Origin of the sequence: Zhongshania marina (assembly GCF_002915595.1) — a bacterium.
Taxonomy (GTDB): Bacteria; Pseudomonadota; Gammaproteobacteria; order Pseudomonadales; family Spongiibacteraceae; genus Spongiibacter; species Spongiibacter marinus_B.
Genome location: NZ_PQGG01000021.1, coordinates 1 through 82,069 on the forward strand (window position 1 = coordinate 1; position 82,069 = coordinate 82,069).

An 82,069-nucleotide genomic window follows, 5' to 3' on the forward strand; every position below is an offset into this window, starting at 1 on the left:
AATGACATTGATCATACGAAGACGAAAGCAATGCATCCGCAAACCAATGGGATCTGCGAGCGCTTCCACAAGACCATTCTGCAAGAGTTCTATCAGATCACCTTCCGCAAGAAACTGTATGCCGATATTAACGAGCTACAAAAAGATCTGGACGAATGGATTAAATATTACAACAATGAGCGAACTCATCAGGGCAAGATGTGCTGCGGCAGAACGCCAATGGCAACTTTACTTGATGGTAAAACGATCTGGGCTGAGAAGAATTTAGCTCAGATCTAAACTGGCAGACACCAGTAAAAAACGGGTAACTGTCAGATCAAGTCTGAGCTACTACACATTACACTAACTACTTGTATTTCTTGAAAATATCTTTCGCGATAATCGTTTTCATAACCTCTATAGAACCACCCGCTATTTTAACAATACGGGCATCGGCATAGGCGCGGCATATTGGGTATTCCCACATATAACCCCAGCCACCAAATAGCTGCAAACACTCATCCACTGCTTTGCAGTGCAGATTGCTCAACTGCATTTTTGCGATTGCCGCCGTTACGGAATCCAACTTACCTTCCATAAACAGTTCAATACATTTATCGGTAAATACACGACCAACAACGGCCTCGGCCTTAAGCTCAGCCAGCTTAAACTGGGTATTTTGGAAATCGGCAATGGTTTGCCCAAAGGCTTCGCGCTGCGCCACATACTCAGCAGTCCACTCAATAACAGTTTCCGTTACCGTGGCACTGCGGATCGTTTGCGCCAAACGCTCTTGGGCCAACTGGTGCATCATTATCTTGAAACCCTTGCCCTCTTCACCCAGCATATTTGTTGCTGGAACGCGAACATCTTGGAAGAATAGCTCAGAAGTATCCTGTGCCTTCATGCCCAATTTATCGAGGTTTTGACCTCGGATAAAACCTTCTCGGTCACCCTCAACAATAAAGAGCGTTACACCATTCGCGCCGGCTTCTTGATCCGTTTTCGTCGCCAATACCAACACGTCACACATTTGGCCGTTTGAAATAAATACTTTTTGGCCATTAATAACGTAGTCGTCACCATCCTTAACTGCTTTGGTGCGGATGTTTTTAAGGTCACTACCGGCGTGAGGCTCAGTCATCCCTAAGGAACCAATCCACTCACCGCTTACCATCTTAGGCAGAATGCGCTTCTTTTGATCTTCAGTGCCGAACTTGTGAATATAGGTTGCCACCAGATCCGCGTGAATTAAGAAACCAGGACCTGAGTAGCCGGAGCGGAATAACTCTTCAAACACAATAGCGTCATAAAGGTAATCTGCACCAAAGCCGCCATATTCCTCTGGAATCGTGCAGCACAAAATACCCGCTTCACCGGCCTTTAACCAAAGCTCACGGGGAACAATACCGTCCTTCTCCCACTGCTCGTGATAGGGGGCGATTTCCTTTTCGATAAACTTCTTTACCGACTCGCGGAAAATTTCATGTTCTTCGCTAAAAAGCGTTCTTTCAATCATTAGGCACCACCATTCATCACTTTAATACTTAAACATAAAATACGCTTGGCAACAATATTAATAAAGCACACCGCACCAGCGAACGTAAAACTAATCTAAGCCTAATTGCTTAGAGCTAAGGCGCAATATCCACGCTCATCTTTTAAACGCCACTGCAGATTTGCAACAGCGCTTTGAAGCTCGTCACTTAACAGCGCTGGATCAATTTCTTTTCTCTGCAGCATAGCCAAAAACGACAGCGGACCGCCCGTCCACTTGGGATAATTCAGCGCATAAATTGCTAGCAAATCCGCCCCCTCAATAGCGTCGACATGGCTAGAAAGCGAATCTGCAAATCTCGCCTCTAATGCTTTTAGCGCAGCAAGACCAACAACTGCCAACATATTCAAACCGTGGCTGCGATCCTCCACACCGGTATTACCTGCGTGGCTATCTACATCAATCCCCATCGCCATTAAGCTCGCACCCAGTTCAACCGAACTTGCCGCACGACTAAGCTGCTCGGCATTTAATGCCGTCGTTTCAATGTACTCTGCCAAAGCCGTCGTCATGACCTGCAGTGAGCCGCGCGGCCCATCAACAAGAACCGCAGAAATGCCCAAAGTCGCCAACAAACTTAAGGCCGCCGCCCGTGTTTTATCCGCCGCTGGCCCAAGCAGCTCAACAAACTCAGATAACTCTCCGCAGAAATGAATTTCAGCGCCAGTACCAGCAAGTAGGTCACCCTTAACGACATTGCGCAGCACGACAGTTTTATCGGCGAAACTCCCTTGCTGATCTGCAAAGACCAAATCTGCCGCAGACTCTTCAACTAACTCCACACGCTTTTTAAGGTGAGCAGGTGCCTCCACCGCTGACAGCCAAGACACCGCCTTGGGTAATTCAGCCTCGACACCCGCTCGACGTTTAGCATGCTTAGATGCTGCTGTTTTATTTAAGAAGCAGCTCGTCACCATGTTTGAAGCAATAGGGTCGCTCATGAGATCAACAAATATGTCCCACTCAACATCACTACCCGCATCGATATCCAGTAAAAAGCCGTCTTTAACGCAGCTCATAATTGCACCCACTGCGGGGTATAAATCTGCGTGCTGCTGATTCCAAGCAGTTAAAGCCAGCATTTCACGTTCGGCTCCTAGCGCTTCTATAAATTCACGGTCTTCAGCTGATACTGCAAAATCAGGTTTATCCCACTTTGCACCTGCAACCATACTCGCAGCGAGATCTTTCGCGCGATCAACAAGTGAGTCGGCATCTGTCAACGCATCAACCAAACCTAATTCAAAGCCTTTAACTGGACTGATTGCGTTGCCGTCCAACAGCATCTTGATCGCTTCTTTAATTCCTATATAGCGCGGCAAGCGCTGTGTTCCGCCTGCGCCCGGCAACAGCCCTAACAATATTTCTGGCAAGCCTAAAATAGGCGCCGTCGATTCGACGCACACCCGCGCATGACAGGCCATCGCCACCTCAAGCCCGCCACCCAATGCCAAGCCGTTCACTGCTGCAACAACAGGCACGGGTAAACGCTCTAAACGGCGAAACAAAGCGCCTAAATAGCTATAGCGTTGACGCATTTCAGTTTTGTTCGCACTGAAGCGCATAGCACCAAAATCTTGGATCATCGCCAAATCTGCACCAGCTACAAACGCGCTTTTACCTGAGGTAATCACCAAGCCCTTAATTTTATCGCCGCTACTTTCAACGGTATCAATTAGGCTACTTAAATCCGCCATCATCGCTTCTGAAAAAACATTAAATGGTCGCCCGGGCATATCAAAAACAGCCAAAGCAATCCCGCGACTATCGATTTCAAGTTGTATGTTTTCCATCCGATCAGCGCTACCTATTCGTCAAAATAAAAATTTCGTATGAACCTAGTTTTTAGCCGCCCACTCGCGTTTTGAGCAAGTTTTATACAACAGCAAAAAACATCAAACATTTAGAACGTAAGTATACATACATGTTTGCAACAGTAAAGTACGCATGCTATCCTTTTATCAAAATCACAGGGCAAAATACGAACATATATGAACGGAATAACGGTAGCTGGCACATATCTCCCTCAGGCCCGTATTGCGCGCTCAGAAATCGCCAAAGCGCACGCTTGGGCGATTAGCGCGCTAAAAGGGAAATCCCGTGGGCAACGCAGCGCAGCAGCGTGGGACGAAGACGCAATAACGATGGCCGTTGAGTCATCCCGCGCACTTTTAAGCAGCGGTGTAGACATAGATCAATGCGTGTTTGCCTCAACCTCTCACCCCTATATTGATCGCAGCTCCGCTACGATCGCAGCGACGGCACTAGGCCTTGCAGACGACGTCATCACTAGTGACGCCGCAACCAGCCGACGCGCAGCCACCAGCGCACTTATTCAAGCCCTACGCAGCGACAGCAACACCCTACTGCTAAGTGGAGAGAAACGCATCGCCAAGCCGGGCAGCTGGGCAGAGATCGTTTGGGGCGATGCAGGCGCAGCCGTTTTGGTATCAAATGCTTCACCGCAGGCACAATGTCTTGGCTGGCACAGTCGCAATGAAGACTGTCCCGATTTTTATACCGCCACAGGTTTTCACCCTTACCAAGGGGAAGAGCGCTGGATAAAAGAGCAATTGCTCAGCGGTATTGCCACGCCAACGATTCGCAAAGCCATTGAGAAGGCAGGAGTAAACGCAGCAGACATCACTTGGGCTGTGCTGCCAGATCCCTCACCAGGCTGCGAAAAAGCCTTAGCAAAAGAGCTGGGATTAAACGCCACCCTACTCACTCAAGAAATTGTAGCTAATGCCGGCGATCTAGGCAGCAGCCATCCGCTGTTTGGTTTAGCCCTTGCCCTTGAGCGCGCCAAAGTCGGCGACACTATTCTTGTAGCCAGCTTTGGCAATGGCTGCGATGCACTAATATTTAAAGTTGAATCTTTAGCTACCCATGCCTCTGCCGACGCCCAACTACAGGGTGGCAGTGCGGGTAGTTATATGCCGTTCATTAATTCACGGGGCTTATTCGACATCGACTGCGGCCCACGTGCAGAACGGGTAGACAAAACCGCCTTAAGCGTACACGCCCGCTACCAGCGTGACATCACCAGTTTTACCGGCGGAAAAATTTCCGAGTCAGGCGCCGTGCAGTTTCCAAAGAGCCCAACGGCCTTAGATAACGCGGCAGCCACGCCGGCCCAATATATCGATGTCTGCCTTGCATCAGAGCAAGCCAGCGTGGTGTCGTATACAGCCGACTATTTAACCTACACCCCACAGCCGCCCTTCTGCTTTGGCTTAGTCCAATTTAAAAACGGCGCCCGTGTGGCAATGGAGTATGTCGACGTACCCAGCGAGGGCTTAGAGGTCGGAGATCAACTAGAGATGCGTTTCAGAATTAAACATATAGATCGCGAGCGCGGTTACCGACACTACTTCTGGAAAGCGGCTCCAGTAAAGAGCAATAACGGAGAGCAAAACTGATGGCAACGGGGATTAAAGATAAAGTCGCCATCATTGGCATGGGCTGCAGTCAATTTGGCGAGCGCTGGGATGTTGGCGCCGAAGAATTAATGACTGAAGCCTTTAACGAAGCTCTTGGCGATGCTGGTATTAGCCGAGAAGATCTTGGTGCCGCATGGCTAGGTAGTGCTCTGGACGACGTTAATATCGGCAACTCTGCACTGCCACTGGCGTTTGGTTTACGCCTTCCGCGCATACCCGTGTCTCGGGTAGAAAATATGTGCGCAACAGGCACCGAAGCCCTTCGCGCAGCAAGCTACGCCGTTGCCTCAGGTGCAGTGGATATTGCCGTCGCTGTTGGCGTAGAAAAGCTAAAAGACACCGGCTACGGTGGACTACCGCTGCGTACTAAAGGTTTCTTTAACGATTTGTGGATGCCCTATGGCTCTGCACCCGGCGGCTTTGCACAATTGGCTGGTGCTTATCGTGCACGCTACGGCGTTAGCAAAGACGAACTTAAGCGTGCGATGGCACATGTATCGTGGAAAAGCCACCAAAACGGCGCCCGCAATGAAAAAGCCCATCTGCGCAAAGCAGTAGACATCGACACTATTTTAAACGCGCCGATGATCTCTGATCCACTCGGTCTGTTTGACTGCTGCGGCGTAAGTGACGGCGCCGCCTGCGCCATTGTCACCACCCCAGAAATTGCTGCAACGCTGGGTAAAAATAATCCCGTTGTAGTGAAGTCTATTCAAATTTCTGCAAGCAACGGCTGGGAAAGCAGTGCCGACGGCTGGGACGGCAGCTATGTGGTCAACACCCGCGAAGCGGCAAAGCGCGCATATGCTGAAGCTGGGGTAAAAAATCCAGAGCAGGAAATCAGCCTTGCCGAAGTGCACGACTGCTTCTCGGTTACAGAATTAGTAACGATGGAAGACCTAGGTTTATCTAAAGATGGCGGTGCTGTTAAGGATATTCTTGACGGCAAGTTTGACGCCGACGGCAAAATCCCAGTGCAAATTGACGGCGGCCTAAAATGCTTTGGCCACCCCGTTGGCGCCACCGGCCTGCGTATGGTTTATGAAATGTACCTGCAGTTACAGGGCCGAGCCGGCAACCGCCAGCGCGACAATGTACGACTTGGCTTAACCCACAACCTCGGCGGATCACCCAGCAATAGCGTATCTGCGGTAGGTCTATTCGGCTTATTGGATTAATGTAATTTCCACATAGAAGTAACGAGGTAGCAATGGCTGGTTTATATCTAGAAGAGTTTTCGATTGGGCAAGTGTTTAAACACGAAATTCGTCGCACGGTATTAGAGTCCGACAATATGCTGTTTTCGTCGTTAACTTATAACTCAGCACCTATTCATATTGATCACGACTACGCATCGAAAACTGAATTCGGCAAACCGCTGATGAACAGTGTATTCACCTTAGGTTTAATTATTGGCCTGAGCGTACAAGACACTACAGTGGGAACCACCATCGGCAATCTAGGTTTTGGCGAAGTTACGTACCCTGCACCGGTATTTGCCGGCGATACCATTCGCTGTGAAACCACCGTTTTAGAAATACGTGAAAGTAAATCTCGTCCAACGCAAGGTATTGTGACCTTTGAACATAAAGGTATTAATCAGCACGGTGCAGCAGTATGCGTTGCCATTCGCAAAGCCCTGATGATGAAAAAGCCCCTAAACTAAGACTGGAGCTGCGCATGATTTACCGTTCATTTTTATTTGCACCTGGCGACTCGGATCGCAAAATTGAAAAAGCGATTGCGACCAATGCAGACGCTATTATTCTAGATTTAGAAGACGCTGTTGTTGCCGAAAATAGACCGACAGCACGCACAATGGTACGCAATGTTTTACAAAACATTGGCCCCACTATGCCGGGCAGACTATGGGTTAGAGTCAACCCAGTTTGCACTGACGATTGCCTGTCTGACCTTGCCGCGATTACCTGCGATGGATTAGCTGGCGTGATGGTGCCAAAACCTGATAGCGCAGCTGACATCGACACCGTTAGTGCCTACCTCGCAGCACTCGAACGTAAAGAAGGTTTAGCCAGCGGCACCGTAAAAATTCTGTCGGTAATGACCGAGACCGGCAAAGGCTTCCTCAATGCCGCCAGTTACGGCAATGCTGAACGCCCGCGTTTAAGCGGTGTACTTTGGGGCGCGGAAGATCTATCCGCCGCGCTCGGCGCGTCTGCCAATACCGACGAAGATGGCGCACTGTCATTCACCTATCAAATGGCAAGATCGCTATGCTTGGCAGCCGCCAGTGCCGGTGAAATTCAAGCCATAGACACGGTTTACACAGACTTTAAAAATCCTGACGGCTTGCGCGCGAATTCTCTCGCCGCACGACGTGAAGGCTTTCTTGGCAAGATCGCCATCCACCCAAACCAAGTGGACATTATTAACGAATGCTTTAGCCCATCGGCGGCAGACATTGCTCACGCCAAAGCGGTTATTGCAGCCTTTGCAGAAAACCCAGGCAAGGGCACCGTCGGCTTAAACGGCAAAATGTTAGACCGCCCCCATCAGGTTCAGGCTGAGCGCATTTTATCACTAGCAGAAGCATTTAATATCCAGTAATCACCAAAAATATTCGGTGTGCACAAAAAGCGCACTGAGCGTTATAGCAGAGGGTAATACACATGGATTTCTCAATCTCAGAAGACCACCAAGCCTTACGCGAAGGCGTTGCGGCGGTAATGAAAAAATTCGATGCCGACTACTGGCTAGAGCGCGACGAAGACGGCGAATTCCCTAGGGAATACCACCGTGCTATGGCCGATGCCGGCTGGCTTGGTATTACCATGCCAGAAGAATACGGCGGTTCTGGCTTGGGTGTAACTGAAGCGGCAATCATGATGCACGAAATCGCCAGCCACGGCGGCGGCATGGCGGCAACGTCAGCAGTACATATAAATTTATTTGGACCACACCCAATTGTGGTTAAAGCCAGCCACGAGCAAAAGCAACGCTGGATTCCACGCTTGGTATCTGGCGAGGACCAGTGCTGCTTCGGTTTCACCGAGCCGAACGCGGGTTTAAACACCACCCAAATCACCACCTTTGCTCAAAAGGTAGAGGGTGGCTATATCGTTAACGGTCAAAAGGTGTGGACCTCTACCGGTCAAGTCGCCAACAAAATTATGTTGCTAGCGCGCACCACCAAAATTGAAGACTGCAAAAAGCCCACCGACGGCATCTCGATTTTCTATACCGATATGGACCGCAGCAAGATTGAAGTAACACGCATCCCTAAAATGGGCCGTAAATGTGTTGACTCCAACTCGACCTTTATCGATGGCCTATTTGTACCCGACGAAGACCTCATTGGCGAAGAAGGCAAAGGCTTTTCCTACATCCTACACAGCCTGAACCCCGAGCGTATTCTTATTGCTGTTGAAGCTATAGGCATTGGCCAAGACGCCCTGCGTCGAGCCACTCAATATGCAAAAGAGCGCGAAGTATTCGGACGCCAAATTGGTAAAAATCAAAGCATTCAACACCCGCTTGCAGAAAACTGGATGTACTTGGAAGCGGCCTTTAACACTGCCATGAAAGCAGCCTGGTTATACGACAATAATCAGCCCTGCGGCGCAGAGGCAAACACCGCAAAATTCCTAGGTGCCCGCGCCGGCTACGATGCATGTTTCCAAGCTGTACTCACACACGGCGGCATGGGTTACGCTAAGGAATATCATGTCGAGCGTTTACTGCGCGAAGTCACTGTGACCCGTATTGCACCCATCACCGAACAGCTAATTAGCTGCTTCATCGCTGAGAAAGTTCTCGGTCTGCCAAAGAGTTATTAATTATGAGTATGCTGACAAGAAAAACAGTTTTAGTAACAGGCGGTGGTCGTGGTGTTGGCCGCGCCATCGCACTTGCCGCAGCGGAAGCTGGTGCCAATGTTGCCGTTAACGACTTAGGCGTATCACTACAAGGCGATAGCACTGGCGACAGCCCTGCCCATGAAGTGGTAAAAGAAATCGAGGCAATGGGCGGCAAAGCCATCGCACTTACCGACAGCGTCGGTAATTGGGATGCCGCTCACAGCATGATCGAAACCACAGTTAAAACCTTTGGCAGCATTGACGCCGTTATTAACAATGCGGGCAATTTGCGCGATGTTATTTTTCATAAAATGACAGAGGACGATTTCGACGCCGTTATTAATGTGCACCTTAAAGGCACCTTCAATATGAGCCGTGCCGCCGCACCTTACTTTAAAGAGCAGGCCGGCGGTGCCTTTTTACACATGACATCAACCTCGGGTTTGATTGGTAATTTCGGACAGGCAAATTACTGTGCCGCTAAGCTGGGTATTGTTGGTATGTCTAAAGCCATAGCTCTAGATATGCAGCGTTTCGGTGTACGCTCTAATGCCGTTGCACCGTTTGCGTGGACGCGGATGGTAAGCTCTATTCCAAATGAAACACCGGAACAGAAAAAACGTGTCGAAGGCTTAATGAAACTAGTACCTGAGCGCCTAGCGCCCTTTGCAGTAGCCATGTGTTCAGATCAAGCCAAGCATGTTACCGGGCAGGTATTTGGCGTGCGCAACAATGAAATTTATTTGTTCTCGCAAAGCCGCCCTATTCGCACCGCACACAGCGGCGAAGGCTGGACACCCGAAACCGTTATCGATCGAGTTTTACCGATGTTTGAAAACGATTTTTATCCCTTGCATAAATCCGGTGATGTATTCACTTGGGATCCAGTTTAGGTTTAAGGACAAAACATAGTATGGCAATTGATTCCAACACTCTGCTTAACTGGCAATTTGATGACGTTGAGCATAGCTACAACGAACGCGATAGCATTCTGTATGCGCTGGGTGTGGGCTTAGGCCGCGACCCTTTAAATCGCGACGAGCTGAATTATGTTTATGAGCAAAACTTAAAAACATTACCTACCATGGCCGTCACTATGGCGACTTTAGGCATGTGGGTGAAAAATCCAGCGACAGGTATTACGTGGAATAAACTTGTTCACAGCGGCCAAAACGCGATTTTTCATCACCCTCTGCCCTCGGCTGGCAAAGTGATAGGTAAAGCAGAAATCAGTGAAGTCTACGATCGTGGGGCGGAGAAAGGTGCCGTCATCGTCGTCAAGCGTTCCATTTATGATGCCGAAACCGAGGTTTGCTACTGCACTTTGGAGCAGACCCTAATGCTCCGCGCCGACGGCGGCTTTGGCGGTGCCACACTGCCAAAAGACAATCAGGTGACCATGCCTGATCGACAAGCTGATGTGCGTCTAAGCCAAGAAACCACGCCAGGACAGGCCATCATTTATCGCCTCTCTGGCGATTGGAACCCTTTGCATATTGACCCCGACGTTGCCACCCAAGCGGGCTTCTCACAGCCTATATTACACGGCTACTGCAGCTACGCAATTGCAGGCTGGGCCGTTTGCCAAGCAGCAAAACAACCCGCCTCTGCACTGAAGGAATTAAGTGCGCAATTTACCTTTCCAGTTTTGCCTGGAAACAGTATTGAATTTGAATTCTGGCAACAGAGTGAAAATGAATGGCTATTTAATGCCACGTCTAATGGGAAGCTTGTATTAAATAAATGCAGGGCCCGTTTTAGTAGTTAATGTTTTTATACGCTGAACAATAATCAAAAAGGAAACTAGCTATGACCGCGCAAAATATTAAACATGCTGTATTTTTACTGTTGGGCATAATCGCCATGCTATTAACGTGGCCCCACGCTTTTGATTGGATGGCGAACGGCGGCAATATCCTAAACCCTGTCGCATTTTTCGGTGATGCCATTGCTGAAGGTGGAACCGCAGCCTTTTTAAGCATCGACATGATGATTGCCTGGGCAGTGTTCATGATATGGGTAGTCTTTGACACCCACCGCATTGGAATGGGCATGAAGTGGGGCTGGTTTTTTGTCGCACTTTCTTATATCGGTGTGTCGTTTACCTTTCCAGTATATTTAATTGTTCGCGAGCGCTATATCGACAAACACCGCACTGAACGCAATATTAGCTAAGCCAGTTAGAGTGTGTTATTTCCGAGCTGTATCTGCCCAATGCGGCTCGGACTCCAATATATCTACCAAAGCAGCCATCGGCGGGCTCGGCAACCACTTTGAATGATAGGCAATAGCAAGTGGTATTGGCGTCGTCGCCACCTTTAAAATTGTAAAATTCTCTAAGAATTGCATATTCTTTCTGTAACTTGCACCAACGGTTCCTATCGTGTCCGAGGCTTGCACAATCTTACAGGCAGAAGCAAAGTGACCAATGATATGTAGCTGCTGACTTGCCGGAATTTCCGGCTGTCCGAATAACTCCTGCATCAACTCCGGCGTCGCCACGCTCTTATCTGCAAGCGCCATGGGATAGCGATTTAAATCAGCTATTTTTGGCCTTGGCTTATCACACAGCGGGTGGCCCTTGCGCACAAAGAAGCAAATCCCAAATGGTTCTAGCGTATGCACAGTAAATTGATTTTGCTGACGAATCGCGGGCGCAGGCCCGACCAATAAATCAATATCACGATTTTTTAAATGCTGGATACTTTGCTCAATCCAACCTGCGGTTTGTTCGATACGCAGCTCCGGAAATTGACTTAGTATTTTAGGCAAGGCCATATTAAGCAGGGACACCAACGATGGTGGACACACTCCGACCCGCAGGCGCGAACCACTCAACTGCCGTCCCGATTTGGTATCGGCACTTAATTGCTCTAAGTCGGCAACAATGCGCGCAGCCCTATCGATAAAGGCCCGCCCCTGCGCAGTGGCATACACCCCTTTGGCATGGCGCTCGAACAAGGCAAAACCCGCCTCCGCCTCTATTTCAGCAACACTTTTAGTTAATGCAGACTGGGTAATATGAATTGCTTTTGATGCCGCAGTAAACGAACCACTGCGATCCACCGCCACCACATGTTTCAATTTTGTCGGATTCACAGGGTATTCCAATAATGAATAATACAGAAATAATATCATTAGACGGAATGCCTGTCTTTTGCGAATCTCTAAACCCTAGATTCGCCGCGCCAATGAATACCGCAACAATACATGAGGAATATCTATGCCAAAGCGCACGCTATATAGCGAAGATCACGACCTTTTTCGAGAAAGCGTCAAAAAAATGTACGCAAAAGAATTGGTGCCGTTTGTAGAAGAATGGGAAACCAAGGGTTTGGTCAGCCGAGAATTTTGGAAGGCCTGTGGCGACAATGGCATGCTACTACCCGATATTCCCGAAGCCTACGGCGGGGGCGGATTAGACTTTAAATTTAATGCCATTCTGCTTGAAGAAACCGCACTAGCGGGCACCACCGGCCCCGCTTTCGGCGTGCACAATGACATCGTTGCCCACTACATTCACAACTACGGTAGCGAAACTGTTAAAAGCCACTGGCTACCTAAAATGGCAAGCGGTGAGGCAATTGGCGCAATCTGCATGAGTGAGCCCAGCACCGGCAGCGACTTAAAGGCCGTGCGAACTAAATCCACCCCCGTCGATGGTGGATTTATATTAAACGGCTCTAAAACCTTTATCACTAATGGCATTAACGCCGATGTTGCGGTTATTGCCGCCCGCGTCGGTGACGATAGCGGCGCTAAAGCGATCTCACTCTTTGTTGTTGCTTGTAATGAAAAAGGCTTTATCAAAGGCAATAAACTCAACAAGGTAGGAAATAGATCTTCAGACACCGCAGAATTATTTTTTGAAGACCTATTTGTCCCCACCGAAAATATGTTGGGCGAACAAGGTTCAGGCTTTATATACATGATGAAGGAGCTTCCGCAGGAGCGCATGTCAATTGCCATCTCCTGCCAAGCCGCAGCCCAGCACGCTTATGATCTAGCCGTAGACTACGTCAAGGAACGCAAAGCCTTCGGCAAAGCCGTTATCGATTTTCAAAATACCCGTTTTGTGTTGGCAGATATGAAGGCCAAACTTCAAGTTGGTTGGGCGCATTTAGACGCCTGCATTCAAGCCCTCGTTGACAAAGAACTCACCACTACCGAGGCGGCTTCTGCGAAACTTTGGCACAGTGAATTGCGCTGCGAAGTGGTCGATAACTGCCTGCAGATGTTTGGCGGCTATGGCTATATTGAAGAGTACGAAATTGCACGGCTGTGGCGCGACGCGCGAGTCATGCGCATTTACGGCGGCACATCCGAAATCATGAAAGACTTAATCAGCCGCTCTATTTAACTCACTAAAATACAGAGGAGCCAATTACTATGTCGCTACCCGAATTTATGACTAAACATCTCCGCCTACCGGTAATGGCCGCGCCGATGTTTATTGCTTCTACGCCAGAACAAGTTATTGAACAGTGTAAAGCCGGTGTTATCGGCTCATTACCCGCCTTAAATGCCAGACCGCAGAGTCAGCTAGAAGACTGGATACTACAAATTCAAACCGCGCTCACTGAATACGATGCCGCAAACCCAGAGAGCCCTTCCGCCCCATTCGCCATTAACCAAATATCACACCCGACCAACGACCGACTAATGGGCGACCTAGACATAATCGCTAAATACAAAGTACCCATCGTGATTATCAGTCTCTATGTTGCCCCGCAAATCTGCGAGGTTGTGCACTCATATGGCGGAATTGTGTTTAACGATGTTATCTCTAACCGCCAAGCCAAAAAGGCCGTCGACGGCGGTGTAGACGGCCTTATCGCTGTCGCTGCAGGCGCGGGTGGCCACACCGGTAGCACCTCACCCTTTGCTTTGGTTTCGGAAATTCGTGAATGGTGGGATGGTCCACTTGCGCTATCTGGCTGTATCGCTACCGGACAAAATATACTTGCCGCACTCGCAACGGGTGCAGATTTAGCCTATATCGGATCGCCATTTATCGCGACCAGCGAAGCCAATGTCATCGACGAGTATAAGGAGATGATTGTTGAAAGTAGCGCACAGGATATTATTAACTCAGACGCTTTTAGCGGTGCATCTGCTAACTTTCTGATTGGATCAATCAAGCGCGCAGGCCTAGATCCACAGAATTTAAAACGCAATCCAGAAAAATCTCTTGATGCCAGCGAAAACGGTCAAGCCTTGAATACATGGAAGGATATTTGGGGTTGCGGACAAGGTATTGCCGCGGTAAAGGAGGTCGTTAGCACAGCGGAGCTTATCGATCGAATGACACGTGAATTTGTCGCCGCCAAAGCGGACTTCGTCAAACGTATAAGCTAATCTTTCAAGCGGTGATCGACAGTCGTTCGCCGCGCATCTTGCTCAGCCCTTAGACTACCCGCGTCCAGTCCTGCAAATCATCGAGAATATATTGTTCCATCAAAGACTCAGCCTGATTCACTTCTCGCGACTGTATGGCCGCAGTTAACTGTTTACGCAATGCATTCATTTTTTGCGGCGGCCCAGACAAATTCCTACTTTCGCCACGATTTTGACTTAAGTAAAACCGGAATATTCTTCGCTGATTACTGATCCGGTCTACTAGAATCTGCGAACGCGCCATAGCACTCATGCGATCATGAAAGATAGAAATTCCATCCGCCATAGCTCGGCGATCGTAGCTGGATTGAAAGGAGTTAAGAGAAAGGTCTTCAGCTATCGCGGCCAACTCTTCAGCCTCTATCGCCTCATGACGTTCGGCGGCAAAACGAGCAATTAGCGCTTCGGTGCGCGCAAACAACACATAGAAATCTTGTACGTCTTGTGAGGAAGGCGAAACGACACGACAACCAACCTGCGGAATAATTTCTAAATAGCCTATCGTACCTAAATACAATACCGCCGATGATACCGGCTGCCGACTAGCACCAAACTCAGCAGCCAAAGAATAGATAGAGAGCGTTTCACCAAATCGATAATCGCCCCGCACAAGGCGCTCTTCCAGCTCTGCGGCTATTTCACCCGCCTTGCCCGACAAATCATTAGCGCGCACACCGCGCAATATAGATCGGTTCCACGCGGACCCCACGGCATTTGCGCCACGAGAATGAGGAGAGTGTTCAGATTGCGTCATCGTTAATTCAGCCAAAGTGCTTACGCGTGTAAAATATTTGTCGATATTCGGGGCCGTAATTCTTGCTCCGAGAGTCTAAATATCCGAGCACGCGTAATCAACACTTAACACGAGTATCTAAATACAATACTCAACCCGCCAACAAGGCGTCCTTTTGCGGTGCAATAGCCTCAAACAACCCGATAGCGCTGGTAGCTGCGAGCTCTGTACCAATCCCGTTACCACCCGCCTCGCTTGATGAAAAGTACAAACCTTTAAGTGGGCTAATTTGTGATGGACGCTTCTCGTGTACCTGGTCAATAGTTTGACCAATACCAATAATACAGCCCGTTTCACCGGCCATACCACGCACCAGTGATGGTGGATCTACCCACACCTTTTCCACCTTACCATGCGCTTCTGGATACACTTCGTAGAAGGATCGCATCAAGGACTCACGCCACTCGTCCATATTTGCCCTAATATCTGGAGGACAAGCATGCAAAGACGTAATCATTTGCTTGCCAGGAGGAGCCAAATTCGGATCGAAATTACTTGGCGAGCCGAAACAGCCACCAATTAAATGAGGAACCTTGCCCTCCAGCATTTCATCGGTAACCTTACACGGGGGTGACTTGTCATCGGGGATGTAAATAACAACTTGCTTGTCTGTGATCTTTTCAGAAAGCAATACACGCAGCATGACACCATGGCTTGAATACGTCAGTTCATTAACGCGATCGACGTACTCCTTAGGGAAATGCTCTTCGCCAACCAAGCCCTGTACGGTTAATTTGAGATCGGCATTACTAATAATAACTGGCGCTCGGAATTCTTCACCCGCCTCAGTAATAACACCAACCGCTGCGCCGTTTTCAACGATAATTTCCTTAACCGGTGTTTCTGTCTTAACGGTACCGTTATATTTCTTCACTGCATCGATGTAAGCCAAAGCAACAGAGAAGTTACCACCAGAAGGGTATGCAGTGGCGCGGCTAGACATTACCGCACGGAACGCAAGTATAAACTCCGCACAACTGGCGACATCCGCAGATACACAAAAGTACTGTGCGGCAAAGCTTTCAATTAACGTATACGCCATTGGATCGTAGGTATAGCTTTGCACCCAATCCTTCACTGGCACATACCATAGTTTGTCTAGCTCTTCGTCTGTCATAGTAAAAACAGAACTAAATAAACGCTTAAAATTGTCGCGCTCGGCTTCTGAAACGAAGTTGTACATGGATTGTTTCGTATACTTCTGCTGATCACTTCCAACTTGTATATACGAGGTGCCGTTTAAATCGTTCCAGGGGATCGCATCAGGCATGTCAACACGGTTACAAACCTCCTGCAGCGGACCGACCTTGCCAAGACAATAAAAATGCCAACCTAAATCCATCATGACGCCATTGCGCTCATAAGAGATACAACGGCCACCAACATGTTTATTTCGCTCTAATAGCAACACATTCCAACCAGCATGCGCCAACAACGCACCTATTGCGCCGCCACCAATACCACTGCCAATGACAATTGCATCGTATTGATTAGACATAGTTATTCTCCCAACGAGGCCTGAATTCATAATTAACAGGCTAGCATGCTAGCATCGCAATAGTACGCAAGCAAGGCTTTTGCAGCCAGTCCCTCGCCGCGCTCACTACCCCCAGCATAGCCATGCGTCAAATAGGAGGAACGATCTATAAACACGCGCGAAGACGCCACCCACGGCGCCTGAATGGAATGTCGGCTTATGCCCGCCCATTTTCCAGCAGGTCACCACAGCGGTATAAGCTAAAGAAAAAACGTAGATGTCGCGGCGAATACATAGCTCACAAGGCTATTTCCCACCAAGAAAAGCAGCACATCTATCTGTTAAGCGGAAAGAAGCATTTACCTCAAAATGTATTCAAAATTCATGTTTCTAGTTAATTCTTATACTTGATCCGCTCATACAGCTTCACCAGTGCCTCAGCTCGCCAATAAAAAATCAGGGGGATTGAGACTGCCGCTACCACTAATGCTAATGACAAAAAAATTCCCCACATCGCACTTCTCCACACAATTCGAGACCGCTAAAATTTACTTTTAATCGACCATCAAATAATAGACACAGAGGATTTTTTTAACTAGCAAAAGAATCGTAAAAACAGTAATTTATAGATAAATATCAGCGATATTTTTCATATCAGTCGCCACCTGCTCCGAATCGGAGCGAGGGTTTATTTTTAAGGTAATAAACAACTTTAATTTGAAAGACAGCTATCGATATACAATCGCAATTTATGTTTAATCTGGCTCATAAACTCTCGCGTGGCGCCATAACTTCTGCCCAGCAAACTTGCCACCGAGCGCAAATCCAGCTCATCATCCATCACCCATGACAGGGCCTGCGCAGCTTCAGGGTTATCCCGACTGAAAACCGACATTTGTCCTTCTATACACGCTTTCAGGCGATCCTCATCATAGCTTTCCTCATCAAAAAGCCAGTCATCCCCATCGATGATCGAGGTCGTTTTCTCTGCGCTTCGATAGCGATCAGCGAGCTTCGACCTCACAACCGTCCAAATCCAGCCGCGCCCCTGCCCTATAGGGGTAAAACTATTCGCTCGTTCAATAAATGCAATAAAAATATCATGCAGGATATCTTCCGCTTTGGCATCAGCAATACCGCGAAGTTTTAAAAATTTAATTATTTTATCGGCAAACTCGGTGTACAACTGAGTAACCGCAAGTTTACGGCGCTCGCCACCCCGCTGAAGCTCGGCGATGAGGTGATCTACGTCTCCATTACTAAGGCTAGTCATGGGCAATAACAAGCTGAATTTCAATATCAGTATTAATAGCCCAGCTCTCATTTTTATAAGATTTGGGAAGAGCATCTATCCAGCGCACTTTGCTAGCTTCATTACTAAGCGTAAGTATCCAGATATCTTCGATCTCAGATTTAACAAGAGAAAGGCCCTGCTTATTTAGCTCGTACAAAGCCTGCCACTGCTTATTGGTAAGCCGCATTTCTATTGAAGAATTTAATTTAGGCGATTCTGGCTTTGGTGCAGGCCTACCCGCTTCGCTGTCATTGGCGCCATACACGCGCTCCGGTGCCGACGAGGCTGACATTTTCTGCTTCGCTTGGGAGGTCATTTCAGCAGCGATACTCGAATCAGAAAAACGAGCAACTTCTCGCTCTTCCGCTAGTCGCTCATCTTTCGCCACCGGCCTTTCCTGAGAATATGATTCGCGCTTTGAAGCACCATCTGTAGAGAGCTGCAGCGCGGCCTCGTGAAGCGGCTTATCCATAACGGCATAATTCAAAATAATGCTCACGCCTAATAACAGTACAGCCGCGTAGCCAAACAGTTGCATGCGTCGAGAACGCGCAACGGGGGCATCATACAAACCTTGATCAGCTAAACGCTTATGCAAGCGCTGCAGTGCAACTTGGTCGGTTTGCACTACGGGTTCAGCAGCGCGCAGGCCAGAGCGAACTGCCTTCATTACAGCCCGCTCCTTTTCGGTTTTGCATGCGCTTGGATCTACCAAGCGCTCGAGCCAATCTTCGATAGGTTCTGTCATTAATCTTGCGCTACTAAGCGTGGGGTTAGTCGTTCAACTAGATTAACAAATTCAGTGCGTTTAGCATCATTTAACTTGGCATTTACCCCTTTCGCGCGGCTTAACACCCCGTGAAGACTAGCAGACCCCGCGTGCTCTGATTTCGACAATAGCAAACTCAACTCCGCCACCGCAGATGCCCATTGCAGATCTGGCGTGGCAGCGGCGATCGATTTTGCTTTGGTAGTCATGGCGTGGGCAAACTCAACTCCCTTGTCACCGTCAGGCTGCTTATAGCGCACTTTTACATAAGCCAGCTCCATCGCCTCACTACCTGCCGTGCGAGTGGTCTGATAGCGCCGTTCGATATCTGGTGTGGCGCCGATGCCACTAGGAATAATTTCATAGAGTGCGACAACCGAATGCCCCACGCCAATTTCACCGGAATCCTTTTTATCATCGCGAAAGTCTTCGGCATTCATTACTCGTGACTCGTATCCAAGCAGGCGATACTGAGCAACGGCGGCGGGGTTAAATTCAACCTGAATCTTCACATCCTTGGCAGCGATATGCAGAGTACGAGTAAGTTCAGAGCCAAAAAGGCGCTGCGCTTCCGAGTCGGAGTCTAGGTAATGCGCTACGCCGTTTCCCGCCTCGGCGAGAACCTGCATCTTGGCATCTTGGTAGTTCCCAGTACCCATACCAATTATCGACAGAAAAACACCGCTTTCACGCTGTTTTTCAATCATCGATTTCAACTCGCCGTCACCGCTCACACCAACATTAAAATCGCCGTCAGTCGCCAATATCACCAGATTAGTGGCGTTCTCGTCATACTGTTTACGCGCAACATCGTAGGCAAGCTGAATACCAGCGCCGCCTGCAGTGGAGCCACCTGCGGTAAGATTAGCTAAGGCCTGATGAATACGATGGCTTTCAGTAACCGGCGTCGGTGCTAGCACCAAACCCGCACTCCCCGCATAGGTCACGATGGCAACTTGATCTTGAGGTTTTAAATTAGACAACAGGGTTTGAAAACTACGAATCAGCAGCGGTAGCTTATCTGCACTGTTCATAGAACCCGAGGTGTCTAGCAAAAAGGTAATACGAGCGCCCTTATCACTCATAGCGCTTTGATCTGTTGCTTTAACACCGATCATCGCCAATCGATGATTGGGGTTCCAGGGCGCTACGGCATAGTCAGACATAACGGCCAGTGGATGCCCATCACTAGGCGCGGGAAAGTTATAGTCAAAATAATTCACCATCTCTTCTAAACGCACGCTTGATGGAATTGGCACCGAGCCTTGATTAATTTGCCGACGAACATTGCTGTAACTCGCCGAATCCACCTCTAAGCCAAAGGTAGATAAAGGCGAAAGCGCTACCGATAAAAAGCGATTCTCGTTCTTAGCGGCATAATTCTCGCGATCCAGCGGTATTACCTCCCCCATTGGGTTTCGGGTCATTAGCATTGGTGACGCCATATCTGCGGCGAGTTTTGAGTACTCATGAGCGCGACGCGGTTCAAGCTCCGCCTTTGAGCTAATACTGCCAGCGTGGTGTGCGGGCGACGGCTTCACCGCAATAAATTGCTGAGCAGCTTGTTCTTGGTAAACCACCGTCGGATGCTGTGAATCGTCAATCTCATTAATGCTATGAGTCTGCGGTGAGGTGGTCTTAGCGGAATCTGAAAAAGCCGGATCATCTGCTGCCTGAAACGCAAAGAAAGCGCCGGCAACGAGTAAAAACAAACACAATATAATGATGTAGCGCATGGTCGTTCTCCCTTAATTTATACAACTGTCATATGTATAAACGCAGGGAAGAAGCGAATGTCAGGCTGCGGTATAAAATATTTTTTTATTCGGTCTTTAAAGCTGATTGCTTTCAGGCTTGGCTGCTAGCACCAAAAATACTCTTCGCTCCCCTGCTCTGCTAAAATGCCTAGTCACGCCGCGAGCAGGATTACCACATGGCTTTTACCGACAAAAACGCTGAACCCTATAGCGGACAAGACTTAGTTCGCTATATAGACAAGGCAGTGCAGGTCACAGCACCGAAGTCCAAGATACGAAAATTAAGCTACAAATTAATCAAGCAAGTATTTCAGCCCCAGCTACTTGATACCCACAACATTCCCAAGCAACCCTGCTTATTCGTCGCGAACCATGCGCTGTATGCGGTCGACGGGCCGATTATTGGCCTGCCTATGCTAGAGGAACAGGGTCGTTTTATCCGCGCACTCAGCGACAAATTTCTGTGGCATCCATTTAATGAAGAGCTTTTATTAAATCAGGGAGTGGTTATCGGCCACCCAGAGGTTTGCTCTGCGTTGATGGAAGTTGGCAGCGATCTTATCGTCTTTCCCGGAGGCGCCCACGAAGCCACAAAATCGGCGGACAAAAAGTATCAACTACTCTGGAAAGAGCGTCACGGCTTTATCAAGCTTGCAGCTAAACACGGTTATACGATTGTGCCCACCGCGATTGTCGGCCCAGAGGAATTTTATGATCATCTAATTGAAGGAGAGGATTTGCCCAATACATTGCTAGGTCGTGCACTGAGTTTACTCGGCCTGATCAATGAAAATACCCGCAGCGATTTAATGGGGCCAATTCCGCTTGGGGTATTCGGCACACTCATCCCCAAACCCCAAAAATGTTATATCCAGTTTTCGGAGCCATTAGATCTGAGCAAATACAAAGGCAAACGCTTGGCAGAAAAAACAATGCGCAGTTTGCGCCAACAGGTTGCTGACGACATTAATACAATGATTGCGGCATTGCTAAAAACCCAAGCCAAAGATCGAAGCAGAATTGGCCGTATTAGGCGACTACTCACTAGGTAATTAGTCGCCCAACAGGCGGAATTTAACGCAAACTTTCGTTTAGCTTATCGAGCACCTTTTGACCTGGGCATAGTTCTGCCTCGCCTAGGTCACGTAATGGGGTTTTGCTAGTGCCCAAGATTTCGTGCAGATCCTGGGATTTTTCATCCATAAACAAAAGACCCGTCAGTATCTGATCTTTGGCCTTATAGTCTTTTATCAAACGCAGCGCGGAACGACGGCTGTTTAGGTCTAGCTCTGGATCAGCTTTATGAAGATGCACCACTGAACCATCGTGCAAGGTCACCTCTTTAGACTGCCCCTGCTCGTACTCGGTGGATATTTCCTGCTTAAACGGCACGTAATCAACCGTACCCGTTGCCGCGAGATGATCGCGCACGTGCTCATAACCCTTGGTCGATTTAGGATTGTTATTAAAGGTAACGCAGGGCGAAATAACGTCGATAAACGCAAAGCCTCGGTGACTAATTGCCGCCTTAATTAAGGGCACCAACTGCTGGCGATCACCGGAGAAACTGCGCGCCACAAAGGTTGCCCCCAATTGCAAGGCCACACTCGCAAGATCGATGGGTTCAAAATGATTCGGCTCACCTTTTTTACTAGCAGAACCAATGTCGGCCGTGGCTGAATCTTGGCCTTTGGTTAAGCCATAGCAGCCATTATTCTCTACCACATACATCATATTTAAGTTGCGACGAACCGCGTGGGTGAACTGCCCCATTCCGATGGATGCGGTGTCGCCGTCACCGGATACGCCCACGTAAATCAAGTCGCGGTTGGCGAGATTAGCTCCCGTTGCCACCGATGGCATACGTCCGTGCACCGAGTTAAAACCGTGGGAATTCCCTAAAAAATAAGTTGGGGTTTTAGAGGAACACCCAATACCAGACAGCTTGGCCACCTTATGTGGCGCAATAGATAGTTCAAAGCAGGCTTGCACAATTGCAGCACTAATGGAGTCATGACCACAGCCGGCACATAGGGTGGAAATAGCTCCCTCATAATCTTTACGAGTGAAGCCAAGCTCATTGCGCGGCAATTCCGGATGACGAAATGCGGGGCGAATATACGTCATTAAACAGACTCCTTAGCCATTTTTTTCTTATGTAGCGGCCGAACATTGTCACCGCGCAATACCGCTATGATTTCGTCACGGATCTTGCGCGCGGTAATGGGGGTGCCGTTGTAATTTAAAATCGAAATGAGATCTCGTGGTGATACCAAGCACTCATTCACCAGCAATGTTCGCATTTGTGCATCGCGATTTTGATCAACCACAAACACCGTATCATGCTGCTCAATAAAGGCATCGACAGACTTATGGAACGGAAAGCCCTTTATACGCAGTGTATCTACTGCGATACCCTCTGCAGCTAATGCGTCTATTGCCTCTAAGGTTGCATCACGGCTAGTACCAAAATGAATAACGCCAACTTTTGAGCCACCTTTATTCGCTTCAATTAACTCAGGCATGGGCACTAGATTTTTTGCGGTATCCCACTTTTTAAGCAGTCGCTGCATATTCTTTTCATAAGCATCGCCATCTTCGGTATACACCGCATATTCATCCCGTGAGGTGCCGCGGGTGAAAAATGCGCCCTTTGTTGGGTGGGTGCCGGGGTAGGTTCGATAGGGAATACCGTCGCCATCTACATCTAAATAGCGGCCAAAACGCTCGATCATCGCCTCTAGCTGCTCTTCGTTAAAGACCTTGCCGCGCTTATATTCGCGCTTATCATCCCAGACCAGCGGCGGCGACATGGTGTCGTTCATACCGAGATCAAGATCCGTCAACATAATAACGGGAGTTTGCAGCGTTTCTGCCAAATCAAACGCGTCGGCGCTCATCTCGAAACATTCCCGAGGTGTCGCGGGAAATAGCAGCACGTGTTTTGTGTCGCCGTGGGAGGCGTAGGCACAGGCCAGCACATCGGATTGCTGGGTACGGGTTGGCATACCAGTTGACGGGCCTGCTCGCTGAACATCGATAAGCACCGTTGGAATTTCGGCAAAATACGCCAAGCCGAGAAACTCACTCATTAAGGAAATGCCTGGACCACTGGTTGCAGTAAAGGCCCGCGCACCGTTCCAGCTTGCGCCTATCACCATTCCGATCGCGGCCAGTTCATCCTCTGCCTGAACAATGGCGTAATTTTTATTTCCGCTGCCGGGGTCAATACGCAGGCGCTTACAGTATTTGTCAAAACCATCTACCACCGAGGTCGACGGGGTAATCGGGTACCACGCTGCGACCGTCGCACCGCCGTATATGGCGCCAAGAGATGCCGCCGTATTGCCATCAATCAGAATCTGATCACCCACCTCATCGCGGCGTTCAACACGAATTCCCAGCGGGCATTGATAATGTTCGGCAGCGTAGTGATAACCAATTTCCAGCGCCCGAACATTGGGCGTGATCAATTTCTCTTTGCCGCGAAACTGATCCGACACCAAGCCGGTCAGTACGTCAAATTCAATATCTAATAGTGCAGATAAAGCGCCAACGTAAATGATATTGCGAAACAATTGTTGCTGACGGGCATCACTGTATTCACGCTGACATAAATCTTTTAAGGGCACACCGATAAAATGAATATCACTGCGCATTAAACGCAGATCTAGGGGCTTACTAGAGTCATAGAAAAAATACCCGCCCGCCTCTACTTCTTGTATGTCTTTCGCCATACTTTGCGGATTCATGCACACCATCATATCTACGCCGCCACGGCGACCTAGATAGCCGTTTTCATTTACCCTCACCTCATACCAGGTTGGCAGACCTTGAATATTTGACGGAAAAATATTCTTTGGGCTGATCGGCAAGCCCATTCTAAACAAGGACTTTGCAAACATATTATTTGCACTTGCGGAGCCGGTGCCGTTCACATTCGCAAACTTAATCACAAAATCATTAACTGCTTCGATGCGTTTCATATCAGCCACACTGCCCCGCTTTTGTCACCGAATAATATAATTTCTGCATATCCCAGGCCGCTGTTGGGCAGCGCTCAGCACACAAACCACAATGCAGACAGACGTTCTCGTCTTTAATCATGGCCCGACCTGTGCGCAAATTTTCCGACACGTAAATGTCTTGTTCGGTATTATTCGCGGGCATTTTCAAGGTCTGACGAAGCTCGGCTTCTTCAGAGTTATTGACAATAATGCTAAGACAATCGGTGGGACAAATATCGACGCAGGCGTCACATTCAATACACAGCTTTTCGGTAAAAACAGTTTGTGCATCGCAATTTAAACAGCGCTGCGCTTCTTGGAAGGCGGTCATGGCGTCATAGCCTAGCTCAACTTCTAGCTTGCGATTACTTAGAGTGAACTCCAGCTCTGCCTGCGGAACTTGGTAGCGCTGATCGTTTTCAACTTGGCTATCGTAGCTCCACTCGTGAATTCCCATTTTTTGGCTAACTAACGTCACCCCTGGAGGTGGCCGTTTCGTCACCAACTCGCCTTGGCAATGTAAATCTATCGAAATGGCAGCTTGATGGCCGTGGGCAACTGCGGTGATGACATTCTGTGGGCCAAAAGCCGCATCGCCACCAAAAAATACCGACGGATTTGTAGACTGAAAGGTAATTTCGTCAACCACCGGCATATCCCATTTACCGAACTCAAGACCCACATCCCGCTCAATCCAGGGGAAGGAGTTCTCTTGGCCAATCGCAACCAGCACATCGTCACAGGGCACTATCACCGGATCTTCGCCAGTGGATACCAAGCTGCGTTTACCGTTGCTATCGTAAACCGCTTTCACTCGGTCAAACCGCATGGCCACTAAGCGGCCATCTTCAACAATAAACTCCTGCGGCACATGGTTATCCAAAATGGGAATGCCTTCATGGGCAGCGTCTTCTTTTTCCCAAGGCGATGCCTTCATCTCTTCAAAGGGGCTGCGCACAATCACTTTGACTTCGTCGCCACCTAAGCGCCTAGCGGTGCGACAGCAATCCATCGCGGTATTACCACCGCCGAGCACAATCACCTTTTTGCCTATGTTTTCTACATGCTCAAAAGCCACACTAGACAACCAGTCGATACCGATATGCACATTGGCATCAGCAGCCTGACGCCCGGGCAAATCTAAATCTCTGCCACGCGGTGCGCCACTACCGACAAACACCGCGTCGTAGTTCTTATCCAACACGGCTTTTAAGCTGTCGACGTAATGGTTGAAATGGGTGAGCACCCCCATATCTAGAATACGGTCAACCTCGTCATTCAAAACTTCTTCAGGCAAGCGAAACGCCGGAATCTGGCTGCGCATAAAACCGCCACCCGCGCGCTGATCGTCGTATAAATCGACACTGTAGCCCAAGGGCATCAAGTCTCTTGCCACCGTTAAAGAAGCTGGGCCACCCCCGATCAGAGCGATCCGTTTGCCGTTTTTCTTTTTAGGAATAATCGGCATCCGATCACTAATATCGCCTTTATTATCTGCGGCAACCCGCTTTAAGCGGCAAATGGCAACTGGCTCTTCTTCTATTCGCCCCCGCCGACACGCTGGCTCGCAGGGCCGATCACAGGTACGCCCCAGCACACCGGGAAATACATTAGATTCCCAGTTGATCATATAGGCGTCGGTATAACGCTGGGCGGCAATTAAACGGATATATTCTGGAACCGGCGTATGTGCCGGACAGGCATACTGGCAGTCGACCACCTTGTGAAAATACTCGGGGTCTCGGGTGTTAGTGGCTTTCAATGCGCCCCCTCAAATTATTATTAACAGCGAGTTGGGTAGCAGGTGTCGGTGGCCAAGCTGGGGCCGACACCCCGTATAACGAACCGATTACAACACAGCAGAAACATAAATTCATCAGAAAAATGGCACCATACTTACTATTTCATCAATATCTGCCGGCGCACTTTATTTATGAGGGATAGTCCTGCAATTTAAGTGGTCTGTGCTAGGGTAGACAGTAAATAGCTATCTTGGCCAAAGGAGTTTGCAATGCAATCCACCGACCACTTACGCGCCACGCTCAGCGTCAATGGCACTGACTATAACTATTTCGATCTGAACAAATTAGGAGACGAGCGCCTCGCGCAGCTGCCTAAGTCCCTGAAGATTTTGCTAGAAAACCAGCTCCGCCACTTTGATGGCGATTCCGTCAACTCCGATATCATCGTCGCGTTCTCGCGGTGGCTAGACAAACCAGACGGCGGCGAAGACCTGAATTTCTCGCCGGCTCGGGTGCTAATGCAAGATTTTACCGGCGTTCCCGCCATTGTTGACCTGGCCGCCATGCGTGACGCCGTTGCTAAGAATAATGGCGACGTCTCTACGATTAACCCACAAATTCCAGTGCATCTGGTTATCGACCACTCAGTAACCGTAGACCAGTTCGGGTCGCCACAGGCCTTTGGCGAAAATGTCGCCAACGAAATGGCCCGCAATGATGAGCGCTACCGCTTTTTAAAATGGGGGCAATCCGCCTTCGAGAACTTTAATGTTGTGCCACCGGGTACCGGCATCTGCCACCAAGTTAACCTCGAATACCTCGCCCAAGTAGTTTGGCAAAATGACGCCGGCACGGTTTATCCAGACACCGTATTAGGCACCGACAGCCACACACCAATGGTCAACGGCCTAGGGGTCTTGGGCTGGGGCGTAGGCGGCATCGAGGCAGAGGCGGCACTGCTTGGCCAACCCTATTCAATGATGCTACCGCAGGTTATTGGCTTCAAACTAGATGGCAAATTAAACGACGGCGTCACTGCGACAGACTTGGTACTAACGGTGGTGCAAATCCTCCGGCAAGAAGGCGTGGTAGGCAAATTTGTAGAATTCTATGGCGACGGCCTTGCAGAGCTAAGCGTTGCCGATCGCGCCACCATCGCCAATATGGCACCGGAATACGGCGCAACCTGCGGCTATTTTCCCGTCGACGACGCCACCCTCGCCTATATGAAACTCACCGGACGCAGCAGCGAAAACATCGCCCTAACCCAAGCTTATTGCAAGGCCCAGGGAATGTGGCGCAACGCCGGCGACCAGCCAACTTTTACCCGCACAGTAACCTTGGATTTGACGACGGTAGAACCCAGCCTTGCGGGGCCAAGCCGACCACAGGACAGAGTGGCCCTAAGCGATTTGGGACAGGCCATGCGCGACCATCTTAAAGCCAGTAATCGTGACGAAAATGAAACAGCCACGATTCCTGAGATGAACCTAAAACTCCACCACGGCGATGTGGTAATCGCCGCGATTACCAGCTGCACCAACACGTCCAACCCCGACGTTATGATTGCCGCTGGGCTGGTCGCCCGCAAGGCCCGAGAACGCGGCCTAAGGGTAAAACCCTGGGTAAAAACCTCACTGGCGCCGGGTTCAAAAGTCGTCAGCAAGTATTTAACCGACAGCGGCCTGCAGGAGGATCTCAATTCACTAGGGTTTGATTTAGTAGGCTACGGCTGCACAACCTGCATCGGTAATTCTGGCCCGCTGCCAAACCCTATCGCCACCGCCATCGACAGCAAAGACATGGTGGTGTCGGCCTTACTGTCGGGCAACCGTAACTTCGATGGTCGTATCCATCCGCAGGTGAAAGCAAGCTGGCTAGCCTCGCCCCCGCTAGTTGTTGCCTATGCGCTTGCGGGCAACACCCTCTTAAATTTACGGGACGACCCAATTGGCACCGACAATCAAGACAATCCGGTGTATCTAAAAGACCTGTGGCCTAGCAACGCCGAAATTCACGAGATCCGCAAAATTGTCAGCGGCAGTATGTTCCGCGACGCCTATAACGATGTATACCAAGGCACTGAGGAATGGCAGGCCATTGAAATTGAGAAAACCCAAACCTACCAATGGCAGGCCGATTCTAGCTATATCCGGCTGCCCACATTTTTTGATTCGCCCACACTCGCCAGCGAGGAATTCCCCACTCTACGCGGAGCGCGAATCTTGGGTTTGTTTGGCGACACCATCACCACCGACCATATTTCGCCGGCGGGTAAAATTGCTGTAGACAGCCCTGCCAGTCATTACCTGCAAAGCATTGGTGTTCCGCCGGAGGAGTTTAATTCCTACGGATCACGCCGCGGCAATCATGAAGTCATGCTACGCGGCACCTTTGCCAACACGCGGCTGCGCAATAAATTAGTAGACCGCGAAGGCGGCTACACCCTCTCCCCCGATGGCAAGAGTGTAGTTTCTATCTACAAGGCCGCCATGATGTATCAGGAAAGCAATACGCCACTGGTCGTAATTGCCGGTAAACAATACGGCACCGGATCCAGTCGAGACTGGGCGGCAAAGGGCACTTTATTGCTCGGTGTGAAAGCGGTCATCGCCGAAAGCTTTGAGCGTATCCATCGTTCAAATCTGATCGGCATGGGCGTTATGCCCGTAGAGTTCGACAAAGAAATTCCGCAGGAAATGCTAGACCTACAAGGGGACGAGTACGTTGATATCGACGCCTGCGACACTGAATTAGCACCAAAACAAAAAGTTAGAATTACCCTGTCCCGCAGCGACGGTAGCCGCCACGAAGTACTAGGGCGCTTAAGAATTGATACCAGTGAAGAAATGGCCTATTTCCGTCATGGGGGTATTTTGCAATACGTGCTCGCTGAGCTGGGAAAATAAAATCGCGTTGCTGCCAACAAACAAATTCTGATTGGTTTTTATGCGGCTTCGCGATTATATTTGAACTATAAAAGTGGCTTAGCACTGGTGTATACAAGCTACTCGGTGACATACTGCTAAGAGACAATAAGGGAGTTTATGGTATGAAAATTCATGTCGAGGTTGAAATTAGTCCGGAAGAAATGCGTCGCTTAGTCGGCCTTCCCGACGCTCAACCACTTTGGGATGCGGTTTACAAACGCATCGGCGAAGGCGACTCAGAAATGATTCAGCAAATGGCCAAAACTGCCTTCACCGAAGGCATGAAAACCATCGACCTTTCTGCCCGAGTATTAAAGTCACTAAGTGGCTTGGCCGGCAATCGCAAAGCCGCAGACAAAACCAGTAGCGATAAAGATGCGGACAGCCGCGACAGCGCATCCGCAAAACCAAGCGCAAGAAAAGCGACATCGGCCCGCCGCAGCGCCTCTAGCAAAAGCACTAGCTAAGTCCCTTACCACTCTATTTTTGCGACATTAATTTATCTCTTAAACCTTACCGATTAATCCAAATCACTAATTCGAGAGTGGCATCACAATGGCAAATACAACTCCGGGCAGCAAAAATATTGCTGCCTCTGGCAAAGTCCTGCGGGTTCGCACGGCAACCCTCGCAGATATTCCCGCTATTGCCGCACTGTCTAAACGGGTTTATACCGGCACCGGCATCGACCCTTATTCCCGCGCAGAATTACGCGGCCAGTTAAATAACTTTGCCGAGGGCAAGTTCGCCGTCACCCTAGACGACGAAATCGTCGGCTACTGCGCGACCTTCCGCGTGAGCGGCGAAGTGTGCCTAAAACCACATAGCTGGGCAGCGATTACCGCCAATGGCTACGGCACCCGTCACGACCCCGAAGGCGAATGGCTATACGGCATGGAAGTGTGTGTAGACAGCAGTGTGCGCGGCTATCGCATTGGTCAACGCCTCTATAACGCCCGTAAAAAGCTGTGCGAAGAACTGGGCCTAAAAGGCATTGTGTTTGTTGGCCGGCTTCCTAGCCTGTCACGCCGAATTAAAAAATACGGCACTGCGGAAAACTATCTGGACGCCGTGGTAAATCAACAAACCCGCGATCCTGTGCTGTCGTTCCAACTTCGTAATAACTTCGAAGTCATCGCACTGATGCCAAACTATTTAGTCGACGACAAAGACTCAATGGGTTACGGCGTACACCTTGTTTGGCACAACCCCAAAGTAGAAACCCCCGCCAATGTCGCCCATACCAAACGTCACGGCGGCCGGCAGCCTGACACCGTTCGCGTGGGAACAGTGCAGTACATGCAACGGCGGGTGACCTCCTTTGTCGAGTTCATGTCATTTATCGAATACTTTGTAGATGTGGTCGCGGACTATAAAGGCGACTTTGTGGTCTTCCCTGAGCTCATTACGCTCCAGCTATTATCCATCGAAGACCAGGAACTAACACCCATCCAATCGATAGAGGCGCTTACCAAATACACTCCCCGCTATGTCGAGGCCATGCAAGATTTAGCAGTGCGCTACAACATCAATATTATCGGCGGCTCCCACCCAACCCGCGTAGCCAACGGCCGAGTTGAAAACATTTCCTATGTATTCCACCGCGACGGCCGAGTCGATGAACAAGCCAAGATTCACCCCACACCAAACGAAGTGTATTGGTGGAATATAGAGGGCGGTAATGAGCTACAGGTTATCGACACCGACTGCGGCCCGATTGGCGTATTAATTTGCTATGACTCCGAGTTCCCCGAGCTAGGCCGTCACCTGGTAGACCAAGGCGCAGAAATTCTATTTGTTCCCTTCTGCACCGACGAACGCCAAAGCTATATGCGGGTGCGCTACAGCTGCCAAGCTAGAGCCGTAGAAAATCAGGTTTATGTGGTGATGTCTGGCAACGTCGGCAACTTACCGAATGTCGCTAATATGGATATTCAATACGCGCAGAGCTGCATACTAACTCCCTGCGACTTCCACTTTGCCCGCGACGGTATCGCCGCAGACACCACCCCAAATGTAGAAACCGTCGCTATCGCCGACTTGCGCCCAGAGTCATTACGGGTAGCCCGCAACAGCGGCACAGTGCAAAACCTACGGGACCGCCGTCATGACTTATATCAAATGAAATGGCGAGGGAATTGATCGCCTGACGTCCGACGTCTGGCGTCGGACGCGCCTCACTACAAACTACAACTCACTCCTGTGCCGCCCAAACCGCAGTAGCCACCGGGATTTTTATCGAGATACTGCTGGTGGTAGGGCTCGGCATAATAGAACTCGCCCGCCGCCACAATTTCCGTAGTTACCGCCGGCAGGCCCTCTTTCGCAAGGGCCTCTTGATACACCAACAAGGAAGCCTTGGCTGCTGCTTTTTGCTCTTCACTAAAGTAATAAATGCCGGAGCGATATTGGGTGCCGACATCATTACCCTGCCGCATCCCTTGGGTGGGGTTGTGGCTTTCCCAAAATAGTTTTAACAGGGTTTGAAAGCTGACTTTGTTAGGATCAAAAACCACCAGCACCACCTCGTTGTGCCCCGTCATTCCTGAGCAAACTTCTTCGTATGTCGGGTTGGGAGTGTGGCCGCCGCAATACCCAACTGCCGTAGAATAAACGCCCTCCTGTTGCCAAAATTTACGTTCGGCGCCCCAAAAGCAACCTAAGCCGACTATCACTTCCTCCATACCCTCGGGAAACGGCGCCTGCAAAGGCGTGTTGAGTACTGTGTGTAATGCAGGAACATGCATTTTTTCTGCGCGCCCGGGTAGGGCCTGCTCTGCTGTGGGAATAACTGCCGGTTTACGATAGCGATCAAACATACTCATTTTTGGGGCTCCTCTAAAACGATTCACGGCCTACCCTTACTATGCCCTGATTCCCCCACATTCCGCCACCCCTAGCAATCGCGAAAAAACACTGATGGCTCAAGGACTTTGCTATCGATACACGAGGGGATTTTTACGGGATTTTTTATTGCTATTTGGGGTAAAACGCGTTTAAATCGCCGGCTCTTTAACCAACGCGGAGGATTTATGCTAAATGAAAAGCTTAGATCATATGCCTTCTCTGGAGGCCGGCGCAGCCACGTGTAATCCGATTACACAATCGGACGAAAATCTCGACCACCTTATTATTCGTGATGGCGTTGCCTACGCTGGCACGCATCTTATCATCGACCTCTGGGGCGCTTCCCACCTCGATGAACTCCCCCGCATGGAAAAAGCATTTATTGACTGTGTCAAAGAATGCGGCGCAACCTTGTTGCACATCCATATGCACCACTTTACCCCCAATGGCGGTATTTCAGGTGTTGCGGTTTTAGCAGAATCTCATATTAGCGTACACACTTGGCCCGAGCGCGATTACGCTGCGTTTGATGTCTTTATGTGTGGTGACGCCAAGCCCGAATTGGCCGTGGAAATCCTGCAAAAGGCCTTCTCCCCCTCGCGTATCGAGGTAGGTGAAAACCTGCGCGGGAGAATGGACGATGCCTGAGTGGTTTGACGAAACACTCCACGACGCCTACCACCAAGGTTTTAAAATTCGCGAGGTCTTGTTTGAAAGCAAGACTGAGCACCAGCATCTGATCATATTTGAATCTGGCAGCTTTGGCCGGGTGATGGCGCTCGACGGTATTATTCAAACCACCGAGCGCGATGAATTCATTTATCACGAGATGCTGGCGCACACACCTTTGTTCGCCCACGGCAACGCAAAGAATGTGCTTATTATTGGCGGCGGTGATGGCGGCTTATTACGTGAAGTTTTAAAGCACCCTGAAGTCGAAAGCGTTGTGCAGGTTGAAATTGACCAAGCAGTCATCGACATGTGCGTAGAGTACCTTCCAAACCATTCAGCGGGCGCTTATAGCAACCCCCGCGCCGAAATTATGATTGGCGACGGCATCGACTATGTCAGTCAATGTGAGCGCAAATTTGACGTTATTCTGTCTGACAGTACCGACCCTATCGGCCCCGGCGAGGTGTTATTTACGTCACCGTTCTACCAAGGCATTCAGCGCTGCCTGAACCCCAATGGCATCTTTGCTGCTCAGAACGGCGTGGCCTTTATGCAGCCTGAAGAAGTAAGCACCACCCATAAGCGCCTGTCGCCACTGTTTGCCGATACTGCATTTTACGCGGCGGCGGTGCCAAGCTATGTCGGCGGCATTATGACTTTTGCTTGGGCATGTGACAGCAGCGCAGCCCGCGAGCTAAAGCTTGATGTACTGACAGAGCGTTTCAACAACAGCGGCATCAAAACCCGCTACTACAACCCTGCCCTCCACCTAGGTGCATTTGCCCTTCCGCAATACCTTGTGGACAGCTTGGGTTAAACATCATTGCGCTACGGGTAGCTCCACCGCAGCGCAATGATGCTATACCGCGCTCTAATTCAAGGACGAACCGTCATCAAAATCACCCAATTCCTGTCGTAAATTGCACCAGCATGGCTGACAGTTGTCACAGATTATTGTTAGGGTAGAAATATTACGGGACTAAACCGTAAAAAAGTTTCAAAATCAGCGCGCAACACCATTCAGAGCTAGGCACCGCCAGCCTCTGTAAAAAAATACGCAAACGAGCCCAGCTCAAGTCTGGGTGTAGCCGAAAACCAACAATGGCCAAATAAATGAAATTTCGTTTTCCCGTTGTCATTATTGACGAAGACTTTCGCTCAGAAAACATCTCAGGCTCAGGCATTCGCGATCTTGCCGATGCCATCAGCAAAGAGGGCATGGAGATAGTTGGACTGACCAGCTACGGCGACCTCACCGCCTTTGCCCAGCAGGCCAGCCGCGCCTCTTGCTTTATACTGTCTATCGACGACGAAGAGTTTGGCGACGGCAGCGACGAGACCGTTAGCCAGGCATTAGAATCCATCGCCGAATTCATGACCGCAGTGCGTCAACGCAATACCGACATTCCGGTTTTCCTTTACGGCGAAACCCGCACCTCTCGACACATTCCCAACGAAATTCTGCGCGAGCTGCACGGCTTCATTCATATGTTTGAAGACACCCCAGAATTCGTTGCTCGACACATAATTCGCGAGGCCAATAAATATCTATCCTCGCTTGCACCGCCATTTTTTAAAGCCCTAATGAACTACGCCAGCGACAGTTCTTACTCTTGGCACTGCCCCGGCCATTCCGGCGGCGTGGCATTTTTAAAGAGCCCTGTGGGGCAAATGTTCCATCAGTTCTTCGGCGAAAACCTACTACGTGCCGACGTATGTAATGCGGTGGAAGAGCTCGGTCAACTGCTCGACCACACCGGCCCCGTTAGCGCCAGCGAAAACAATGCCGCGCGCATTTTTGGCTGCGACCACCTGTTCTTTGTCACTAACGGCACATCTACCTCAAACAAAGTCGTTTGGCATTCAACAGTTGCTCCAGGCGACATCGTGGTGGTAGACCGCAACTGCCATAAATCAATTTTGCACAGCATTATAATGACCGGTGCGATTCCGGTATTCTTAATGCCTACGCGCAATCACTACGGCATTATTGGCCCCATTCCAAAGAGTGAGTTTGATCCAGCGGCAATACGGAAAAAGATCGAAGACCACCCCTTTGCCCGTCATGCTGAAGACAAAAAGCCACGTATCCTGACCATTACCCAAAGTACCTACGATGGGATTGTGTACAACGTCGAAGAGATCAAAGACATTCTCGACTCGACCATAGACACCCTGCATTTTGACGAAGCATGGCTGCCGCACGCCGCCTTCCACACCTTCTATCACAATATGCATGCGATTGGCGCCGGCCGCCCACGCTCCGACGACACCTTGGTTTTCGCCACTCAATCGACCCACAAATTACTGGCAGGGCTTTCTCAGGCTTCACAAATTTTGGTGCAGGATGGCAGCCAGCGGAAACTTGATACCCACCGCTTTAATGAATCCTATCTAATGCACTCCTCTACGAGCCCGCAGTACGCCATTATCGCGTCTTGCGACGTGGCTGCAGCAATGATGGAGCCGCCCGGCGGCACGGCATTAGTAGAAGAATCTATTTTAGAAGCACTGGATTTCCGCCGCGCCATGCGAAAAGTCGACGCCGATTATGGCGACGACTGGTGGTTCCGCGTGTGGGGGCCAGAAACCCTTGCCGAAGAGGGTATTGGCGATCGCGACGACTGGGTCATTCACTCCGACGACAGCTGGCATGGCTTTGGCGAGATCGAGTCTGGCTTCAATATGCTCGACCCCATCAAGGCAACCATCATCACTCCTGGTTTGGACGTGGATGGCAACTTTGACGATATCGGTATTCCAGCGTCTATCGTTAGCAAGTACCTCGCTGAGCACGGCATCATCATTGAAAAGACCGGCATGTACTCTTTCTTCATCATGTTCACTATCGGCATCACCAAGGGCCGCTGGAACTCGATGGTAACCGAGCTACAGCAATTCAAAGATGACTACGATCAAAATCTACCGCTGTGGCGGGTAATGCCGCAATTCGCGGCCAAATATCCCCAGTACGACAAAGTAGGGCTGCGCGACTTGTGTAGCAATATTCACGATGTATACAAAGAGTACGATCTCGCCCGCATCACTACCGATATGTATTTGTCCAAAATGGAAGCGGCGATGATCCCCGCCGACGCTTGGGCAAAAATGTCTCACCGCCAAGTAGAGCGTGTTGCTATTGATGAATTAGAAGGCCGTATTACAGCGATGCTGGTGACACCCTATCCACCAGGCATCCCGCTACTAATACCCGGCGAACGCTTTAATAAAACCATCGTTCGCTATCTGCAATTTGTGCGTGACTTTAATTCCCGCTTCCCAGGGTTTGAAACAGACTGTCACGGCTTAGTTAAAGAGCGTGTTAATGGTGTAGATCACTACTTTGTTGACGCGGTTATTGATAGCTAAACCAAGTTCGCACTTTGAATAATAAAAATATTTAAAGGCATACACGGTGAACACGGAAATGGACTTAAGCAAGCCCATTTCCGTTTTGAGCATCAAAGCTTAAAATTGGCGTTAGATTTATCGGTAACATTTTAGCAAATCGTCGAATTTCAGAAATTCCTGTGACCCACATCACAAAATACCACTCACCACGACACATTATTCACACAATATGTGCTTATACTGAGATAAGTGCACATCTATAATGCACACCACAAAACCTAAGCCACACCCAATTTGGTTACTAACAGTAACCAACTGCATAGAAATCGGCTCTATTGACTACTCAGGATGAAAAATATGATGAATTTACGACCGCCTACAGGACTCGCGTCCGTAATCATATTATCGGCTGCAGCCAACCTAACAGTAAGCGCGCCTGTAAACGCACAAGAACTCACCAGAATCGTCAATATCGGCGCCTTGCTTGCCCCTAGAAATCCAAAAGGCGTTGAAAACAGCAAATCCATAATTGCTCCAATTACTAAACCACTCGGTGATTCACTAGCTCCATTAGTGGACGCGATCGATATCACTCTCGACCCGCTTACTGATCCTATTGACGATCAACTCGGTGTTCCTTTATTAGGTGCGCTCGCGCCCGTCACTGACCCACTACTCAGCGCGCTAGTACCCATTACTGATCCGATTGATGGCATTGTTGCCGACCTTACTGGCGGCAGCGTGAGCGACGCTTTATCGAATATCGACAAAAACACCGCAGATGGTGATGGCATTGTTAACGACCTACTTGGTGGCCCCAAAGTGCCTGGCAGCGGCACCGAAGCAGGCGAGGTTTCTCCGCTTGGCTCTATTAGCGCAAGCTTGGGCGCAACGCTAGAACCCCTTGTTAGCGCTCTAGACCTTGGACTCGACCCATTAACTGATGTGGTCGATGATCAATTGCTTGAACCCATTCTAGATGCCCTTGCACCTGGCTTAGACCCATTACTTGAGACGATTGAACCGGTTACCGATCCAGTAGACGGACTTGTCGCCGACCTTACCGGCGGCAGCGTTGAAGATGCACTAACCAACAACGATGACAATACCGCCGATGGCAATGGTGTCGTAAATGACCTTCTCGGTGGTGAGTCGGCTAACAGTGCCAGTGGCACAGAGGCTGGAGAGGCCTCGATTCTAGCGCCAATTACCGCCCCCCTCGGCGACTCTTTGGACAATCTAGTTAGCACCGTAGACATGGCCTTAGACCCAGTAACCGATGCTATTGATGACAATGTCGGTGTACCTTTACTGGATGCCCTAGCTCCCGTCATTGACCCAGTCCTTGCAAATTTAGAGCCCGCAACTGACCCTGTTGATGGGTTACTTGCAGACATCACCGGCGGCAGCCTTGAAGATGCCCTAACAAACTCTGACGACAACACCTCTGACGGCGATGGGATTGTTAACGACTTACTCGGCGGCCCTAATTCATCCAGCGCCGGCGATGGCAACGAAACCTCACCACTTAGCACCGTTACCGTTTCACTTGGCGCTGGCTTGGTGACGTTTGTTGATGCAATTGACACCGGCTTAGATCCACTTACAGACGTTGTTGATGATCAACTTGTAGAGCCAATTCTCGAAGAACTCTCTCCTGTCATTCACCCAGCGTTAGAAGCCCTTGCAGGAATAACCAACCCTGTTGATGGCATTGTTAATGACTTAACCGGTGGCAGCCTAGAAGACGCATTAACTAACGATGACGACAACACCGCTGACGGTAACGGCCTAGTAAACGACTTGTTAGGTGGTGGTAATGAAAACGCTGACAGCGGAACAGAAGCGGGAGAAAGCTCTGCATTAGAGCCCATCACTGGCCCACTAGGTGACTCTATTGACAGCTTAATTTCTGCTGTCGACACCGCGCTTGACCCAGTCACCGACGCCGTCGATGACCAAGTTGGCGAGACGCTACTAGACGCACTAAGTCCTGTTGTTGATCCACTGCTTGATGCAGCAGAACCTGTTACCGATCCCGTCGACGGCATTGTTGCTGACCTGACCGGCGGCAGCGTCGAAGATGCGTTGACCAACAACGATGACAACACCTCTGACGGCGACGGCATCGTCAATGACTTGCTAGGTGGTAGCGAAGGCAATGGCGACGAAACATCACCATTAGAACCCGTAACTGAACTAGTTGGCGACGCGATAGAGCCAGTCATCGACAGTCTTGATCAAGGCTTAGACCCCGCTACAGAAGTCGTTGACAATGAAGTTGGCGAAGCATTGATTGATGCACTTTCACCAGTGACTGAACCCATTTTAGATATGGCAGGCCCCATCACCGATCCGCTAGACGGCGCAGTAGCCGACCTTACCGGTGGCAGCCTAGAAGACGCCCTCACTAATAATGACACCAATACCAGCGATGGTAATGGCATTGTAAACGACGCACTTGGCGGTGGCGGCAATAGCAACGGCGGTCTTGCAGGTGGCCTAGGTAATGGCCCATTTGATCAACCAGCTCTGCTTGCCCTGCTAGACCGCGACGGCATGGACCCACAGCCAAATAGTGACGGGAGTTGCGCCGACCTCGATATCGACGGTGTTTGCGACGAACAAGACGAATGCCTAGATACGCCCATTGGCAGTGCCGTACTTGCCAATGGTTGCCACTTAAGCGAAGCCGCTCCGCTACGCTTGAATGGGGTGTTCTTCGAAACTGACAGCGCGATTTTAACTGCCAATGCGACAAGAATTTTAGATAAGGCCGTTGCGGTAATTCAGCAGTCAGACGCTGAGCAAATAGAAGTGTCTGGCCACACTGACGCCATCGGCAGCGACAACTACAACCTGACGCTATCTCAAAATCGCGCGCAGTCAGTCAAACGCTACCTAACTGGCCGTGGCGTAAATGGCGAGCGCTTAGTTGCACAGGGTTACGGCGAAGCTAAGCCGCTAGCAAATAACGACACTGACGCTGGTCGTGCGGAAAACCGCCGCGTAGAACTGACCATTATCAACACCAAGTAATAAAGACCTCAACGGCCCGCCATTTGGCGGGTCAATAGATTTTACTTTTTAGGGAGAGCACCATGGCAATCGATTTGCCCCCCGTAATGCCACCACAACTCGCCACACCAGCACAGGTCAGCGCATATAGCGCCGTCGCTGCGGCAGAGCTATCAGCAACCATTAACGGCACCAATGTTCGGGTATTAGGTAACCGCTACCTTGCTGACAGCGAGGTCAAAAACATTCTCAGCAGCGCAAGAACGCCCGCTGAAGGCATTATCAATCTCACCAAGCGTTACTATCAAAGCGGTCATCTGCTAGTAAGAATTCGCTACGCACGCGAAGGCGACGGCGTTATCGTATTTGTTGAGCAACTGACCCTATCTGAAATACGCGGCGATGCAGAGATTCAACCGTATTTTGAAGGTTTAGCAGGCGACAGCGACCTAAGCATCTCTGAATTTGACCGCGCGCGTATCTTAGCTAATCTTAAAGCCGAACGCGGTGGCTACGAATACAGCATGTCTTACCAAGAAACAGGCAACAATGCCGTTGCCCTAGTTATGACAAAAACCGCTGTAGAAAACTACGACCGCACCGACTTCATTCTTGAAGCAAACAATAAGGGTAGCCGCTTCTTAGGCCGCTACTTCGGTTTGGCCGGTATTAAACACGATTTCGAAAATGGCACTGAATTATCACTTGCCTACCAAACAACATTCGCTGACTTAGGTGAATCACGTGATGGCGATAGCCTAGACCAATTCAGCCTTAGCATAGACCACCCTTTTGTTAGCGGACTTTACGGCATCGACCTGTCTTACGTTGAGTACAGCAGAGATCCACAAGTTGCCCAAACTCAAACAGGCCTTTGCATACTCGGCTTAATCGGCTGTGGCATAACAAGCTCAGTCACCACCGTTAATCTAGACGCCGAAATCCTGCAAGCGGCATTCCGAGGTGAACAGATTCTGTTCAGCGGCGTAGATTCTCGTCTTTCAGTAACCGAAAAAGTCGAACACGTAGACTCAGTAGTCGAGCAAGCTGGCAGCAGTAGCAAGCTGCTAGAAGAAACCTATCAAGTCGTCGATATTGGTCTGAAATACCAAAAAGCGCGCTATAAAACAGAAGAGCTACCGGGAGCGCAGCTGAATATGGGAATCAATTTCCTAGCAGGCTTCGGAGATGGTGGCACGCTTGACAACTACGGTGAGTATCAAGCCGCATTTGCACAACAATTCCCCGGCACAGCCATACCAGATGTTGTTCCCGCGGCCCGCACGGCTGAGTTCCTAGCACTGCAGGCGAATGCTCGCTACATGGTGCAAATTGCGGAAGACACACTGCTGTCCTTTGCAGCCAATGCGCAATTTGCCGACGAGCAACTTCCGCAGCAACAGCAATTCGTTCTGGGTGGTATGAATACCCTGAGCGCTTATCTGCCAGGCGTACTTGTAGGTGACGAAGGTTATTATATCAACGCGACCTTGGAAAAAACCTTCAATTGGAATGAGTACAAAATATCGCCATCGATCTTCGCTGAATACGGCGCTACTTGGTTTAACAACGCCAGTAGCAGCTTTGGCGACACACAAGCCATTGCTGACGCTGGTGTAAGATTGCGAATTGAATTCTCTGACAATCTATTCACCGAGTTTGTTGCTGCACTGCCAGTCTACGATGACGTTAGCAACAACGACGATCTAGATACTTTCGAAGCCGACTTCTACTGGCGAATTCGCTTCACCTTTTAAGTAAGCCTTCGATTGTAGCTCGGCCCCTGCGCCGAGCTACCCTCTCCTTAGCTCTCGATATTTATTTCAATCCTTCGAGTAAAAACACTTTACTTACTGGCGCGAACTTTGCTAGCTTCATAGTGTCTGATTTGCAAGCCCAAGATGGTTCAAGTAATTAATCCACGGGCTTACAGAATGATTTAGGCAATTGAGAACAATCGTGTAAGGGCAGCTAAATCCTCGCAAAACCCCGCGTACTCTGGATGTCAGCACATTAGGTGTTAACACCAATAGTTAAGATCAATTGCTCAAGATACTATGACTTTCTGCAATTTACCCCACCAAGGTTTACCAGAAGTCATCGATCTTGATGACCTCCGCGACTAAAGATTTCAAAGTCGCACCATAATCGGTCAGTAAATCTCAGAGTTTTTAGGCAAGAAAATAGTCTTGTCATAAGGCTGTCACAGACAACAGAGATAGTAGTCAGCGGTAACAGAATACCGAAGTAAGACAGATATTGATGACGGAAGAAGGCGCAGAGAGCGCGAAGGAGAAGAGAATGAATAAGCAAAGTAATGAGATGAATGTAAAAAATTTATGCAGTCGTAAATTGTGGGAATTACTGAAAAACGCCGAATGGCAGAGCAATACCGAACGTTTTGCAATAGAAAGCGAGTTGTCAGATCGCCGCCACTATGTAAAAGAACTGGAGCAGCTTAGCGGCCGAGAAACCATGCATTAAGCACGGCGACATACGGAAGCAAACCCAGTAATAACCACGGCAAATAAGCAGACCAAAACGCCACCTGATCTTCACAAACACGATGTATAGCCAAGCCCAATTGGGCTGGCACTTGTTTGGCATCACCCATTTTAGACACCGGTGGCAAGGTCACCCCCTCTAGAATTCCACTGCGTAACAACGCAGTGGAAAATAACTCCCCCCCCTCCACATCCGCAGCCAACTTGTAATACCGCCTGTTTATTGACGCCTGTGGTAAGCGTCGGACAGACTGCTTTAACGATTGAGGCAAACTAAAACCGGCGCCAATACAATCTGCCAAATGATTCATATAGTGATAGCTTTGATACTGCATTAAAGCCTTACCCAGCCCCGGTAAGCGCAAACCGAGCTCTGCGCTCACACGCCGAATTAAGTAAAAGCGTGGCGCCAGCTTCAATACACCATATACCAATACAAGGGGCAGCAAACCCAGTAGACCCGCAAGACCAGCGACTCCCCAATCAAACGTGCCAACCAGCAAGCCCCAACACGGCAATAGCAGTGCAAACGCAGCAGTGATAATCAAAGGCCAGCGTAGATGGCGGCTAAAATTCTGCTGAAACTCTGCTTGCAAACGGTAATGTTCAGCAAGACGCAGATACATTTTTGCAAGATCCCCCACCGCAAGCCCCAGCTTTAGGAACTGCAACTCCCACTCTAGAAAAACACCGCCCTCTCGCAGCTCGTCCATCACCACTCGCTGACCATCGGCAAACTGCGCCGCAACACTATCGAGCTGGGCGCGCTGGGCGGCCCGCTGCCCCTTACTCAATAGGGCAACAAGCTGATCCCAATTATTATCACCTGATTGACTGGCTTGATAGAGCGATTGAAAAAGCACAAAACGCTGGGCAGGGGAAAATCCAGAGGCCATTTTTAAATCCATATTGGCGAAGTGGTTGCAATAGTGGGTATGTAAGCCACAAGCCTATATACTTTAGCACAGCTAAAATCTGCGATGGCAGGCATAACAACAAGCACCCTCGCTATAAGGATTAAGATGATTATTCGTTTACTTTTCGCCGCCCTGGTTTTGTACGGTTTATACCGCTTTGTGAAATTCGTACAGCTCAAGCCCGCCAAAGAGCGGCGCGCCTATTACATGACCCTCGTCATTGGCCTTGGCGCTGCTGCCTTGGTGTTACTGTCACTCACTGGGCGAGTACCGTGGATTGCCGGCGTCATTGGCGGCGCACTCCCCTTTGTACGCCAACTAGCATTGAAATACGCCTATCAGCGCTTAGCGTCGAATAAACAAGAGAGCAAAGCTGGCAGCGAGCAATCTAAGGCCGCTACGGCACCCATGAACAAGGCGCAAGCCCTTTCCACCCTCGGTTTAGAGGAAGGCGCTAGCAAAGAAGAGATTATTAGCGCCCACCGCAAGCTTATGCAGAAGTTTCACCCAGATCGCGGCGGCAATGACTTTTTAGCCAGCCAAATCAATCATGCCAAAGACGTTTTGCTCGACGAGCGGCATGGATGAACACGTCTCAGTTCAAGCTGCGCGGCAAACGCGATAAAATCACTTTTTCACGTCATATTTTTACGATTAGTTAAGGCACCAATGGCAACTGTATTTGTTATTCAAAACCAGCACGGGCACTACCTCAGCAAACAACTTGAATGGGTTGACGGCCGAGATAAACGCGTACTGTACCGCACGGTACACCGCGATGAGGCAATCAATGTGGTATTTGAACAAAGCAGCAAAAATATTGAGCTACGCGCACATCCACTTGAATGCGAAACCGACGAGACCGCGCACCCAAAGGTTGAGGCTGGCCCGCCAATTATGAGCCAGCACGAAGATTTACTGGGCGACGCCGAAAACAACATCGACCAGCCAACTGAGCCTACACAGGAAGATTCCGAGAGCGATATTTCTGCAACAGATAAAGACGAAAATCTTATTCTGTAACTTGAAACTGCGAGCATTGAACTCCATCTAATAGGCAGTATCAATTAAACGGAAACCTAGCAAATGATGCGTATCTTACTGTTCTTGGCCACCAATATGGCCATTGTTCTAGTAGCAAGTATTACCCTTAGCCTGCTTGGCGTCGAAAGTATCATGGCCCAAAACGGCGTTGACCTCGACTTGGGCTCACTATTGGTTTTCTGCGCAGTATTCGGCATGGCCGGCTCGCTGGTATCGCTGTTTATATCTAAGTGGATGGCAAAACGCGCCACTCATACCCAAATCATCACCCAACCTAGCAACAACAATGAGCGCTGGCTGCTAGAAACCGTCGCCGAACTTGCTCAAAAAGCCGGTATTGGCATGCCCGAAGTCGGTATTTTTCCGTCGCCACAGGCCAATGCCTTTGCAACCGGCTGGAACAAAAATTCTGCCTTGGTCGCGGTGTCAGAGGGTCTGCTCAGACAAATGAAGCCCAATGAAGTCCGCGCCGTACTCGCCCACGAAATTGGCCACGTCGCTAACGGCGATATGATTACACTTACCCTTATCCAAGGCGTGGTAAATACCTTTGTGATGTTCTTTGCCCGCATTATTGGCCATACCGTAGATCGCGCGGTATTTAAAACAGAGCGCGGCCACGGCATTGGCTTTTACATCACTACCTTCATTGCTGAAATGGTGTTGGGCATTCTCGCCTCAACCATTGTCATGTGGTTTTCGCGCTGGCGTGAATTCCGCGCGGATGCCGCTGGCGCCAGCCTAGCAGGCCGCAACGATATGATAGCCGCGCTTCAACGCCTGCAATCCCAACAGGAATTGCCGGTCGATATGCCTGGCGAATTAACAGCGCTCGCCATCAGCAGTCAAAAGAAAACCGACTTAGCGGCTTTATTTAGCTCTCATCCACCATTAGAAAAGCGCATTCAGGCACTTAGAGACGCCGCCTAATGGAATTCCGTCAGGAGCGCGCTCAGCTCGTCGCAGCCTTGCACGACATGGCTAGCGCGCAACTTAGCCCTGGCGCCAGTGGTAATGTCTCAGTCAAGACCCGTGATGGCGGTATGCTAATTTCCGCCACCGGCCAAATTGCCGCCAATACACGCCCTTCTGATTTGGTCTATATCACTCCGGAAGGGGAAATTGCCAAGCAGCAATTAAAGCCCTCCAGCGAATGGCGTATGCATTGGCAAATTTATCAAGATCACCCCAATGCTGGTGGCGTGCTACATTGCCATTCCAGCTACGCCACTGTGCTGGCGTGTCAGCGCAGAGAAATACCGGCATTCCACTACATGGTCGCCGTGGCTGGGGGCGACTCTATACCCTGCGCACCCTACGCCCTCTACGGCAGTGAAGAACTGTCTCGCCTTGTTAGCAAAGCACTCCGTAACCGCAAAGCCTGCCTATTAGCTAACCACGGACAAATTGCCTATGGCAGCAACCCCGGCAAAGCGCTTGCCCTAGCAAAGGAAGTAGAAGCACTGGCTGCGAACTATTTTTTTAGTCTACAGAGCGGCGGCCCAACTCTACTAAGCAAGCAAGAGATGGATGAGGTCTTAGCCCAATATCAACATTACGGCAGCCAAAAATAAATTATTTCTGGCCAGATTTGCGGCAATAATACCAAGCTTGCCCCACTCCCTACGCCCAAACTACTGTGTTAACCTCAGCCGTGATCGCACCGAAATAACGCAAACGCATTATCTTGGTGCATCAAATATGGAAAATATAAAAACATCACACAATGGAAATAGCTGTGTCACAGACGAGATTTATCGTGGTGATCAGTTCTTACGGGGAGTGACTCAAATGAAAAAGATTGTATTAGCAAGTGCCATCGCCTTGGCAGCAGCAGGTCAAGCATACGCAGATTATCAATTTGAACTCGGCGGCGTTTACACCAGTGGCGAAATCGGCGGTACTGATTACGACGGTTTCGGTGTTGGTGGTGAATTCCACTTTGACAAGGTAGACACCAGCAAAGGCCCACTCGCAGAAGCCAGCTTCCTCGACAAATCTTCTTTCGTAGATTTTACTTTTCTTAGCATCGAGCCAGACTTTGCAGGCGCTGACGACATAGAAACCACCAATATTGGCGGTCGTTTTGTTACTGGCAGCAACCTCATCATCGAAGCTGATTGGTCAACCGTAGACACCGGACTTGCAGACGTGGATACCATTCGTGTCGGCGTGGGTACGTATATCAACGACACAACTGATGTCGTTGTAAGCTACTCTACTGAAGACGACGACAATGCTGACGTAGACTACCTCGACGTTACGCTCCACGGCGTGAATGCGCTGAATCAGGGTGCTTCAGTTGGCTATGACGTAGCAGTCGGCTATGTCGACACTGACGACGACAGCGGCTACCAAATCTCTGTTGGCGGCACCTACTACTTCAACAATATGTTTGGCCTTGGTTTAAGTGCCGGTATTACCGATGTTGGCGACGTTTCTAGCGACGCTATCAGCCTAGATGCTAGCTTCTTCCCAAGTCCGCAGGTTGAGCTATACGCAAGCATCTTTGACGAAAGCACTGAAATCAATGGCGGCGGAGACGTCGACTCAGATGGCATCCTTATTGGCGCAGCAGTTCGCTTCTAAGCTCCTTGGCTGAAATATGCCAGAAAGCAAAGCCCCGTAGCGCAAGCTAACGGGGCTTTTTTATGGGCAGGAATTTTACCATTTTAGGTCGGCTTAGGTTTTAGACGGGCTGTGGCAACAGCGGTTGTCGGATCATCAGGCCAGGGATGTTTTGGATAGCGCCCCTTCATTTCCTTTTTAACGTCCTGATAACTGCCTCGCCAAAAACCCGCAAGATCTTGGGTTACCTGCAAGGGTCTACGCGCTGGAGACAATAGATGCACCGTCAAAGCTTGTCTGCCGTTAGCTATCGTAGGGGTGTCCTGGCAACCAAACATTTCCTGCAACTTCACCGCCAACACAGGCGGTGACTGGCAGTAATCTATTTTTCTGGCTGATCCTGAGGGAACAACAAAAGACTCCGGCGCCAAAGCGTTCAAGGCCTGCTGCTGAGGCCAATCCAATAAGGAAGCCAATATACGGCTTAAATCTAGGCGCTTAATTCCTTGCAATGAATTTACGCCATCAAGATACGGTGACAACCACACATCTAATGTGGCGAGTAGGCCCTCGTCGCTAACATCTGGCCAATTTCCCGGCGCACAATCAATACGGCCCAATAAACTCACCCGCGCACGCCACTGCTGAACTAGCTCGGACCATTCGAAAACGCCTAAACCGCGCCTGCGTACAAAGTCTAGCAAGGCTGCGCGCTGCTCTTCCGCCGACACATCACGGAGCGTTTCACTTTTCAAGACGATAGCACCAAGACTATAGCGCCGCTCAGCAATAAAACGCCCCTTGGTCTCATCCCACTCTGCATGACATTGGGTCGTCACCATATCAGCCAAGGCCCCTTCAAAATGACGGCTGTCTAGTGCGGCGGCCAAATAAATGCTATCGCTACGATTCCCCGCCACGCCACCAAGAGAAGCAGCAACAAGATACAGCGAATAATTCAGGCCATCCGCTATCTGTAAACTCGCAGCGCGGCCATTACTTAAAACATAGTCGCTGCCACGCTCACGACGCTGCTTTGCAATGCGGTCAGGATACGCAAAAGCCAGCAGCACACCAGCATCAACATCAACATCAACATCAACATCAAACTCAAGCGTCGTTTTATCTGAGCCGCCATGCTTAGACAATAGCCGCAAAAATTGCTGTTGCTGCTTTTTAAGCCTTGCGACAAGGCCCTGAGATTGGCGATCGACATGGAACTCTCCACGCATCATCGCTAATCTCAGTTGGATATCTGCATTATCTTTGGGACCAAAACTCCGCTCACTCAAAATTGCCGCCAATTCACAAGCCAATACCCCACTACCTAGGGCCTGACCTTTTAACAACATATGCGCCAAACGAGGGTGCACCGGCAGACCGGCCATCGCCTCGCCATGGGCTGTTATGCTCACCAGCCCATTCACTTTAGTGACTGCACCCAATTTTAAAAGCAAATCCACTGCTTGCTGAAATGCCGCTGCGGGCGGTGGATCCATCCAGCGTAATTTCGCCGCGTCATCAATACCCCAACGCAGTATTTGCAAACATAAGCTCGCCAAATCTGCCTGCGCAATTTCCGGCTCGCTAAACGCCAATAACTCATTATTCTGCGCTTCGCTCCACAGCCGATAACATACACCTTCACTTAAACGTCCCGCGCGACCTGCACGCTGATCTGCCGAAGCTCGGGAAAGACGGCGAGTATCCAAGCGACTCATGCCCGTCCTCGGATCAAAACTCGGCACCCGTGACAAACCGCAATCCACCACAACGCTGATACCATCAATTGTTAAACTGCTCTCAGCGATACTCGTTGCCAAAACCACTTTGCGAACACCAGAAGGGCTAGGCGCTATTGCGCGGCGCTGCTCGGCAAGACTTAAATCTCCGTATAGCGGCGCAAATATTACCGATTCCGATGGGTACTCTACAGAGAGCACTGCGAAACAGCGCCGTATTTCTGCCTGCCCTGGCAAAAACACTAGGATGCTACCCAAGTTTTCGGCTAAAGCTTGGCGAACGGCAACGCATACGCGCTCAATTAAAAATTGGTTTGGGCGATAGGCCTCGCCATAACGTATTGCAACAGGAAATTGCCTACCAAGGCTACGCACCACTGGCGCGCCATTAAGTAATTCCGATACCCGACTACCGTCCAAGGTGGCCGACATTAATAATAACTTCAGCGGAGCATTGCGTAAGTCGCCAAATAACTTGCGACTTTCCAGTGTTAAGGCTAAGCCAAGATCAGCATCAAGACTGCGCTCGTGGAATTCGTCAAAAATCAGTAGGCCAATCCCATCCAATGAAGGATCGTCCTGCAACATACGGGTGAGAACACCTTCCGTCACCACCTCAATTCGTGTCGTTTGGCTAACAAGGGTTTCCATGCGCATACGGTAGCCTACTGTGACGCCAACACGCTCACCCAGTAGCTCAGCCATTCGTTCCGCAGCAGATTTCGCCGCTATACGGCGAGGCTCCAACATGACGATACGCTGACTCCCCAGCCATGACTCCTCCAGCAATGCCAATGGCACGCCCGTGGTTTTACCCGCCCCTGGCGGCGCCTCTAAGACCAGCTCATTCCCCGTAGCAAGCGCTGAGCGAATATCAGGAATAACAGATTGAATAGGTAAATCAGCCATAGCTGAGGTGAGCTCCAAAATAAATCAGGCGTATATTAATTGTGGCGTATAAAATAAGATTTTTAGAGCTAGTGCAACGACAGGGGTTTTAAATTCTAGCCAGACTGCTCAGCTCATTAGCGCTTAAATGACGGCTTTGGCCAGCTAGTAGCTGCGGGTCTAATTTTAGCGGCCCAACGGCATCGCGATGCAAGCTCAGCACTTCATTTTGAAAACGGCCAAACATACGCTTGATCTGGTGATAACGCCCCTCAGTTAAACTGAGTTTAGCGACATAATCGCTAAGTATTTCTAATTCTACAGGGCGAGTGGTGATACCCTCATACTCAAAGTACATTCCCGCCGCAAACGCCTCAATATAATCGCGATGTAATACTTCTGCGACGGTAACAGTATACACTTTAGCGATATTACGCTCCGGCAGACTCAAACGACGCGACCACAATCCGTCGTTGGTAAGTAGCAATAAGCCCGTTGAATTAAAATCTAAGCGCCCAGCAATATGCAGTCCTTCGCGCTCAGCGGCAGGGAGTAAATCAATCACCGTAGTATGGTGTTCATCTTTTGTCGCGCTGACCACACCTGCAGGTTTGTTCATCATCAAATAACGTGGGCGCGTGGCCTGCAAGACTTTATCATCTACACTAACATGCGAAAATTGACCAATGGCTTGCGCAATATCAGTCGCCACCACACCGTCTACTGTCACCCGCTTAGCCGCCAGCAATAGCCGAACATCGCCACGCTTCACGCCGATATTTGCACTAATAAACCGATCAAGACGGGTAGAATACGACGGCACTAAAACTCCTAATAGCATTACAATTTATGGCTTATTGTACGGCGGACGCTTTCGTATACCCAATAAAAAAGCCGACTGATTGATGATCGCAGTAAATGCGTCATATCAGCCGGCTTTTAAGAAGTGAGTAAAATAAAATTCACGCTCACTTCGGCTAAACCTTAAATAGGATTAGCTGTGATCATCCACTTCATCCTTAACTTCTTCAACGCCTTCTTTATAGGAATCTTTCGCGCTTTCCATGCTTTGATCGATACTTTCTCCCGCTTTTTCTGCGGGCCCTTGTTTCTCACAAGCACTCACTGCAAATACGGTACTTGCCAATAAAAAGAAGGCAACTAGTAACTTATTGCTTTGTGTAGACGTCATACCTTTAAGTAAATTTTTCATTTTTCAAATTTCTCCATAAGTTGATTCAGCTTAGTGGCAACGGCCTCTTTAGAGTCACCGTATTTTTGCTGAATTTTAGCTGCGATCGCGTCGATATTACCTTCTGCCTGCAATACCTCGTCGTCCGTTAGATCGCCCCATTGCTGCTTAACTTTCGCGGTAAATTCACGCCAACGACCCTCGGCCTGATCTTTATTCATGCTCTTTCACTCCCTTAAACAGCTGAAAATAGAATTTAAAAACGCAAATTTAATGCACCTCTTACTTCCGTATTCAGCTAATCTGACAAGGTACTGATGGCGAATGTTCCGCAATTGATAAAATATGCGACATTTTCACATAGCGATAAAAATCTAAAAACTTTTCTAAATACGGAAAAGCCCACCGCTAACGGGTTTAGGCAGAATTTCAGCTATTTATTAAAATTGAAAACCGATTGCAAGTTCGATATTTCTCCCCGCCTCTGGCGCGTAATCGCGAATAAACGACGAACTGCTTCGTATTTCTTCATCGCCCAGATTTCGTCCTTTTAAGGAAATTGAGCATTCAGTCCCAGCAAACTGAAAACGACGTGACACGCTGGCATCAAGACGATTGTATCCAGCAGTAGACGACTCATTTAAACCCGCTTGGCTTTGCGCCTGCGCATGAATATAGCTGATATCCGCCTGCCAGTTCCGCCAATCCCACCCGATGCTAAGACCATCATGAGCCGGCGGTAGACGGGGCACGTCTTCACCATCATCGAACTCGGCATTGATTCGATCACCGAACACACTCAGCTGATACGAATGCGCTGCGCCTTGTGGTGTATAGCGATAATTCAACTCATATTCGACACCCTCAAACACCGCATCTTGCTGACGGTATTGCAGAACGTCGGTCTCGTCTATTTGGGTACCGCTATTATCTAGGTAGATGTAATCAGTAAACTGATTGTGGAATAAGGTCAATTTAGCTGTCACTGCAGCAAAGTCAGCCCGAATAATAAAATCTGCATTGCGCGATTTTTCGTTCGTTAAATCGGCATCACCCACCTCAATAGCACCTGTTGCGCCGTGTACAACGTAATGGTCTTCATCATTGCCAATGTTTGAAAAGCGCTCCTCCGCGTTGGGTGCCCGCTGGGATTCAGACAATGCCAATGACAAGCTCCAAATCTCGTTTACATCGTATATACCCGCTAGAGACGCGCTATAACTTGTCTCCTCCTGATCATCGCTAATGGCGTGCGCTATCTCTAAACGCTCAATATCGACACGCATTCCCGCCTCTATCGACCATTTATTAGCGTGGTAGTCTTCTAGCCAAAACAAGCCGATAGATCGCGTGGTATTTTCTGGAACAAAAGCCTCCTCACCGAGGGCAGAGAAGTCAGCATTGAGCCACTGCAGGCCCCACACACCGTGCCACGGTCCCCACGGTTTGTGTGTCAGTTCTAGACGTCCCGCCCAGGCTTCTTTATTAAAGGTGGTGCCCACTTCCCCACTAGATTCCACTTCTTGATGCTGATAGTCGCTGTAGCTCATACGCCAGCGCATAATATCGATAAGCCCATCAAAATGTAGATCGCCAGCCATGTCCCAGCGCGTTTGATCGATAACGATGCTTACGCCCTCTTCCTCATGTTCTCCGTGTTCATGCTCGTCATGATCGTGGTCATGATCTTCCTCATGATGGTGAACGCCCGAGGGAATACCGTACTGATTACTCAACTCGGTGTAACTCAGCCCCCAATAACCGTCGTCAAAATGATAACTGCTACCCACGGTCACACGGCGGGTTCTGCCGCTGGCATTGCCAATACTACCCTCGGTGTTCTCTTCGATATCGTCTACATTGCGCGGATTAATCGCAAACCCTGGGATATCTGGCTCTGACCAGTCGCGGTACAAGCCATCAATATGCAGCATCCAGCGACCATCACCAGCATCGACCCTAAATACGCCGCTACGGCCATCATCAACACTGCCACTGCGAAGTTCAGCAACACCGTTTACGCCGTCTATCGCTTTCGCAGGAATACGACCATCCACCACATTAATCACACCGCCAATAGCACCACCGCCGTAAAGCATAGTCGCAGGCCCCCGCAGTATCTCAATACTGTCCGCGAGTATCGGTTCCACTGATACCGCATGATCGGCGCTATTCGTTGACACATCCAAGGCTGGCAGCCCATTTTGCAATACTTGTACCCGTGGCCCCTGCTGGCCTCGAATAACCGGCTGCCCTACGGCGGGGCCAAAACTTGCACTGCTCAATCCGGGTGAATTATTTAAGGTTTCGCCAATCGTCGCCGCGGCCTGCCTTTTAAGTTCTTCGCCATCCAGTACCGTAACTGGCAGCGCGGTTTGCGCTTCCTTTTTATGTATTGGCATGGTCACCAATACATGTTCCATACGCTTACTGTCTGCGGCGAATACCGGCGCAGCAGCAATGGCCAGCAATGGCGGTAAAAAATATTTTTTCATGACTAACATCCCGCGTATCAATTTCTCGCCTTCGACGCGTGATGCGGCCGAAGTTATGTGATTCAGAAATTCACCATCGCGTACATGGATCTGAGTCCACGCCGCAGCCAATTAAGCTCAGCACAATGGCAAACTTACGTGACTAGCAAATCTGATTTTTTGGGTTTTAAACGAGGGGATGTAAAGGTGGAGCACGTGTAGGAGGACGTAAATTGACCTGCGGCACCGCGGCGACAATCGGCGAGACCGTGCCAAGGGCAATAGACGAAGGCGCCAACTGGAGGCTGTTTGGGGTGGACGGCAAGGCCGCCGCGCCATAATGGCACACCACACAGGCATCAATCGCCGTGTGTTCGGCAATGTGTACATGATTGCCCTGCAACCACATAGACCAGCTTAAGCAGAGCAATAAGACTGCCAGCAGCGGTATGCGATGTTGAGGGCGTAATCTAGTCATAACGAGTTAGATTTGCTCATTTAAGAAGGGTGCGCCCTAGGATACTGTGCTTTTATGACAATATCCTAAGATCGGCGGCTTTCAACTATCAAGCGTCGAAATCTATGCCCAAGCGACGGCCAACGATTTCATAGGACTCAACCACATTGCCTAAGCCCTGGCGGAAGCGGTCTTTATCGAGTTTTTCACGGGTATCCGCATCCCACAAACGACAGCCATCTGGAGAGAATTCATCGCCTAAATGGATTTCACCGTCGCTGAACACGCCAAACTCAAGTTTGTAATCAACTAATAACATGCCCGCCTCAGCGAACATCGCTTTAAGCACCTCGTTCACTTTGAAGGTCAATTCCTTCATGCGATCTAACTGCGCATCATTCGCCCAACCGAATGAACGGATGTGATATTCGTTAATCATTGGGTCGTGCAGCGCGTCATTTTTTAGGAACATTTCAAAGGTCGGTGGGTTTAATTCCTTGCCTTCTTCCACACCCAAGCGCTTCACAATCGAACCCGCAGCGATATTGCGAACCACGCATTCGATGGGCAGCATATCCAGCTTTTTAACTAGGGCATCGTTGTCTGACAGCAGCTTTTCGAAATGGGTTGGGATACCCGCCGCTTGGAGTGCCTGCATAATGAAAGCATTGAACTTATTGTTCACCATGCCCTTGCGATCCAGCTGTTCTACCCGCAAGCCATCAAAGGCCGAGGTATCGTTTCTGAAATTGAGGATATAACGGTCAGGATCATCAGTTTTATAAACTGATTTTGCCTTGCCGGAATACAACTCTTCGCGTTTTTCCATGGTTTGCCTCATTAGCACAAGATGATCACGCTATTTCAAGCCAGTCGAAACCGGCATCTTGATCGGCAGACAGCAGCGCGTCACTGTTTGCCAACATTGGTTCTATTGCCGCCCTCGCCAAAGCGGGGGTGTTATTCTGCTCGCTCAAGTGGGCCATTACCACATGCTGCAAATGGCCAACCTCAGCCTCTGCCAGCAAGCTCGCCGCCTGCTGATTATTCAAATGCCCCCAATCGCCACCAACCCGCTGCTTCAATGAGTACGGGTAAGGGCCGTTGGCCAACATGGTCACGTCGTGATTGCATTCTAAAAGCAAGGCGTCGCAGCGCCGATAGTGCTCCCGAACGAAGGGCGTAATACTACCTAAATCCGTGAGCAGCCCAAATGTTTTTTTTTGGTATCTGAACACAAATTGACAGGGTTCACGCGCATCATGAGGGACGGCTACTGGCGTCACCGAAATTCCGCCGATATCTATTGCGATACCCAGCGCTAAATTTTTCCAATGGTGAGACAGCCGGATCTGCCCATATTCGCCGGTGCCGTAGCTGCAGTACACCGGCAATTTGTATTTTCGAGCCAGTGGCAGCACACCTTTGATATGGTCGCTGTGTTCGTGGGTAACGAGGATGGCGGCCAAATCCGTTGGTGAGCGACCTAATCTCGCCATGCGCCGCTCGGTTTCTTTAATCGTAAATCCGCAGTCGATCAGCACACAGCTTTGATCAGTTTCAAGCAGGGTAGCATTGCCTTTACTGCCGCTACCCAGAGATGCAAAGCGCACTAATACAAATACCCCATAATGCGGTTTAGCAATTTTTCGCGCTCGGCGTCACGCAGGCGACGACCTTTTTGATAATTCAGGTAAATACGCGCTTCTTCAGGCCCGAACTCGCGCATTTCAACCACATAGCGGCTTAAATTATTGCGACGTGCGCCAAAGGTACGCGCAAACCAGCCAGCTTGCTCTTCTTCAGGGTCAGCATAGGTAAGCCAGTATTTATTTACTTCACGGCGATCGTCTTCGATTTCAAAGCCGGCTTTGACCAAGGCCAAGCCCAGTGCAGCCCAAGCCCGATCGACGGGTAACTGCAAGCGCAAATGACGGCTATCTGGACCACCGTCGCCACCTTCAATAAATATCTTGCCTTTGCCATCGGAGCGTTGAGCAAGAACAGAAACTGAACCCGCTGTTTCACGATCAGCTAAATACTGGGCTACAACCCTCACCATTTGTGATTCGCGCTGGGGGCTATCCGACTTTTGCGGCCACTGATCATTACCATTAACCTGTACCAGCACGTGAATTTCACTCGTACCCTGCTGCACACCCTCTTCTAAACGAAAGCGGAAACGCTCACGACTAGCACCATCACCCTCTGGATCGCGCCACTGGGTTTCAATAATCGCCGCCTTACCGTCGGCTTTCGCAATATCTAAACCGGCACGACTTAAGAATACGCGCATCCGCGGCCATACCTGATTTGGATCACCGTCTAGCAAAATCCAGCTGCGGTCTTCCAAAGTCTGAATTTTAACTTCGGCGGTACCCACGTTTTTAGCGAGCGGCTCGGGGCGCTGAGCTTCAAATTTGCCTGGCAGTGCTTCATGCGTTTGAATGCCAGGCACAACATATTGGTCATCTAAGGTTTCTGACCGCACCCCCGGTGGTAACTCTAGGGGCGCGCTAAGTTTTGCGCGGCGATAATCCTGGCCGCGGTCGCGAAACATGCCATCGCCACCAAAGCAGCCTGACAAGACGCTTAGCCCGAGGCTCATTACTGTTAATCGAAAACCGGTGCTGCGCATAAATGTGCTCATCTAGTCTAATAATCCCGCTTGCGTTAACGCTTCCGTCACACTTGGTTGTGCCGCTTCACTTAATACCGTCAAGGGCAGGCGAATTCCGTCTTCCATCATACCCATAGCTAATAGAGCCCATTTAACAGGTATTGGATTTGCTTCTACAAATAAACGGTCGTGGAGTATACGAAGTGGCGCGTCTGCAGCCGCTGTCGCTTCTTTATCACCCGACATGGCGGCAAGGCATACTGCCTTCACTGCAGCGGGAGCAATATTAGCGGTGACCGAAATATTGCCTTTGCCGCCGAGCAGCATCAGCTCAGCTGCGGTAGCATCATCGCCTGACAATACATCGAGCTTATCGCCCACAGCATCAATCAACTCTTTACCCCGTGCCAAATCGCCCGTGGCGTCTTTAATCGCAATAATATTGCGGTGCTCAGCCAAGCGAATAGTGGTGGAGTTCAACATGTCGCAAGCAGTACGCCCCGGCACATTGTATAAAATTTGTGGAATATCAACCGCGTCAGCTATCGCCATATAGTGCCGATACAAGCCCTCTTGGGTAGGCTTATTGTAATAAGGCGTTACCAACAAGCAGGCATCCGCGCCAACCTCACGCGCAACCTTTGTCAGCTCAATCGCCTCAGCGGTTGAGTTAGCACCAGTACCTGCAACCACCTTTATACGACCGGCAACCTGATCAACACAGGCCTTGATGACCATTTTGTGCTCATCCATAGCAAGTGTCGCGGATTCGCCAGTGGTACCCACTGCGACGATTCCATCAGTTCCCTGCTCAATATGCCATTCGATCAGACGCGACAACGCTTGCCAGTCAATACTGCCATCGCTGTGCATCGGGGTTACAAGGGCAACCACACTACCCGAAATCATGCCGGTATCTCCAAATTTGGTGCAAGCCGCTAATGGTACTGGCCACTGCCACACAGCTCAAGGGACAAATCAATGTAAACCAGTTAGGCTTAGCCTTTTTCGCGAAACGAATTGGCCCAAGCGCAGTCATATATTCTATAAAAAGCCATGTTTTGCCGAGTTGAGACAGGAGAAAACCCAATGCGTTTCCTAGCCCTAGCCCTTCTGCTAATTTTGGCGCCGGTGAGTATAGCCGATCCTTGGCGCACAGACCCCATAACACCGCTAGACGAAAAGTATATGGAGGACAGCCGCAACGAGCTTAACGACCTTAGCCGTATCGAATTGGGGCGCAGTTTTGGCGAAAGCCGCGACAATGACCTTCGCCTGATCCAAACCCTACTTGACCGCAAACTCGTGAACGGCGAGCAAACACGACTGTTACAGGCGATGGGAATCATTTTGGGAGATTACCTCCAGAAGGAGCATCAGCTGAAATGGGTTATTTACACAGACCGCCTAGGCCGCAGCCGGGCCTTAGAGGTTCCCTTTAAGGACGAGGCGATATTCCCCGTGACCCAAATATCCAGCCGTGCGGCTGTGGGTGGCGACATTGACGTACAGGCGATTTACCAACGATTAGAAGAAGAAATAAAACGCGCCAAAAAGAAAATTATCGTTCGCTAAATGTATCCGCGGGTGGCAAAACTGCCGCTCGCCCCCCCTGAAAGCCGCGTTACACCCCCAAAAAATACAGCAGTACTGGAATACTAATAAAACTAATTAGGGTAGAGCTCACCACCATCCCCGCCACCACGTCAGGCTCACGTTTGTACTGCATTGCCAGCAAATAATTAAAAACCGCCGCCGGCGTTGCCGCCTGTAATAACACCACCTTGCGCTCTAGCCCTTCAAGATTCAAAAAGTAGACAGCGGCAAAGCCACCGGCAAGCCCCACGATCAGCTTCAACACCCCTAAACCAACTGACTTTTTGGCCTCTTGCAGTTTGAGAGAACTTAAGGACACCCCTAAGGTAATTAACATCAGCGGAATAGACAGCCCACCCAGCAAGCCCAAAGTGTTTTGCAAGGAGACCGGCAAATGCCAATCATTAAAAATTAATAGGCAAGCGATAATCCCCGCATAAATGATTGGCGAGCTCAGCACACCTTTCACCATCGCTTTACCGCTCAACACCGCCGCCCCAAAGGAAAAATGCGCGATAGTCGTCGTCAAAAATATACCCAAGCCAATCGCCAGTCCCTCCTCCCCAAAGGCAAATAGACACAGCGGCAAACCCATATTCCCAAAGTTGCCAAATACCAGTGGCACCAAGAAATTACGCATTTCAATACGCAGCACCACACAGGCAAGCGCAGCAAAAAGTGCAGAAAAACCCAGCATACAAACGCTAGCAAGCAACACATGCTGAAGTAATTCAGTCGATATAACAGTTTTACCAAAAGTACCTACAATTAACGCCGGCGCACCTACCCACAACACCATGCGGCGAACAAACTCGTGATCAAAGGGTTGACGAAAACGCACCCAGAACACGCCGATAGCGGCGCACAAAATCACCGGCAAAATAATAGGAATAAGTGGGGAAATCAGGGACATATCAACTCCGGTTTCGCAGCCACCAACACGGTCTGCGAAGCGGCATTATCAAACTAAGACTGGGCTTTTCCAAGTAAGGATTTTAAAACATCACATCGACTAGGCCCAAATAGTCGTACACGAGTAAACAATCTCACTACCAGCTCTTTATATGATGAAAGTAAACCCCAAAAAATTGCTCAACAGTAAATGGACTGCCGTAGCGGCTCAACATAAAGAAAAACATTTTCTTGTGAAAGAACTAGAGTTCGACGAAAACAACATTGTAGTGCGCTGCGTCATGGAGGCCATAATGACAAAGCGAGAATTTGACATTAACTGGCGAGACTTAAACCAACAAAGCGACTGGAGGGCAGGCTGGCGATAAGCCTTTGTTAAAACTGATCAGGCCGCAGCATCGCATCGTGGCCACCGTCGACAAAGACGATAGATCCCGCCATGAAACTTGCCTTGCCGCTCAACATAAAACACACCACGTCAGCTATTTGCTCTGGTTTGCCAATGGCACCCAACGGCACGCTGTCGCCAAAGTCTTTCATCACTTGGCCGAGATCCTTATCGGCAAGCACTTTTTTGCTTAAGGGGGTATCAATAATACCTGGCGCCACGGCATTGAGACGAACGCCTTGGCGGGCATAATCCGGCGCATTGCGACGCAGCCAACAGCTCAAGGCATGTTTAGAGCCCGCATAGGCGCTATGTCCGTCTTTATTTTCAATCAATTCACAGGCTGCGACTTCTTGGCCGCCTAGCATTAAATCAACAAATTCGTCATGACCAACCATCGCGGCGGAATTAGATGCAATCATCACAATGCTGCCTTTGCGTTTAAGCAGCAAATCTAGCACCCCTTCCGTGACCGCCACCGCTGCGAAAAAATTCACCTTAGCTATCAATGAAAATGGCCTGACTGATGGCCCCAAACCCGCACAGGGAATAAAGCCATCTAAGCCCTCCGGCGCCAATGCTCGAATACCATCTATGGCTTTTTGCCGGCCGGCCAAATCTGACAAGTCTGCACAAACATCACCGTCGGCAAGGTCTACAACAATAACGCGATGACCCGCGTCGCAAAGTTGATTTTTGATGGCAGCGCCAATACCTGTCGCGCCGCCAGTTAATGCGTAGGTAGCCATTTATTATCCTTATTATGGTTTGGTGAGCGCTTAACCGATCGCGATTAAAGCCTCGTCGCTGGTCAATTTACTGCGCTCATATTTATCCGCAGGGGTATTAACAATATCGGCTAGGGGTGCGGCAAACAGTGAACGCTGGCGCTGCTGCTCATCTGCGGGGCCATACAAGGTATTACGCTGAAACGGCACTCGACCCGCACGGCGTATTCGGGCCTCCATTTGCTCTGGCGCGACTTCCTGGCCGTGCACCGCACCGGCAGCACGGGTGATGGTTTCGTTCATTAAAGTGCCGCCGAGGTCATTGACTCCGGCATTGAGTAGAGCCTCAACACCCTGCTCGCCCATTTTCACCCAGGACGCCTGAATATTGTCGATCAAGCCATTAAAAACCAATCGTGCAACGGCGTGCATTAAGATTGCTTCGCGGAAACTCGGCCCCCGCCTCGCCTTGCCCTTTAGGTAAATTGGCGCTTCCTGCGGCACAAAGGGCAGCGGTACAAATTCGGTAAAGCCGCCAGTTTCTAGCTGCACCTGCCTAACCCGTAATAAATGCCGCGCCCAGGACTGATATCCGTCAACATGACCATACATAATGGTTGCCGTTGAGCGCAGCCCCACCCTGTGGGCGGTTTTCATCACCGTTAGCCACTGCTCGGAATTAATTTTGTCTGGGCATAATACCGCCCGCACCTCGTCATCTAACACCTCTGCTGCGGTGCCTGGCAAAGTATGTAAGCCGGCTTCTTTTAGCTGCTGCAAATAGGTCTCTAAATCTAGCCCCAGCGTTTCTGCGCCCTGCCACACTTCCAGTGGCGAAAAAGCGTGAATATGCATATCCGGCGTTGCGGCTCGCAATGTCGCCACAATATCGATATAGGTTTGGCCGGTGTATTCTGGATGAATTCCCCCCTGCATACACACTTCTGTGGCACCGCGCTGCCAAGCCTCACTTGCCCGTCGAGCGATTTCTTCGCCAGACAAATCATAGGGGCGGCCACGTAAATTTTCGCTTAACTTCCCTTTAGAAAACGCGCAGAACTGACATTTGAAATAACACACATTGGTGTAATTTATATTGCGGGTCACAACATAACTCACCTGATTCCCGCAGCGCCGCTGACGCAACTGATCGGCGGCGCGACAAATTGCGGCAAAGTCGCTTCCCCTAGCGCTGAACAATCGTACAATCTCATTCTCACTTAGGGCTTCTGCCCGCAGCGCACGTTCGATTAGCGAATTAATGTCTGCGGACACTGGTGCGTATTTTTTCAACTCAGCGACATCGTCGCTCAGTAAAGCAAGATCCGCCGCCGGCGCCTCTATGTCTTGGCCTGCAACCCAGCTATCTTCCTTGGGCAAACCCTGCCCGTCGCAGTAATGCAGCACCTTGGTGTGCAGCGCAGGATCTAACCAGCGCGTGTAATCGCGCAGATATTTAGGATAAATCGTCAGGCGCTCATGCAGGTGCTTACCGGCACCGGCGGTTTCTTTCGCCAGTGTTTCCAAATGCGGCCAAGGCGCTTCGGGGTTTACAAAGTCGGGAGTAAGTGGCGATACGCCGCCCCAGTCATTAAGGCCGGCAGAAACCAATTGTGGCAACACACCAGGGCTCAAATTTGGCGGTGCTTGAATGCTCATTTGCGCGCCAAAAATCAAACGTGCAATCGCAATCGTCCACAGCAGCTCGTTCAAATCGGGCTCCGGAGCGGTGGCCATTTTGGTATTGGGTTTGGCCCTAAAATTTTGCACGATGATTTCTTGAATATGGCCATAGCGCTCATGTAAATCACGCAAAGCTAACAGGGATTCAACGCGCTCGCGGCGGGTTTCGCCAATCCCAATTAAGATTCCAGACGTAAACGGCACCGCCGCGCGGCCAGCCCTTGCAATGGTTTCTAAACGCAGTGCTGGGGCTTTATCTGGCGAGCCGTAATGTGGCATGCCCTTTTCGCATAAACGACTAGCGGCGGATTCAAGCATGATACCCATTGATGCAGACACCGGTCGCAGCATTGCAATCTCGGCGTCGTCCATACAGCCCGCATTGATATGCGGCAGCACATTGGTTTCTGCCAAAACTCGGCCCGCAACATGGGCGAGGTATTCTAATGTCGTCGCAAAACCCATTTCAGCAAGGGCCTCGCGCGCTGCTTTGTAACGCAACTCGGGTTTCTCGCCAAGCGTAAACAACGCCTCTTTGCAGCCCATGCTCTCGGCGACTTTAACCTGCGCCAAAACTTGCTCTACCGGTAAATAAGCTTGCTCAATTTTCTTAGGTGTTTTCGCAAAGGTACAGTAATGGCAGACGTCTCGGCACAAATGGGTAAGTGGTATAAACACCTTGCGAGAATAACTTACCCCGTTGTAAAAACCGCGATCACGAATACGCGCCGCCGCTGCCATCAACGCCGAAGTCTCAGTCATATCCGCTAGCAATAAAGCCTGCTCAGCAGTCACGCCCGCGTCATTTTGCACCGGCAGTATAGAGTCCAAGGTCGTCATACTGCGCTCCAAACTGGCGTAGATGTGTTTGCCGGCCCACTTTGCAAATGCTGCAAACGCTGTGCAATGCCTGCTTGAAATAAATACGTCAAGGTTCGCTCCGCAGCAGAGGTCGGCGCCATAGAGAGTAAATGCTGCAGGTCCTCACGGGTATCGATGTCCTGAGAAATCCCCTGCAAGGCAAGTATCTGCGCAGGTAAGTGCATAGCGGTCGCTGCTGCATAGTGGGCCTCACAACTGTCCTGCCCATAGGCTAAGGTCGGTGCCCGTGCGGGATCGCACACCAAAATATTGCTACCGCGACCATGACGATCAGTCGCGATAGTGACCGCTGATGAATGCGTTTTCATTAATTCAGTATGCTGATCAATTAGCGTGTTTAATTCCTGCGCGCCCAACAAGGGCAAATCGCCGTGTACGACCATTGCACTAGTTACTTGCGGCAAACCTAGCTGCAATCCAGCCATTTTTTGCAACGCCGCGCTAACAACGGCGTTCAAACCACTCACACCTAATTCGCGCTCAGACCAGCAATCAATGCCATAGTGCTCTGCTAACAACTGCGCTGCGGGATCGTCTGACACCACCACAATACGCTCAAAACTGGGGTGCGCTGCTAATACTGTCAGCACATCCTCGACCATCGCGTGAAATAAACCCCGTCGCTCAGAGACAGTTAATGTGCCTGCTAAACGCTGCTTGGCTTGTACAAAATCCTTTAACGGCAATAGTGCCCACATAGTGTTATACGCTTCTGTCCGTTTACTTTTATTATCAATATTCCGCGAGGACATCAACGGCCCAATACTCAACCGTCCCAACTCGCAGCAAAGCTTAAAACCCTTTCTGCCAAGGATGTTTTACTCGGCAAATCCGTCATCAATGTGGGAGCCACACACACTTTAATTCCCATCGCGACGATGTCGTCACTGTACTCCACATCCGACTCATCCAATACATAACCGTCGAGCAAGTCACCGTAATACTCGGCAACTGCAAGTGCGGTGGCGGGCATATCTAGCTCCCGCATCATTTTGGCGGCTGGCCCCTTCACTGCGCGGCCAGCAATAATGGGCGACACCGCAATGACTGGTGCAGAGGCTTCTTTAAGTAAGCCCACGCAATCGGGCAAACTCAGAATAGGATCAATACTCACAAACGGATTGGAAGGACAAACCACAATCGCCGCCAACTCGTCGTCTTGCAGCACATTTTTTAGCAGGGGGTTTAATTGCGCGGTATCTGCACCTTCAAAACGCAAGCCGCGCACCTCGGGTTGGCATTTATCTCGCACAAAATATTGCTGAAAATCGAGCCAGCCTTGATCAGTACTCACCTTAGTGGCAACTGTCTGTTCTGACATTGGCAGCAATGTGTGTGTAACTCCTAAACCCGCTGCAATTTGCTTGGTTGCCGCCGACAGCGAGTGACCTGCGCGCAATAGCTGGGTTCTGAGCATATGGGTCGCCAAATCTTGATCGCCAATTTGAAACCACTCGTCGCCCCCCAACCGGCGCATGGCAATCAGTGTCCTCCAAGTTTCGTCGCGCAAACCCCAGCCACGCTCTTCGTCGTTTAAATCCGCCAGCGCGTACATTACCGAATCTAAATCAGGGCAAATGCGCAAATCCCAATAATCGAAATCATCACCGGTATTGGCCGCAATCGTTAGTTGCTCTGCATTTAATACCGCCGTCAAACCCCGACATAATTTCGCGCCGCCCACACCGCCACTCAAGGCCAGCACTTTACCGCTAAATGCCATTTGGTTTGGATGTTTTACGTCGCTCATCAGCGAAACATATCCTTTTCTCGTTCGCGAATTAAGGCCTTGGAGCCATCACTAGACGGCCGCAATTTCGCGCCGCGAATAAGTACCAAGGGCAGTGCCTCGTCGCCTTGCCCCATCACAAAGGAGGCCGCCGCCGCTAATTCGTCGGCAACGGCGACTTCAGTAACCTCAAGCGGCCGACCGTATAAGTCTTGTTCACCAATCCGATTTTCTAGCGCCTCGAAACCGGCGGTGCCGATTGCAAAACCTAAGGTGCCATTGCGCCACGCACGGCCGGCACTGTCGTTAATAACAATATTCACCGATAGCCCTAGGCGCGCCTTGAGGGTATCTCTTAGCTGCGCAGCACTGCGATCTGGGTTCTCTGGTAACAATAGCAAACGGGGATTATCGTCGTCGCTACGAATATTAGAGCGATCAATCCCCGCATTGGCGTGAACATAGCCAAGCACATGCTCAACAATCACTACACCTGGACGGCGACGAATTACCTCGCGGGATTCATTTAAAAGCACCTGCATATGACGAGGGTCTTTATCGCACTGCTCAGCCAGTTCACGGGCTTGGGCGCTTGGCTCTATGTCATTTAAGTAGGCGTAGCGACCCTCTGCTTTGGAGACAATTTTTTGCGCCAACACCAACACATCGTCGTGTTGCAGACTGAGCTCAGCCCCTTCGAGGGCCGCTATTATCAGCTCGGCAAGATCATCACCGGGCTCAACCATAGGAATTCCCGGTACCGCATGAAGAACGAGTGACGAACTCATCGAATTAATGATCCAGCCCAGTTAATTTAATTCCGGCATGACATTTGTACTGCTTGTTTATAAAAATAAGTAGCGACGTCATCGCCTCTACCGCCGCTGCATTGGCGATACTGCCAGCGTGAAAGCCGCGTAAACCAGCCGCTTCTACTAATTCTATAACCTTGGCCCGCGCTTCTTTATTGTCGCCACACACCAGCACATCGCAGTCCATACCTTGGCCTTCCTGCAAATGTACCGCGGCTACATTCTGGAAGGCAGAAACCACATTTACCCCTTCGCCCAAAATATTTTGAGCGATCTGCCCCGCAGAGCCCTCTTCCGGCAACTGCACGCGAGCAACTTTAGGCGGAACCAAAGGCACAGTCACATCGATTAAAATTTTACCCTGCAAAGCCGCTTTTACGCTGCGCAGCGTGTCGGCGTGGTGAGCAAAAGGAACTGTTAAAGCCGCAATATCTGCCGCTGTTGCCGCCGCAACATTGTCCATCGCCGCTACCGACACCTCGGCCACGCCGCGCTCCTGCATAAGTTCACGCAAGGCTTGCGCCGCAATCTCGGCCTTTTCTTGGGTGCGCGAACCAATAATGATTTGGTAACCAGCCTCGGCCCAACGTCGTGCCAATCCCGTGCCCAAACCGCCGGTGCCGCCCAGAATTGCCACTACTGCTTTACCTTCACTCATCCAAGTATCTCTCTATATTATTCAAAATAAGGTACTGCCGAAGCCCGTTTATACCCACTTATTTAGTCTTAATAAGCGAGAAAACCGCCGACACTAAAAGTTTAGTGTATACGCCTTAAGCCCCTGCGAACACTGGCAAAAACGGTCTATCCTCAAACAAAAATGATCGAACTTACCTCGCACAGTAAATGCTAGCGAAAAGAGCATTCACTTTACTAATTAGCGATGCGCGCACGCCGCAATCCTTATTTAAACAGCAGCTTTAGCAAATACGATTACGCACTTCAGATTAGTCCCTTCAGACTACCCCGCACTAGAATCACGCTAGACCCCACAGGCCGCGGGCCTTGCAGAAAATAGACGATATCACTCCGGCTCTGCAGGCAATTCCGAAGCGGCAGAAATAAGGTAAACTCACCGGATATCGGTTCGCCAATGAGCAGATCTAGCTAAATCGAAAATAATATGCAGTGCGGAGTAAAAATGGAGAACAAACTAGACTTCAGCGCCAAAGTGGTCATTGTCACCGGCGGTGGGAAAGGCGTTGGCCGCGGAATTAGCGAGCGCTTTTTAGAAAGCGGCGCCACCGTCATCATTTGCGGGCGCAGCGAACCAGAATCGCTACCAAGTGCAAACGGCAGGGATGCGGTCTTTTTCACCCTCGATGTTCGTGACGCAGAGGCCATCCAACAATTAGTCGATACCGTCGCAACCCAATATGGCCGCATTGACGTATTGGTAAACAATGCCGGTGGCGCACCGGCTGCCGACGCCGCAACGGTATCACCAAGGTTCTCAGAATCGATTATTCGCTTAAACCTCTTAGCACCGCTGAATTTCTCACAATCCTGCAACAAAGTAATGCAAACCCAAGACAGTGGCGGCGTAATTATTAATATTGCCTCGGTAAGTGCTGTGCGCCCCTCGCCGGGCACTGCGGCCTATGGCGCCGCTAAGGCTGGTTTGATTAGTTTGAGCAGCTCTCTCGCTGTCGAGTGGGCACCCAAAGTGCGAACGAATACCATCATCGCCGGAATGATTCGCACTGAACAAGCCCACCTGCATTACGGCGACGACGCCGGTATCGCCGCCATTAACAACACCATTCCACTCGGGCGTATGGCCGTACCCGAAGACATTGGCGACGCCTGCCTGTTTTTGGCCAGCGATTTAGCCTCTTATATCAGTGGCTCGACCCTAACCTTGCACGGCGGTGGCGAAAAGCCCGCATTTTTAGACGCCGCCAATGTGAGCTAAAAAATCGCCGCAGAATAGCCAAATAAGGCCTGCACGCACCTAAATCCAGCAAACGCCAAGCACGGTGTAGTGAATTACCGCAATTCACTACGCAAACTATGTATGCGCCCCTCGGTTATCGCGAATAATCACGTAACAGCAGCGCGAGTAGAGTGTCCAATAAGTAAGGAGCTTAGATATCACTCGACGCGACGATCACCATCGCCAGACGCCGAAAAACCATAGCGAGGCGCGACATGACTCCCAAACAAATTGCCATTGTGCAATCTCATTTACACGCGATAAAAGCCATCGGCAAACCTTTTGCCAAAGTGTTCTATGCACGTCTTTTTCAATTGGCACCCGATCTACGTGCTCTATTTAATTGCACTGAGAGCAACAAAGACCGTAAATTAATTAATATGCTGTGCACCACAGTGCACTCATTAGAAAATATGGATGGCCTCAAAGTCGTCGCCCATAACATGGGTCAACGCTATAGCGAACAAGGAGTTACTGAGCGCCACTACGATTTATTTATTCAGGCCATGTTAGAGACCTTAGAAATGGCGCTTGGCGATGAATTTAGCGGCGACTCAAAAGCAGCATGGGTCAGCTTACTTGCGATGTTAAAAAGCACACTGCTAGAAGCGAGCAACTATCACGAAATCGAACATACCGCATGGGGCCGCGAAGTGCCGATGGCACTGGTGGGCTAAAATTTCCGGCAAGAATATTATGTTTCACGAAGTTTTATAAAAAATAAAATCCGCGACGCAAGTTCGTCGGATTTTATGTATCGGCGGCTTACATCAGCTGCGCCGCCGATGGCACTCTTCAAAAGTCGTTCACCGCCCGTCGAATGCAGCCAAACAAACCCACCCACATTTAGCAGCACAGTAAGCCAGAACACGCCACGAAAAGATGTTTTCTGGGTTTTATGCCGCAATTTTTGCTGCGCCAATAAAGCGCCGGGCCAACCACCACACAGCGATAATAGATGCAGGGTGTTTTCTGGCACACGCCAAGCTCCGGATCTTGCCGCCTTTTTGTCTCTAGCGTAATAAATATAACTAAGGATGCTAAGACAAAATAAAAACACAGCAATCGCTAGCGGCGTGTAGCTGAAATAATAAGAAAGCCCCAATATACCGACGATGACATAGGCACTTTTCATAATTAAACCTTAAGATCGAGAAGAACAAGGACGAAAAAATAGGGCTGCAAAAAAGGCTCCACTTAATGGAGCCCTCTAAAGTCGAACAAATCAATTTTGCAAAATTAGTTCACCCGCACAATTTTTAAAGTGTTGGTATGCCCATCTACACCGACCTCATCCCCCGTTGTACCCAAAATCAGATCATCGGTTTCAACGTAGCCCCGCGCGCGAATTGCCTCTACGCAGGCGGCAACTTCTATACCGGCTGAATCGCTGGCGACGGCATAAACACCACGGTATAAACTTACACGGTTGCAGGTATCTGGATTGCGGCTAAAGGCAAAAATAGGAATTCCCGACGTCAGCCGCGACATCAGCAATACGGTTCTGCCGGTTTCAGTCATCGATACAATCGCCTTCACCCCCACTTGGTGGTTTGCTGCGTAGACTGCACTCATTGCCAAGGTTTCTTCTACGGTGTCGAATTTCCGCTCAAGCCGATAGCTAGATTTACGTGCCGATGGATAGAGCTCAGCACCTTCGCAGTTACGGGCCATCGCTTTTACCGTTTCTACGGGGTACATACCAGAGGCGGTTTCCGCCGACAGCATAACGGCGTCAGTGCCGTCGAGTACCGCGTTCGCCACGTCAAACACTTCTGCGCGGGTAGGTACTGGGCTGCTTACCATCGACTCCATCATTTGCGTCGCGGTAATAACTGGGCGGTTTAATACCCTTGCGCGTTTAATAATATGCTTTTGTAAACCGATTAAACTCGCATCGCCAATTTCGACACCGAGATCACCCCGCGCGACCATCACACCATCGCAGGCGCGAATTAAATTATCGAGATGTTCATCGTTAGCAACAGCCTCAGCCCGTTCGATTTTGCCGATGATGTGGGCAAAGCAGCCCGCACTTTCTAATTTAAGCCGTGCATCTTCAATATCCTCTGCGCTGCTAGGAAAAGAGACCGCAATAAAATCAAGGCCAATCTGGGCCGCCAGCTTGATATCTTCCATGTCTTTATCGGTCAGTGCCGGAGCAGATAAGCCACCACCCAGACGGTTTATGCCTTTGCGAGACTGCAACTTCCCGACACTCTCGGAACGACAAAACACCTGCTCGCCTACAACCCTATCCACGCTTAAACGCAGGCGGCCATCGTCAAGTAGCAGCACATCACCAGCGCTTACCGAGCGCGCCAAGGGCTCGTAATCTACCCCGATATGACCGGCATCACCTTCGCCGTCGGCAAGTTCGGTGTCTAATATTAGCGCTGTACCCTTTTTTAGCTCGATGGGATCAACCGCAAGCTTGCGCAGGCGAATCTTTGGCCCCTGCAAATCACCCAGCAGGCCAACATAGACTCCAGCCTCGGCGGCCAATTCACGAATTAGCGCAGCACGATCAGCGTGTTCTTCAGCAGTACCGTGGGAAAAATTCAATCGAAATACGTTTACTCCAGCGCTGATCATCTCAGCGAGGGTTTCCCGAGAGTCACAAGCGGGTCCGACGGTGGCCACAATCTTAGTTCGACGCATGAATACCGCTATCCTTAAAATAAATAGTGAGGAAAAACCCTATGTTACACCTCTGATTCGCAGACAGCGACTAAGCTTATGGGTAGATTTTATGACACTATGAATTTTCAACTAAAAATGCTCAAAATTTGAGCAATAAAAAACCCAGCAATGCTGGGTTTAAAAATAACGCAATTAGCCGAAACGCGATTTACACGAAGAAATCGCCGTTTTCCATGCCCAAGCCCACACCACCTAAATTGCGCGCAAAGCTTGTGGGGTTATTCGCCACGTGGGCGCGCGCGGTATGGATATCGAGAAAGCGCTGCTGAATTTCGCTATCCAAAAACACCGACTGCCCACCCGCCACTTCAAATAGGGAATCAACAATATTAATGCTCTTGGTGATAACCAAAGAGGCGTGGTAGCGGTAGCGTACTCGGTCTTCTAGGGGAACCGTTTTCCCCGCCTCAACCAAGGCCATCATCGAATCGAAATTGCGGAATAACAGCGCCTCCATTTCGTCGATGCCATTCAACGCCGCTGCGATGCGCTCCTGCACTTGCGTATCGCCAGCTAGCTTGGTTGGATCGCCACTGGCCTTGTTCAATACCGCATGTTTATAAAGATCGACGGCGGCCTTGCAAGCGCCAATCGCCGGTGTACATACAACACGAATAAAGGTCTGCGCCCAGGGCAACTGATACAGCGGCGCGGTGTTTAATGCTTGGCCGGGATTTGTGCAGGCAAAACCATCAGTCTGCTTATGAGTCATATAATCCGGCACAAAGACATCATTTACCGCAATATCGTTGCTACCAGTTCCCTGCAGCCCCATCGACTGCCAAGTATCGATAATTTCATAATCACCTTTAGGCACTAAAAAGGTTCTGTAGCCGTCCCCCGGAATGATCGCGCCCAGCAAGGCCCACGTACAGTGATCACTGCCGCTAGACCAGCCCCAACGACCACTTAATTTAAAACCGCCATCCACTACCGTCACCTTGCCCATCGGCGCATAAGATGAGGAAACCCGTGTATGGATGTTGCCACCCCAAATAGCTTGTTGGGCGCGATCATCCATAAGCGCAATCTGGAAAGCGTGAACGGCAATAATCCCACTCGCCCACGCCGTTGACATACACGCTTGTGCCAATGCAATTTGCATGCGGAAAAAATCCTGTGGCGTCAGCTCCAGCCCACCGTAACGCTTTGGCTGTAGCGCTAGAAAAAAGCCAATATCCTGTAATTCGTCTATAGAGGCCTGCGGCACCTTGCGCAGCTGCTTTGTCTCTGCCGCCCGCTCGCGCAAACGCGGCTGCATATCGGTAATTGCCGCCATCATTTCTGCAACTGACAAGGCTTTAGTATTGTTCTTAGCTTGCGCTACGCTCATCGGACTTCTCCTGTATTCATTTTCATTGGCGAGGCGAGAATCAAATAGTGCAAGCCCTACCAGGTATCTAATTGGCGGCGGTCAACCGCAGCACTCAACAAGCAATAACTAGGCGTCTGGCATATTAAATTTATGGCCCCACAAACTGGGCAGACTAGTTACTGTTGGCGTAAAGCCTTCCCAATCCATCTGTAAGCCGTCGGTGCCAAACTCCATTGCAAAGCCTGTCGGTGTCGCCATATAGAACGACAGCATATTGTCGTTGGTATGACGGCCCAAGGTAGACACAATAGGAACTCCGGCCTCCTCCACCCGATCAAGGCAATAACCCACTTCGTCCACGTCGGTAACTTCTAACATCAAATGCACACAGCCAACGGGATTAGCCGGATCTTCATACAAAGCCAAGCTGTGATGGCGGGGATTATTTACATGCATAAAATGCAGGCCCTGACCTGGATCATCGGGATCTGGCGAAAATTTAAAGTGCATATAATCGCTGTCACCAAAGCCTAGCAGGTCTTTATAAAAGTCGTGGGTTGCAGACAATTTCGCGGCGGGAAGTACCGCGTGCCCCAAACCCATATCGCCATTTACGCCGGTTTCAAAACCAGAAATACCTTTTGGCGATATGAATTTTGCATAATCCAGCTCACCACCCCAGAACAGCTCCAAGCCATTGCCAGAGGGATCTTGTAGGCGGATCAAACCGCGAACCCGCCGCGCTGCGGCTTCGGCAGCAGATACTTCTTCAAAGGCGACACCCGCCGCCTGCAAATCCGCTTTTGCAGCGCTAAAGCCAGCCTCATCTGCCAGTTCCCAGCCGCAAAACGCTAAGCGGTTATGCTCTGACTTAATAATCGCAAACCGGTAAGGGCGCGTGTCGATTTTTAAATACACATTGCCATCGTCTGGCATTGTTGGCGCTACCATCAGCCCCAAAATATTGCAGCCGTAATCCAGCCACTGCTGCGGCTCCGTCGACTCAATAACTACATAAGCTAAGCTGCGAACATCCATTGCTAGATCCTATTATTTTATTTCTAAACCAATCAGCTATTACGAATTGCGTAATCCACTACGTACTCGCGCTTTTCATTAAAAGATTCAGGCACATCGGCGAGATCCAAGTAGAACTGGTTATACCACTGACGAAGACGGTTAATCGGGCCGTCGCCATCACACAATACCGGATTGTCTACGCGGGTTTTGGTATGCCATATATGCACATCTTGGAAAAACGCCGTCCGATTCTGTTCGGTATACTGACGCGCCATTTCATTATTTTGCTCATCGCTTATACCAGCGATTTTTTTCACTGCCACGCCAAAGCGCAAATCAAAGCTATTGTGATCAATCGGCACATGGGTCACCAATAAACGCGAGGCAACATCCACTCCCTCAAAATGCCCAGTCATATAGGTATTCATATAAGCGGGGCCGTAGTAAGTTGCCTCTGAGCTAAGTTCGCCATCCTCGGCCAATAACTCGGAACCACCCGTTAATTCCTGCCGGTAGGTGTGCTTATAAACAATGTTTTTAAACTCTTTGATCGGCGCGCCGTGAATAGGACCAAAGTGCGCCACATCAGCCATATTGTCGATAAGCTCACGGGCATTGGTATTAATGGTCATCAAATCCATTTGCCAAATAGTCCAGTCATCACTGAAGAGGTCATCGATACGCGGCGGGCGCTGCTCCTCAATCGGCGGATTTCCCTCAGGGTCAAACCACACAAACAATAAATGGTTTTCTTCTAATGTTGGATAGGAGCGAATGACCGCCTTAGACGGAATGCGTTTGGCATAGGGGATTTCATCACACACACCATCTGCACCCCAGCGCCATGCGTGGAAAGGGCAGCGGATAGAATTACCCTCAACACAGCCTTCGCTTAAATCAGCCCCCATGTGCGGGCAGTAACCGTCAAGAATATGCATCTCGCCATCTTCACCGCGATAAGCGACCAAGCGAGTACCAAAATAATTGAGTTTGACCGGCGTACTGGTATATTCGCTCGCCAGACCGAGACAGTACCAACCGCGGGCGTAGCGGTCGGGTAATTCCGCTGCCTCAATAATATGCGGCTGGCGCGGCACTTGCGCTACCTGACTCATTGTTATTCTCCTTCAGACGCGTTTTTCAAAGGGGTTCTGCATGGTGAAAAATTCTCACACATGCCCCCTAACCACACCATCCTCCGTTTAGACGAGCCAAAACATAGCAATAACACTCTGTTTTTATTGATTTTTTATAGCCTACACAAGATATTCATCAACACATATTCAGACTTAAAATTAATAGCACTCGCTGTCGCCAGCGATTAGCAGCCGTTACAATGTGAATTAATTTCGGAAGCAGCGGCCAATACGTCACAAACAGATTCTGTCTAGATAGTCACAGTGCCGCGCCCACCCCTCTTACAATCTGGCAGGCAATGAAAAGTAAAAAATCAGCAGGTAAGTCGCAGATCGATAAACACGAGCGCAAGAACGTCACCATGAGTCTTCCCGGTCGCCCAGGCAGCAATGTAATGCCGGCGAGCCAAGCGCTAAACTTCGTTGCGCAATTGGCCCAAGACGGCAAATGGCCGGTTGTCATCGTATTGTGCCAGCAATTATTAGCGCAAATTCCCCAGCTCACACGTGCGGGACATTTTTTGTTTAAAGGCCTAAACGAGGCAGGCGACTACAGCGGATTATTAGCCGCCACGGAACAACATTTAATAAATAAACCCCGCGACGTAATTAGCCTACTTTTTCACGCAAGCGCCCTTAGGATGCTAGGCCAGCACAACAAGGCCCTGCAAGCTATTGAAAAGGTTTTACGTTTAGAGCCGGCAAATATAAACGCCTTAAATCAACAGGGCGTTATATTAAAAGAAATTGGCAAAATGCCAGAGGCGCTAGCGAGCTTTGATCGCTGCATACGTCTGTCACCACTCGACGGCCACGCGTATTGGAATAGATCAGATCTACTGCACGACATCAAAAGCAAAGATCTCGACGACATGGAAGCGGTGCTGAACAAGCCCACCGTGTCTGCTCACAATAAAGCTCGGATTCACTATGCGCTGGCCCGCGGCTATGAATTTAATGGCGACACGGCTAAGCAGTTTCTCCACATTGAACGTGGCGCAGCACTAAAGCGCAGCTTGCTTGAATACAATCACGCGGAGGAAATACAAGAGACCCGCAATATCCCCCAACATTTTACACCGGCGCTTTTAAAACAGACGCCGCTTCCCCGCGACGCAGACAGTGCCAAACCTATCTTTATTTGCGGCCTACCCCGCAGCGGCACCACTTTGGTAGAGCAGATTATTTCAACACACTCGATGGTAACCGCAGGTGATGAATTAGTCGCATTGCAACGTGCTACCGCCGCGGTATTGCGACAAAAGCGCATCGACAAACCCTTTCCGCTTTGGGCAAATGAGCTACAGCCAAGCGACTGGAAAGCCATCGGCGACAATTATCAAACGCTTACCAAAGAACTCCATGTAACACCGTTTTTTACCGATAAAAATCTGCAAAATTACAAAGCACTCGGCTTAATTCATCTCGCCAGTCCCGAGGCAAAAATTATTTTCTGCCGACGCAATCCCATGGATAATTTATGGGGATGCTATCGCCAGTATTTTGCCGACGGTTTGCGCTTCACCTATGATCAAGAAGAATTAGCCGACACCTACCACGCTGCTGCCGAGCTATATCGCTACTGGCAACAAGTATTGGCAGATAAAATCTTCTTTTTAGAATACGAAACCTTAATCAATGACTATGAGGCAACCGTAAAAGCCTTGCTGAATTTTTTAGATCTGCCCTGGGAAGAAGATTGCCTGCACTTTTATAACAACCCAAGAGCCGTCAGAACCACCTCGGCCACACAGGTAAGATCTCCCATTAATAGCAACCGCATAGATCAATGGAAAAAGTTTGAGCCGCAATTACAAACTATGTATAAGCGCCTGCACGAACTCGGTGAAGTGGAATAAATCTAAATCAATCAGGATTAGAGCGAGGAAATTTAATACTGGGGTCTGGCAAGGCGTTTGGATAGAAATCAGAAAAATTTGCCAAACGGTAATATCGCATCAATACACCGCGATACAATTTAAACATATGCCAGCGTATTTCCGTCATCCTCGATGGCGCCATTGTTCCCCATGGTTTGGCAATACTAGAGACGTGTTTACGCTCTGCGGCCACATGGGGCTCAACACCGTATGCGCGAATATCAGTCTCCCAGAAGCAGTCGTAAAATCCGTCCACCGGCATACTGATTGTTTGATACTGCCGTAAAAATTTAGCCATCGCAGGGCGATTCATCACATATGCCTGCGCCCCGCACCACCCGCGCAGCGGCCTCACCAATTGCCAAGAGCCCGCCAATGTCGCAATAGTTTTTCGACGCCGACGTTTTAAGCCCATCAACCTCACCATATCTACTTCGCTAGGCAATGCAACAATTGCATCTACTACCTCGGCAAAGCCAGCTAATATTTCAACATCATCCTCAAGGATTAAAAGTTTCTCCACGCCATTATCGAAGGCTTGCTGAATCACTCGCGCGTGGGACAAAAAACATCCCACCTCCGAGGTAGTTAACTGTGAGCGTCGGCGCAGCACAGACATTTTTTGATCCACAGACTCAGCATCGCGCAAGTCTGGCATAGCACTGCGACCGTCAATTGCAGAGAAGACCTCAGCCTTAAAACCGAGAGCAGAAAGCGCATTGACTAAAGAAATAACCGTGGGCGATTGGGGCTCTAAAGAAATGACAACTGTAGACAAAACTGACATGAAGCAATCCGATATGATCAAAGCCAATGTAAAATAATTTACGATGCCAAACTGCGCGCCGCTATCATTTTCATTTAACGCAATATCTATGACAGCTTTGTTACCTAGACTTAAATCGGATTAACGGGGTCTTTTTAAAAGCAGCAGTACTTCGCTTGATCGTCAATAAGCGTCATTTTCCGCATACACCCGAACACACAGTTCCTGTTCATCATCAACGCGAAGAACAATGCTTATTGGACGGCAACACACCTCACAATCTTCAATATATTCTTCATCACCACCTGAGGCGTCAATGAGTAACTCTATAGATTCGCCGCAGTAGGGGCATTGTTCGTAAATGGATTCAATACTATTCATAGCCAATTGCCTCCGCTCTTTAAGCTAACATAGCCTTACGTATACTGAGTATATTATTCGTCTAGTGTACTATCTCTATAACTATGATTACGGAAACAAAAATAATACAACTGAGGATTGTTACATGAGCATTCGTTTTGATGGAAAAGTCGCCATCGTCACCGGCGCGGGCAATGGCCTAGGGCGCAGCCATGCCTTAGAGCTGGCAAAACGCGGCGCTAAAGTCGTCATTAATGACTTGGGTGGCAGCCGAGATGGTAGCGGTGCCTCATCAGACGCCGCTAAAGCGGTTGTCGCTGAAATTGAAGCCGCAGGTGGAGAAGCTATCTCACACGGCGCAAATGTTGCGGTGTACAGCGAAGTCGAAGATATGGTTCGGCAAACCATTCAAAAATGGGGCCGAGTCGATATTTTAATCAACAATGCCGGCATTCTGCGCGATAAGAGTTTTTCCAAAATGTCCTTAGACGATTTTAATCTCGTCATGGATGTTCACCTCATGGGCTCAGTAAACTGTAGCAAAGCGGTATGGGACATTATGAAAGAGCAGCAATATGGCCGCATTGTAATGACCACCTCCTCCAGCGGTTTATACGGAAATTTTGGCCAGAGCAATTATGGTGCCGCCAAAATGGCGGTGATCGGCCTAATGAATACCCTGGGCATTGAGGGCGCAAAAAACAATGTCCGTGTTAATGCACTGGCCCCTACCGCTGCAACACGAATGACTGAAGATATTTTACCGCCAGAGGTGCTCGCCATGCTGGTTCCTGAGCCGGTAACAGCTGGCGCACTGGCACTGTGTTACGAAGATGCGCCTAGTCGGCAAATACTTTGCGCTGGGGCCGGTGGATACGCCATCAGTACATTATTCGAAACTGAGGGGATCTATCTCGGGCCAGACCAACAAACTCCAGAAGCGGTTATTGCCCATTGGGATCAAATTTGCGATACGTCCCAACATGCCGCATTAGAGACCGGCTTTAAGCAGTCTGAAAAATTTTTGCTAAAAGCGCAGCAATATTTAAACGAAAAATAAAGCATGCATCGTTTAAATACCCTGATCTGAAATTGAAAATGCCTCGGGAACTTTTACCTTCCCGAGGCATTTTTGACTTTAGCCGACTTAATTTTAATGCTACAAATTAAGCGATATCAAAGCGGTCCGCGTTCATCACTTTTGTCCACGCTGCAACAAAGTCATTCACAAACCGTTCTTGGGCATCGGCACTACCGTAAACCTCAGCCAAGGCGCGCAACTGTGAATTTGAACCAAACACCAGGTCAGCGCGGGTGGCAGTCCATTTCACAGCCCCAGATTTACGATCACGCCCTTCAAACTCCTCTTCAGATGCAGAGGTCGCCTTCCACTCGGTACTCATATCAAGCAAGTTCACAAAGAAATCATTGCTAAGTGAGCCCACATTTTTAGTGAATACACCGTGCTGGGTTTGACCAACATTCGTACCTAGCACCCGCATACCGCCAATAAGCACTGTCATTTCTGGCGCGGTTAAATTCATTAATTGCGCGCGATCCACCAGCAATGCTTCGGCGGGAACAGCGTATTTAGCTTTTACGTAGTTGCGGAAACCATCCGCAATTGGCTCCAAGGGTGCAAATGATGCCACATCGGTTTGCGCCTGCGACGCATCAGCACGACCCGCCGTAAAGGGCACCGTCACCGCCTGACCCGCATTTTTTGCAGCCTGCTCAATACCGACGCCACCTGCTAAGACGATCAAATCAGCCAGTGATACTTTCTTTGCGCCACCATTAAAATCGCTCTGAATACCTTCGAGCACCTTAAGCACCTTGGCCAACTGAGTAGGTTGATTTACCTCCCAGTCTTTTTGGGGTGCTAAACGAATACGGGCACCATTTGCACCGCCGCGCATATCTGAACCGCGGAAGGTAGAAGCCGAGGCCCATGCGGTAGACACCAACTCACCAATGGACAGCCCCGCCGCCGCAATTTTCGCCTTCAGCGCCGCAATATCGTTTTCATCAATCACCGCGCCTTCAGCCGCAGGAATCGGGTCTTGCCAAATCAGCTCTTCCGCCGGCACTTCTGGACCGAGGAAGCGAGCCCGTGGCCCCATATCGCGATGGGTTAATTTAAACCACGCTCTAGCAAACGCATCGGCAAATTGATCTGGGTTCTCAAAGAATCTCCGCGAAATTTTCTCGTAGGCCGGATCAAATCGCAGTGCCAAATCCGTTGTTAACATCGTCGGCACCTGACGCTTCGTGGCATCGAAGGCGTCGGGAATCACACCTTCACCAGCGCCATCTTTCGGCTGCCATTGGTGCGCGCCCGCTGGGCTTTTGGTCAACTCCCACTCATAGCCAAACAAGTTTTCAAAGAAGTTATTACTCCACTGAGTTGGTGTAGACGTCCACGTTACCTCAAGGCCACTGGTAATCGCGTCAGCGCCCTTGCCACTGCCGTGGCTACTCTTCCAACCAAAACCCTGCTGTTCAATACCAGCCGCTTCTGGCTCAGCACCAACCAGAGCCGCATCACCTGCGCCGTGGGTTTTACCGAAGGTGTGACCACCGGCAATGAGTGCCACCGTCTCTTCGTCATCCATTGCCATACGAGCAAAGGTTTCACGAATATCTATCGCCGCAGCAAGTGGGTCAGGTTTACCGTTCGGCCCTTCTGGGTTGACGTAAATCAGCCCCATTTGCACGGCGGCAAGTGGATTTTCTAATTCACGCTCACCGGAATAGCGCTTGTCATCCAGCCATTCGCCTTCGGCGCCCCAGTAAATATCTAATTCAGGTTCCCATATATCTTCACGACCACCGGCAAAACCAAAGGTTTTAAAGCCCATCGTTTCTAGTGCTACATTGCCGGTCAGAATCATCAGATCGGCCCATGAAATTTTCTTGCCGTATTTTTGCTTAACCGGCCACAACAGGCGTCGCGCCTTGTCTAAATTGCCGTTATCGGGCCAGCTATTCAGGGGGGCAAAGCGCTGACTGCCGCTGACTGCGCCGCCGCGGCCATCGGCAATCCGGTAGGTGCCCGCGCTGTGCCACGCCATACGAATAAACAAGGGGCCGTAGTGACCAAAGTCCGCTGGCCACCAATCTTGGGAATCCGTCATGACCGCCGCTATATCCGCCTTTAAAGCCTCGTAATCTAGACTCTTAAATTCTTCAGCATAGTTAAAATCGTCGCCCATGGGGTTAGATTTATTGGAGTGCTGGTGCAACATATCTAGGCGCAATTGATTTGGCCACCAATCACGATTCGTCGTACCTGTGCCCGCCGCATGATTCACCGGACATTTGTTATTAGACATAGCGTCATCTCCCTTGGAGTTAGTCATTGTTTTGCGTCAGCTACCTTTATAGCCCTAAGTGAGCTAGCTATCCAACTGTACTTATCAATCATGACGATAGCTTTTAACTGTTGAACTGCTAATTTGGCCTCTAAGCTTAGGTTATGTTGCTTTATCATGTACGTCACTATCGACCCTCAGATCACTGCACAGCTAGGATTAGCATCATGCCAGACGAGAAAACCAAGAAAATACAAGACACCGCCGCCGCGCTTTTCAATGGTTATACAGAAGAAAAACCCTATGAATTGTGGCTGAGTTTCGACAAGAAGCTAGCCAAAGAGATGTCACGCTTTGTCGTCGGTGACATGTATACTCGTGACGTGCTACCGCGCACTACGCGTCAGTTAGTAGCTATTGCCGCACTCAGCGCAACGGGAAAACAGGACGAACTTAAATTACACATTCACGCCGCTCTTAATGTCGGCTGCGCACCAAAAGAAATCGCTGAGGCTATTTTCCAAATTGGCGTTTACGCGGGCTTCCCTGCCATGAACAATGCGCTACTCACACTGCGTACCGTGCTTGAGGACAATGGACTTTGGCCGCTTACTCAGCGTGCTAATACATAAATAAAAAAGATGGTTCAACTATAAATATGGAGGCGAGCTGGATAGATTTTACACACTCAGGCGATCGCCTCGAATCACCCATTAGCGGCCCTGCGAAATCATAGAATTTGACAAAACAATTTCAGGAAAGCAGTCATTCGTTTACGCCTTGCTAAGGGGCAACCGAAGCGCAGCGTAGGTTGTCCCAACGGAGGCCGCGCTTTTTGTGGCCGGAGTGACTTGAGCAATTTGTTATATGGCTGAACTCTAACGATAAAACTCAACATAAAATCTAACCGAGCCTAGAGGCTTTATATGATGCAATATCGTTGGTTCCACCACACCATGATTGGAGTCGCATAGCACGATGACTTCGACTTCTGGTTCTTGGATAGTATATTCAAGCTCACCTGATAGTATTACGATCTTACCCCACACACCTGCCTTAGTATTGTGGTCTTTCAGCAGGCCAACAGGGATTGTCTCCTCAGTAAACTCAGGCGTCTTCTTGTAAGCGCTTACGTTAGTAGGTAGATCTTTCATATCACTTTTGCCATATAACGCCCTACGCCAGGGGCAGGCAAAATGGAGCGCGATTTTGTGCGACACTGAGCGGAGCGAATGCACAAAAGGGCGCGGAGTTTTGGCTGTCCCGCCGCGCTTTTCAGCGGTAACTGCGCGTGATTGTTATAAGGTTTATTGCACAGATTCATGCTTTATACGCCCAACGAATTCTGCGTAATTCAAACGCACACCGAACATTAGTACTTCGCCTTTTTCTTCGTTTTTGTACTCTTCAGGTACATCATAATGCGGATAGTTTACGTTGTCGCTTTCACTACTAGACGGGTTCAAGCTCGATATTGATCGTATTTCGCTCGTGTACCGATCAAAGCTACAGCTCATAGACCATACGCTATGGATTGCATTTTTAGAGGAAGAAAACTCAACCCCCACCGTATTTACTACAAATGGAATTCCTATGCCGAGCGTGTCAATTTCTGGGACAGGAAGCCCAGTCTCTTTGTCAATTGTGTTTGAGTTTGCCCGCTGGTGTTCAAGGAGGCACTTTTTAGCGACCGAGAACAAATACTCGTCGCTGTATAGAGTGTAGCCAGACACCAAATCCGTTTTAGCGTGCACAAGACCTACAGATACTAAAATCAACGGTGCCATTAAGGCCTTCAGTGTTCTCATTATCTAGTTACCCACGGAATTCAGGCAAAGCCTTATAACGAGGCTGTAGATTTTCTGATTTAGCAGAACGCATGATTCCTCGCGCCTCAAAATCTTGCTTATTTTCGGATTTCTTCACAACGCTTCCTGCTCCTTTGGATTTCTATCAGCCGCTTCGTTTTGTTCTGAGGCACCACTTTGAGCTGTAAATGGCCCTTGTTCCGCCTAATATAACCCGATTCGACCATAGCGGGAGAGCTTCTCAATATTGTGGACTAAACAATACAACTGCCACTGTCCTTGAACCTTGTCTTTGCCCCTCAGCGAGAAGCGGTTCAAGCCTTTGTTGGTACCGATGTTACCAAATACTGGCTCCACTACAGACATCCGGTGACTGTAGATCAGTTTGCCCTTGGCACTGTCGACCCGCTTTTTCATCCAGTCTGTCGCCGTCTTGCCACTATCAATAGTGAAGGCCACTTGGCGACCGTGGCCATGCCGTGTATCGGCTGATGCTGGGTTGCGCATGCAGTCAGTCTTAATTGGGCAATGGCGACAGTCGGTGAGCCTGCCCTCAAAGCTGAGCTTGAGTTTGCCGCCGGTGGTAGTGCCTTCGCTGTGCAGCCACATCTCTTTTCCTGTCGGGCAATGGCAGGTTTTCTTTGTAATATTGAGAGTAAACTCGCTGGCCGGAATGACTGACTTCTGGCCTTTCACTGTGTCCCGATGGCGCTTCCCGTACTTGGCTTTCTGATCTTTGAATTTTGGATCACGCTGACGGAATTGATTGTCGGGGATGTAGGCGTTAATCCGGTTCTTCTTCAGGAATTCGTTATTGGCTTCATTCGCAAAGCCAGTGTCAGCGGTGATGACCAAGCCTTTTCCGTAGATGGAGGCATTGATGTTTAAGCGCTCGAAGCGGTTCTCGACTCTGCCTAGAACAGGCTTGAGTGTATGGTGCTCCTGACCTTCGCCAAAGGCTTGGGCATCCACAATGATCTGGTGCTTTTTATCTACGGTGGCTACTCCGTTATAGCCTTGGATCGTGCCTTTGCTGGTCAGCATTTTGGCGGATTGGTTGTCGGTGATATTACTTTTTACTTCCTTTGGCCGTTGTCCTTGCCCCATCCTTGGGGCTGCTGTCTTTAGGAAATCGTTGATTTTCTTATACTGCTTGAACAGGGTATTGGCGGCCTGCTCGGCCCGTTGCTGGCGCACCTTCTCGTTGGGTTTACGTGCATCCAGGCGCTGATGCTCTTTGATGTGGTGCTGAATCTGTTTGCGGAGTTTGGCGGATTTCTGTGCGAGTTCGTCAAAAGTACCTGAGTGCTCTTTCGCCGCATTGGACGACATTTTGCACCCGTCGATGGCAAGCAACTCCAAACCCAGCAAGCCTTGCTGGTCACAGACCAGCAGAACCTCCTCAAACACCGCTTCAATGGCATCGGGGTAGTTGCTAACAAAACTGGCAATAAGCGTGAAGTGGGGTACCGAATCGCAGGACAGCGCCTTAAAGATAATATTGTGCTCGCACTGCCACTGGATTTCCCGACTGGAAGTGATCCCCTTGGAATAAGCAAAGAGGATAATCTTGAGCAGCACTGCCGGGTCGTAGGCCTTGCGACCACCTTCGTCATTGTTGTACTTGTCGTAGAAGACTGACAGATCGATATGATTTTCTATGAGATGGTGCAGCGTAAACTCGAAGGTACCAGGCTGAATTTGCTCGGCAAAATTGATCACAACCATCGCATCTTGGTTGTAGTTGTAAGGCTTGAACTTGGGCATGTCATCACTCCCTGATCAGATGCCTGATTTTAGCAAAAAACACTGGTTTTTAAGAGAAAATCTACAGCCTCAACGC

Annotated in this window: 74 protein-coding genes; 33 read left to right on the forward strand and 41 right to left on the reverse strand. The window is 49.8% G+C overall.

Features of this window, described 5'->3' with window-relative positions:
• On the forward strand, positions 1-279 hold a 279-nt coding region (locus C0068_RS09490; protein ID WP_146047867.1), incomplete at its 5' end, for an integrase core domain-containing protein.
• Between the two features lie 67 nt (positions 280-346).
• On the opposite strand, the gene C0068_RS09495 is transcribed toward C0068_RS09490, so the two are convergent.
• Both C0068_RS09495 and C0068_RS09500 read right to left on the reverse strand, forming a co-directional pair.
• Positions 347-1,498, reverse strand: coding sequence for an acyl-CoA dehydrogenase family protein (locus C0068_RS09495; protein WP_103684264.1), 1,152 nt, complete (start codon positions 1,496-1,498; stop codon positions 347-349).
• Positions 1,499-1,599: 101 nt separating this feature from the next.
• Positions 1,600-3,330 carry an enoyl-CoA hydratase-related protein gene (locus tag C0068_RS09500; RefSeq protein WP_103684265.1) on the reverse strand — a complete coding sequence of 577 codons (1,731 nt, stop codon included), beginning with the start codon at positions 3,328-3,330 and terminating at the stop codon, positions 1,600-1,602.
• A 198-nt stretch (positions 3,331-3,528) separates the two neighbouring features.
• On the opposite strand from C0068_RS09500, the gene C0068_RS09505 reads away from it, so the two are divergent.
• From C0068_RS09505 to C0068_RS09540, 8 genes are all read left to right on the forward strand, one after another.
• On the forward strand, positions 3,529-4,959 hold the full coding sequence (locus C0068_RS09505) for a 3-oxoacyl-[acyl-carrier-protein] synthase III C-terminal domain-containing protein (RefSeq protein ID WP_103684266.1): 1,431 nt from the start codon (positions 3,529-3,531) through the stop codon (positions 4,957-4,959).
• Entirely contained in the window at positions 4,959-6,158 is a 1,200-nt protein-coding gene (locus C0068_RS09510) for an acetyl-CoA acetyltransferase (protein ID WP_103684267.1), read from the forward strand. The genes C0068_RS09505 and C0068_RS09510 overlap by 1 nt, the downstream gene beginning before the upstream one ends.
• 32 nt (positions 6,159-6,190) lie before the next feature.
• Complete coding sequence (locus tag C0068_RS09515) at positions 6,191-6,646, forward strand: MaoC family dehydratase (protein ID WP_103684268.1); 456 nt, start codon at positions 6,191-6,193, stop codon at positions 6,644-6,646.
• Between the two features lie 14 nt (positions 6,647-6,660).
• Positions 6,661-7,548: an HpcH/HpaI aldolase/citrate lyase family protein gene (locus tag C0068_RS09520; protein WP_103684269.1), complete on the forward strand. Its 888-nt coding sequence runs from the start codon at positions 6,661-6,663 to the stop codon at positions 7,546-7,548.
• 62 nt (positions 7,549-7,610) lie between these two features.
• Entirely contained in the window at positions 7,611-8,777 is a 1,167-nt protein-coding gene (locus C0068_RS09525) for an acyl-CoA dehydrogenase family protein (RefSeq protein WP_103684270.1), read from the forward strand.
• Between the two features lie 2 nt (positions 8,778-8,779).
• Positions 8,780-9,691 (forward strand): SDR family NAD(P)-dependent oxidoreductase, encoded by a 912-nt coding sequence (locus C0068_RS09530; protein ID WP_233208787.1) that lies wholly within the window; start codon positions 8,780-8,782, stop codon positions 9,689-9,691.
• Positions 9,692-9,711: 20 nt separating this feature from the next.
• Positions 9,712-10,566, forward strand: a complete 855-nt coding sequence (locus tag C0068_RS09535) for a MaoC/PaaZ C-terminal domain-containing protein (RefSeq protein ID WP_103684272.1) — start codon at positions 9,712-9,714, stop codon at positions 10,564-10,566.
• Between the two features lie 41 nt (positions 10,567-10,607).
• Positions 10,608-10,973: a DUF2834 domain-containing protein gene (locus C0068_RS09540; RefSeq protein WP_103684273.1), complete on the forward strand. Its 366-nt coding sequence runs from the start codon at positions 10,608-10,610 to the stop codon at positions 10,971-10,973.
• A 15-nt stretch (positions 10,974-10,988) separates the two neighbouring features.
• Here C0068_RS09540 and C0068_RS09545 read toward each other — a convergent pair whose 3' ends face one another.
• Positions 10,989-11,897 (reverse strand): LysR family transcriptional regulator, encoded by a 909-nt coding sequence (locus C0068_RS09545; protein ID WP_158249963.1) that lies wholly within the window; start codon positions 11,895-11,897, stop codon positions 10,989-10,991.
• Between the two features lie 124 nt (positions 11,898-12,021).
• Between C0068_RS09545 and C0068_RS09550 the strand changes: the two genes are divergently transcribed.
• Both C0068_RS09550 and C0068_RS09555 read left to right on the forward strand, forming a co-directional pair.
• Positions 12,022-13,158: an acyl-CoA dehydrogenase family protein gene (locus C0068_RS09550; protein WP_103684275.1), complete on the forward strand. Its 1,137-nt coding sequence runs from the start codon at positions 12,022-12,024 to the stop codon at positions 13,156-13,158.
• 29 nt (positions 13,159-13,187) lie between these two features.
• The gene (locus C0068_RS09555; RefSeq protein ID WP_103684276.1) at positions 13,188-14,156 is read left to right on the forward strand and encodes an NAD(P)H-dependent flavin oxidoreductase; all 969 of its coding nucleotides are present in this window, start codon (positions 13,188-13,190) and stop codon (positions 14,154-14,156) included.
• 49 nt (positions 14,157-14,205) lie between these two features.
• Here C0068_RS09555 and C0068_RS09560 read toward each other — a convergent pair whose 3' ends face one another.
• The 5 genes from C0068_RS09560 to C0068_RS09580 all read right to left on the reverse strand — a co-directional run bounded on the left by C0068_RS09560 (position 14,206) and on the right by C0068_RS09580 (position 20,264).
• Positions 14,206-14,949, reverse strand: a complete 744-nt coding sequence (locus C0068_RS09560) for a GntR family transcriptional regulator (RefSeq protein WP_103684277.1) — start codon at positions 14,947-14,949, stop codon at positions 14,206-14,208.
• Between the two features lie 130 nt (positions 14,950-15,079).
• Positions 15,080-16,486, reverse strand: coding sequence for a phytoene desaturase family protein (locus C0068_RS09565; RefSeq protein ID WP_158249964.1), 1,407 nt, complete (start codon positions 16,484-16,486; stop codon positions 15,080-15,082).
• A gap of 691 nt (positions 16,487-17,177) precedes the next feature.
• On the reverse strand, positions 17,178-17,738 hold the full coding sequence (locus C0068_RS09570; RefSeq protein WP_158249965.1) for an RNA polymerase sigma factor: 561 nt from the start codon (positions 17,736-17,738) through the stop codon (positions 17,178-17,180).
• Positions 17,731-18,429 (reverse strand): hypothetical protein, encoded by a 699-nt coding sequence (locus C0068_RS09575; RefSeq protein ID WP_233208788.1) that lies wholly within the window; start codon positions 18,427-18,429, stop codon positions 17,731-17,733. The genes C0068_RS09570 and C0068_RS09575 overlap by 8 nt, the downstream gene beginning before the upstream one ends.
• 77 nt (positions 18,430-18,506) lie before the next feature.
• Complete coding sequence (locus C0068_RS09580) at positions 18,507-20,264, reverse strand: vWA domain-containing protein (protein ID WP_103684281.1); 1,758 nt, start codon at positions 20,262-20,264, stop codon at positions 18,507-18,509.
• A gap of 197 nt (positions 20,265-20,461) precedes the next feature.
• Between C0068_RS09580 and C0068_RS09585 the strand changes: the two genes are divergently transcribed.
• Positions 20,462-21,337: a lysophospholipid acyltransferase family protein gene (locus C0068_RS09585; RefSeq protein WP_103684282.1), complete on the forward strand. Its 876-nt coding sequence runs from the start codon at positions 20,462-20,464 to the stop codon at positions 21,335-21,337.
• A 22-nt stretch (positions 21,338-21,359) separates the two neighbouring features.
• Here the strand turns inward: C0068_RS09585 and C0068_RS09590 are convergent, their stop codons facing one another.
• From C0068_RS09590 to C0068_RS09600, 3 genes are read right to left on the reverse strand one after another with little or no spacing between them, the layout of a single operon-like run.
• Positions 21,360-22,412: a 2-oxoacid:ferredoxin oxidoreductase subunit beta gene (locus tag C0068_RS09590; RefSeq protein ID WP_103684283.1), complete on the reverse strand. Its 1,053-nt coding sequence runs from the start codon at positions 22,410-22,412 to the stop codon at positions 21,360-21,362.
• Entirely contained in the window at positions 22,412-24,271 is a 1,860-nt protein-coding gene (locus C0068_RS09595; RefSeq protein ID WP_103684334.1) for a 2-oxoacid:acceptor oxidoreductase subunit alpha, read from the reverse strand. Before C0068_RS09595 ends, C0068_RS09590 begins: the two co-directional genes overlap by 1 nt.
• A gap of 1 nt (position 24,272) precedes the next feature.
• Complete coding sequence (locus C0068_RS09600) at positions 24,273-26,054, reverse strand: FAD-dependent oxidoreductase (RefSeq protein WP_103684284.1); 1,782 nt, start codon at positions 26,052-26,054, stop codon at positions 24,273-24,275.
• 249 nt (positions 26,055-26,303) lie between these two features.
• On the opposite strand from C0068_RS09600, the gene acnA reads away from it, so the two are divergent.
• From acnA to C0068_RS09620, 3 genes are all read left to right on the forward strand, one after another.
• Complete coding sequence (gene acnA, locus C0068_RS09610; protein ID WP_103684286.1) at positions 26,304-28,943, forward strand: aconitate hydratase AcnA; 2,640 nt, start codon at positions 26,304-26,306, stop codon at positions 28,941-28,943.
• Positions 28,944-29,086: 143 nt separating this feature from the next.
• Positions 29,087-29,431, forward strand: a complete 345-nt coding sequence (locus C0068_RS09615) for a DUF6489 family protein (RefSeq protein ID WP_103684287.1) — start codon at positions 29,087-29,089, stop codon at positions 29,429-29,431.
• 88 nt (positions 29,432-29,519) lie between these two features.
• Positions 29,520-31,106 carry a GNAT family N-acetyltransferase gene (locus C0068_RS09620; protein ID WP_103684288.1) on the forward strand — a complete coding sequence of 529 codons (1,587 nt, stop codon included), beginning with the start codon at positions 29,520-29,522 and terminating at the stop codon, positions 31,104-31,106.
• Between the two features lie 38 nt (positions 31,107-31,144).
• Here C0068_RS09620 and msrA read toward each other — a convergent pair whose 3' ends face one another.
• Positions 31,145-31,789 (reverse strand): peptide-methionine (S)-S-oxide reductase MsrA, encoded by a 645-nt coding sequence (gene msrA, locus C0068_RS09625; RefSeq protein ID WP_103684289.1) that lies wholly within the window; start codon positions 31,787-31,789, stop codon positions 31,145-31,147.
• Positions 31,790-32,003: 214 nt separating this feature from the next.
• On the opposite strand from msrA, the gene speD reads away from it, so the two are divergent.
• The 6 genes from speD (at position 32,004) to C0068_RS09655 (ending at position 41,336) form a co-directional block, all read left to right on the forward strand.
• Positions 32,004-32,459, forward strand: a complete 456-nt coding sequence (gene speD / locus C0068_RS09630; RefSeq protein WP_103684290.1) for an adenosylmethionine decarboxylase — start codon at positions 32,004-32,006, stop codon at positions 32,457-32,459.
• Entirely contained in the window at positions 32,452-33,300 is an 849-nt protein-coding gene (speE, locus tag C0068_RS09635; protein WP_103684291.1) for a polyamine aminopropyltransferase, read from the forward strand. Before speD ends, speE begins: the two co-directional genes overlap by 8 nt.
• Before the next feature lie 296 nt (positions 33,301-33,596).
• Entirely contained in the window at positions 33,597-35,852 is a 2,256-nt protein-coding gene (locus C0068_RS09640) for an arginine/lysine/ornithine decarboxylase (RefSeq protein ID WP_103684292.1), read from the forward strand.
• 339 nt (positions 35,853-36,191) lie between these two features.
• On the forward strand, positions 36,192-38,873 hold the full coding sequence (locus C0068_RS09645; protein ID WP_158249966.1) for an OmpA family protein: 2,682 nt from the start codon (positions 36,192-36,194) through the stop codon (positions 38,871-38,873).
• Positions 38,874-38,935: 62 nt separating this feature from the next.
• A complete protein-coding gene (locus C0068_RS09650) occupies positions 38,936-40,609 on the forward strand; it encodes a ShlB/FhaC/HecB family hemolysin secretion/activation protein (RefSeq protein WP_103684294.1) in 1,674 nt (557 codons plus the stop codon).
• A gap of 544 nt (positions 40,610-41,153) precedes the next feature.
• On the forward strand, positions 41,154-41,336 hold the full coding sequence (locus tag C0068_RS09655) for a hypothetical protein (RefSeq protein ID WP_103684295.1): 183 nt from the start codon (positions 41,154-41,156) through the stop codon (positions 41,334-41,336).
• On the opposite strand, the gene C0068_RS09660 is transcribed toward C0068_RS09655, so the two are convergent.
• A complete protein-coding gene (locus C0068_RS09660) occupies positions 41,311-42,252 on the reverse strand; it encodes a type II secretion system F family protein (protein ID WP_103684296.1) in 942 nt (313 codons plus the stop codon). The two genes, C0068_RS09655 and C0068_RS09660, sit on opposite strands and share 26 nt — an antisense overlap.
• 126 nt (positions 42,253-42,378) lie before the next feature.
• Between C0068_RS09660 and C0068_RS09665 the strand changes: the two genes are divergently transcribed.
• From C0068_RS09665 to C0068_RS09685, 5 genes are all read left to right on the forward strand, one after another.
• Positions 42,379-42,861: a DnaJ domain-containing protein gene (locus C0068_RS09665; RefSeq protein WP_103684297.1), complete on the forward strand. Its 483-nt coding sequence runs from the start codon at positions 42,379-42,381 to the stop codon at positions 42,859-42,861.
• Positions 42,862-42,942: 81 nt separating this feature from the next.
• Positions 42,943-43,296 (forward strand): hypothetical protein, encoded by a 354-nt coding sequence (locus C0068_RS09670; protein WP_103684298.1) that lies wholly within the window; start codon positions 42,943-42,945, stop codon positions 43,294-43,296.
• A gap of 63 nt (positions 43,297-43,359) precedes the next feature.
• Entirely contained in the window at positions 43,360-44,247 is an 888-nt protein-coding gene (gene htpX, locus C0068_RS09675; protein ID WP_103684299.1) for a protease HtpX, read from the forward strand.
• Positions 44,247-44,891, forward strand: coding sequence for a class II aldolase/adducin family protein (locus C0068_RS09680; RefSeq protein WP_103684300.1), 645 nt, complete (start codon positions 44,247-44,249; stop codon positions 44,889-44,891). Before htpX ends, C0068_RS09680 begins: the two co-directional genes overlap by 1 nt.
• Before the next feature lie 217 nt (positions 44,892-45,108).
• Positions 45,109-45,906: a putative porin gene (locus tag C0068_RS09685; RefSeq protein WP_158249967.1), complete on the forward strand. Its 798-nt coding sequence runs from the start codon at positions 45,109-45,111 to the stop codon at positions 45,904-45,906.
• 83 nt (positions 45,907-45,989) lie between these two features.
• Here C0068_RS09685 and hrpB read toward each other — a convergent pair whose 3' ends face one another.
• The 10 genes from hrpB to dapA form a co-directional block, all read right to left on the reverse strand.
• Positions 45,990-48,536 (reverse strand): ATP-dependent helicase HrpB, encoded by a 2,547-nt coding sequence (gene hrpB, locus C0068_RS09690; protein ID WP_103684302.1) that lies wholly within the window; start codon positions 48,534-48,536, stop codon positions 45,990-45,992.
• An 88-nt stretch (positions 48,537-48,624) separates the two neighbouring features.
• Positions 48,625-49,338: a pseudouridine synthase gene (locus C0068_RS09695; protein WP_103684303.1), complete on the reverse strand. Its 714-nt coding sequence runs from the start codon at positions 49,336-49,338 to the stop codon at positions 48,625-48,627.
• 171 nt (positions 49,339-49,509) lie between these two features.
• Positions 49,510-49,728 (reverse strand): hypothetical protein, encoded by a 219-nt coding sequence (locus C0068_RS09700; RefSeq protein WP_103684304.1) that lies wholly within the window; start codon positions 49,726-49,728, stop codon positions 49,510-49,512.
• Positions 49,725-49,928, reverse strand: coding sequence for a CsbD family protein (locus tag C0068_RS09705; protein WP_103684305.1), 204 nt, complete (start codon positions 49,926-49,928; stop codon positions 49,725-49,727). Before C0068_RS09705 ends, C0068_RS09700 begins: the two co-directional genes overlap by 4 nt.
• A gap of 219 nt (positions 49,929-50,147) precedes the next feature.
• Positions 50,148-52,202 (reverse strand): TonB-dependent receptor, encoded by a 2,055-nt coding sequence (locus tag C0068_RS09710; RefSeq protein WP_158249968.1) that lies wholly within the window; start codon positions 52,200-52,202, stop codon positions 50,148-50,150.
• Between the two features lie 166 nt (positions 52,203-52,368).
• On the reverse strand, positions 52,369-52,659 hold the full coding sequence (locus tag C0068_RS19450; RefSeq protein WP_146047868.1) for a hypothetical protein: 291 nt from the start codon (positions 52,657-52,659) through the stop codon (positions 52,369-52,371).
• A gap of 88 nt (positions 52,660-52,747) precedes the next feature.
• Complete coding sequence (gene purC / locus C0068_RS09715) at positions 52,748-53,467, reverse strand: phosphoribosylaminoimidazolesuccinocarboxamide synthase (protein WP_103684307.1); 720 nt, start codon at positions 53,465-53,467, stop codon at positions 52,748-52,750.
• A gap of 25 nt (positions 53,468-53,492) precedes the next feature.
• Positions 53,493-54,251 (reverse strand): MBL fold metallo-hydrolase, encoded by a 759-nt coding sequence (locus tag C0068_RS09720; RefSeq protein WP_103684308.1) that lies wholly within the window; start codon positions 54,249-54,251, stop codon positions 53,493-53,495.
• The gene (locus tag C0068_RS09725; protein ID WP_103684309.1) at positions 54,251-55,288 is read right to left on the reverse strand and encodes an NlpB/DapX family lipoprotein; all 1,038 of its coding nucleotides are present in this window, start codon (positions 55,286-55,288) and stop codon (positions 54,251-54,253) included. The genes C0068_RS09720 and C0068_RS09725 overlap by 1 nt, the downstream gene beginning before the upstream one ends.
• Positions 55,289-56,167, reverse strand: coding sequence for a 4-hydroxy-tetrahydrodipicolinate synthase (dapA, locus tag C0068_RS09730; RefSeq protein ID WP_103684310.1), 879 nt, complete (start codon positions 56,165-56,167; stop codon positions 55,289-55,291).
• Between the two features lie 180 nt (positions 56,168-56,347).
• Between dapA and C0068_RS09735 the strand changes: the two genes are divergently transcribed.
• Positions 56,348-56,833 carry a DUF3806 domain-containing protein gene (locus C0068_RS09735; RefSeq protein ID WP_158249969.1) on the forward strand — a complete coding sequence of 162 codons (486 nt, stop codon included), beginning with the start codon at positions 56,348-56,350 and terminating at the stop codon, positions 56,831-56,833.
• A 49-nt stretch (positions 56,834-56,882) separates the two neighbouring features.
• On the opposite strand, the gene C0068_RS09740 is transcribed toward C0068_RS09735, so the two are convergent.
• Positions 56,883-57,767, reverse strand: coding sequence for an AEC family transporter (locus C0068_RS09740; RefSeq protein WP_103684312.1), 885 nt, complete (start codon positions 57,765-57,767; stop codon positions 56,883-56,885).
• A gap of 154 nt (positions 57,768-57,921) precedes the next feature.
• Here C0068_RS09740 and C0068_RS09745 point away from each other — a divergent pair, with 154 nt between their 5' ends.
• Positions 57,922-58,134, forward strand: a complete 213-nt coding sequence (locus C0068_RS09745) for a TIGR02450 family Trp-rich protein (protein WP_233208791.1) — start codon at positions 57,922-57,924, stop codon at positions 58,132-58,134.
• Between the two features lie 7 nt (positions 58,135-58,141).
• Here the strand turns inward: C0068_RS09745 and C0068_RS09750 are convergent, their stop codons facing one another.
• The 6 genes from C0068_RS09750 to npdG all read right to left on the reverse strand — a co-directional run bounded on the left by C0068_RS09750 (position 58,142) and on the right by npdG (position 64,646).
• Entirely contained in the window at positions 58,142-58,903 is a 762-nt protein-coding gene (locus C0068_RS09750) for an SDR family oxidoreductase (RefSeq protein ID WP_103684314.1), read from the reverse strand.
• A 30-nt stretch (positions 58,904-58,933) separates the two neighbouring features.
• On the reverse strand, positions 58,934-61,405 hold the full coding sequence (gene cofH / locus C0068_RS09755; RefSeq protein WP_103684315.1) for a 5-amino-6-(D-ribitylamino)uracil--L-tyrosine 4-hydroxyphenyl transferase CofH: 2,472 nt from the start codon (positions 61,403-61,405) through the stop codon (positions 58,934-58,936).
• Positions 61,402-62,145, reverse strand: coding sequence for a 2-phospho-L-lactate guanylyltransferase (cofC, locus tag C0068_RS09760; protein ID WP_158249970.1), 744 nt, complete (start codon positions 62,143-62,145; stop codon positions 61,402-61,404). The genes cofH and cofC overlap by 4 nt, the downstream gene beginning before the upstream one ends.
• 68 nt (positions 62,146-62,213) lie before the next feature.
• Positions 62,214-63,197, reverse strand: coding sequence for a 2-phospho-L-lactate transferase (cofD, locus tag C0068_RS09765; protein WP_233208789.1), 984 nt, complete (start codon positions 63,195-63,197; stop codon positions 62,214-62,216).
• Complete coding sequence (gene cofE / locus C0068_RS09770) at positions 63,197-63,964, reverse strand: coenzyme F420-0:L-glutamate ligase (protein ID WP_103684317.1); 768 nt, start codon at positions 63,962-63,964, stop codon at positions 63,197-63,199. Before cofE ends, cofD begins: the two co-directional genes overlap by 1 nt.
• 4 nt (positions 63,965-63,968) lie before the next feature.
• Complete coding sequence (gene npdG, locus C0068_RS09775; RefSeq protein WP_103684318.1) at positions 63,969-64,646, reverse strand: NADPH-dependent F420 reductase; 678 nt, start codon at positions 64,644-64,646, stop codon at positions 63,969-63,971.
• 483 nt (positions 64,647-65,129) lie between these two features.
• Here npdG and C0068_RS09780 point away from each other — a divergent pair, with 483 nt between their 5' ends.
• Both C0068_RS09780 and C0068_RS09785 read left to right on the forward strand, forming a co-directional pair.
• Positions 65,130-65,903, forward strand: coding sequence for an SDR family oxidoreductase (locus C0068_RS09780; RefSeq protein WP_103684319.1), 774 nt, complete (start codon positions 65,130-65,132; stop codon positions 65,901-65,903).
• Positions 65,904-66,139: 236 nt separating this feature from the next.
• Positions 66,140-66,601, forward strand: a complete 462-nt coding sequence (locus tag C0068_RS09785) for a globin domain-containing protein (protein ID WP_103684320.1) — start codon at positions 66,140-66,142, stop codon at positions 66,599-66,601.
• 17 nt (positions 66,602-66,618) lie between these two features.
• Here the strand turns inward: C0068_RS09785 and C0068_RS09790 are convergent, their stop codons facing one another.
• From C0068_RS09790 to C0068_RS09810, 5 genes are all read right to left on the reverse strand, one after another.
• Positions 66,619-67,059: a DUF1294 domain-containing protein gene (locus tag C0068_RS09790; RefSeq protein ID WP_103684321.1), complete on the reverse strand. Its 441-nt coding sequence runs from the start codon at positions 67,057-67,059 to the stop codon at positions 66,619-66,621.
• A 104-nt stretch (positions 67,060-67,163) separates the two neighbouring features.
• Positions 67,164-68,585: a pyruvate kinase gene (gene pyk / locus C0068_RS09795; protein WP_233208790.1), complete on the reverse strand. Its 1,422-nt coding sequence runs from the start codon at positions 68,583-68,585 to the stop codon at positions 67,164-67,166.
• A 190-nt stretch (positions 68,586-68,775) separates the two neighbouring features.
• Entirely contained in the window at positions 68,776-69,960 is a 1,185-nt protein-coding gene (locus C0068_RS09800) for an acyl-CoA dehydrogenase family protein (protein WP_103684323.1), read from the reverse strand.
• Positions 69,961-70,068: 108 nt separating this feature from the next.
• Complete coding sequence (locus tag C0068_RS09805) at positions 70,069-70,980, reverse strand: VOC family protein (protein WP_103684324.1); 912 nt, start codon at positions 70,978-70,980, stop codon at positions 70,069-70,071.
• A gap of 32 nt (positions 70,981-71,012) precedes the next feature.
• Positions 71,013-72,077, reverse strand: a complete 1,065-nt coding sequence (locus C0068_RS09810; protein ID WP_103684325.1) for a 3-ketosteroid-9-alpha-monooxygenase, oxygenase component — start codon at positions 72,075-72,077, stop codon at positions 71,013-71,015.
• Between the two features lie 320 nt (positions 72,078-72,397).
• Here C0068_RS09810 and C0068_RS09815 point away from each other — a divergent pair, with 320 nt between their 5' ends.
• The gene (locus C0068_RS09815; RefSeq protein WP_103684326.1) at positions 72,398-73,957 is read left to right on the forward strand and encodes a tetratricopeptide repeat-containing sulfotransferase family protein; all 1,560 of its coding nucleotides are present in this window, start codon (positions 72,398-72,400) and stop codon (positions 73,955-73,957) included.
• 7 nt (positions 73,958-73,964) lie between these two features.
• On the opposite strand, the gene C0068_RS09820 is transcribed toward C0068_RS09815, so the two are convergent.
• Together C0068_RS09820 and C0068_RS09825 are read right to left on the reverse strand one after the other, a co-directional pair.
• Positions 73,965-74,765, reverse strand: coding sequence for a glycosyltransferase family 25 protein (locus C0068_RS09820; protein ID WP_103684327.1), 801 nt, complete (start codon positions 74,763-74,765; stop codon positions 73,965-73,967).
• Between the two features lie 162 nt (positions 74,766-74,927).
• The gene (locus C0068_RS09825; protein ID WP_103684328.1) at positions 74,928-75,125 is read right to left on the reverse strand and encodes a CPXCG motif-containing cysteine-rich protein; all 198 of its coding nucleotides are present in this window, start codon (positions 75,123-75,125) and stop codon (positions 74,928-74,930) included.
• Between the two features lie 124 nt (positions 75,126-75,249).
• Between C0068_RS09825 and C0068_RS09830 the strand changes: the two genes are divergently transcribed.
• Positions 75,250-76,164: an SDR family NAD(P)-dependent oxidoreductase gene (locus tag C0068_RS09830; protein WP_103684329.1), complete on the forward strand. Its 915-nt coding sequence runs from the start codon at positions 75,250-75,252 to the stop codon at positions 76,162-76,164.
• A 106-nt stretch (positions 76,165-76,270) separates the two neighbouring features.
• Here the strand turns inward: C0068_RS09830 and katG are convergent, their stop codons facing one another.
• The gene (gene katG / locus C0068_RS09835; protein ID WP_103684330.1) at positions 76,271-78,439 is read right to left on the reverse strand and encodes a catalase/peroxidase HPI; all 2,169 of its coding nucleotides are present in this window, start codon (positions 78,437-78,439) and stop codon (positions 76,271-76,273) included.
• Between the two features lie 206 nt (positions 78,440-78,645).
• Between katG and C0068_RS09840 the strand changes: the two genes are divergently transcribed.
• The gene (locus C0068_RS09840) at positions 78,646-79,050 is read left to right on the forward strand and encodes a carboxymuconolactone decarboxylase family protein (RefSeq protein WP_103684331.1); all 405 of its coding nucleotides are present in this window, start codon (positions 78,646-78,648) and stop codon (positions 79,048-79,050) included.
• A gap of 246 nt (positions 79,051-79,296) precedes the next feature.
• On the opposite strand, the gene C0068_RS09845 is transcribed toward C0068_RS09840, so the two are convergent.
• From C0068_RS09845 to C0068_RS09855, 3 genes are all read right to left on the reverse strand, one after another.
• Positions 79,297-79,572 (reverse strand): TehB family protein, encoded by a 276-nt coding sequence (locus tag C0068_RS09845; protein WP_103684332.1) that lies wholly within the window; start codon positions 79,570-79,572, stop codon positions 79,297-79,299.
• A gap of 153 nt (positions 79,573-79,725) precedes the next feature.
• On the reverse strand, positions 79,726-80,226 hold the full coding sequence (locus C0068_RS09850) for a hypothetical protein (RefSeq protein ID WP_103684333.1): 501 nt from the start codon (positions 80,224-80,226) through the stop codon (positions 79,726-79,728).
• A 204-nt stretch (positions 80,227-80,430) separates the two neighbouring features.
• Positions 80,431-81,993 (reverse strand): transposase, encoded by a 1,563-nt coding sequence (locus C0068_RS09855; RefSeq protein WP_103682677.1) that lies wholly within the window; start codon positions 81,991-81,993, stop codon positions 80,431-80,433.
• Positions 81,994-82,069: the final 76 nt, after the last annotated feature.

What these genes read in the sequence shown, in the direction of transcription:
- C0068_RS09495 (WP_103684264.1), bottom strand. Translation starts at nt 1,498, where the DNA reads ATGATTGAAAGAACGCTTTTTAGCGAAGAACATGAAATTTTCCGCGAG.
- C0068_RS09500 (WP_103684265.1), bottom strand. Translation starts at nt 3,330, where the DNA reads ATGGAAAACATACAACTTGAAATCGATAGTCGCGGGATTGCTTTGGCT.
- C0068_RS09505 (WP_103684266.1), top strand. Translation starts at nt 3,529, where the DNA reads ATGAACGGAATAACGGTAGCTGGCACATATCTCCCTCAGGCCCGTATT.
- C0068_RS09510 (WP_103684267.1), top strand. Translation starts at nt 4,959, where the DNA reads ATGGCAACGGGGATTAAAGATAAAGTCGCCATCATTGGCATGGGCTGC.
- C0068_RS09515 (WP_103684268.1), top strand. Translation starts at nt 6,191, where the DNA reads ATGGCTGGTTTATATCTAGAAGAGTTTTCGATTGGGCAAGTGTTTAAA.
- C0068_RS09520 (WP_103684269.1), top strand. Translation starts at nt 6,661, where the DNA reads ATGATTTACCGTTCATTTTTATTTGCACCTGGCGACTCGGATCGCAAA.
- C0068_RS09525 (WP_103684270.1), top strand. Translation starts at nt 7,611, where the DNA reads ATGGATTTCTCAATCTCAGAAGACCACCAAGCCTTACGCGAAGGCGTT.
- C0068_RS09530 (WP_233208787.1), top strand. Translation starts at nt 8,780, where the DNA reads ATGAGTATGCTGACAAGAAAAACAGTTTTAGTAACAGGCGGTGGTCGT.
- C0068_RS09535 (WP_103684272.1), top strand. Translation starts at nt 9,712, where the DNA reads ATGGCAATTGATTCCAACACTCTGCTTAACTGGCAATTTGATGACGTT.
- C0068_RS09540 (WP_103684273.1), top strand. Translation starts at nt 10,608, where the DNA reads ATGACCGCGCAAAATATTAAACATGCTGTATTTTTACTGTTGGGCATA.
- C0068_RS09550 (WP_103684275.1), top strand. Translation starts at nt 12,022, where the DNA reads ATGCCAAAGCGCACGCTATATAGCGAAGATCACGACCTTTTTCGAGAA.
- C0068_RS09555 (WP_103684276.1), top strand. Translation starts at nt 13,188, where the DNA reads ATGTCGCTACCCGAATTTATGACTAAACATCTCCGCCTACCGGTAATG.
- C0068_RS09560 (WP_103684277.1), bottom strand. Translation starts at nt 14,949, where the DNA reads ATGACGCAATCTGAACACTCTCCTCATTCTCGTGGCGCAAATGCCGTG.
- C0068_RS09565 (WP_158249964.1), bottom strand. Translation starts at nt 16,486, where the DNA reads ATGTCTAATCAATACGATGCAATTGTCATTGGCAGTGGTATTGGTGGC.
- C0068_RS09570 (WP_158249965.1), bottom strand. Translation starts at nt 17,738, where the DNA reads ATGACTAGCCTTAGTAATGGAGACGTAGATCACCTCATCGCCGAGCTT.
- C0068_RS09575 (WP_233208788.1), bottom strand. Translation starts at nt 18,429, where the DNA reads ATGAAGGCAGTTCGCTCTGGCCTGCGCGCTGCTGAACCCGTAGTGCAA.
- C0068_RS09580 (WP_103684281.1), bottom strand. Translation starts at nt 20,264, where the DNA reads ATGCGCTACATCATTATATTGTGTTTGTTTTTACTCGTTGCCGGCGCT.
- C0068_RS09585 (WP_103684282.1), top strand. Translation starts at nt 20,462, where the DNA reads ATGGCTTTTACCGACAAAAACGCTGAACCCTATAGCGGACAAGACTTA.
- C0068_RS09590 (WP_103684283.1), bottom strand. Translation starts at nt 22,412, where the DNA reads ATGACGTATATTCGCCCCGCATTTCGTCATCCGGAATTGCCGCGCAAT.
- C0068_RS09595 (WP_103684334.1), bottom strand. Translation starts at nt 24,271, where the DNA reads ATGAAACGCATCGAAGCAGTTAATGATTTTGTGATTAAGTTTGCGAAT.
- acnA (WP_103684286.1), top strand. Translation starts at nt 26,304, where the DNA reads ATGCAATCCACCGACCACTTACGCGCCACGCTCAGCGTCAATGGCACT.
- C0068_RS09615 (WP_103684287.1), top strand. Translation starts at nt 29,087, where the DNA reads ATGAAAATTCATGTCGAGGTTGAAATTAGTCCGGAAGAAATGCGTCGC.
- C0068_RS09620 (WP_103684288.1), top strand. Translation starts at nt 29,520, where the DNA reads ATGGCAAATACAACTCCGGGCAGCAAAAATATTGCTGCCTCTGGCAAA.
- msrA (WP_103684289.1), bottom strand. Translation starts at nt 31,789, where the DNA reads ATGAGTATGTTTGATCGCTATCGTAAACCGGCAGTTATTCCCACAGCA.
- speD (WP_103684290.1), top strand. Translation starts at nt 32,004, where the DNA reads ATGAAAAGCTTAGATCATATGCCTTCTCTGGAGGCCGGCGCAGCCACG.
- speE (WP_103684291.1), top strand. Translation starts at nt 32,452, where the DNA reads ATGCCTGAGTGGTTTGACGAAACACTCCACGACGCCTACCACCAAGGT.
- C0068_RS09640 (WP_103684292.1), top strand. Translation starts at nt 33,597, where the DNA reads ATGAAATTTCGTTTTCCCGTTGTCATTATTGACGAAGACTTTCGCTCA.
- C0068_RS09645 (WP_158249966.1), top strand. Translation starts at nt 36,192, where the DNA reads ATGATGAATTTACGACCGCCTACAGGACTCGCGTCCGTAATCATATTA.
- C0068_RS09650 (WP_103684294.1), top strand. Translation starts at nt 38,936, where the DNA reads ATGGCAATCGATTTGCCCCCCGTAATGCCACCACAACTCGCCACACCA.
- C0068_RS09655 (WP_103684295.1), top strand. Translation starts at nt 41,154, where the DNA reads ATGAATAAGCAAAGTAATGAGATGAATGTAAAAAATTTATGCAGTCGT.
- C0068_RS09660 (WP_103684296.1), bottom strand. Translation starts at nt 42,252, where the DNA reads ATGGCCTCTGGATTTTCCCCTGCCCAGCGTTTTGTGCTTTTTCAATCG.
- C0068_RS09665 (WP_103684297.1), top strand. Translation starts at nt 42,379, where the DNA reads ATGATTATTCGTTTACTTTTCGCCGCCCTGGTTTTGTACGGTTTATAC.
- C0068_RS09670 (WP_103684298.1), top strand. Translation starts at nt 42,943, where the DNA reads ATGGCAACTGTATTTGTTATTCAAAACCAGCACGGGCACTACCTCAGC.
- htpX (WP_103684299.1), top strand. Translation starts at nt 43,360, where the DNA reads ATGATGCGTATCTTACTGTTCTTGGCCACCAATATGGCCATTGTTCTA.
- C0068_RS09680 (WP_103684300.1), top strand. Translation starts at nt 44,247, where the DNA reads ATGGAATTCCGTCAGGAGCGCGCTCAGCTCGTCGCAGCCTTGCACGAC.
- C0068_RS09685 (WP_158249967.1), top strand. Translation starts at nt 45,109, where the DNA reads ATGAAAAAGATTGTATTAGCAAGTGCCATCGCCTTGGCAGCAGCAGGT.
- hrpB (WP_103684302.1), bottom strand. Translation starts at nt 48,536, where the DNA reads ATGGCTGATTTACCTATTCAATCTGTTATTCCTGATATTCGCTCAGCG.
- C0068_RS09700 (WP_103684304.1), bottom strand. Translation starts at nt 49,728, where the DNA reads ATGAAAAATTTACTTAAAGGTATGACGTCTACACAAAGCAATAAGTTA.
- C0068_RS09705 (WP_103684305.1), bottom strand. Translation starts at nt 49,928, where the DNA reads ATGAATAAAGATCAGGCCGAGGGTCGTTGGCGTGAATTTACCGCGAAA.
- C0068_RS09710 (WP_158249968.1), bottom strand. Translation starts at nt 52,202, where the DNA reads ATGAAAAAATATTTTTTACCGCCATTGCTGGCCATTGCTGCTGCGCCG.
- C0068_RS19450 (WP_146047868.1), bottom strand. Translation starts at nt 52,659, where the DNA reads ATGACTAGATTACGCCCTCAACATCGCATACCGCTGCTGGCAGTCTTA.
- purC (WP_103684307.1), bottom strand. Translation starts at nt 53,467, where the DNA reads ATGGAAAAACGCGAAGAGTTGTATTCCGGCAAGGCAAAATCAGTTTAT.
- C0068_RS09725 (WP_103684309.1), bottom strand. Translation starts at nt 55,288, where the DNA reads ATGAGCACATTTATGCGCAGCACCGGTTTTCGATTAACAGTAATGAGC.
- dapA (WP_103684310.1), bottom strand. Translation starts at nt 56,167, where the DNA reads ATGATTTCGGGTAGTGTGGTTGCCCTTGTAACCCCGATGCACAGCGAT.
- C0068_RS09735 (WP_158249969.1), top strand. Translation starts at nt 56,348, where the DNA reads ATGCGTTTCCTAGCCCTAGCCCTTCTGCTAATTTTGGCGCCGGTGAGT.
- C0068_RS09740 (WP_103684312.1), bottom strand. Translation starts at nt 57,767, where the DNA reads ATGTCCCTGATTTCCCCACTTATTCCTATTATTTTGCCGGTGATTTTG.
- C0068_RS09745 (WP_233208791.1), top strand. Translation starts at nt 57,922, where the DNA reads ATGAAAGTAAACCCCAAAAAATTGCTCAACAGTAAATGGACTGCCGTA.
- C0068_RS09750 (WP_103684314.1), bottom strand. Translation starts at nt 58,903, where the DNA reads ATGGCTACCTACGCATTAACTGGCGGCGCGACAGGTATTGGCGCTGCC.
- cofH (WP_103684315.1), bottom strand. Translation starts at nt 61,405, where the DNA reads ATGACGACCTTGGACTCTATACTGCCGGTGCAAAATGACGCGGGCGTG.
- cofC (WP_158249970.1), bottom strand. Translation starts at nt 62,145, where the DNA reads ATGTGGGCACTATTGCCGTTAAAGGATTTTGTACAAGCCAAGCAGCGT.
- cofD (WP_233208789.1), bottom strand. Translation starts at nt 63,197, where the DNA reads ATGAGCGACGTAAAACATCCAAACCAAATGGCATTTAGCGGTAAAGTG.
- cofE (WP_103684317.1), bottom strand. Translation starts at nt 63,964, where the DNA reads ATGAGTTCGTCACTCGTTCTTCATGCGGTACCGGGAATTCCTATGGTT.
- npdG (WP_103684318.1), bottom strand. Translation starts at nt 64,646, where the DNA reads ATGAGTGAAGGTAAAGCAGTAGTGGCAATTCTGGGCGGCACCGGCGGT.
- C0068_RS09780 (WP_103684319.1), top strand. Translation starts at nt 65,130, where the DNA reads ATGGAGAACAAACTAGACTTCAGCGCCAAAGTGGTCATTGTCACCGGC.
- C0068_RS09785 (WP_103684320.1), top strand. Translation starts at nt 66,140, where the DNA reads ATGACTCCCAAACAAATTGCCATTGTGCAATCTCATTTACACGCGATA.
- C0068_RS09790 (WP_103684321.1), bottom strand. Translation starts at nt 67,059, where the DNA reads ATGAAAAGTGCCTATGTCATCGTCGGTATATTGGGGCTTTCTTATTAT.
- pyk (WP_233208790.1), bottom strand. Translation starts at nt 68,585, where the DNA reads ATGCGTCGAACTAAGATTGTGGCCACCGTCGGACCCGCTTGTGACTCT.
- C0068_RS09800 (WP_103684323.1), bottom strand. Translation starts at nt 69,960, where the DNA reads ATGAGCGTAGCGCAAGCTAAGAACAATACTAAAGCCTTGTCAGTTGCA.
- C0068_RS09805 (WP_103684324.1), bottom strand. Translation starts at nt 70,980, where the DNA reads ATGGATGTTCGCAGCTTAGCTTATGTAGTTATTGAGTCGACGGAGCCG.
- C0068_RS09810 (WP_103684325.1), bottom strand. Translation starts at nt 72,077, where the DNA reads ATGAGTCAGGTAGCGCAAGTGCCGCGCCAGCCGCATATTATTGAGGCA.
- C0068_RS09815 (WP_103684326.1), top strand. Translation starts at nt 72,398, where the DNA reads ATGAAAAGTAAAAAATCAGCAGGTAAGTCGCAGATCGATAAACACGAG.
- C0068_RS09820 (WP_103684327.1), bottom strand. Translation starts at nt 74,765, where the DNA reads ATGTCAGTTTTGTCTACAGTTGTCATTTCTTTAGAGCCCCAATCGCCC.
- C0068_RS09825 (WP_103684328.1), bottom strand. Translation starts at nt 75,125, where the DNA reads ATGAATAGTATTGAATCCATTTACGAACAATGCCCCTACTGCGGCGAA.
- C0068_RS09830 (WP_103684329.1), top strand. Translation starts at nt 75,250, where the DNA reads ATGAGCATTCGTTTTGATGGAAAAGTCGCCATCGTCACCGGCGCGGGC.
- katG (WP_103684330.1), bottom strand. Translation starts at nt 78,439, where the DNA reads ATGTCTAATAACAAATGTCCGGTGAATCATGCGGCGGGCACAGGTACG.
- C0068_RS09840 (WP_103684331.1), top strand. Translation starts at nt 78,646, where the DNA reads ATGCCAGACGAGAAAACCAAGAAAATACAAGACACCGCCGCCGCGCTT.
- C0068_RS09845 (WP_103684332.1), bottom strand. Translation starts at nt 79,572, where the DNA reads ATGAAAGATCTACCTACTAACGTAAGCGCTTACAAGAAGACGCCTGAG.
- C0068_RS09850 (WP_103684333.1), bottom strand. Translation starts at nt 80,226, where the DNA reads ATGAGAACACTGAAGGCCTTAATGGCACCGTTGATTTTAGTATCTGTA.
- C0068_RS09855 (WP_103682677.1), bottom strand. Translation starts at nt 81,993, where the DNA reads ATGCCCAAGTTCAAGCCTTACAACTACAACCAAGATGCGATGGTTGTG.